116 protein-coding genes and 1 pseudogene (1 of these 117 cut by a window edge) are annotated in these 111,423 nt (G+C 58.0%); 78 read left to right on the top strand and 39 right to left on the bottom strand.

The window, feature by feature from the left end:
- Nucleotides 1-69: 69 nt before the first annotated feature.
- The 6 genes from A9G06_RS05155 (at nt 70) to A9G06_RS05130 (ending at nt 4,723) form a co-directional block, all read left to right on the top strand.
- Entirely contained in the window at nt 70-549 is a 480-nt protein-coding gene (locus A9G06_RS05155) for a L,D-transpeptidase family protein (RefSeq protein ID WP_031227763.1), read from the top strand.
- 120 nt (nt 550-669) lie between these two features.
- Nucleotides 670-1,377: an AzlC family ABC transporter permease gene (locus A9G06_RS05150; RefSeq protein ID WP_069554479.1), complete on the top strand. Its 708-nt coding sequence runs from the start codon at nt 670-672 to the stop codon at nt 1,375-1,377.
- 1 nt (nt 1,378) lies between these two features.
- The gene (locus tag A9G06_RS05145) at nt 1,379-1,711 is read left to right on the top strand and encodes an AzlD domain-containing protein (protein WP_069554478.1); all 333 of its coding nucleotides are present in this window, start codon (nt 1,379-1,381) and stop codon (nt 1,709-1,711) included.
- Between the two features lie 125 nt (nt 1,712-1,836).
- Nucleotides 1,837-3,363, top strand: coding sequence for a YjjI family glycine radical enzyme (locus A9G06_RS05140; protein WP_069554477.1), 1,527 nt, complete (start codon nt 1,837-1,839; stop codon nt 3,361-3,363).
- Between the two features lie 10 nt (nt 3,364-3,373).
- Nucleotides 3,374-4,261: a YjjW family glycine radical enzyme activase gene (locus A9G06_RS05135; RefSeq protein WP_069554476.1), complete on the top strand. Its 888-nt coding sequence runs from the start codon at nt 3,374-3,376 to the stop codon at nt 4,259-4,261.
- 138 nt (nt 4,262-4,399) lie between these two features.
- Nucleotides 4,400-4,723, top strand: a complete 324-nt coding sequence (locus tag A9G06_RS05130; RefSeq protein ID WP_033114015.1) for a DUF1820 family protein — start codon at nt 4,400-4,402, stop codon at nt 4,721-4,723.
- Nucleotides 4,724-4,786: 63 nt separating this feature from the next.
- On the opposite strand, the gene A9G06_RS05125 is transcribed toward A9G06_RS05130, so the two are convergent.
- From A9G06_RS05125 to A9G06_RS05115, 3 genes are all read right to left on the bottom strand, one after another.
- Nucleotides 4,787-5,719: a LysR family transcriptional regulator gene (locus tag A9G06_RS05125; protein ID WP_069554475.1), complete on the bottom strand. Its 933-nt coding sequence runs from the start codon at nt 5,717-5,719 to the stop codon at nt 4,787-4,789.
- Nucleotides 5,720-5,779: 60 nt separating this feature from the next.
- On the bottom strand, nt 5,780-6,976 hold the full coding sequence (locus A9G06_RS05120) for an amino acid aminotransferase (protein ID WP_069554474.1): 1,197 nt from the start codon (nt 6,974-6,976) through the stop codon (nt 5,780-5,782).
- A 127-nt stretch (nt 6,977-7,103) separates the two neighbouring features.
- A complete protein-coding gene (locus tag A9G06_RS05115) occupies nt 7,104-7,379 on the bottom strand; it encodes a metal/formaldehyde-sensitive transcriptional repressor (RefSeq protein WP_058058594.1) in 276 nt (91 codons plus the stop codon).
- A gap of 71 nt (nt 7,380-7,450) precedes the next feature.
- On the opposite strand from A9G06_RS05115, the gene dmeF reads away from it, so the two are divergent.
- Nucleotides 7,451-8,407 (top strand): CDF family Co(II)/Ni(II) efflux transporter DmeF, encoded by a 957-nt coding sequence (gene dmeF, locus A9G06_RS05110; RefSeq protein ID WP_069554473.1) that lies wholly within the window; start codon nt 7,451-7,453, stop codon nt 8,405-8,407.
- A 53-nt stretch (nt 8,408-8,460) separates the two neighbouring features.
- On the opposite strand, the gene A9G06_RS05105 is transcribed toward dmeF, so the two are convergent.
- Nucleotides 8,461-8,874 (bottom strand): hypothetical protein, encoded by a 414-nt coding sequence (locus tag A9G06_RS05105; RefSeq protein WP_069554472.1) that lies wholly within the window; start codon nt 8,872-8,874, stop codon nt 8,461-8,463.
- A 262-nt stretch (nt 8,875-9,136) separates the two neighbouring features.
- On the opposite strand from A9G06_RS05105, the gene pulA reads away from it, so the two are divergent.
- Entirely contained in the window at nt 9,137-13,201 is a 4,065-nt protein-coding gene (pulA, locus tag A9G06_RS05100; protein WP_139126157.1) for a pullulanase-type alpha-1,6-glucosidase, read from the top strand.
- 201 nt (nt 13,202-13,402) lie between these two features.
- Here pulA and A9G06_RS05095 read toward each other — a convergent pair whose 3' ends face one another.
- Nucleotides 13,403-15,886 carry a zinc/cadmium/mercury/lead-transporting ATPase gene (locus tag A9G06_RS05095; RefSeq protein WP_069554470.1) on the bottom strand — a complete coding sequence of 828 codons (2,484 nt, stop codon included), beginning with the start codon at nt 15,884-15,886 and terminating at the stop codon, nt 13,403-13,405.
- A 184-nt stretch (nt 15,887-16,070) separates the two neighbouring features.
- Here A9G06_RS05095 and tpx point away from each other — a divergent pair, with 184 nt between their 5' ends.
- On the top strand, nt 16,071-16,571 hold the full coding sequence (tpx, locus tag A9G06_RS05090; protein ID WP_069554469.1) for a thiol peroxidase: 501 nt from the start codon (nt 16,071-16,073) through the stop codon (nt 16,569-16,571).
- A gap of 58 nt (nt 16,572-16,629) precedes the next feature.
- Here tpx and A9G06_RS05085 read toward each other — a convergent pair whose 3' ends face one another.
- Nucleotides 16,630-17,457: a transporter substrate-binding domain-containing protein gene (locus tag A9G06_RS05085; RefSeq protein WP_069554468.1), complete on the bottom strand. Its 828-nt coding sequence runs from the start codon at nt 17,455-17,457 to the stop codon at nt 16,630-16,632.
- Between the two features lie 143 nt (nt 17,458-17,600).
- Between A9G06_RS05085 and A9G06_RS05080 the strand changes: the two genes are divergently transcribed.
- Nucleotides 17,601-18,821, top strand: a complete 1,221-nt coding sequence (locus A9G06_RS05080; protein WP_069554467.1) for a DEAD/DEAH box helicase — start codon at nt 17,601-17,603, stop codon at nt 18,819-18,821.
- A gap of 2 nt (nt 18,822-18,823) precedes the next feature.
- Here A9G06_RS05080 and A9G06_RS05075 read toward each other — a convergent pair whose 3' ends face one another.
- The 3 genes from A9G06_RS05075 to A9G06_RS05065 all read right to left on the bottom strand — a co-directional run bounded on the left by A9G06_RS05075 (nt 18,824) and on the right by A9G06_RS05065 (nt 21,955).
- A complete protein-coding gene (locus A9G06_RS05075; RefSeq protein WP_069554466.1) occupies nt 18,824-19,615 on the bottom strand; it encodes a hypothetical protein in 792 nt (263 codons plus the stop codon).
- Nucleotides 19,612-20,928 (bottom strand): sphingomyelin phosphodiesterase, encoded by a 1,317-nt coding sequence (locus A9G06_RS05070; RefSeq protein ID WP_069554465.1) that lies wholly within the window; start codon nt 20,926-20,928, stop codon nt 19,612-19,614. The genes A9G06_RS05075 and A9G06_RS05070 overlap by 4 nt, the downstream gene beginning before the upstream one ends.
- A gap of 196 nt (nt 20,929-21,124) precedes the next feature.
- On the bottom strand, nt 21,125-21,955 hold the full coding sequence (locus tag A9G06_RS05065) for a CPBP family intramembrane glutamic endopeptidase (RefSeq protein WP_069554464.1): 831 nt from the start codon (nt 21,953-21,955) through the stop codon (nt 21,125-21,127).
- Between the two features lie 120 nt (nt 21,956-22,075).
- Here A9G06_RS05065 and A9G06_RS05060 point away from each other — a divergent pair, with 120 nt between their 5' ends.
- Nucleotides 22,076-22,813, top strand: a complete 738-nt coding sequence (locus tag A9G06_RS05060) for an ABC transporter substrate-binding protein (protein ID WP_069554463.1) — start codon at nt 22,076-22,078, stop codon at nt 22,811-22,813.
- Nucleotides 22,814-22,880: 67 nt separating this feature from the next.
- Here the strand turns inward: A9G06_RS05060 and A9G06_RS05055 are convergent, their stop codons facing one another.
- Both A9G06_RS05055 and A9G06_RS05050 read right to left on the bottom strand, forming a co-directional pair.
- Complete coding sequence (locus tag A9G06_RS05055) at nt 22,881-23,177, bottom strand: hypothetical protein (RefSeq protein WP_005348860.1); 297 nt, start codon at nt 23,175-23,177, stop codon at nt 22,881-22,883.
- A gap of 66 nt (nt 23,178-23,243) precedes the next feature.
- Nucleotides 23,244-23,618 carry a YacL family protein gene (locus A9G06_RS05050; protein WP_069554509.1) on the bottom strand — a complete coding sequence of 125 codons (375 nt, stop codon included), beginning with the start codon at nt 23,616-23,618 and terminating at the stop codon, nt 23,244-23,246.
- Nucleotides 23,619-23,827: 209 nt separating this feature from the next.
- Here A9G06_RS05050 and A9G06_RS05045 point away from each other — a divergent pair, with 209 nt between their 5' ends.
- From A9G06_RS05045 to A9G06_RS05015, 7 genes are all read left to right on the top strand, one after another.
- A complete protein-coding gene (locus A9G06_RS05045) occupies nt 23,828-24,943 on the top strand; it encodes a sugar diacid recognition domain-containing protein (RefSeq protein ID WP_069554462.1) in 1,116 nt (371 codons plus the stop codon).
- Nucleotides 24,944-25,061: 118 nt separating this feature from the next.
- A complete protein-coding gene (locus tag A9G06_RS05040; protein ID WP_005340326.1) occupies nt 25,062-26,324 on the top strand; it encodes an SLC13 family permease in 1,263 nt (420 codons plus the stop codon).
- A 9-nt stretch (nt 26,325-26,333) separates the two neighbouring features.
- A complete protein-coding gene (locus A9G06_RS05035; RefSeq protein ID WP_069554461.1) occupies nt 26,334-27,467 on the top strand; it encodes a glycerate kinase in 1,134 nt (377 codons plus the stop codon).
- A gap of 232 nt (nt 27,468-27,699) precedes the next feature.
- Nucleotides 27,700-28,263: an NnrU family protein gene (locus tag A9G06_RS05030; RefSeq protein ID WP_069554460.1), complete on the top strand. Its 564-nt coding sequence runs from the start codon at nt 27,700-27,702 to the stop codon at nt 28,261-28,263.
- 58 nt (nt 28,264-28,321) lie between these two features.
- Nucleotides 28,322-28,858 (top strand): glutathione peroxidase, encoded by a 537-nt coding sequence (locus A9G06_RS05025; RefSeq protein WP_005340333.1) that lies wholly within the window; start codon nt 28,322-28,324, stop codon nt 28,856-28,858.
- Between the two features lie 82 nt (nt 28,859-28,940).
- Nucleotides 28,941-29,876, top strand: a complete 936-nt coding sequence (locus A9G06_RS05020) for a LysR family transcriptional regulator (protein ID WP_005340335.1) — start codon at nt 28,941-28,943, stop codon at nt 29,874-29,876.
- A 182-nt stretch (nt 29,877-30,058) separates the two neighbouring features.
- On the top strand, nt 30,059-31,255 hold the full coding sequence (locus A9G06_RS05015) for a NupC/NupG family nucleoside CNT transporter (protein WP_069554459.1): 1,197 nt from the start codon (nt 30,059-30,061) through the stop codon (nt 31,253-31,255).
- A 101-nt stretch (nt 31,256-31,356) separates the two neighbouring features.
- Here the strand turns inward: A9G06_RS05015 and A9G06_RS05010 are convergent, their stop codons facing one another.
- The 5 genes from A9G06_RS05010 to A9G06_RS04990 form a co-directional block, all read right to left on the bottom strand.
- Nucleotides 31,357-31,776, bottom strand: coding sequence for a DUF4426 domain-containing protein (locus A9G06_RS05010; RefSeq protein WP_005340339.1), 420 nt, complete (start codon nt 31,774-31,776; stop codon nt 31,357-31,359).
- Between the two features lie 43 nt (nt 31,777-31,819).
- Complete coding sequence (gene yggU / locus A9G06_RS05005; protein ID WP_069554458.1) at nt 31,820-32,122, bottom strand: DUF167 family protein YggU; 303 nt, start codon at nt 32,120-32,122, stop codon at nt 31,820-31,822.
- Nucleotides 32,122-32,673: a YggT family protein gene (locus A9G06_RS05000; RefSeq protein WP_047436998.1), complete on the bottom strand. Its 552-nt coding sequence runs from the start codon at nt 32,671-32,673 to the stop codon at nt 32,122-32,124. The genes yggU and A9G06_RS05000 overlap by 1 nt, the downstream gene beginning before the upstream one ends.
- Nucleotides 32,674-32,684: 11 nt before the next feature.
- Nucleotides 32,685-33,509, bottom strand: a complete 825-nt coding sequence (gene proC / locus A9G06_RS04995) for a pyrroline-5-carboxylate reductase (RefSeq protein WP_069554457.1) — start codon at nt 33,507-33,509, stop codon at nt 32,685-32,687.
- Nucleotides 33,510-33,651: 142 nt separating this feature from the next.
- Nucleotides 33,652-34,353 (bottom strand): YggS family pyridoxal phosphate-dependent enzyme, encoded by a 702-nt coding sequence (locus A9G06_RS04990; RefSeq protein ID WP_069554456.1) that lies wholly within the window; start codon nt 34,351-34,353, stop codon nt 33,652-33,654.
- A gap of 39 nt (nt 34,354-34,392) precedes the next feature.
- Between A9G06_RS04990 and tapT the strand changes: the two genes are divergently transcribed.
- The 4 genes from tapT (at nt 34,393) to A9G06_RS04970 (ending at nt 38,005) form a co-directional block, all read left to right on the top strand.
- Nucleotides 34,393-35,427: a type IVa pilus ATPase TapT gene (gene tapT / locus A9G06_RS04985; RefSeq protein WP_005340354.1), complete on the top strand. Its 1,035-nt coding sequence runs from the start codon at nt 34,393-34,395 to the stop codon at nt 35,425-35,427.
- A 27-nt stretch (nt 35,428-35,454) separates the two neighbouring features.
- Nucleotides 35,455-36,564, top strand: coding sequence for a type IVa pilus ATPase TapU (gene tapU / locus A9G06_RS04980; RefSeq protein WP_005340356.1), 1,110 nt, complete (start codon nt 35,455-35,457; stop codon nt 36,562-36,564).
- Nucleotides 36,565-36,611: 47 nt separating this feature from the next.
- Complete coding sequence (gene yaaA / locus A9G06_RS04975) at nt 36,612-37,385, top strand: peroxide stress protein YaaA (RefSeq protein WP_064338818.1); 774 nt, start codon at nt 36,612-36,614, stop codon at nt 37,383-37,385.
- A 194-nt stretch (nt 37,386-37,579) separates the two neighbouring features.
- Complete coding sequence (locus tag A9G06_RS04970) at nt 37,580-38,005, top strand: hypothetical protein (RefSeq protein WP_005340360.1); 426 nt, start codon at nt 37,580-37,582, stop codon at nt 38,003-38,005.
- Nucleotides 38,006-38,365: 360 nt separating this feature from the next.
- Here the strand turns inward: A9G06_RS04970 and A9G06_RS04965 are convergent, their stop codons facing one another.
- Together A9G06_RS04965 and arfB are read right to left on the bottom strand one after the other, a co-directional pair.
- Nucleotides 38,366-38,896, bottom strand: coding sequence for a methylated-DNA--[protein]-cysteine S-methyltransferase (locus A9G06_RS04965; protein WP_083243735.1), 531 nt, complete (start codon nt 38,894-38,896; stop codon nt 38,366-38,368).
- Nucleotides 38,838-39,254, bottom strand: coding sequence for an alternative ribosome rescue aminoacyl-tRNA hydrolase ArfB (arfB, locus tag A9G06_RS04960; protein WP_042053320.1), 417 nt, complete (start codon nt 39,252-39,254; stop codon nt 38,838-38,840). Before arfB ends, A9G06_RS04965 begins: the two co-directional genes overlap by 59 nt.
- 201 nt (nt 39,255-39,455) lie before the next feature.
- Here arfB and glnK point away from each other — a divergent pair, with 201 nt between their 5' ends.
- The 5 genes from glnK (at nt 39,456) to A9G06_RS04935 (ending at nt 44,851) form a co-directional block, all read left to right on the top strand.
- On the top strand, nt 39,456-39,794 hold the full coding sequence (gene glnK, locus A9G06_RS04955; protein ID WP_005341406.1) for a P-II family nitrogen regulator: 339 nt from the start codon (nt 39,456-39,458) through the stop codon (nt 39,792-39,794).
- Nucleotides 39,795-40,052: 258 nt separating this feature from the next.
- Nucleotides 40,053-41,060, top strand: a complete 1,008-nt coding sequence (locus tag A9G06_RS04950) for a Fe(3+) ABC transporter substrate-binding protein (RefSeq protein WP_005340374.1) — start codon at nt 40,053-40,055, stop codon at nt 41,058-41,060.
- A gap of 39 nt (nt 41,061-41,099) precedes the next feature.
- Entirely contained in the window at nt 41,100-42,725 is a 1,626-nt protein-coding gene (locus A9G06_RS04945) for an iron ABC transporter permease (protein WP_069554455.1), read from the top strand.
- An 82-nt stretch (nt 42,726-42,807) separates the two neighbouring features.
- Entirely contained in the window at nt 42,808-43,842 is a 1,035-nt protein-coding gene (locus tag A9G06_RS04940) for an ABC transporter ATP-binding protein (RefSeq protein WP_069554454.1), read from the top strand.
- A 103-nt stretch (nt 43,843-43,945) separates the two neighbouring features.
- Complete coding sequence (locus tag A9G06_RS04935) at nt 43,946-44,851, top strand: Dyp-type peroxidase (RefSeq protein ID WP_069554453.1); 906 nt, start codon at nt 43,946-43,948, stop codon at nt 44,849-44,851.
- Nucleotides 44,852-44,941: 90 nt separating this feature from the next.
- On the opposite strand, the gene argR is transcribed toward A9G06_RS04935, so the two are convergent.
- Nucleotides 44,942-45,412 (bottom strand): transcriptional regulator ArgR, encoded by a 471-nt coding sequence (argR, locus tag A9G06_RS04930; RefSeq protein WP_005340378.1) that lies wholly within the window; start codon nt 45,410-45,412, stop codon nt 44,942-44,944.
- A gap of 201 nt (nt 45,413-45,613) precedes the next feature.
- Here argR and A9G06_RS04925 point away from each other — a divergent pair, with 201 nt between their 5' ends.
- The 6 genes from A9G06_RS04925 (at nt 45,614) to A9G06_RS04900 (ending at nt 50,573) form a co-directional block, all read left to right on the top strand.
- Nucleotides 45,614-46,354, top strand: coding sequence for an ATP-binding cassette domain-containing protein (locus A9G06_RS04925; RefSeq protein ID WP_069554452.1), 741 nt, complete (start codon nt 45,614-45,616; stop codon nt 46,352-46,354).
- Between the two features lie 24 nt (nt 46,355-46,378).
- A complete protein-coding gene (locus A9G06_RS04920; protein WP_069554451.1) occupies nt 46,379-47,116 on the top strand; it encodes a transporter substrate-binding domain-containing protein in 738 nt (245 codons plus the stop codon).
- 3 nt (nt 47,117-47,119) lie between these two features.
- Nucleotides 47,120-47,770 (top strand): arginine ABC transporter permease ArtQ, encoded by a 651-nt coding sequence (gene artQ / locus A9G06_RS04915; RefSeq protein ID WP_042011891.1) that lies wholly within the window; start codon nt 47,120-47,122, stop codon nt 47,768-47,770.
- 3 nt (nt 47,771-47,773) lie between these two features.
- Nucleotides 47,774-48,436 carry an arginine ABC transporter permease ArtM gene (gene artM, locus A9G06_RS04910; protein ID WP_069554450.1) on the top strand — a complete coding sequence of 221 codons (663 nt, stop codon included), beginning with the start codon at nt 47,774-47,776 and terminating at the stop codon, nt 48,434-48,436.
- Between the two features lie 221 nt (nt 48,437-48,657).
- Complete coding sequence (gene mdh / locus A9G06_RS04905; protein WP_069554449.1) at nt 48,658-49,593, top strand: malate dehydrogenase; 936 nt, start codon at nt 48,658-48,660, stop codon at nt 49,591-49,593.
- Nucleotides 49,594-49,988: 395 nt separating this feature from the next.
- The gene (locus tag A9G06_RS04900; RefSeq protein WP_026034955.1) at nt 49,989-50,573 is read left to right on the top strand and encodes a tetratricopeptide repeat protein; all 585 of its coding nucleotides are present in this window, start codon (nt 49,989-49,991) and stop codon (nt 50,571-50,573) included.
- 99 nt (nt 50,574-50,672) lie between these two features.
- Here A9G06_RS04900 and hmpA read toward each other — a convergent pair whose 3' ends face one another.
- Nucleotides 50,673-51,866, bottom strand: coding sequence for an NO-inducible flavohemoprotein (gene hmpA, locus A9G06_RS04895; RefSeq protein WP_069554448.1), 1,194 nt, complete (start codon nt 51,864-51,866; stop codon nt 50,673-50,675).
- Between the two features lie 111 nt (nt 51,867-51,977).
- Here hmpA and A9G06_RS04890 point away from each other — a divergent pair, with 111 nt between their 5' ends.
- Nucleotides 51,978-52,448 (top strand): Rrf2 family transcriptional regulator, encoded by a 471-nt coding sequence (locus A9G06_RS04890; protein ID WP_005340388.1) that lies wholly within the window; start codon nt 51,978-51,980, stop codon nt 52,446-52,448.
- A 40-nt stretch (nt 52,449-52,488) separates the two neighbouring features.
- Here A9G06_RS04890 and A9G06_RS04885 read toward each other — a convergent pair whose 3' ends face one another.
- Nucleotides 52,489-53,769 carry a CNNM domain-containing protein gene (locus A9G06_RS04885; protein ID WP_005348906.1) on the bottom strand — a complete coding sequence of 427 codons (1,281 nt, stop codon included), beginning with the start codon at nt 53,767-53,769 and terminating at the stop codon, nt 52,489-52,491.
- A 42-nt stretch (nt 53,770-53,811) separates the two neighbouring features.
- Complete coding sequence (locus tag A9G06_RS04880) at nt 53,812-54,600, bottom strand: inner membrane protein YpjD (protein ID WP_005340390.1); 789 nt, start codon at nt 54,598-54,600, stop codon at nt 53,812-53,814.
- Between the two features lie 202 nt (nt 54,601-54,802).
- Between A9G06_RS04880 and ffh the strand changes: the two genes are divergently transcribed.
- From ffh to rplS, 5 genes are all read left to right on the top strand, one after another.
- Nucleotides 54,803-56,179 carry a signal recognition particle protein gene (gene ffh, locus A9G06_RS04875; protein WP_005340391.1) on the top strand — a complete coding sequence of 459 codons (1,377 nt, stop codon included), beginning with the start codon at nt 54,803-54,805 and terminating at the stop codon, nt 56,177-56,179.
- Between the two features lie 177 nt (nt 56,180-56,356).
- The gene (gene rpsP / locus A9G06_RS04870; protein WP_005340392.1) at nt 56,357-56,605 is read left to right on the top strand and encodes a 30S ribosomal protein S16; all 249 of its coding nucleotides are present in this window, start codon (nt 56,357-56,359) and stop codon (nt 56,603-56,605) included.
- Between the two features lie 24 nt (nt 56,606-56,629).
- Nucleotides 56,630-57,151 (top strand): ribosome maturation factor RimM, encoded by a 522-nt coding sequence (rimM, locus tag A9G06_RS04865; RefSeq protein WP_069554447.1) that lies wholly within the window; start codon nt 56,630-56,632, stop codon nt 57,149-57,151.
- Between the two features lie 34 nt (nt 57,152-57,185).
- Nucleotides 57,186-57,935, top strand: a complete 750-nt coding sequence (gene trmD / locus A9G06_RS04860; protein ID WP_005340400.1) for a tRNA (guanosine(37)-N1)-methyltransferase TrmD — start codon at nt 57,186-57,188, stop codon at nt 57,933-57,935.
- 32 nt (nt 57,936-57,967) lie between these two features.
- A complete protein-coding gene (gene rplS, locus A9G06_RS04855) occupies nt 57,968-58,315 on the top strand; it encodes a 50S ribosomal protein L19 (protein WP_005313505.1) in 348 nt (115 codons plus the stop codon).
- Between the two features lie 108 nt (nt 58,316-58,423).
- Here the strand turns inward: rplS and A9G06_RS04850 are convergent, their stop codons facing one another.
- Both A9G06_RS04850 and mutH read right to left on the bottom strand, forming a co-directional pair.
- Complete coding sequence (locus A9G06_RS04850; protein ID WP_005348910.1) at nt 58,424-58,747, bottom strand: isoamylase early set domain-containing protein; 324 nt, start codon at nt 58,745-58,747, stop codon at nt 58,424-58,426.
- 80 nt (nt 58,748-58,827) lie between these two features.
- A complete protein-coding gene (mutH, locus tag A9G06_RS04845; protein WP_042084339.1) occupies nt 58,828-59,502 on the bottom strand; it encodes a DNA mismatch repair endonuclease MutH in 675 nt (224 codons plus the stop codon).
- A 733-nt stretch (nt 59,503-60,235) separates the two neighbouring features.
- Here mutH and rppH point away from each other — a divergent pair.
- From rppH to A9G06_RS04805, 8 genes are all read left to right on the top strand, one after another.
- Nucleotides 60,236-60,763, top strand: coding sequence for an RNA pyrophosphohydrolase (rppH, locus tag A9G06_RS04840; protein WP_005340421.1), 528 nt, complete (start codon nt 60,236-60,238; stop codon nt 60,761-60,763).
- A 14-nt stretch (nt 60,764-60,777) separates the two neighbouring features.
- Complete coding sequence (gene ptsP / locus A9G06_RS04835; protein WP_005340422.1) at nt 60,778-63,057, top strand: phosphoenolpyruvate--protein phosphotransferase; 2,280 nt, start codon at nt 60,778-60,780, stop codon at nt 63,055-63,057.
- A 67-nt stretch (nt 63,058-63,124) separates the two neighbouring features.
- Nucleotides 63,125-63,949 (top strand): prolipoprotein diacylglyceryl transferase, encoded by an 825-nt coding sequence (gene lgt, locus A9G06_RS04830; RefSeq protein ID WP_031227775.1) that lies wholly within the window; start codon nt 63,125-63,127, stop codon nt 63,947-63,949.
- Nucleotides 63,949-64,743 (top strand): thymidylate synthase, encoded by a 795-nt coding sequence (gene thyA, locus A9G06_RS04825; protein WP_005340427.1) that lies wholly within the window; start codon nt 63,949-63,951, stop codon nt 64,741-64,743. Before lgt ends, thyA begins: the two co-directional genes overlap by 1 nt.
- A gap of 224 nt (nt 64,744-64,967) precedes the next feature.
- Nucleotides 64,968-66,158 carry a Na+/H+ antiporter NhaA gene (gene nhaA / locus A9G06_RS04820; protein ID WP_005348917.1) on the top strand — a complete coding sequence of 397 codons (1,191 nt, stop codon included), beginning with the start codon at nt 64,968-64,970 and terminating at the stop codon, nt 66,156-66,158.
- Complete coding sequence (locus A9G06_RS04815; protein ID WP_019445581.1) at nt 66,155-66,562, top strand: hypothetical protein; 408 nt, start codon at nt 66,155-66,157, stop codon at nt 66,560-66,562. The genes nhaA and A9G06_RS04815 overlap by 4 nt, the downstream gene beginning before the upstream one ends.
- Nucleotides 66,549-67,481 carry a transcriptional activator NhaR gene (gene nhaR, locus A9G06_RS04810; protein ID WP_005340434.1) on the top strand — a complete coding sequence of 311 codons (933 nt, stop codon included), beginning with the start codon at nt 66,549-66,551 and terminating at the stop codon, nt 67,479-67,481. Before A9G06_RS04815 ends, nhaR begins: the two co-directional genes overlap by 14 nt.
- Before the next feature lie 51 nt (nt 67,482-67,532).
- Nucleotides 67,533-67,835 carry a metalloregulator ArsR/SmtB family transcription factor gene (locus A9G06_RS04805; protein ID WP_005348924.1) on the top strand — a complete coding sequence of 101 codons (303 nt, stop codon included), beginning with the start codon at nt 67,533-67,535 and terminating at the stop codon, nt 67,833-67,835.
- Nucleotides 67,836-67,884: 49 nt separating this feature from the next.
- Here the strand turns inward: A9G06_RS04805 and rpsT are convergent, their stop codons facing one another.
- On the bottom strand, nt 67,885-68,148 hold the full coding sequence (rpsT, locus tag A9G06_RS04800; protein ID WP_005308808.1) for a 30S ribosomal protein S20: 264 nt from the start codon (nt 68,146-68,148) through the stop codon (nt 67,885-67,887).
- A gap of 191 nt (nt 68,149-68,339) precedes the next feature.
- Between rpsT and murJ the strand changes: the two genes are divergently transcribed.
- From murJ to ispH (A9G06_RS04770), 6 genes are all read left to right on the top strand, one after another.
- Complete coding sequence (murJ, locus tag A9G06_RS04795) at nt 68,340-69,902, top strand: murein biosynthesis integral membrane protein MurJ (protein ID WP_069554446.1); 1,563 nt, start codon at nt 68,340-68,342, stop codon at nt 69,900-69,902.
- A gap of 155 nt (nt 69,903-70,057) precedes the next feature.
- Entirely contained in the window at nt 70,058-71,032 is a 975-nt protein-coding gene (gene ribF / locus A9G06_RS04790) for a bifunctional riboflavin kinase/FAD synthetase (RefSeq protein WP_058057984.1), read from the top strand.
- Nucleotides 71,032-73,893, top strand: coding sequence for an isoleucine--tRNA ligase (ileS, locus tag A9G06_RS04785; RefSeq protein WP_069554445.1), 2,862 nt, complete (start codon nt 71,032-71,034; stop codon nt 73,891-73,893). Before ribF ends, ileS begins: the two co-directional genes overlap by 1 nt.
- Complete coding sequence (lspA, locus tag A9G06_RS04780; RefSeq protein ID WP_019445577.1) at nt 73,893-74,390, top strand: signal peptidase II; 498 nt, start codon at nt 73,893-73,895, stop codon at nt 74,388-74,390. The genes ileS and lspA overlap by 1 nt, the downstream gene beginning before the upstream one ends.
- Nucleotides 74,387-74,839 carry an FKBP-type peptidyl-prolyl cis-trans isomerase gene (gene fkpB / locus A9G06_RS04775; protein WP_069554444.1) on the top strand — a complete coding sequence of 151 codons (453 nt, stop codon included), beginning with the start codon at nt 74,387-74,389 and terminating at the stop codon, nt 74,837-74,839. Before lspA ends, fkpB begins: the two co-directional genes overlap by 4 nt.
- Entirely contained in the window at nt 74,839-75,774 is a 936-nt protein-coding gene (gene ispH / locus A9G06_RS04770; protein ID WP_069554443.1) for a 4-hydroxy-3-methylbut-2-enyl diphosphate reductase, read from the top strand. Before fkpB ends, ispH (A9G06_RS04770) begins: the two co-directional genes overlap by 1 nt.
- A 500-nt stretch (nt 75,775-76,274) precedes the next feature.
- Here ispH (A9G06_RS04770) and A9G06_RS04765 read toward each other — a convergent pair whose 3' ends face one another.
- The 4 genes from A9G06_RS04765 to A9G06_RS04755 all read right to left on the bottom strand — a co-directional run bounded on the left by A9G06_RS04765 (nt 76,275) and on the right by A9G06_RS04755 (nt 79,589).
- A complete protein-coding gene (locus tag A9G06_RS04765) occupies nt 76,275-77,438 on the bottom strand; it encodes a hypothetical protein (RefSeq protein ID WP_253182309.1) in 1,164 nt (387 codons plus the stop codon).
- A gap of 22 nt (nt 77,439-77,460) precedes the next feature.
- Nucleotides 77,461-77,772: an AzlD domain-containing protein gene (locus A9G06_RS21355; RefSeq protein WP_083243734.1), complete on the bottom strand. Its 312-nt coding sequence runs from the start codon at nt 77,770-77,772 to the stop codon at nt 77,461-77,463.
- 23 nt (nt 77,773-77,795) lie between these two features.
- The gene (locus A9G06_RS04760) at nt 77,796-78,527 is read right to left on the bottom strand and encodes an AzlC family ABC transporter permease (protein WP_040067456.1); all 732 of its coding nucleotides are present in this window, start codon (nt 78,525-78,527) and stop codon (nt 77,796-77,798) included.
- A gap of 249 nt (nt 78,528-78,776) precedes the next feature.
- Nucleotides 78,777-79,589, bottom strand: a complete 813-nt coding sequence (locus A9G06_RS04755) for an AraC family transcriptional regulator (RefSeq protein ID WP_069554442.1) — start codon at nt 79,587-79,589, stop codon at nt 78,777-78,779.
- 308 nt (nt 79,590-79,897) lie between these two features.
- On the opposite strand from A9G06_RS04755, the pseudogene ispH (A9G06_RS04750) reads away from it, so the two are divergent.
- The 7 genes and pseudogenes from ispH (A9G06_RS04750) to tapY2 all read left to right on the top strand — a co-directional run.
- Nucleotides 79,898-80,356, top strand: a pseudogene (ispH, locus tag A9G06_RS04750) (4-hydroxy-3-methylbut-2-enyl diphosphate reductase); the annotation flags it as partial.
- A 110-nt stretch (nt 80,357-80,466) separates the two neighbouring features.
- A complete protein-coding gene (locus A9G06_RS04745; protein WP_005348937.1) occupies nt 80,467-80,871 on the top strand; it encodes a type IV pilin protein in 405 nt (134 codons plus the stop codon).
- A gap of 2 nt (nt 80,872-80,873) precedes the next feature.
- Entirely contained in the window at nt 80,874-81,443 is a 570-nt protein-coding gene (gene pilV / locus A9G06_RS04740; protein WP_069554441.1) for a type IV pilus modification protein PilV, read from the top strand.
- A complete protein-coding gene (locus A9G06_RS04735) occupies nt 81,440-82,435 on the top strand; it encodes a PilW family protein (RefSeq protein WP_083243733.1) in 996 nt (331 codons plus the stop codon). The genes pilV and A9G06_RS04735 overlap by 4 nt, the downstream gene beginning before the upstream one ends.
- The gene (tppD, locus tag A9G06_RS21350; protein ID WP_083243732.1) at nt 82,432-82,869 is read left to right on the top strand and encodes a type IVa pilus pseudopilin TppD; all 438 of its coding nucleotides are present in this window, start codon (nt 82,432-82,434) and stop codon (nt 82,867-82,869) included. Before A9G06_RS04735 ends, tppD begins: the two co-directional genes overlap by 4 nt.
- Before the next feature lie 10 nt (nt 82,870-82,879).
- A complete protein-coding gene (locus tag A9G06_RS04730; RefSeq protein ID WP_069554440.1) occupies nt 82,880-86,542 on the top strand; it encodes a PilC/PilY family type IV pilus protein in 3,663 nt (1,220 codons plus the stop codon).
- Nucleotides 86,539-86,820, top strand: a complete 282-nt coding sequence (gene tapY2 / locus A9G06_RS04725) for a type IVa secretion system protein TapY2 (RefSeq protein ID WP_069554439.1) — start codon at nt 86,539-86,541, stop codon at nt 86,818-86,820. The genes A9G06_RS04730 and tapY2 overlap by 4 nt, the downstream gene beginning before the upstream one ends.
- Before the next feature lie 27 nt (nt 86,821-86,847).
- Here the strand turns inward: tapY2 and A9G06_RS04720 are convergent, their stop codons facing one another.
- Nucleotides 86,848-87,375, bottom strand: coding sequence for a GspH/FimT family protein (locus A9G06_RS04720; protein ID WP_069554438.1), 528 nt, complete (start codon nt 87,373-87,375; stop codon nt 86,848-86,850).
- Between the two features lie 98 nt (nt 87,376-87,473).
- Nucleotides 87,474-88,016 carry a GspH/FimT family pseudopilin gene (locus A9G06_RS04715; protein ID WP_253182308.1) on the bottom strand — a complete coding sequence of 181 codons (543 nt, stop codon included), beginning with the start codon at nt 88,014-88,016 and terminating at the stop codon, nt 87,474-87,476.
- A 122-nt stretch (nt 88,017-88,138) separates the two neighbouring features.
- On the opposite strand from A9G06_RS04715, the gene A9G06_RS04710 reads away from it, so the two are divergent.
- The 5 genes from A9G06_RS04710 to A9G06_RS22545 all read left to right on the top strand — a co-directional run bounded on the left by A9G06_RS04710 (nt 88,139) and on the right by A9G06_RS22545 (nt 91,635).
- The gene (locus A9G06_RS04710) at nt 88,139-89,761 is read left to right on the top strand and encodes an NAD+ synthase (protein WP_069554437.1); all 1,623 of its coding nucleotides are present in this window, start codon (nt 88,139-88,141) and stop codon (nt 89,759-89,761) included.
- A 9-nt stretch (nt 89,762-89,770) separates the two neighbouring features.
- Complete coding sequence (gene glnB, locus A9G06_RS04705; protein ID WP_005308848.1) at nt 89,771-90,109, top strand: nitrogen regulatory protein P-II; 339 nt, start codon at nt 89,771-89,773, stop codon at nt 90,107-90,109.
- A 50-nt stretch (nt 90,110-90,159) separates the two neighbouring features.
- The gene (locus A9G06_RS04700; protein ID WP_069554436.1) at nt 90,160-90,762 is read left to right on the top strand and encodes a transglycosylase SLT domain-containing protein; all 603 of its coding nucleotides are present in this window, start codon (nt 90,160-90,162) and stop codon (nt 90,760-90,762) included.
- A gap of 18 nt (nt 90,763-90,780) precedes the next feature.
- Nucleotides 90,781-91,290, top strand: a complete 510-nt coding sequence (gene luxS / locus A9G06_RS04695) for an S-ribosylhomocysteine lyase (protein ID WP_069554435.1) — start codon at nt 90,781-90,783, stop codon at nt 91,288-91,290.
- A gap of 165 nt (nt 91,291-91,455) precedes the next feature.
- Nucleotides 91,456-91,635, top strand: coding sequence for a DUF5363 family protein (locus A9G06_RS22545; protein WP_075113932.1), 180 nt, complete (start codon nt 91,456-91,458; stop codon nt 91,633-91,635).
- Here A9G06_RS22545 and tppF read toward each other — a convergent pair.
- On the bottom strand, nt 91,604-92,218 hold the full coding sequence (tppF, locus tag A9G06_RS04690) for a type IVa pilus pseudopilin TppF (RefSeq protein ID WP_069554434.1): 615 nt from the start codon (nt 92,216-92,218) through the stop codon (nt 91,604-91,606). The genes A9G06_RS22545 and tppF overlap by 32 nt on opposite strands.
- A gap of 41 nt (nt 92,219-92,259) precedes the next feature.
- On the opposite strand from tppF, the gene A9G06_RS04685 reads away from it, so the two are divergent.
- From A9G06_RS04685 to deoD, 7 genes are all read left to right on the top strand, one after another.
- On the top strand, nt 92,260-93,033 hold the full coding sequence (locus tag A9G06_RS04685) for a TatD family hydrolase (protein ID WP_069554433.1): 774 nt from the start codon (nt 92,260-92,262) through the stop codon (nt 93,031-93,033).
- 222 nt (nt 93,034-93,255) lie between these two features.
- Complete coding sequence (locus A9G06_RS04680) at nt 93,256-94,530, top strand: NupC/NupG family nucleoside CNT transporter (RefSeq protein ID WP_019445565.1); 1,275 nt, start codon at nt 93,256-93,258, stop codon at nt 94,528-94,530.
- A 125-nt stretch (nt 94,531-94,655) separates the two neighbouring features.
- Entirely contained in the window at nt 94,656-94,826 is a 171-nt protein-coding gene (locus A9G06_RS04675) for a XapX domain-containing protein (protein ID WP_005340467.1), read from the top strand.
- Between the two features lie 424 nt (nt 94,827-95,250).
- Nucleotides 95,251-96,024: a deoxyribose-phosphate aldolase gene (gene deoC / locus A9G06_RS04670; protein WP_069554432.1), complete on the top strand. Its 774-nt coding sequence runs from the start codon at nt 95,251-95,253 to the stop codon at nt 96,022-96,024.
- A gap of 109 nt (nt 96,025-96,133) precedes the next feature.
- Nucleotides 96,134-97,465, top strand: a complete 1,332-nt coding sequence (gene deoA, locus A9G06_RS04665) for a thymidine phosphorylase (protein ID WP_069554431.1) — start codon at nt 96,134-96,136, stop codon at nt 97,463-97,465.
- A gap of 14 nt (nt 97,466-97,479) precedes the next feature.
- Entirely contained in the window at nt 97,480-98,688 is a 1,209-nt protein-coding gene (locus A9G06_RS04660) for a phosphopentomutase (protein WP_069554430.1), read from the top strand.
- A 76-nt stretch (nt 98,689-98,764) separates the two neighbouring features.
- Nucleotides 98,765-99,481: a purine-nucleoside phosphorylase gene (deoD, locus tag A9G06_RS04655; RefSeq protein ID WP_005340471.1), complete on the top strand. Its 717-nt coding sequence runs from the start codon at nt 98,765-98,767 to the stop codon at nt 99,479-99,481.
- Nucleotides 99,482-99,548: 67 nt separating this feature from the next.
- On the opposite strand, the gene A9G06_RS04650 is transcribed toward deoD, so the two are convergent.
- Entirely contained in the window at nt 99,549-100,169 is a 621-nt protein-coding gene (locus tag A9G06_RS04650; protein WP_005340472.1) for an AhpA/YtjB family protein, read from the bottom strand.
- Between the two features lie 119 nt (nt 100,170-100,288).
- Here A9G06_RS04650 and serB point away from each other — a divergent pair, with 119 nt between their 5' ends.
- Nucleotides 100,289-101,299, top strand: coding sequence for a phosphoserine phosphatase SerB (gene serB, locus A9G06_RS04645; protein ID WP_069554429.1), 1,011 nt, complete (start codon nt 100,289-100,291; stop codon nt 101,297-101,299).
- 28 nt (nt 101,300-101,327) lie between these two features.
- Nucleotides 101,328-102,233: an alpha/beta fold hydrolase gene (locus tag A9G06_RS04640; RefSeq protein WP_069554428.1), complete on the top strand. Its 906-nt coding sequence runs from the start codon at nt 101,328-101,330 to the stop codon at nt 102,231-102,233.
- A gap of 54 nt (nt 102,234-102,287) precedes the next feature.
- Here the strand turns inward: A9G06_RS04640 and A9G06_RS04635 are convergent, their stop codons facing one another.
- Complete coding sequence (locus tag A9G06_RS04635) at nt 102,288-104,666, bottom strand: PilZ domain-containing protein (RefSeq protein ID WP_069554427.1); 2,379 nt, start codon at nt 104,664-104,666, stop codon at nt 102,288-102,290.
- 100 nt (nt 104,667-104,766) lie between these two features.
- Between A9G06_RS04635 and radA the strand changes: the two genes are divergently transcribed.
- Nucleotides 104,767-106,134 (top strand): DNA repair protein RadA, encoded by a 1,368-nt coding sequence (gene radA / locus A9G06_RS04630; RefSeq protein ID WP_005340481.1) that lies wholly within the window; start codon nt 104,767-104,769, stop codon nt 106,132-106,134.
- Nucleotides 106,135-106,215: 81 nt separating this feature from the next.
- Here the strand turns inward: radA and A9G06_RS04625 are convergent, their stop codons facing one another.
- Together A9G06_RS04625 and A9G06_RS04620 are read right to left on the bottom strand one after the other, a co-directional pair.
- Nucleotides 106,216-106,596 carry a PilZ domain-containing protein gene (locus tag A9G06_RS04625; RefSeq protein WP_005340482.1) on the bottom strand — a complete coding sequence of 127 codons (381 nt, stop codon included), beginning with the start codon at nt 106,594-106,596 and terminating at the stop codon, nt 106,216-106,218.
- 100 nt (nt 106,597-106,696) lie between these two features.
- The gene (locus A9G06_RS04620) at nt 106,697-107,179 is read right to left on the bottom strand and encodes an Rsd/AlgQ family anti-sigma factor (protein WP_005348975.1); all 483 of its coding nucleotides are present in this window, start codon (nt 107,177-107,179) and stop codon (nt 106,697-106,699) included.
- Nucleotides 107,180-107,516: 337 nt separating this feature from the next.
- Between A9G06_RS04620 and hupA the strand changes: the two genes are divergently transcribed.
- Nucleotides 107,517-107,789 (top strand): nucleoid-associated protein HU-alpha, encoded by a 273-nt coding sequence (gene hupA, locus A9G06_RS04615; protein ID WP_005340484.1) that lies wholly within the window; start codon nt 107,517-107,519, stop codon nt 107,787-107,789.
- Between the two features lie 127 nt (nt 107,790-107,916).
- Here the strand turns inward: hupA and A9G06_RS04610 are convergent, their stop codons facing one another.
- The 3 genes from A9G06_RS04610 to A9G06_RS04600 form a co-directional block, all read right to left on the bottom strand.
- Nucleotides 107,917-108,360, bottom strand: coding sequence for a PACE efflux transporter (locus A9G06_RS04610; RefSeq protein ID WP_069554426.1), 444 nt, complete (start codon nt 108,358-108,360; stop codon nt 107,917-107,919).
- A gap of 162 nt (nt 108,361-108,522) precedes the next feature.
- Complete coding sequence (locus A9G06_RS04605) at nt 108,523-109,380, bottom strand: hypothetical protein (RefSeq protein ID WP_069554425.1); 858 nt, start codon at nt 109,378-109,380, stop codon at nt 108,523-108,525.
- A gap of 111 nt (nt 109,381-109,491) precedes the next feature.
- Entirely contained in the window at nt 109,492-110,715 is a 1,224-nt protein-coding gene (locus A9G06_RS04600) for an Nramp family divalent metal transporter (RefSeq protein ID WP_069554504.1), read from the bottom strand.
- Nucleotides 110,716-110,952: 237 nt separating this feature from the next.
- Between A9G06_RS04600 and rpsF the strand changes: the two genes are divergently transcribed.
- Nucleotides 110,953-111,339: a 30S ribosomal protein S6 gene (gene rpsF, locus A9G06_RS04595; RefSeq protein ID WP_005308887.1), complete on the top strand. Its 387-nt coding sequence runs from the start codon at nt 110,953-110,955 to the stop codon at nt 111,337-111,339.
- 30 nt (nt 111,340-111,369) lie between these two features.
- Nucleotides 111,370-111,423, top strand: partial view of a 30S ribosomal protein S18 gene (gene rpsR, locus A9G06_RS04590; RefSeq protein ID WP_005308890.1) — the beginning only. Its footprint extends 177 nt past the window's final position; only the first 54 of its 231 coding nucleotides appear in the window; the start codon lies at nt 111,370-111,372; its stop codon lies beyond the right edge, outside the window.

The following is a 111,423-nucleotide window of genomic DNA, read 5'->3' as shown; positions in this document are numbered from 1 at the left end:
CTCGGCGGGCATCGTTCAGATGATCTGGTAACAAGAAAAGCCCGCACCAGAGGCTTGTCGAGGGATGGAATGAGAGCCGTATTACTGTGTTTGTTGGGGCTTTGGCCCGCATTGAGTTTTGCCTTGACCGAAAAAGCCGATTTGGTGGTGGTCAAGAAGTCGACCTATAGCCTGACCCTGATGAAGGATGGCAAGGAACTGAAGCGCTACTGGATTGCTCTGGGCCCGGCGCCCAAGGGGCACAAGCAGCAGGAAGGGGATCAGCGTACGCCAGAAGGGCGCTACACCCTCGACTACAAGAAGACCAATTCCGGTTACTACAAAGCCATCCATATCAACTATCCGAACCTGGATGACATCAAGCGCGCCAATGAGCTGGGTGTTCGTCCGGGTGGCATGATCATGATCCACGGCCAGCGCAACAGCATTGGCAACCGCAGGGTTCAGCCCTCCAACTGGACCAACGGCTGCATCGCCATGCTCAATCACGAGCTGGATGAGGTGTGGGACGCCGTTGACCCGGGTACGCCCATCGTCATCGAGCCCTGATCCCCTTGTGCACGCCCGCGACTCCGCGGGCGTTTTATTTCCCGCCAGTGATGACGTGACAGCGCTTGCTGTCCCGTGCTAGTTTTTTCGGCTCGCTTTGGCTGTGACAAGGAAGATCACATGATGTCAGTAACGAGCGTGCCCGAGCGAACGGGGATGCTCTGGTGGCGTGCCACACTGGATATGCTCCCGCTCTCCATTTCTGTGATCCCCTGGGGGATCCTGTGTGGCGCTTTGGCGTTGCAGGCTGGGCTGAGTCCGCTTCAGGCTCAGCTGATGTCGTTGCTGGTCTACGCCGGAGCAGCCCAGCTCTCGGCCACGACCCTGTTCGGGGCGGGCACACCCCTGCTGCCCATCATGGGCTCCACCATGGTGATCACTTCCCAGCATCTGCTATACGGCTTCACCTTCCGCCGTGACGTATTGCCGCTCTCCCTGCGCTGGCGGGCCAGCCTTGCTTTTTTCCTGACTGATGAGATGTTCGCTGTGGCGCTGAAAGACCGGGAGCGCTGCGGCCACTTTGATCCGGCCTACGCGCTCATCGCGGGATTCGTCTTCTATCTGTTCTGGAATCTGGCGACCCTGCTCGGCATCGCGGCCGGCCAGTACATCGATGGACTGGACAGCATGGGGCTGGATTTTGCCATCGCGGCCACCTTCATCGCCATGACCATTCCCGCCATGAAAAACTTGCCCATGGTGGCGGCCACTCTGGTGAGCGGCGGCACAGCGTTGCTTACCAAGCCGCTGCTGGCGGAGATCCACATCATCGTCTCGGCTCTGGCTGGCATGGTGGTGGGCTATGTGCTGCACCGGATGAGGAGGTAGCGTGAGCTGGCTGATGATTGGCCTGCTGGCCCTGATCACCTTTTTCAACCGCTTCGCCTTCTTTTCTCGGTTGACCCGATATCAGCCGGGTGCCGAGATGGGGGCGTTTCTCGGCTTCTCGGCCCAGTCGGTGCTGACTGCAATCTGGTTGCCCATCGTCTTTAGCTACGAGCCGGGGATAGGTCTTGACTGGGATCCTGACTACCTGACTGCCACCCTGTGGGTGATGCTCTTGACCCTGTTGCGGCTGCCGACTCTGGTTGTGGTGGTGGGCGGAATGGGGGGCTTCTTCCTGCTGCGCTGGCTGGGAGGCGTAGCCGAGCTCTTGCCTTGATGAAGCGCGAGTCGTGATCTTGTGTAATGGATGTCATTATTCGACATCCGTCATGTCATGAATGTCACTTCAAAAAAAGCCTGCAAATGGTGAGGATATGGGCTCTGTCCGTGAAGGAGTGTCCCATGTCTTTGATCGAAACCTGTCAGCGCATCGTGCGCGATCCCCATCTCTCCGCCGCCCAGAAGAGCCACGCACTGGCGCTGGCCGCCGAGAATGCGTTGCCCTACCCCGACCTGCCTGCCGCAGTCGCCGAGGCGATGGAGCAGGGATTTATCTGCGACATGTTCGAAGGGCACGCCCCCTACAAGCCGCGTTATGTGCTGCCGGACTATGAAAAATTTCTGACTCAGGGCTCTGCCTGGCTGGAGCTGGCGGCGCCGCAGGATTTCGACGAGGCGCTCAACGCCCTGCGCATCCTCTATCACCATGTCCCCTCCGTCACCGGCATGCCGGTCTGGCTGGGGCGGCTCGACCATATGTTGTTGCCGTTTATCGGCGAACTGGATGACGAGACCCTCTATCGCAAGCTGAAGGGGTTCTGGGTCTATCTGGACAGGGTGCTGCCGGACGCCTTCATGCACGTCAACATCGGGCCGGATGACAACCGCATCTGCCGCCTGATCCTGCGCATCGACAACGAGCTCAAGCAGGTGGCGCCGAACCTCACCTTCTTCCACGATCCCGAGCAGACCCCGGACAGCATGCTGTTGCAGGCGGTGAAGAACATCGCCGAGTGCAGCAAGCCGCACATTGCCAACTACCCGATCCACCGCGACACCTTCGACGCCCGCGGCTTTGGCATCGTCAGCTGCTACAACGCCCTGCCGCAGGCCGGTGGCGCCAATACCCTGGTGCGCATCTCCCTCAAGCGGGTCGCCGAGCAGTGTCAGGGGATCGATGACTTCCTCGGTTGCCTGCTGCCCCACTACTGCCGCTTGGCCTCCCAGCTGATCGAAGCGCGGGCTGCTTTCCTCCATGATGAGTCCGGTTTCTTCGACAGCTTCCTGGTCAAGGAGGGGCTGCTGGATGAGGATCGCTTCGTCCCCATGTTCGGCATCTTCGGCATGGCGGAGGCGGTCAATATCCTGATGGATAAAGAGAATCTGCCGGATCGCTACGGCCATGGCGAGGAGGCTAACCAGCTTGGCTATCGCATCTCGGCCCAGCTTTCCGCCTTTGTGACCAGCACCCCGCAGACCCACGCCTGGGGTGGTCGCGCGCTGCTGCACTCACAGGGTGGCCTCAGCATCGATGTGGCTGTCACCCCCGGGGTGCGCATCCCCTACGGGCAGGAACCGGATCCCGCCAGCCATGTGCTGGCGCTGGCGCCGCACCACACTTATTACCACTCGGGGATCAGCGAGATCCTCACCCTGGATCCCACCATTCGCCAGAACCCGCAGGCACTGCTGCAGCTCTGCAAAGGGGCGCTCGCCATCGGTATGCGCGAGTTCACCGCCAACGTAGCCGACAGCGATCTGGTGCGGGTGACCGGCTACATGATCCGCAAGAGCGACGTGGCTCGCTTCGCAGAGGAGGGATCGCGCTTGCAGACCACCTGTCTCGGTGCCGAGGCGAGTGAAGTGACCGCCATTCGTCAGCGTGCACCGCGAGTGGTCGCCCACGAATCGACCATCGGCGAGTATTGAGTTCGCACCGATGGCTGATGTCTTGCCAACACGCAGCGCCCTGGTAAGCAGGGTGCTGCCGTTCTCCTGTGTCGACGGTCCGGGCAACCGGCTGGTGCTGTTTCTGCAAGGGTGCAACTTTCGCTGCCCCGGCTGCCACAACCCGCACACCATCGGGCTGTGCGACGATTGCGGCGACTGCCTTGCGGTCTGTCCGAGCGGCGCCCTCACCTTCAATCAGGGCAAGGTGCAATGGCAGGCAACTTTCTGCACCGATTGCGACGCCTGTCTGGAGACCTGCCCGCGCAGTGCCAATCCCAAGACCACAACCATGACGGTGGACGACGTGCTGGCCCTGCTGCGCCGCTACGGCCCCTTGCTGAGCGGGATTACCGTCTCCGGTGGTGAGGCGACCACCCGGCTCCCCTTCGTGGTTGCGCTGTTTGCCGCCATCAAGGCCACGCCGGATCTGACCCATCTCACTTGCCTGCTCGACAGCAACGGCTCGCTGGCCGAAACCGGCTGGCAGCGGCTATTGCCGGTGCTCGACGGCGCCATGCTCGATCTCAAGGGGTGGCGCGACTCGGTGCATCACACCCTGACCGGCTATGGCCGCGAGCGGGTGCTGGGGTCGCTGCAACTGCTGGCACGCCACGGCAAGCTGACCGAACTGCGGCTGCTCCATGTGCCGGGCAAGAGCGATTTTCTGGATGCAAGTGGTGAGCTGGACGCGGATCTCGCCGCCTTCTTGCAGCAGCTTGGGCCTGTGCCCATTCGCCTCAACGGCTTTCGCCACCACGGGGTGCGGGGGGCGGCGGCGCAATGGCCAGAGGCTCACCAAACCGAGCTGGAACAGCTGGCCAGCCGTTTGCGTGCAGCGGGATTGGGGCCTGTCTCACTGCCTGCCTTGATGGGCTGAGTAGCTGCGTCATCCGGTGACCGTCATGGCGTGAGGTGCTGCATGGAAAGGCCGCAACTGTGATTTCTGTCTATTGGAGGGGGCGAGAACGGCGGCTAGAATAATGGCCATCTTCTTACCCCTCAATGACAGATAATCATGAGTGAAAGCAAGGCGTTATATCGGGTTCAGTTTATTTGCCACAGCGAGCGCTACGAAGTGTATGTGCGCGAGGTGAATCAGGGTCAGCTGTTCGGCTTTATCGAGATCGCCGACTTCGTGTGGGACAATCACACGGCGCTTATCGTCGACCCCAGCCACGAGAAGCTCAAAAACGAATTTGCCGATGTCCGCCACACCATGATCCCCATGCATCAGGTGCTGCGCATCGATCAGGTGCAAAAACAGGGGGCGGCCCGCATTACCGAGCTGGGCAATAATGTCTCCCACTTCCCCAGCCCTATCTACACCAAACGTCCCTAGTCCCTACTTGCTGTTGATGTTTCGCTGCGGTGAAACATCAATCTCTGCTCGCTGTCGTCCGGCTCAGGGCTCAATCAATTCGCGACCCAGTTGCAGGAGCCGCTGGCGGAACCAGTGGCGGGCCGAGCCATCACCGGCCGGGCCATACCAGACCAGACTGTGACTCACCTTGCCGTAATCGAACGGTGCCGGACGCATCACCAGATCCGGCTGACTGGCCATGCAGGCCGCCCAGCCACCGATGGCGGTGAGGATCAGGTCAGTCTGGGGCAGCAGGGCCGCCGCGCTGGCAAAATCGGGCAGGGTGGCGCCAATCTGGCGACGCACCTGCTGCTGGGCCAGGCTCTGCTCAAAGAAGGGGTTGGCCAGCTCCTGATCTCGGATAGCGATATGGCGCCAGCTCAGGTAGGCATCGAGATCCCAGGGCTTGGCGAGCGCCGGGTGGTCTTTGCGCAGCAGGCAGACCAGTTTTTCTTCCCGCAGGGTCTCCCACACCAGCCCGGGCTGGCGCGGCAATGGCTGGCTCTGGTCATGGGGCAGGATCACGAAGTCTAGTTTGCCCGCTGCCAGCGCCTCCAGCCCCTGCTCATCCTTGTTCCAGATCTCCGGCACCATGCCCGGCACCTCTTTCATCAGCTGACCCAGAATGGGGCCTACCGGCCAGGTCATCACGCTCTCGCGCAATCCGAGCCGCAAGCTGCCCTGCCACTGCTGGGGGTTGAAGGCATTCTGGCGAGTGAGGCCGTTCAGCTCCCCCAACAGTCGATGCAGGGTGGGGGCCAGTCGCTCGGCAATAGGGGTGAGCAGCAGCTGGTTGCCCTGGCGATAGAGCAGCTGATCCCCCAGCAGATCCCGCAGCTGGTTGAGGGTCTTGCTGACGGTGGAAGGGGTGGTGCAGAGTCGCTCGGCGGTGCGGGTGACGCTCTGGTTGTCGAGCAGCAGGTGCAGGGTGACCAGATGGCGACCTCCCAGTCGAGAGAGTGCGATCAGATCCATAAAGACTCCACAAGCGAATGAAACAGACAAAAAGCCCCGCTTGAGCGGGGCTGGTGCGGATTAGCCCTTGAGCACTGCCGCCATGGCGTCAGCCACATAGTCGACGTTGCGGCTGTTGAGGCCCGCCACGCACATGCGGCCGGAGCGCACCAGATAGACGGCGAACTCCTCGCGCAGGCGATCTACCTGCTCCGGGGTGAAACCGGTGTAACTGAACATGCCGCGCTGGTTGATGAAGTAGCTGAAATCGCGGCCCGGCACCTTGGTGCTCAGCACCTCGAACAGCTTCTGGCGCATCCCCTTGATGCGGGTGCGCATCTCGGTCACTTCATCGACCCACATGGCATGCAGCTCGGGTTGGCTCATCACCGCTGCGGTGATCTGGCCGCCGTGGGTGGGAGGGCTGGAGTAGTTGCGGCGTACGGTGGCCTTCATCTGGCCCAGTACCCGGCTTGCCTCTTCGGCATCCCGGCAGATGACCGACAGACCGCCACAGCGCTCGCCGTAGAAGGAGAGGTTCTTGGAAAACGAGTTGCTGACGAAGAAGCTGACACCGGCAGCCACCATGGCGCGGATGGCGTAGGCATCCTCTTCCAGCCCGTCGCCGAAGCCCTGATAGGCGATATCCATAAAGGGGATCAGGTTCTTCTCGACAACCAGCGCGATCACCCGATCCCACTGGGCGCGGGAGAGATCCACCCCGGTCGGGTTGTGGCAGCAGGGGTGCAGCAGCACGATGCTCTTGGCCGGCAGAGTGCTCAGGCAGTCGATCATCGCATCGAACTGCACACCGCCGGTGGCCGCATCGTAGTAGGGGTAGTCGTGCACCTTGATGCCAGCACCTTCGAACATCGCCTTGTGGTTATCCCAGGTAGGATTGCTGACCCACACCTCGGAGGTCGGGAAGTAGCGCTTGAGCAGATCGGCCCCGATCTTCAGGGCGCCGGAGCCGCCGATGGTCTGGATGGTGGCGATACGTCCCGCCTTGACCGCTTCATGGTCGGCACCAAACAGCAGGTGTTGCACTGCGGTGCGGTAGTTGGCGGCGCCTTCCATCGGCTGGTAGGGGCGCGGGGCAGGGGCGGCGGCGCGCTGGGCTTCGGCCTGCTGCACCGACGGCAGCAGCGGAATGCGCCCCTGCTCGTCGTAATAGAGGCCGATCCCCAGGTTCACCTTCTGCTCGCGGGTGTCTTTGTGGAAGGTCTCGACTAGCGTCAGGATGGGGTCGCCAGCATAGGCATCGACGTGTTCAAACATGGGGGATCCTTGAAATTGACTGTCCAGTAAAACCGGCGGTCAGCCGGGCTGGACATCATGGCGCAAAGCTGGCGGTGGCTCAAGCCCGACGCTGGTCGAGCCTGAAGGGATGGTGCCGCGATCCTGCTTACTTCAAATAGGATCGCAGGACGCTGACCACCTGATCCAGATCCTCCAGCCGCTCGGCCGGGGTGGCATCGGGGGCGCCGAGATGCTCGCGCATATGTCCTTCCAGCACTTCCAGCATCAGGCCGTTGACGGCGCCGCGGATGGCGGCGATCTGCTGCAAAATGGCGGCGCAGTCGCTCTCCTGCTCCAGCGCGCTCTCCAGCGCACCGGCCTGTCCCTTGATGCGGCGCACCCGTGCCAGCAGCTTCTTTTTGTCGTGAATGGTGTGGGACATGCAGGATCCTCTCGATCAATAAAACTATACGGGGGTATAGTATATTGCATCATCGCTCTCAGGAGAAATCCATGTCATCCCTCGCTCAATCACACTGTCATCAACCCGTCATCCACGAGGGCAATCCGCTGGCCGAACAGAAGACCCGCTGGGCCGTGCTGCTCACTGTCATCATGATGGTGGCGGAGATCGGCGGCGGCTGGTTCTACAACTCCATGGCGCTGCTGGCCGATGGTTGGCACATGAGCTCCCACGCGCTGGCGCTCGGTCTCTCGGTATTGGCCTATCGCGCCGCCCGCCATTTTGCCCGCGACCACAGATTCAGCTTCGGCACCTGGAAGATCGAGGTACTGGGTGGCTTCACAAGCGCCTTGTTGCTGGTGGGGGTAGCCGGCATGATGCTGTTCGAGTCGGTGTTCCGGCTGCTCGATCCCAGCCCGATCCACTATCAACAGGCGATCGCTATCGCGCTGGTGGGGCTGCTGGTAAACCTCGCCTGTGCCTGGCTGCTCAAGGATGATCACGGCCACCATCACCATGGGCATGACCACCATCATGAGCATCACGACCACGATCATCATCATGACCATGACGATCACCACGGCCATCAGGATCTCAACCTGCGCGCCGCCTATATCCACGTGCTGGCGGATGCGGCCACTTCCGTGCTGGCGATTCTGGCGCTGGTAGGGGGCATGCTGTGGGGCGCTGACTGGCTGGATCCGCTGATGGGCATAGTGGGTGCCGGAGTGGTCGCGGTGTGGGCCTGGGGTCTGCTGCGCGACTCCGGTCGGGTGCTGCTGGATGCCGAGATGGATACCCCGCTGGTGGCGGAGATCCGCGAGGTGATTGCCGAGCTGCCGGGTATTGATATCCGCGATCTGCACGTCTGGCGGGTAGGGCAGCAGCAGTATGCCTGCGTGCTCTCTTTGCTGATGGTCAATCCGCTACCGGCGCAGCAGATCCGCGAGCGGCTGGCGATCCATGAAGAGCTGGTGCATGTGACCATCGAGATCGCGACCGAATGAAAGCAAACAGGGGGTCTTGGCCCCCTGGTTTCAGTGCCGTTGGTTCCCTGATGTCAGTGCGGCTGCCCGATGATTTCATCCTGGGGCTTGTGTTGCCACACAGCGCCGAGCAGCAGCTTGAGCAGCAGTCCGGGCGGGTTGTCCAGCAGCTTGCCCGACTCCAGCAGCAGCTGGCCATCGGCGCGAAATCCGAGGCTGGCATCTATGGTGCCATCCTCCGAGACCACCTGGATCAGTCCATTGAGGGCGGATCGCTCGCCAGGCTGACAGCGCAGCCGCAGTTCGCGGGGCTCCCCCAGCAGAGTGAAGGCGCGGCTCAGAGGGGGCGAGTCTTCATAATCGGGCCAGTTGAAGAAGTGATACTGTTCGGCCAGGGCGCCAGCCTGCTGGCAAAACTGGTCGAACAGCTGCCCGATCGCCTGATACTCCTGATCGAGTCGTCTTGCCTGCTCTTCAATCCGTTTCATTGTTTACTCCTTGTCTATCCACTTGATCAGACATTGCTTTTCTGACCCCGTGACTGCTGTTTTCCAGATATGAGGCCAAATGGCCGCGAGGTCTGTGAGCCGGATCGAAGTTTCAGTCTGAAAACGTTATCTTGTTGAAACTGGATGGTTTTTTTGCCCTTCCGCTCACATTTGAATCGATTGCCGCTGATTAATATGGCACCGCCTGGCAATGACCGGGTGCTCGACTATCGAGACTAACTACAGCGGGAATTATAAAAATATGGATATGAAAAAGACCAAAGTGGCGCTGGTAACAGCCTCACTGCTCGCGCTTTTGTCTGGCTGTAATGACAACAGCTCTGATGCCTCCGGTGTGAACCCCGTCCCCCCTACACCGCCTACACCTGAAGTCACCGATGGGCCTGTCGCTCGTCTGCCCAAGATGGATCCCCCGAAAGAGTTGCTGGTTGCCGGCGAAAATCAGGTGGTCATTGCGCTGGTGGATACCCAGTCGGCAGCCAAAGGCGCCAAGGCACCATTTGACAGCCACAGCCTGCACCTTTGGAACAACGATGCCTGTAACGCTACCGCTGATAGCGGCCTGAATACCGGGTGGGATGACAAGGGCAAGACACCTGCTACTGCCGACAGCTTTGGTCCGGCCTGGGTCGTACCGCTCAACAAGGTGGAAGGGTGCATCAACTTTATTGCTCGCAACGGCGATCTGGCCAACCTGACCGGCAGCGATATGAAGGTGATCTTCAGTGAGCACCCGGATCGCACCGTGGCCATCGTTGCGGGCAAGAAAGATCTGTTTGGCAGCCGTGCCGAAGCCTTTACCGCCGCCTTTGGCGTGGCGGGGGCCAGCGCTCATCTTATCGATGGCAATACCCTGATTTGGCAAGGGGGCAAGGACAAGCCCCACGTTCGCCTCTATTACACCGACTCGGGCACCATCAAGGCCAATGCCGATGGGGTGTTCGATTTCCCCTATATCAGCCTGACCGCGACCAGCCTGACTGCCGAGCAGCAGGCCAAATATCCGCATCTCAAGGATGCCGCCGCCTTTGCCCTGCCTGCCGGTAAAGATCTCAAGCCCCTGCTCAAGGGGGAACTGGTGGCTATCGGCACCGATGCCGACGGTATCCTGCAAGGAGCGACCCTGGTGCAGAGCGCCGGCGCCCTCGATGCGCTCTATGCTCCCGAGGCGACCAAGCTGAGCTATGGCGCCGTGGTAGAGGGCAACCGGGTGACCTTCCGCCTCTGGGCGCCGACCGCCAAGTCGGTCAAGCTGGCCCTCTACAACGCCAGCCACCAGAAGAGTGGTGAAGTGGCCATGACTTTCGACAGCGCTAGCGGCAGCTGGAGTTACGAAGGGGGCAGCGAGCTGATCGGCCAGTTCTACCGCTACGACATGGAGGTTTACCACCCGCTGAGCCGCAAGGTTGAGCACTACGAGGTGACCGATCCCTACTCCCTGAGCCTCGCGATGAACTCCGAGTTCAGTCAGGTAGTGGATCTCGACGATCCGGCCCTGAAACCGGAAGGATGGGACAGCCTCAAGGCGCCTCACAGCCAGCAGAACCCCGCCGACATCACCATCTATGAGGCCCATGTTCGTGACCTGACCGGTAACGATGCCTCCACCGATGAAGAGAAGCGCGGCAAGTTTGTCGGCCTGACCCAGCCCGACTCTGTACCGGTCAACCATCTGAAAGCGCTGGCAAAAAGCGGCGTCAGCCACCTGCACCTGCTGCCGGTGTTCGATATCGCCACCGTCAACGAGGACCCGGCCAAGGTGGCCAATCTCGGCGATGACTTCAGCAAGCTCTGTCAGGTCAATCCGGATGTGAAAACATCCAGATTTGGTGGCTATTGCGGTGGCGGTCAGACCGTGGGAGATGTGCTGGCCGACCTGCAAGGGGGCGACAGCAAGGATAATCCGCAGGTGCAGGAGCTCTCCGGCTATCTGCGCGGCGTCGACTCCTTCAACTGGGGTTATGACCCCTACCACTACACCACGCCGGAAGGCTCCTACGCCACCAACGCCGAGGGTACCAAACGTATTCTGGAGTTCCGCGAGATGGTCAAGGCCATCAAGCAGAACATCGGCATGAACGTGGTGATGGACGTGGTCTACAACCACACCAACGAGTCCGGGCTCGGTCCCAAGTCGGTGCTCGACAAGATAGTGCCCTGGTACTATCAGCGCCTCAATCCGGAGACCGGCTCGGTGGAGAACTCCACCTGCTGCTCCAACACGGCGCCGGAACACGCCATGTTCGCCAAGCTGATGGATGACTCCTTGGTCACCTGGGCACGGGACTACAAGGTCGATGCCTTCCGCTTCGACCTGATGGGCCACCACCCGAAAGATCAGATGGTGCAGGCGCTGGCCGCGGTGAAGAAGGTCAATCCCGAGATGTATTTCTACGGCGAGGGGTGGAACTTCGGCGAGGTTCAGGATGACAAGCGCTTCGTGCAGGCGACCCAGAAACATCTGGGCGGTACCGGCATCGGCTCCTTCTCCGACCGTTTGCGTGATGCGGTGCGCGGCGGCAGTCCGTTCGACGGTGGTGATACCATTCGCAAGACCCAGGGCTTTGGCAACGGTGCCTTCGTCGATCCTAACGAAATGAACAAAGTGGATCTGGCAACGGCCTTGCACCAGTCCGATCTGGTGCGCCTCGGCATGGCGGGCAACCTCAAGGAGTTCGTGCTGACCGACAAGGATGGCATGCCGAAGAAAGGCGCCGAGATCGACTACAACGGTCAGAGCGCCGGTTATGCCCAGGATCCGGTGGAAGTGCAGAACTATGTCGACAAGCACGACAACCAGACCCTGTTCGACAACCTGATCTACAAGGCGCCTGCCGGAGCCGATCTGGTGCGGATGCAGGGGGTCTCGCTGGCGACTGCCATGCTGGGGCAGGGCATTCCCTTCACCCACGCCGGTGTCGAGCTGCTGCGATCCAAATCCATGGAGCGGGACAGCTATGACTCGGGCGACTGGTACAACAAGGTCGACTACACCTTGGGCGACAACAACTTCGACAAGGGGTTGCCGCGCAAGGACAAGGATGGCGACAACTATCCGCTGATCGAGCAGGTGCTCGGCAAGCATGCCAAGCCGGGCTCGGCCGAGATGGCGCAGATGGTGAGCTTCTATCAGGAGCTGGCGGAGCTGCGCAACTCCTCCCGCCTGCTGCGTCTGGGCAGCGGTGCCGAGGTGATCAAGCGGGTCGACTTCCGCAATACCGGCCCGGATCAGGTGCCCGGCCTTATCGTCATGACGGTGGATGATGGCGTCAGTGCCGGGGCGGATCTGGATCCCGCCATCGACGGTCTGGTGGTGATGATCAACGCCAGCAACCAGCGCCAGAGCATCGGCGACTTCCGTGACGGCAACGACCAGCCCATCGATCTGAGCGGTATGGTGCTTGGCAGCAAGCATCGCGCAGTCGACAGCATCGCCAGCGGCGCCGCCTATGATAACGGCCAGCTGACGCTGGGGGCCTGGTCTGCCGCCGTGTTCGTCAAGCCGCAGAATGGCGCTCAGGGCGCGGGCCTGCCGGTCAGCAAGAAGACCGACCTGAGCACCCTGCCACCGTTTGGCAATACCGATGTCTATCTGAAGGGCTTCTTGGACCCCAGTTTTGGCGACAAGAATCCGCTGACATTTACCAGTAACTTCATGTACGAGTTCAGCGCAGAAGTGACGGCGGAGCAGCTTGGTAACACCGAATTGAAGGTGGCGGACTCTGGCTGGAGCATTAACTACGGCAGCTGCAACGCCGGTGACAAGCTGGTGGTTGGCACTCCGCTGACCCTTTGCAAGGGGGGAGAAACCGGCAATATCGGTGTCGATCTGGCCAAGGCAGGCAGCTACAAGTTTGTCTTCACCGCCATGAACAAGGACAAACCGACCCTGAGCGTCAGCTTCACCGAGCCGGTGCAGAGCTGCAAGGTGCTGGATACGGTGGCGGGCAATCCGCTCGGCTACAACCTGTTCATCAAGGGTGAGCTCTCCGGTTGGGCCGCTCAACCTCAGTACCAGCTGAGCTACAAGGGGAAGGATGGCGATCTCGCCATCTATCAGGCTGCGTTCAACTACACAGGTAGCACCGAGTTCAAGGTGGCCAACGAGGACTGGAGCAAGGAGTACCTGCTCAACGGTGGCGGCGCGGTGAACGCTGAAACCGGCTATTCGTTCGCCTTCTCCAAGGGGGGCAGTGCCAATAACAGCATCACATTGCCGCAGGGGCTGTGGAGTGTGCTGGTGAAGGTTGATCCGGCTGGCGTCAAGGCGGGCACAGCCGTCATTCAGGAGTGCAGCGTCAAGTAAGCAAGCCATTGAGTCCGGGGGATGGCTCGGCGCCCCCGGGTTGAATTCCACCTTGCCAAGGGTGGGATAACTCCGAGAGAGTAAGCAAAGCGCGACTGCCGACCGGCAGGCGCGCTTTTTCTTTTACGGGGTGCCGTGAGAGGAAAAAGAAAAGCCGTCCCGGTTGGGGGACGGCTTTTGGCTGGGATGCCATTGGCTAGCTTAACGCTTGCGCAGCAGCCGCAAGGCGTTGGCGGTCACCAGTGCGGTGGCGCCGGTATCGGCCAGCACCGCAATCCACAGGCCGGTGATGCCGAGCAGGCTGGTGACCAGGAAGATGGCTTTAAGCCCCAGCGCCAGCGCAATATTCTGGTGAATATTGGCCAGTGCCGCCCGCGACAGCCGGATCATCGCGGCAATACCGCCGAGCTGGTTGTGGGTCAGCGCCGCATCGGCCGTCTCCAGTGCCACATCGGTGCCGCCCCCCATGGCGATGCCGATACTGGCCCGCTTCATGGCGGGGGCATCGTTGATGCCATCGCCGATCATCGCGACTTTCTGCGAGCTGGCGAGCTTGGCAATTTCATCGACCTTGCCCTCCGGCAACAGGCCGGCACGCCAGCCCATCCCGAGTTCACCGGCGATGGCCTCGGCAGCGCGGGGGTTATCCCCAGTCAGCATGATGCTGTTGAGCCCGAGCCGGTTGAGCTCTTGCAGAGCGGCTGCCGCCTCCGGCCGGATCTGATCCCGCAGCGCCAGCAGGGCAACCGGCAACGCCTGAGCATCGCTGCTCTGGCAGAGCACCACAACGGTCTTGCCCTGCTGCTCCAGCGAAGCAATCCGGGTTTGCTGTTCCATATTCAGGGCTGCCACCCGGCTCGGTGCCAGCAGTTGCCACAGTTCACCGTTGATGCGTCCCTCAACCCCCATGCCCGGCAGAGCGCGCAGGTCGCGGGCCTCCGCCAGCGTCAGCCCCTGTTCGGTCGCGTTGGCGACCACGGCGCGGGCCAGCGGGTGGTGGGAGCCCTGCTCGATGGCAGCCGCCAGTGCCAGCAACTCGGTCTCCGGTTGGCCATTGAGGTTCACCAGCTCGGTCAGTTGCGGCTTGCCCAGCGTCAGGGTGCCGGTCTTGTCAAAGGCTACGGTGTCGATATGGGCCAGTCGTTCCAGTGCGGCCCCCCCTTTGATCAGCGCCCCCTGACGGGTGGCGGCGGCCAGTGCCGAAGTAACCGCTGCCGGGGTGGAGATGACCAGCGCGCAGGGGCAGCCGATGAGCAGCAGCGCCAGCCCGCGATAGATCCACTCGTCCCAGCTCTGGCCGAAGGCAAGGGGTGGCACCAGCACCACCAGCAGGGCGACCAGCATCATGGCCGGGGTATACCAGCGGCTGAAGCGGTCGATAAAGCGCTCGATGGGGGCGCGCTGGCTTTCGGCCTCCTCGATGAGGTGCAAAATTCGGTCGATGGCGTTGTTGCCGGGCTCGGAGACGACTTCAAGACGCAGCACCCGATCCGCCGCCAGACTGCCGGCTGGCACCTTGTCACCCTGGCGGCGTTCCACCGGAATAGACTCACCGGTCAGGGCGCTCTCGTCAAACGCACCGAGTTCATCGAGCAGGCGGGCATCGGCAGGTAGGCGAGCACCCGGGGCGATTTCGATGATATCGCCGGGACGCAGCTCATCGGCGCCGACCTCTTCGCGCACCTCGCCCTCGGCAGTGGTACGGATGCGCAGCGCCTTGTCGGGCACCAGCGCCATCAGGGCGGTCACTCCGGCCCGGGCGCGTCCGGCGGCGTAGGCCTCCAGATGTTCACCCAGCATAAAGAGCAGCAGCACCATGGCCGCTTCGGCGGTTTCGCCGAGGAACAGGGCCCCCACGGCGGCGACCGTCATCAGGGTCTCGATGGCGAAGGGGGAGCCGCTTTTGGTCAGCGCCCACGCCTTGCGGGAGATGGGCCATAGTCCCCAGAGGGTCGCCAGGGTAAAGAGCGGCTGACCGAACTCTTTCGGCAGCAGGGCTGCGACCAGCATCAGGCCGGCCAGTGACAGGGGCTGCCAATATTTGCCCAAAAAGTTACCGAATAGATTGCCCTGCAGGGGTTGTTGTGAAGCTTGCTTACGGCCAGCTGCCTGCTTGTCAGCACTTTCCCCCTTTAGCTGGAAACCGGCGGCCAGCACGGCGGCGGTGACGGGATCGGGGGAGAGACCGGGGGCCAGATCCACCACCAGCTTCTCGGTGGCAAACAGCACGCGGGCCTGCTGCACGCCGCTCACCCGGCTGACGGCGGTCTCGATCTTGCGGGCGCAGCTGGGGCAATCCATCCCCAACACCTGCCAGCTGTGGCGGCTGTTGCCTTGTACCGGTGCAACCAGCGGGTCGGCAGGGGGTATATCGTGCTCATGCTCATGCTCATGCTCATGCTCATGCTCATGCTCATGCTCATGTTTATGATCGTGAGCTGGCGATAAGGGGGTGCTGCAGCACGCTTGATCGTGACAGCCTCCTCGGGGAGGCTCTTCATCCCCGGGGGATTCATTGCCGTCACGGGATGCGTGCTCATGAGGCGTCTGGGTTGAACAGCAACTGACGGGCGTGGTGTTGTCGCAGCAGTGGCTATCGTGGTGATGCTCACTCTGGCCGGGGGCCGCCTTGCTGACGGCCTTGATGGGGGCGGCGTGCTGATGATTGCAGCAGGATTTGCTCATGATGAGTCCCTCTTGATGGATCCCGCCCCTGCGAGATCCTTGATTACCGAGAAGGAGTCTAAACCTTGGTGTTAAGTCCAAGGTCAACCCCTTTATATCCCTTGTCTTCGCGGGTGTTTGTCTGGTCCCGCCGCCCCTATACTGATCTCCCGGATTTTTACTACACCAATAAAGGACATAACACATGAGCAACTCAGCCACTCTGCAAGGCAACCCGGTTTCCGTCGCTGGTCACTTCCCGGTCGCCGGTGAGCAAGCCAAGCCCTTCTCACTGGTGGCCAAGGATCTCTCCGACGTGACCCTGGCAAGCTTTGCCGGTCAGCGCAAAATCCTGAACATCTTCCCGAGCGTCGATACCCCGACCTGCGCGACCTCTGTGCGCAAGTTCAACGAGCAGGCCAGCGCGCTGGAGAACACTGTCGTGCTGTGCATCTCCGCCGATCTGCCGTTCGCCCAGTCCCGCTTCTGCGGCGCCGAAGGTCTGGACAAGGTAGTGACCCTCTCCACCCTGCGCGGTGCGGCCTTCATGGAAGATTACGGCGTTGCCTTCTCTTCCGGTCCGCTGGTCGGTCTGACCGCTCGCGCCATCGTGGTGCTGGATGGTGACAACAAGGTGCTGCACAGCGAGCTGGTCGCCGAAGTGGCCGACGAGCCGAACTACGCTGCGGCGCTGGCCGTGCTGTAAGGCTGCAAGCCATAAAAAATCCCGCTTCGGCGGGATTTTTTATGCGGGAATTGTCCGTTCAGGGCGTAGCTGGCGGGGTGGTCGCCGGTTCAGCCTTGGCGGTTGGGGAGGGTTGCCACTCCACATAGGGGCGGTGGATCTTCTCGTAGATCTCGGCCAGTTTGCCGGTGGCAGCCAGCTGATCGATGGCTTGGCGGAGAAATTCGTCCATCTCATCACCTGCTGCCCCTTTCTGGATGATGAAGACATCCTCGAAATCTCCGAAAAATTCTCGCCTGATATTGGTCAGCCCCAGCTGCTTGAGCATCAGGTCGGCCTCCTCTTGTGCCCAGACAAAGGCGTCGATACGGCCGCGTGAAAGCTTGCGCAGTGACTGCTCGATACTCATCGAGCGCTGCACCGGGAAGGGCATATAGTCGGGTACGGCCTCGATCAGCAGATCCCGTTTGGTGGGCACTATGCCATAGGCCATATCCGTGGTGACCGGATAGGCGGTATTGCTGTAAATCACATGGGCAACCTTGCCAAAACTGCGGGTGCTGAAGCGATAAGCCAGCATATCGATATCCTTGAGGTTGCGGATGGCGGGCAGCCCCAGATCAGCCTTGCCGGAGATCACCCCAGCCATGGCACGGGCGATGGGGTAGATGGTGATCTTGATGGTTACATCGGGGTAGAGGTCATCGATGGCGTGCACCAGGTCGACAAAGGGGCCTGTCTTGTCGGCATTGATCAGCCCCGGCAGCTCGCCAAGGTGGGCATTGAGGATGCGCACCTGTTTCGGCGGCTCGGGGGCAGCGTCGTTTTCCGGAGTCTGCGACAGGCCGAGAGTCGCGCTGCCGAGCAGGGTGACCACGAGCAGCATAAGGGGGATGTGTCTGGTCATGGCGTGTCTCTCTTGGTGATGGGTCAGCTAAAGTGTAGTCAGCCCGTCGCCAGCGCCCCTCGGCCGGCCATCATGGATAGGGTTTTACTTCTCGGCCCCCGCTCACTAGACTTCGCCTCCCACTTCTTTGTTGACGTAGCGCCATGACCTTTAGCGAACTTGCCCTCCATCCCGCTCTGCTTGCCTCTTTGCCCGCCACCTTGCAGACGCCGACCCGCATCCAGCAGCTGGCCATTCCGGCTGCGCTGGCGGGGCAGGATCTGCTGGCGCTGGCCCAGACCGGCAGCGGCAAGACCCTGGCGTTTGGCTTGCCGCTGCTGCAACGGCTGGATCCTTCCTCCAGTCAGGTGCAGGGTCTGGTGCTGGTGCCAACCCGCGAGCTGGCGACTCAGGTCACTGCCGCGCTTGAAGAGGGCGCCGAGGCGCTGGGGCTGCGTATCGTGACGCTGTGTGGGGGCGTTGCGCAGGAGCGGCAACAGGCCGAGCTGGCGCTGGGGCCACAGCTGCTGGTGGCGACGCCGGGGCGGCTGCGGGATCTGCTGACCCAACAGTTGCTGGGGCTGGATGGTTTACAACTGCTGGTGCTGGATGAGGCGGATCGCCTGCTGGAGATGGGCTTTGCTCCCGACATCAAGGCGCTGCTCGGCTTTATTCCGGCGGATCGCCAAACCCTGCTCTTCTCCGCCACCTTGCCTGCCGAGCTGGAGGCGCTGGCCAACGGCCTGCTGCGCGATCCTAACCGTATCGAGGCAAACCCCCTTAACAGCGTGGTAAACGAGATCGAAGAGCGGCTCTATCTGGTCAACAAGAGCAGCAAGGTGCCGGCGCTCATCAGCCTGCTCAAGGAGCAGGCGTGGCCGCAGGTGCTGGTCTTTATCAGTGCGCGGGATGATGCCGACGGGGTGGCCAGAAAGCTGGCCAAGGCGGGCATTGCGGTGGCCGCCCTCCATGGCGAGAAGGAGCCGGTGGTGCGCGAGCAGGCGCTCAGCGATTTCAAAGAGGGCAAAATTCGGGTGCTGGTGGCCACCGACCTGATGGCGCGTGGCATCCATGTGGAGGCGCTGCCGGTGGTGATCAATCTGGACTTGCCCGCCAGCGCCCCCGTCTATGTACACCGCATCGGTCGTACCGCCCGGGCTGGCCGCGAGGGGCTGGCCATCTCGCTGGTTTGTCATGGCGAGAGTGACATGCTGCAAGCCATTCGCACCTTGACCGGCCGCGAGCTGCCGTTGGGCGATCTGGCGGGATTCCCGGTTACCGACCAGCCTGCCAGCGGGGAGGGCAAGCGCCCCCCTCGTGACAAGCAGGCCAATCGCCGTACTCAGGCCAAACGCAGCGTCAAGCAGTTCAAGGGCAAGCGCTGACCTCAGGGTTTGCCTTGCTCCCGCGCGAAGAAGTCACGACGCCACTGGCTCAACACCTCCTCCTTGTGTTGTTGCCACAGCGCAGGATCCATCTGCTGTTGGCTGATCGCCAGTTGCTGCTCCAGCTCGGCCAGCTCTCGCTGGTAACGACTGCGTTGATCGAGCTGTTGCTGGCGCGCCTCGGCAAACGCCAGCGTGGCTTCAGCTTGCTCTGCGGGGAGGAAGTGACGGGCCAGGGGGGCCAGATCCTCATCTCCCCAGAGCTGACGGGCTTGCTGCAGGCGGGCATCCGGGTTGAACAGATCCACCGCCAGATCCGGATGATCCGCCGCCCACCGATCCTGCAAGCGGCTGAGGGCGTCCAGCCGCTCGGCCAGCGGCAACTGCTCGCTCTCCTGCGCCAACTGATCCAGCGCCAGGGCATAGCGCCCCTGTAACCGGATCAGGCTCTCGCCCTCGCCCTCGCTCAGCCACCCGGCCTCTGTTGCCTCCAGATTGCTCACGCGCTGCGCCAGCGGCAACTCGCTGTCGCTGATCTCGCTGGCAAGCTGGTTGATCAGTTCATCCGGCATCGCCTGCCAGCTGCTGGGCACTTCTTTGCTTTTGCCATCCATCCCCTCAGCGTTTGGCATGCGGGGAGGCGGGCTCCCCGGTTCTGCTGGCAACTGCGCATCGGCCAGAGAGGGAGTCTCCGACCGTTCTGGCGATATCGGGGACTGCTCTTCCTGCCAGCCCAGATTGACCAGCAAAAGGGTCAGGATAGCCAGCGCCAGTATCCCGTAACGGCGAGTCATCGGCTGATCTCTCCCTTGACCGGGAAGTGATCGGAGAGGTTGCTGGCGGGCCAGAGGCTGGCGGCGCTGCTGCGGGGGATCCAGACCGTGTTGAGGTTGTGGCGTACGGCGCCGTACTCACGGCTCACCACCAGATAGTCCAGATACTCGACGTTGGCTCCGCCCGAGAGCGGCCCACCGGCATAGGGGTTGATCCTGGGATCGAAGGTCGCTTCGGTATAGCCGCCGTAGGTCGGCTCATCGGCATTGAGGTTGGCCAGCATGCCGGCGTAGTCATCGGCAAACTTGCGTTTGTTGACGTTGAAGTCGCCGCCATAGATGACGGTGTCGCTAGTGGGGATCTTCAGGCTGGCAGCCAGAGCGCGGATCTGGCCGAACTGGATCTGGCGCAGCTTGCGCGCCTCGTCGGTGTCGAAGCTGGCGGTGTGGGTGGCGAACAGGTGCCACGCCTTGCCCCCCTTGATCACCTCGGCGTACATCACCCCCTTGTCGGCGAAGCAGTCGGTGCCGGTGCATTGGGGATAGACCAGCTGTGCCTCCCGCACTATCGGATAGCGGCTGACGATCACTACACCGCCGTCGTGGACGTTTACCCCGGGCTTGTCGAGCACTTTGGTCTGGTAGGGATACTCTTTCGCCAGCGCCTGCAAAAAGCCCTCGCGGCGGCCATCGAACACCTCTTGCAGCAGCAGGGCGTCATAGCCCTTGAGATGCTCTGGCAGCAGTGCCAGCCGCTCACCGATGCTGGAGGCGATCACCGGCAGCGCCCAGACGTTGTAGCTGGCCACCTTGAGCCTGTTTTCTGCCGGTTCCGGCTGCTCCCGTTTTTGGGGGGACGTGATCATATAGTGCAGATCGTCGTAGCGGCCGGTGAACTTGGCGGCAAAGGCCAGCTCTTGTGGCCCCGCCACGCGATGGATCTCCCTGTCGTTTTGCCAGCCGGATGCGCTGGTCGGCGTCTCGCCACCGTGCTGCAAGGTGGTGTTCCACCAGGTTCCCTCCATCAGCTGGTTGAGCCGATAGACATCGCCACTCGCTGTAGTCACGCGGGTTTCGAACAGATAGCTCTTGCCCGCCTTGACCCCCTCATAGCGATTGAAGCTGAGCACCATGGCACTCTCCCATGGGCCCAGCTCTGTGCGGTGCTGAAGCCACTGACTGCCGGGTTGCAGCTGGCCGCTGCCGCTTTGGCGGATGTCGATCTGAAGCGGTTCAGGACTGTTGTTGGTGAGATAGACATCGGTATCGGCCAGTGCCAGTTGCGGGAACTGGCTGACCAGCAGCAGGGCGGCATAACTGAGGGTTTTCTGCATCACAGGATCCTTTTGGTTGCAGGGCAATGGAAAGTGACTGTTATGGCGAATGCAGAGGTCAGTTTGTTTACATTTTCGTTACAAGTAAATGAATTGGTTTTGTTTGGAGCTTTGTGGGGCTGTAAAGCGAGCAAGGCAGCACGCTTGAAGAGAGGGCGTTTCGCGAGAAGGCGCCCGTGTCGGGCGCCTGCAGGCGTTAGTGGTGGGCCAGCGGATAGGTGAAGAGTGCCAGATGTGCGAAGTTGAAGGCGAAGTGGATCAGGATGGCCACGGAGAGTCGCCCGCTGAGCTGGAATGCCAGGCCATAGCAGCAGCCTGCCAGGGTCGCAAACAGCGCCAGCAGTGGGCCACCGGGCAGGTGGATGGCTCCGAACAGTAGCGCAGCTACGACGATGCCAATCCAGGGGCGGTAACGCTCGGTCAGCCCCTGCTGGATCGCGCCGCGAAACAGCGCCTCTTCCGCCACACAGGTGAACAGCAGATTGTTGAGTGCAAACAGCCACCACCAGTGGGGCAGACCCACTTCCGGTTTCAGTGCCCCCAACTGCCAGGCGATGACCAGCAGGGCACCCAGCGGCAGCAGCAACAGGGCCAAAGAGCGCCAGCGGATTGCGCCCCCCTTACCCAGCAGCATCGGGCAGGCCAGCAGCAAGCCAAAGAGCAGCAGCGGCTTGTCGAGGTTCAGATACATGTTGAACGGCACGCTGGCGGGGCCTGCCAGCGCCTGATCCAGCACCTTGAGATTGTTGAAGCCGGGGATCAGGTGCAGGGTCAGCGCAATCGCCCAGAGGATCAGCACCACTCTGGCCGCTATCGCCCAGCGGGCGGGGAGGGCTGGCGTACGCCACGCCAGCAGTAATCCTGCGACCGAGATCAGCAGGGCGGGTAGCGTCATTCGGTCAAGCCACAGTGCCAGCAGCAGGGAGAGTCCTAGCAGGGCCAAGGCGGGAAGACGTTGGCGGAAGAGGGCAAGCAGCACGGCCAGCGCCAGCGCGCCCCAGATAAATGAGTCGGGGAGGGGTAACATTGGATCTCCTTGATCGAGGCAGGCGGCAACCTTAACAAGTGGGCGTCAGCAGGACAACTGCGCAGGAGGTGGTCGGATCCCTTCTCTATACTCATCAACAGGGTAAAGGGAGAGCAGCTGATGAAGCACTGTCTGTGGTTGTTGTGTTGTTGGTGTGTCTGGCTGCAGGCGGCACCCTTGCTGCTGGTGACCGGTGAGTTCACCCCTTATACCGGCAAGGCACTGCCTGACGGCGGCGAGAGCACCCGGCTGGTGACGACCCTGCTGCAAGAGGCCGGGTATCGAGAGCTCCAGGTCGACTACCTGCCCTGGCCCCGCGGCTATCAGTTGACCCGCAATGGGTTGGTTGCGGCCACCTTCCCCTACGCCTGGACTGCCGAGCGGGCCAAGCTCTTCCACTACAGCGCTCCCATTCATATAGATCGCCTCTCCTGGTTTACCTATCGGGGGAGCGAGGCCATTCAGGCTGGCCGCTGGCAAGGGCTGCGAGTCTGCATTCCGCTGGGGTGGAGCACCAGCCATGCCGACGGGGTGATCAAGCGTTTCGGGCTGGATCTGCAGCGTCCCAAGACCCTGGCACAATGTCTGCAACTGCTGGATCGCAAACGGATCGATCTGCTGCCGATGAACGAGACGGTGACCCGGGATGCCAGCCGTCAGCTGTTTGGCGACCCCTGCCATCTGCAGGCATTGCCCCACTTTCGTCAGAGCGACACCTTTTACCTGATCATTTCACGGCAGTATCCGGAGGCCGCCAACCTGCTTGAGCGCTTCAATCATGCCCTGGCTGCCGCCCGTGCCGATGGTCGCTATGACCAACTGGTCTCCCGAGCCGGAAAGGGGATCGATTGCCGTTGAGAGTGCACGGCCGGAAAACAAAAAGCCGGAGCAGTGGCTCCGGCTTTCTTTATGCCTTTAGGGGGGATTAGCGGCCTGATTCGGCGATCACGCGGGCGATGATATCGGCGCGCTTGCCGGCTTCCAGTTCGCCCAGGGCGATCAGGCCAGCCTTGAAGATGACGTTCTTCGGCAGGCTGACATCGTCCAGCGTGGCGATCGCTTCAACGTGCATGCCGTTCAGACGGCTGGCATCGCGCGGGCTCAGGTTGACCTGAGTGTTCATCACCTGCTTGCCTTTCTTCTTGGCAGGTGCAGCCGCTTTCTTGGTGGATTCCTGTTCTTCGTCTTCCGGCAGTTCGTCATCAAAATCGTAAATAGACATAGTCAATCCTGTTGAGTTAGGCAAAAGGGCACGTTTGCCCGACATAGTAATCCGACATTGGGTCAATCAGCCCATATCCTCGTTACGGATAAAGGCGCGCCAGGAGCCGAGCACCTGGGCAAAATCTTCCAGCCCGCACATGGCCAGCTGTTCATCATCGTAGTAGGCGAGATCGTCAAGATCCTCACCCAGCTCGATATTGAGGGCGTTGGCTTTCACCTCCGCCTCTTCATGGGTCAGCAGCAGGGAGTAGTCACCGCCGTTGAGCCGGTATTCGACTAGGGTGCGGTTGGAGAGCTGATCAATGATGGAGAAGAGCTCGTCGAGCTTCTCTTCATCCTTGCCAACCTCGTCGATCAGCCACTGACCGATGGCTTCATGGCCCATGGAGAACCGGGCGCGATAGCCACCAAACGGGTCGCGGCGAAATTCATAATCCATAGCACAGTCCAGATCGGAGGGATGGGCCATCACGGGCAGGCGGGTGCAAGCACGCAATTCCTGCTCCATGGCGGGGCACACATCGGGTAAAGTGGCCTATTCTAGCGATCCCCCTCTCGCTTGTCTTGATGATGTGGCATCTTTGCGCCCATGTGCCCTGAATAGGCCCGTGGTGGCGTCGCCAGATCAGCCCCTTGTCCGGAGATGTTATGCAGCTAAACGATAATCTTGCCCGCCAGATCGTCGCACGGGCGATGAAGATCCTCTCCTTTTCGGTCAACGTGATGGACGAACACGGTCTCATCATTGCGTCCGGCAATCCGGATCGGATCCATCAGCGCCACGAAGGGGCCGTGCTGGCATTGACCGAAAACCGAGTGGTGGAGATCAGCGAAGCGACTGCCTTGCAGCTCAAAGGGGTTCGACCCGGCATCAATTTACCCATCTCCTATCAGGGGGAGCTTATCGGGGTGATCGGCATCTCCGGCGATCCGGAGGAAGTTCGTGCTTACGCCGAGCTGGTGCGAATGACGGCAGAGCTGATCCTGGAGCAGGCGGCGCTCACCGAGCAGTTGCAGTGGGACAAGCGCCACAAGGAGGAGCTGGTGTTGCAGCTCATTCGTGGCGAGGGGCGAGTCGATCAATTGCAGCAGGCGGCCCGTTTTCTCGGACTGGATTTGGCCCAGCCCAGGGTGGTGGCCGTGCTGGCCCTGGAGGAGGCGGATCCGGCGCGTCTGCGGGAGCTGGTTCATCAGCTGGAAAATCCGGAGCGGGACAATCTGGTCGCCATCAACGGGCTCGACGAGATAGTGGTGCTCAAACCGGCGCAGTTGAGTGAGGGCGTCTGGCAATCGGCGCAGGAGCGCAGCCGGATCAAGCAGTTGCTGGCTCGCATTCCCCACTTCAAGGTGCATATCGCGGTGGGCGATTACTTCGCCGGGATCGACGGGCTGGCGCGCTCTTATCAGACGGCGCGAGATACCCTGCGCCGTGGCATGCGGCAGGCGCCGCGCAAACAGGTCTACTTCTTTGAGGACTACCGTTTGCCAGTGCTGCTGGGCAGTCTGGCGGACTCCTGGCAGGCGGATCAGCTGCGCACACCGCTGCAGAAACTGGCCCGGGAAGATGGCAAGGGAGGACTGCAGAAGACCCTGCGCCATTATTTCTTGCAGGATTGTGATCTGCATCGCTGTGCCGAAGCGCTGTTCATTCACCCCAATACCCTGCGCTATCGGCTGGGGCGGATAGAGCAGATAACCGGGTTGAATTTCAACAAGTTAGACGACAAATTTTTGCTCTATCTCGGCCTTAATCTCGACTTGTGATTGTGAAGTTGGACAAAAAAACACGTTTTCATGACGCAATTTTTGGCTTGTAATCCAAAGCATTCTGATTGCAGATCTCCATAATGGCGGCCATTCACTCCCATTAAAGGTGTCCGTCATGATCCCGGTTACAGCCCTTGGCGCCATCGCGGCGCTCTCCATCGCCATCATCCTCATTTTGAAGAAGGTGCCGCCCGCTTACGGCATGATCGTGGGGGCTTTGGCCGGTGGCCTGATTGGCGGTGCCGATCTGACCCAGACCGTCGCCTTGATGATCGGCGGTGCCCAGGGGATCACCACTGCGGTGATGCGGATCCTGGCGGCCGGTGTACTGGCGGGCGTGCTGATCGAATCGGGTGCCGCCACCACTATCGCCGAGACTATCGTCAAGAAACTCGGTGAAACCCGCGCCCTGCTGGCGCTGGCGCTGGCAACCCTGATCCTGACTGCGGTCGGCGTGTTCGTTGACGTGGCCGTCATCACGGTCGCCCCCATTGCGCTGGCCATCGCCCGCCGTGCCGACCTCTCCAAGGCGGCCATCCTGCTGGCGATGATCGGCGGTGGCAAGGCGGGCAACGTCATGTCCCCCAACCCCAACGCCATTGCCGCGGCTGATGCCTTCCATCTGCCCCTGACCTCAGTGATGGCGGCGGGCATCATTCCGGGTCTGTTCGGTCTGGTGATGGCCTACTGGCTCGCCAAGCGGCTGAACAACAAGGGCAGCAAGGTTGCTGCTGATGAAGTGGTGAGCTTTGCCGGTGCCAAGTTGCCAGGCTTTGCCGCCGCCATCAGTGCACCGCTGGTCGCCATCCTGCTGCTGGCTCTGCGTCCTGTTGCCGGTATCGTGGTGGATCCGCTGATTGCACTGCCCCTCGGTGGTCTGGTCGGCGCCCTGATGATGGGTAAATTCAGCAAGGTGAACCAGTTTGCGGTATCCGGTCTCGCCCGCATGGCGCCAGTCGCCATCATGCTGCTGGGTACCGGTACCCTGGCAGGCATCATCGCCAACTCCGGCCTGAAAGATGTGCTGATCAGCGGCCTGACCGCCTCCGGTCTGCCTTCTTACCTGCTGGCGCCTATCTCCGGTGCTTTGATGTCGCTAGCGACCGCCTCGACCACCGCCGGTACCGTGGTGGCCTCCAACGTATTCAGCTCCACCCTGATTGAACTGGGGATCAGCAGTCTGGCCGGAGCGGCGATGATCCATGCCGGTGCCACCGTGTTTGACCACATGCCCCACGGCTCTTTCTTCCATGCCACCGGTGGCAGCGTCCACATGGGGGTGGGGGAGCGTCTGAAACTTATCCCTTACGAAACAGCAGTCGGTCTGACCATTGCCACTGTCTCCACCCTGATGTTTGGCGTGTTTGGCCTCGCCTAAGGAATTGATATGAAAATTGTTATTGCCCCCGATTCATTCAAGGAGAGTCTGAGCGCCATGGCGGTGGCTGATGCCATCGAGGCCGGTTTCAAGCAGGTGCTGCCAAACGCCACCTACGTCAAATTGCCGATGGCCGATGGCGGTGAGGGCACGGTGCAATCGCTGGTCGATGCCACCGGTGGCCGGATCCTGCCGGTCGAAGTGACCGCGCCTCTTGGCAACAAGGTACAGGGCTTTGTCGGTCTGCTGGGTGATGGCCTGCGTGCCGTCATCGAGATGGCCGCCGCCTCCGGCATCCATCTGGTGGCGCCCGAGCAGCGCAATCCGCTGCTTACCTCCAGCTTCGGTACCGGCGAGCTGATCCTGGCCGCGCTGGAGATGGGGGTGAAGCACCTGATCCTCGGTATCGGCGGCAGCGCCACCAATGACGGCGGTGCCGGCATGATCCAGGCGCTCGGCGGCAAGCTGCTCAAAGCCGATGGTTCCGCCATCGAGCTGGGTGGCACAGGTCTCAGTGAGCTGGCTACCATCGATCTGAGCGGTCTGGATCCGCGCCTTAGCGATCTGGTTATCGAGGTGGCGTGCGATGTGAACAACCCGCTCTGCGGCCCGAAAGGCGCCTCTGCGGTGTTTGGCCCGCAAAAGGGGGCAACCCCAGAGATGGTGGCGCAGCTCGATGCCAATCTCTCCCGTTATGCCGACTGCATCGAGCAGGCCCTCGGCAAGCAGGTGAAGGATATTCCGGGGGCGGGCGCTGCCGGTGGCATGGGGGCCGCGTTGGTCGGCCTGCTCGGTGCCGAGCTCAAGCCCGGCATCCAGATCGTCATCGAAGCGCTGAAACTGGCCGAGGAAGTGGCCGATGCGGATCTGGTCATCACCGGTGAAGGTCGCATCGACAGCCAGACCATCCACGGCAAGACGCCAATCGGTGTCGCACGCTGTGCCAAGCAGTTCGGCAAGCCGGTGATCGGTATCTCCGGCTGTCTGACCGATGATTGCGGTGTGGTGCACGAGCACGGGCTGGATGCGGTATTCGCCGTGGTCAACCGTGCCATGTCTCTGCCGGAGGCGCTGGAGAGCGCCAGCACCAACATTCAACTCACTGCGCGCAACGTAGCGGCGCTCTATCAGCTCAAGGGCTGATCCGGTTCGGCCGATGTGCCCCATCGGCCACTCAATATCCCCGTATGGGACATCTCCCATCCTGCGAGATGTCTGACTGCCCTGGCACTTATTTGCCGATCCATCGTGATCGGCTCTTTTCTTTCCGTTCCTTTGTCTTGCCACACTTTTGACTCCATGGGTCAGCGCGGTTTTGATAGGCGCAAATTTCCCTTTACGGCATAGTGGTCGTACCAAGTACAAGGAGAGACTCATGTTCCTGCTGACCCTGGGGGTTGCGCTGTTTACCCTGATCCATCTCTACCCCTGTTTTGCGGTGGCCCATCGGGCACGACTGCGCGAGCGGCTGGGTGAGAATCGCTACAAGGGGCTCTTCTCCCTGCTGGTGTTTGTCGCTATTGCCTGCATCATTGCTGGTTGGCGCTCGGCCAGCTCGCTGCCGCTCTACTTCCTGCCCAAGTGGGGGCCGATGACCATGACGGTGATGATGCCCTTTGCGCTGATCCTCTTCTTCTCCGGCCAGGGGCCCAACCATCTGCGCCGCTGGCTGGTGCATCCCCAACTGCTCGGTACCCAGCTCTGGGCGGTGGCCCATCTGCTGGTCAACAGCGAGGCGCGATCCTTGGTGCTGTTTGGCGGCATCGGGCTGTGGGCGCTGGTGAGCATGGTCTGGATTTCGGTGCGGGACTGGCAGCGATATCCCCGTCCGGCGGCCAACTGGACTGGCACTGGCATCAGCGTCGGGGCGGGCCTGGCTGCCACCGCGCTGCTGGTGTTCTGGGGCCACGGCTGGCTGACCGGCATTCCATTGCATTGAGAGTGAACTGCGGCTCTGGTAACCGCGTATGATGGATAAAACAAAAGGAGTCTTGGCGATGAAATGGTTCACTCTGTTGCTGTTATTGGGGGCCGGAGCGGCCTCTGCGGCGTGCCCCGATTATTTCAATGTGGAGATGCGGGAGCTAAACAACTCTCAGCGCCACAACCTCTGTCAGCTGACCGAGGGCAAGGTGGTACTGGTGGTCAATACCGCCTCCTACTGCGGCTACAGCGGTCAGTTTCGCGATCTGGAGAAGCTCTACCAGAGCTACAAGGATAAAGGGCTGATTATTCTGGGTTTCCCCTCCAACGATTTCTGGCAGGAGGCGGGCAACGAGACCAAGACAGCCGAGGTATGCCGCCGCGACTATGGCGTCACCTTCCCGATGTTCAATCGGGTGGCGGTGCGGGGTTCCGATGCGGTGCCACTGTTCAAGGGGCTGGCGGCGGCCGCTGATGGGGATGAGCCGAACTGGAACTTCCACAAGTATCTGGTGGGGCGCGATGGCAAGCTGATCGCCAGCTACGGCGCCAACCAGAATCCGGCTGACGATCCCCTCAAACTGCAGATCACCCGGGCGCTGGGGCTCTGACCCTACCCCTTGGCGGGCGGCTCTGGAATAATGGGCTCCCGCCACTCAATCCGGTTATCCTGTGCTGCAACGTCTTCCTCAAATGGTGATCTTCGATGCGCTGGTGCGCGAGCAGGGGATCTCTGCCGCCGCCCGTCGTCTCGGGGTCTCCAAATCCCATATCAGCAAGCAGCTGGCGCTGCTGGAGACCACTCTTGGCGCCCAGCTGGTACAGCGCACCACCCGCCGCTTCGTCCTGACCGAGCTGGGTCAGGAGTATGCCCGCCACTGCCATGCGCTGGTGGCGGTGGCGCAGGAGGCGGACTCCATGATCGCCGAGCGGCGTGGCAAGGTGAGCGGTGTGCTCCATCTCGGGGTGGGCCAATCATTTGGTCGTCTGCACGTCATTCCTCATCTCAAGGCATTTCAGGATCGCTATCCCGAGCTGGAGCTGGAGGTCTCGCTGTTCGACCATAGAACCAATCTGGTGGATGAGGGGCTGGATCTCTGGCTCACCACCTATGAGGACAAGCCGGAAGGGCTGGTGGGACAGCGGCTGGCCGACATTGGCTTCGTAGTGGCGGCTTCGCCGGATTACCTGCTGAGCCACGGCACGCCGCTTCATCCCAAGGATCTGGCCCAGCACAACTGCATCACTTACCAGAGTCGGGAGCGGCGCTATCACCAGTGGTCGTTTCGCCAGGGCAAGGAGCGTCAGACGGTGCAGGTGGCGGGCAACTATCGAGTAGATATGGCGGAGGCGGTGCGGGATGCGGCACTGGCCGGGCTCGGCATCGCCTATATCGCCAACTACTTGCTGGACAAGGAGTTACAGAGCGGCAAGCTGATCCCTGTGCTGCCAGGGTGGCGACCGAACCAGCAGATGGCGGTACACGCCGTTTATGCCCGGCGTGAACATCTGGATCCCAAGATCCGTCTCTTCATCGATTTCCTCAAGGCCCGCTTTGGCCCCGAACCCTATTGGGAGCAGCGACTGGCCCCCTGGCTTGGGGGGAAATTGTCCGGTGGTGAGGAATGATTGTTTCCATTTAAGAACTCTCGATTTCTCCTGATACTAAAATCGAACCAAATCAGCCAGTTGGCGCAACCGATATCGTGCAAACGTTTTTTCTAACAGGGTTGTAACCAAGCGGACTTGCAGTGACGTGGGGAGAGGCGCAGAATCCGCGCCCATCTTTTGCCCCACCTGATGGAGTCCCTATGATTGCCCTGCTCGGCATCCTGAGTATCCTGGCGCTTGCCGTCATCTGCTCTGATAATCGTCGTCGTATCCCGTTGCGAACAGTAGGCCTTGCCCTCTGCCTGCAAATCATGTTTGCCGGTCTGGTGCTCTGGTTGCCTGCTGGTCAGCACATGCTGAACGGGGTCAGCGAGAGCGTAAGCAGCGTGATCGGTTATGGTCAGGAGGGGATCGCCTTCCTGTTCGGCGATCTGGCCAAGTTCAAGCTGGGCTTCATCTTTGCCTTCAACGTGTTGCCGGTCATCATCTTCTTCTCCGCGGTGATCGCCATCCTCTACCACATCGGCATCATGCCGCGGGTGATCGCCCTGCTGGGTGGTGGCTTGCAGAAATTGCTGGGCACCGGCCGCGCCGAGAGCCTCTCCGCGACTGCCAACATCTTCGTTGGCATGGTGGAAGCGCCGCTGGTGGTCAAACCCTACCTCTCCAAGATGTCCGATTCCCAGTTCTTCGCAGTGATGAGCTGTGGTCTCGCCTCCGTCGCCGGTGGCACCCTGGTGGGCTATGCCAGCCTCGGGGTTGAGCTGAAATACCTGATCGCTGCGGCCTTCATGTCGGCCCCTGCCGGTCTGGCGATGGCCAAAATCCTGGTGCCGCCGGGAGCTGAAGAGGTCGATCACCATCAGGATGTCGAGATCCCCCGCGCCACCAACGTGATTGAAGCGGCGGCCGATGGCGCCATGTCTGGCCTCAATATTGCGGTGGCGGTCGGTGCCACCTTGCTGGCCTTCGTTGGCGTGATCGCCATGCTCAATGGCCTGCTCGGCTGGGCTGGCGATCTGGTAGGGCTGGATCTGAGCTTCCAGATCATTCTGGGCTGGCTGTTTGCCCCCGTCTCCTGGCTGATCGGGGTACCTTGGGATCAGGCGCAAGCTGCTGGCGCTCTGATCGGTACCAAGATCGTGGTCAACGAGTTCGTCGCCTTTATCGGTCTGGTGCAGGATCAGACCCTGAGCGAGTCGAGCAAGGCCATCGTGACCTTCGCCCTGTGCGGCTTTGCCAACATCTCCTCCATGGCGATCCTGATCGGCGGTCTGGGCTCCATGGTGCCGGAGCGCAAATCCTTCATCGCCCGTTACGGCATGCGCGCCATTCTCTCCGGCGTGCTGGCGAACCTGATGAGCGCCTGTCTGGCCGGTCTGTTCCTCGCCCTGTAACCGCTGCGGCACGGAATAGATGCAACAAGGGCGCTGCGATGGCGCCCTTGTCATATGGATAAAATGAAGCCCCGACCTTGTTCGGGGCTTCTTGTTGCTGCTCAGTCGACGTAGAAGGTCTGCTGGAAGCTGAGGTTCTGCTGCTGCCCACCGCCCATGATCTTCAGGGTGAACTGATAGGTATCTTCGTTGCGGTAGGGGAGGGTCGCCAGATAGTAGATGGCATCCCCCTCTTTTACCTCCTGAAAGTTCAGGGTGCGGATGGTGCCGGTCAGGTTCTTGGCCTCACCGGTGATCCCCACGGCTTGCGCCACTTTCTGCTTGTCCTGTACCGCGATATTGATGATGGCGTTGTAGCGGCTGCGCTCCAGTCCATACGCCTTGGCGACCTCGGGGGTGAGGAAGCTGGAGTTGAAGGCGTTGTAGTGCACCAACCAGGGCCCCAGCTCCTTCATCTGTTCTGCCTTGAGCGGCAGGGTCATCAGCAGTGCTAGCAGGCCACTCATCCAGGCTGTTTTCATCTGTCATCCCTCTCATATCTACGGTTGGCGCAGGCCGATTCATTCAGCCTTGCGCGTTATTCAGCAGTGCACTCACTTCTTGCGGCAACTGTTTGGGGCTGTCGATGGCGACGGTTTTGTGTCGCCCCAGCTCGCCCCGCACTATGGTGACCTGGCCCTTGGCCACCTTGAACTGCTTGGCCAGAAACTTGATCAGATGGCTGTTGGCCTGGCCATCAACCGGCGGCGCCGTGATGGCCACTTTCAGCTCTTCGCCATGCAATCCGATGATCTGATCCCGACTCGCCTTGGGCTGGATCACCAGATGCAGTACCAGTTCATCCCCTTGTTGCAGGACGGCTGGCATCAAATCATCCACCACAGCTGGCCGAACAGGTCACCCAGCAGGTAGTTGATGGCTTGCAGGCCGATAAAGGCGACCAGCACCGAGAGATCCAGTCCGCCCAGTGCCGGCAGTACGCGGCGGATAGGGGCGAGGAACGGCTCGGTCAGCTGATGCATCACGTATTCGATGGGGTTGCGGCCCTGGCTGACCCAGCTCAGGATGGCGCGGATCAGCAGTACCCAGAAGATCATCGAGCCCGCTTTCTTCAGCACGGTCAGCGCGGCAAACAGGCTGATGCTGAGCCAGTCCGCCAGCAGTACGTTCATGCTCTTGAGCAGGGCCAGCTTGGCGAATGCGATGGCCAGCGCCAGCACCACGGAGGCGAGATCGATGCCGCCCAAGCCAGGGATAACGCGGCGCAGCGGGATCACCAGCGGATTGGTCAGCTTGACCACCATCTGGCTCATCGGGTTGTAGAAGTCGGCACGGGCCCACTGCAGCCAGACGCGCAGCAGGATCACCATCAGGTAGAGATCGAAAACGGTGTTAATCAGAAAGTAAGCAGTGTTCATCTGGGCTCCTGTTAGAAGAGGGTTTCCATTTCGGTGGCGCGAGCAACGGCCGCCTGCATGGCTTGCGCAGTCAGCGGCATCAGCCCCTGCTGCTGGAATGTCTTGATGGCTTCGGCTGTGGTGCCGCCCTTGCTGGTCACCTGCTCACGCAGAGTCTGCAGCGCCAGCTCAGGATTCTGCTCCACCATGGCGGCTGCGCCCAGCGCGGTCTGCTGCACCAGCAGGCGTGCCTGATCGGGCGAGAAACCCATCGCCTCCGCCTCTTCGGCGATCGCCTGCATAAAGAGGAAGAAGTAGGCCGGAGCACTGCCCGCCGCGGCGATGACGCCGTTGATGCCGGACTCCTGCTCCACCCAGAGGGTCTTGCCGACCGCCTGCATCATCTGCTCGGCAAAGTCGCGATCCGCGGCGGCAATATATTCGGGTGCATAGAGGCCGGTCATGCCCAGACCCAGCAGGGCAGGGGTATTGGGCATGGTACGGATGATACGGTCGTGGCCACCGGCCATCTCGCCAAGGCGCGCCACCTTGATACCAGCCGCGATGGAGATGAGCAGCTTGCCCTCAAGGGAGCCCAGCTCGGCAACCAGCGCGGCCAGCATGCCGGCCATCAGCTGCGGCTTGACCGCCAGCACGATCACTTCGGCGTCTCGGGCCGCCTCGGCATTACTCTGGGTGATGCGAATGCCATGTTCGCTCGCCAGCGCTTCCAGCTTGGGCAGACTGGGGTTGGCAGCAGTGATCTGCCCGGCGGGATAACCCGCCTTGACCAGTCCGGCGATGATGCTGCGGCTCATGTTGCCCGCGCCGATAAAGGCCAGCGTTCTATGCTGCATCAGATGCTCCTGTTGCACATGGGGTCGCGGCGGGGTGGGTGCTGCCTGCACCACCTGACGTCAGAATTCGGTGTTCCATCAAACGCTCCTGTTGATGAAGTCGCGGCAAGAGGCGGACGTATGGGTTATCCGCTGGCCTTGCCTATGAGTAGTCACGGGCGCCGAAGATGGCGGTGCCGACCCGCACCATGGTGCTGCCGTGGGCGATGGCCAGTTCGAGATCTTCGGTCATGCCCATCGAGAGGGTATCCACCGTGGGGTATTGTCGCGCAAGCTCGGTGAACAGAGTCTGCATACGGGTCATTTGGGCGGCCAGTACGCCCTCGTCGCTGGTGTGTTCGGGAATAGCCATCAGCCCCCGCAGCACCAGTCGCTCACTGTGAGAGACCTGCTCGGCAAGGCGGAAAATCTCTTGTTCCGACGTTCCGGATTTGCTGCTCTCTCCGCTAATATTGATTTGCAGACAAACATTTAGCGGTGCCATGCTGGCGGGGCGCTGGTTGTTCAGGCGGTCGATCAGCTTGTCCCGATCCACGCTCTGCACCCAGTCAAACCGTTCGGCGACCAGTTTGGATTTGTTCGATTGCAAAGGGCCGATAAAGTGCCACTCTATGTCGCTATATTCCGGCTGCTGGCGCAAGGTATCGATCTTGGCCGCTGCTTCCTGAGCGTAGGATTCGCCAAAGCAGCGCTGACCTGCGGCATGGGCGGCCATGACGGCCTCGATGGGCTTGGTCTTGCTCACGGCCAGCAGGCGGATCTGCTGCAGGTTGCGGCTCGCCTGTTCGGCGGCCTGGGCAATACGTTCCTTTACCTGAAACAGGTGCTGGGCAATCTGGTTCATATTTCGTTAGTGATCTTGTGATGGGAGAATGACAAGTCTATGGATATCACAGAGTTATTGGCTTTCAGTGTAAAGCATAAAGCCTCGGATCTACACCTCTCGGCCGGGGTTCCCCCGATGATCAGGGTTGATGGTGAGGTTCGCAAGATCAATTTGCCCGCCCTGGAACACCGGGAAGTGCATGCCCTCATTTACGACATCATGAACGACCATCAGCGCAAGGAGCTGGAGGAGAACTTCGAGGTCGACTTCTCGTTCGAGGTGCCCAATCTGGCCCGTTTCCGGGTCAACGCCTTCCAGCAGGCGCGCGGTTCCGGCGCGGTATTTCGTACCATCCCCAGCACGGTGCTGAGCCTCGAGGATCTCGATGCGCCGGAGATCTTCCGCAAGATCGCCGAGTTCCCGCGGGGTCTGGTGTTGGTGACCGGCCCGACCGGATCGGGTAAATCGACCACCCTGGCGGCCATGGTCAACTACATCAACGAGAACTTCCATCACCACATCCTCACCATCGAGGATCCCATCGAATTCGTCCACGAGAACAAGCGCTGCCTGGTGAACCAGCGGGAAGTGCATCGAGATACCAAGAGCTTCAGCAACGCTCTGCGCTCGGCACTGCGGGAAGACCCGGACATCATTCTGGTGGGCGAGATGCGGGACCTTGAGACCATTCGTTTGGCCATGACCGCCGCCGAAACTGGCCATCTGGTGTTTGGCACCCTGCACACCTCGTCGGCGGCCAAGACCATCGACCGTATCATCGACGTCTTCCCTGGTGCGGAGAAGGACATGGTGCGCTCCATGCTCTCCGAATCCCTGCGGGCGGTCATCTCCCAGACCCTGCTCAAGCGCATTGGCGGCGGCCGGGTGGCGGCCCACGAGATCATGATGGGCATTCCGGCGGTGCGTAACCTGATCCGGGAGGACAAGATTGCCCAGCTCTACTCGGTGATCCAGACCGGGATGACCCACGGTATGCAGACCATGGATCAGAGCCTCAAGCAGCTGGTGAGCCGCGGTGTGGTGGCATCCCTCGATGCCAAGGCCAAGGCAGTGGATCCCAACAGCATTTAAGCGACTCGCACCCAGGAGGGATAGATGATGAATCTGGATGATCTGCTGAGCGAGCTGGTCGAGCGAAAGGGATCGGATCTATTTGTGACGGTGGGCTCGCCGCCCACCCTCAAGGTAAATGGCCATCTGGTGTCGCTGGGGGGGGAAGCGCTCGACAAGAAGGGGGCGCTGACGCTGGTCAGGGATACCCTCAGCAGCGATCACTTCGAGCGCTATATCCGCACCAAGGAGGCCAACTACGCGATCTATCGCGAGGCGCTTGGCCGTTTTCGGGTCAGCGCCTTCTGGCAGCAGGAGCTGCCCGGCATGGTGGTGCGGCGTATCGAGACCCGCATTCCCACCTTTGAAGACCTGCAGCTACCCAAGATCCTGCAAGAGGTGGCGATGGCCAAGCGGGGGCTGGTGCTGTTTGTCGGCGCCACCGGGGCGGGCAAATCGACTACCCAGGCGGCGATGATCGGCTATCGCAACCAGCATGCCGATGGTCACATTCTGACGGTGGAAGATCCGGTGGAGTTCGTCCATCAGCATGGTCGTAGTCTGGTGACCCAGCGAGAGGTGGGGATCGATACCGAGTCGTTCGATGTGGCGCTGAAAAGCTCGCTGCGTCAGGCGCCTGACGTGATCCTGATCGGTGAGATCCGCAGTCAGGAGACCATGGAATTTGCCCTGCAGTTCGCCGAGACGGGACACCTTTGTCTCGCCACTTTGCATGCCAACAATGCCAATCAGGCGCTGGATCGCATCCTCCATCTGGTGCCGCAAGACAAACACCGCCAGTTCCTGTTCGATCTCTCTTTCAACCTCAAGGCCATCGTCGCCCAGCAGCTGGTGCCGAGTATGGATGGCAAGCGGCGCTGCGCCGCGTTCGAGATCCTGCTCAATACCCCGCTCATCACCGACATTATCCGCAAGGGAGAGATGCATCGCCTCAAGGAGGTGATGACCAAATCCACCGAGCTGGGTATGCAGACCTTCGATCAGGCGCTTTTCAGCCTGTTCTGCGCCGGCCAGATTGGCTACAGTGAGGCACTCGCCCACGCCGACTCGGCCAACGACCTGCGACTGCTGATCAAGCTCTCCGGTCGCGAGCGGCTCGGCACCGGTACGCTGGACAATGTGACGCTGGATGAATGAATCATGGGGCCGCTCTGCCGTTCGGCCCCTCGCCATAAAGGAACGTTATGCTGATTGTGGTTTCCCCGGCCAAGACGCTGGATTACGAGTCACCGCTGGTGACACCCCGTTTCACCCAACCCGAGCTGCTGGATCACTCTGCCGAACTGATTAGTCGTGCCCGCCAACTGAGCCCTGACCAGATCGCCACACTGATGAAGATCAGTGACAAGCTGGCCGGTCTCAATGCCGCCCGGTTTGCCGAGTGGCAGCCAGATTTCACCCCCGCCAATGCCCGTCAGGCGCTGCTGGCCTTCAAGGGGGATGTCTACACCGGATTGGCGGTGGAGGATTTCAGCGAGGCCGATTTTGACTTCGCTCAGGCACACCTGCGGATGCTCTCCGGCCTCTACGGCGTGTTGCGTCCCCTCGACCTGATGATGCCCTACCGGCTGGAGATGGGGACCCGGCTCGACAATAGCCGCGGTAAGGATCTCTACCAGTTCTGGGGGGAGGTGATCACTCACCATCTCAACGACGCGCTGGCAGCGCAGGGGGATGAAGTGTTGATCAATCTGGCCTCCGACGAGTATTTCAAGTCGGTACGCCCCAAGAGCCTGAAAGGGCGGATTGTCACACCGGTGTTCAAGGATGAGAAGAATGGCCAGTTCAAGATCATCAGCTTCTACGCCAAGAAGGCGCGCGGCATGATGGCTCGCCACATCATCAAGCACCGTCTGACCGAGGTGGAGCAGCTGACCGGTTTCAACGCCGAGGGCTACTACTTTGTGCCGGAAGAGTCGGACGCCAATACCCTGATGTTTAAACGCGCCGAAAATTAATTACAAAAAGAGGGAACCAATCTTTCGACCCGCGGGTCTGAATATGTGAATCCTCTGTTGTAAGCACTTTTTATTCGCCGACGTTTGATACGTCGGCTTTTTTATTGCCGTTTTTATTGTCCATCGATTGCCTTCGCCGGGACTATGTGGTTCAGATAGACTCAAGACAGGGAGCGAGTCGTCGTGAGGTGAATATGGAACAGAAAAATGCCATTCGGCAGGTTGCCGTCCCTTGGGCTCCGTCCCGCCAGCTACCGCCCGGTCTGGTTGTGGCCGAGCTGCATCAGGATCTCTGGAGCGACTCTCTGACCATCATGCTGGGGCGGGCACGCAGCATCGATCTGCCCCCGCAAATCCTCTGCCGGGTCTATTTTCGCCATATCTACGCCCTGCGGGTCATCGAAGATTGCGATCTGGCCGAGGGGAAGGATAGTCACGCTATCGAAGAGCAGATCCAGCTCATCACCCCATCCCGTTTTGCCAGCTGGTTCCATCAGGAGTCGGACGGCCTGCATCTGGATGAAGATCTGCAGCACTATCGCATCTCGACCTGGGATTATTGCGCCGATGTGCTGACCTCCTCGGCGCCGGAGCTGCAGTTCCTGCCCCAGAGCGAGTAGCCAGCTGTTACGTCAGAGGCGAAGGAGGATCCTTCGCCTCTGGTTTTTTGGGCGGGCGCATATTTTGTTGCGCTCAGGCCACTCAACCCGGGTGGTAGCCTGCTGTGTTGGCACAAAAAAAGCGCCTCAGAGGAGGCGCGGGGAAAAAGACAGATTGGAAGCGTCACATGGGTGCTACTTGAATCAGCGAATGAGCCGTGCCATTCAAGTATGGAGCCATCATGCCAAGCTCAATCTGAAGTAGTTCTGAGGCGATTCTTCATTTTCTGTTCATCTTGTCAGCAACGCGTGGTCACTGACTGAAAGCCTTTTCATTCTGATCACGATATTGTCCTGTCCCTCTCCGGGGCGCTCATCGTCTCATGGGACCAGCTCGAATGCCGTGCCTGTCTGTTCCAGAGCCAGCAACCAGCGCTTGATGGGAATGCCGCCAGCATAGCCGGTCAGATCGCCGCTGCGTCCGATCACCCGATGGCAGGGCACTATGATGCTCAGCGGATTGCGCCCGTTGGCAGCGCCCACTGCCCGCACCGCCTTGGGATTGCCGATAGCCTGGGCAATCTCGAGATAGCTGACGGTCTCGCCATAGGGGATATCGCACAAAGCATTCCACACCGTTTGTTGGAACGGGGTGCCCTTCGCTGCCATGGGCAGAGCGAACTGCTGCAATTTTCCGGCGAAATAGGCGGTGAACTGCTCGACGAAAGGAGCAAGAGCCAGGTCATCACGCAGCCACTCATCGGTCGGAGTGACCGGCTGCTCCCCCTGCACGAACTCCACATAGCGCAGGCCATCCTGATCGATGGCGACCAGCAGGGGGCCGCGGGGTGGCTCAGTCCAGAACCGGTTTGCCGCGGGTGGATTTGATATCCCCCTTGCGCTTTTTGGCATCGACCCGTTTGCGCTGGGAGCTGCGGGTCGGCTTGGTGGCATGACGGGCCTTGGGGCGCCAGGCTGCTTTCTTCAGCAACTCCACCAGACGGCTCATCGCCTCCTTGCGGTTCATATCCTGGCTGCGATGGCTCTCGACCCGGATCAGGATAAAGCCATCGTGTACCCGGCTGTCGCTCAGCTTGTCGAGACCCTCCTTGTAGAGGGGCGTCAGGCTGGGAGAGTTGCGGTAATCGAAGCGCAACCAGACGGCGGAGTCGGTCTTGTTGACGTGCTGTCCACCGTTGCCCTGTGCCCGCATGGTCTGAAATTGCAGCTCATGCCATGGAATCGTGACGCTGTTGGAGATAACTAACATGCTGTTTTGCTCTTGTTTGGTGCATACCCGCTGACCGCTGCAGCATGGTGCCTCATTATGGGGCGTGCTGGCCGGTTATGGGGATGCTCCTGGCGAATGGCGCAGGCATTAAACTCTATCTATATGAAATAAAACAATAAAAATACTTGGCATAAGAATTGAAACCCGATTCATGACACACCATGGATTGGGAGCAACCAGATGAAGCTGATTAGTGCGATTATCAAACCGTTCAAGTTGGACGATGTCCGCGAGGCTATTGCCAACCTGGGGGTGGAAGGGCTGACCGTGTCCGAGGTCAAGGGATTTGGCCGCCAGAAGGGACACACCGAATTATACCGGGGAGCCGAGTATCAGGTCGACTTCCTGCCCAAGGTGAAGCTGGAGATTGCTACCGCCGATGATAACGTGGAAGGGGTGATCGAGGCGATCTGCAAGGCGGCCTATACCGGCAAGATCGGCGACGGCAAGATCTTTGTCTACGACTTGCTGCAAGCGGTGCGCATCCGCACCGGCGAGAGTGACGACGAGGCGCTGTGATGAACCGCATCCGTGACGTACAGATTTGTTGACCTCCCGATCTCGGGAATTTCCGATGGCGTGAGCGCTTATTGAAGCCTGATCAATATAACGTTTTGCTCAGAAGAGGCCGAATGGGATTCCATCCGGCCCTTTTCATTTATGGGCGATTAAATATGTGATGTGGCGACGGCGAGCTTTCTTGATCCGCTTATAAGATGTATGCAGAATGCAAACGGAAATCGTTATCACTCTGTATAGCTAATCAAGGAATGGATGATGAAAATGAAGATGTTGGCACTGGCTTTCTCTGCGTTGGCAGCTCAGTCGGCATTGGCGGCCGGGGAAGTGAATGTCTACTCCAACCGGCAGGATGAGCTGATCAAGCCCATCATCCAGCAGTTCGAGAAGGAATCTGGCATCAAGGTGAACGTGGTGTTCGCCAAAGAGGGATTGAACGAGCGTCTAGAGCGGGAAGGCAAGCTCTCTCCGGCCGACCTGATGCTGACCGTCGATATCAGCCGTCTGACCGATCTGGTGGACAAGGGGCTGGTGCAGCCGGTGGACAGCAAGATCCTACAGGAGAACATCCCCGCCATCTATCGTGATCCGGAGAATCGCTGGTTCGCCCTGACCACCCGGGTTCGCGCCATCTACTCCAGCAAGGATCGCCTCGGCAAGCTCGACACCATCAGCTACGAAGATCTGGCCAAACCGGAATTCAAAGGGAAAATCTGCACCCGCAGCGGCAAGCATGAGTACAATGTGGCGCTGGTCTCCTCCATGATTGCCCATCACGGCATGGCCGAGACCAAAACCTGGCTGGAAGGGGTCAAGGCCAACCTGGCGCGCAAGCCGCAGGGCAACGACCGGGATCAGGTCAAGGCGATCAAGGATGGTATCTGTGACGTGTCACTCGGCAACAGCTACTATCTGGGCGCCATGTTGAAAGATCCTGCTCAGAAGTCCTGGGCGGATGCGGTCTATATCAACTTCCCGAACCAGGCCGACCGCGGTGCACACGTCAACGTGAGTGGCGTGGCCATGACCAAGTATGCCAAGAACAAGGCCGAGGCCCAGAAGCTGATGGAGTTTCTGGCTGGCGACACCGCCCAGCACATGTATGCGGATGTGAACGCCGAATATCCGGTCAAGGCCGGAGTCGAGCCTTCCGCCATGGTCAAGTCCTGGGGCAGTTTCAAGTCTGACGCACTACCGGTCAGCGATTACGCCAAGCACCGCAAGGACGCCTTGCAGTTGCTGGATGAAGTGAAGTTCGATTTGTAATCAGATGGGGCCAACGGCCCCATCAACATCTGTGGTCTCATGAAAAATTTTGGATGGATGACCGGCAGCTGGGCCACCGCCCTGCTGCTGGCTTTGCCGGTGCTCGCTCTGCTCTTCTCAGCCTTCTCGGCTGAGGGAGAGCTGTTTCGCCACCTCGCCGATACCGTGCTGCTCGACTATCTGGCCAATACCCTGGGGCTGGTGGTTGGCGTGGTGCTGCTCAGCCTGCTGTTTGGTGTGCCAACCGCCTGGCTGGTAGCCATGTGTCAGGTGCCGGGGCGTCGTGCCCTGCAGTGGGCGCTGATGCTGCCGATGGCCATGCCCTCCTATATCGTCGCCTACGTCTATACCGACCTGCTCGACTACTCGGGCCCGCTACAGGCCGGGTTGCGCGCCCTCTTTGGCTGGAACAGTCCGGCCGATTACTGGTTTCCGGCCATTCGCTCCCTTGGCGGCGCTGCCTGGGTGCTGGCACTGGTGCTGTTCCCCTATGTCTATCTGCTGACCCGCGCCTCCTTTCTGGAGCAGTCAGTCAGCCTCATTCACTCCAGCCGCCTGCTCGGCTGTACCCCGTGGCAGAGCTTTCGTCGCCTCAGTCTGCCGCTGGCGCGCCCCGCCATCATGGTGGCGGTATCGCTGGTGGCGATGGAGACGCTGGCCGATTTCGCCACCGTCCACTTCTTTGCCATCAACACCCTGACCACGGCGGTCTACGACACTTGGCTCGGTTACGGCAGTCTGGCCACCGCGGCCAAACTCTCCTGCCTGATGCTGCTGGCGGTGGTGCTGCTGATCGCGCTGGAGCGCCGCTCGCGCAGTCGGCAGCAGGTGTTCCAGAAGTCCATGGGCCATGAGCAGCCGCTGCGCTATCCGCTCAAGGGGATGAGTCGCGCTCTTGCCGCTTTTTGGTGCTGGGGGCTGGTGCTGGCCGGTTTCGCTCTGCCGTTCGTCATCCTGCTCGATTACGGGGTGCGCTATTTCGAGCTGTCGTGGACGCCGGAGTTTGTCCGCTTCGCCGGCAACAGCTTGGCTATCTCGGCGCTGACAGCTCTGCTGGCGATGGGCATCGCCCTGCTGCTCGGCTTCTTCCGCCGCCTCGATGGCGGGATAAAGAGTCTGTTGCCCCTGCGCATTGCCGCCATGGGTTACGCCATGCCGGGCACCGTGCTCGCCATCGGGGTGCTGGTGCCGCTCACCGCCCTCGACTTTGCCATCAACGATCTGGCCGAGTGGCTCGGGCGTCAGGGGCCGGGCTTGCTGCTGACCGGCACCATCACCGCCATCGTGTTCGGTTATCTGGTGCGCTTCGTGGCCATCGCCATCGGCTCGGTGGAGAGCAGCATGGGCAAGATCTCCCCCAGTCTCGACATGGCTGCCCGCTCCCTGGGGCAGGGGGATGGCGGCATGCTGCGGCGGGTCCATCTGCCGCTGGTGCGCCGAGGTCTGTTTGCCGGTGCCATGCTGGTATTCATCGAATCCATGAAGGAGCTGCCCGCCGCCCTGCTGCTGCGGCCGTTCAACTTCGATACTCTGGCGACCCACGTCTATCAGTTTGTCTCGGACGAGATGCTGGAGCGCGGCGCCCTGGGCGCTATCGTCATTGTGCTGGTAGGACTGTTGCCGCTGATCTGGGTCAACCGCAGTCTGGACAGTCCGGGCCACTGAGTCGCCGCGTCGGTCAATGAAATTGCATGCGGTGTGCTGAACCGAAAGGCCGCACGCCGCTAGAAACGAGAGGAAGTCAGCCTTGTCCTGTTTGCAGGTTGAAAATGTCAGCTGCCGTTACAACGGCCGCAATGTGCTGGAGCAGCTCTCCCTGACGGTGGCAGACAACGAGATCGTCTGCCTGCTGGGAGCCAGTGGCTGCGGCAAAACCACGCTGCTCAAGGCCATCGCAGGGCTGCTGCCGTTGGCAGAGGGCACGATTCGCCTCGGCGATACCCTGCTCGACGGGCCGGGTGTCGGCATGCCGCCCGAGGCGCGCAATATCGGGATGATCTTTCAGGATTACGCCCTCTTCCCCCACCTGACGGTAGCTGACAACGTCGGCTTTGGCCTGACCAAACTCGATCGCCGCGCCCGCCAGCAGCAGGTGGACGAGGCGCTGGCGCTGGTCAATCTGCAGGGGCTGGGGGATCGTTATCCGCACCAGCTCTCCGGTGGTCAGCAGCAGCGGGTGGCCATCGCCCGGGCGCTGGTGTGCAAGCCGCGGCTGATGCTTCTGGATGAACCTTTTTCCAACATCGATACCCAGGTGCGGATGAAGTTGATCCTCGAGATCCGCGCCCTGCTCAAGCAGCAGGGGATCGGCGCCATCTTCGTCAGCCACAGCAAGGAGGAGGCGTTCGCCTTCGCCGATCGGCTGGCGCTGTTTCGCGCCGGTCACATCGAGCAGGTGGGCCAGCCTGAGCAGCTCTATCGCCGTCCGCAAAACCGTTTCGTGGCGGAGTTTCTCGGCGGGGTCAACTATCTGGCTGCCGAGGTGGTGGACAGCCACTGCGTGCAGACGGCGCTCGGGGTCATTTGTGGCAGCGAGCCTCATGGCCGGGCGGTGGGCGAGCAGTTGCAGCTGATGCTCAGACCCCAGCAGTTGTTGCTGGAGAGCGCCGCAGATGGCGAGCTCAAGGTGGTGGAGCAGCAGTTCCTCGGCCACCACTGCCGGGTGCTGTTCGAGTGTGGCGATCTGCAGCTGGAGGCGAGCATTGGCGAGCCCCTTGATGGGATGCGGGCACGGATCAAGGTCGCTCCCCATGGATTGGTGTTGTTTGACCCTTTGCCCTGAACGCGTGATATCGTCGTGAAATCAAAGAACTGGATCCACTCTGGTTTATAATCGCGCAACGCAAATAGCCCGTAACGCTAACGCCTACTCAGGGGAGAGATATATGAAAGCCCAAGCCGGGATCTGCGCAGAGCCGAATCTGCACGCCCTCTATCTGATGTTCAATCGTACCGGCGATGCCGCCGAACTGGTCGGCCTTCTGGCCAAACTGCCCGCCCTGTGGCAGGCGGTCGCCGCCGATTTCCCCGATGCCGGTTTCAGCGGTCTGGTTGCCGTTGGCGCCGATGCCTGGGATGGTCTCTACCCTGCCGCCCGTCCGCCCCAGTTCCGCAGCTTTATGGCGCAATCCGCCAACGGTCAGGAAGCCCCCAACACCCCGTTTGATCTCTTTATTCAGCTGCGAGCCGATCGGGTGGATGTGCTGCACCACGCCGGTCACCGTGTGATGGCGCTGCTGGCTGGAGTGGTCGAGCTGGCCGAAGAGGTGCGCGGTTTCCGCAATCTGGATTGCCGTGACCTGACCGGTTTCGTCGATGGCACCGAGAACCCGCAGGATGAACACCGTGCCGAAGTGGCGCTGGTGGCCGATGGCGAGTTTGCCGGTGGCTCCTACATCCACGTTCAGCGCTGGGTCCACGCCATGAGCGACTGGGAGAAGCTGGCGCAGAAAGAACAGGAAGACATTATCGGTCGAACCAAGCCCGACAACATCGAGTATGAGTCTGCCGCCAAACCGCTGACCGCCCACATCAAGCGGGTCAACCTCAAGACGCCGAAAGGGGAATCCATGGAGATCCTGCGCCAGAGCATGCCCTGGGGCACCATGACCGAGCAGGGGCTCTACTTCATCTCCTGCTGCCGCACACCGCAGCACTTCAACGCCATGCTGGCCAGCATGTACAAGGGGGAGGGCAGCCACTTCGACCACCTGCTGCGCTTTACCAAGGCAGTGACCGGCGCGGCTTTCTTCGCCCCATCGGAGGGTTTTCTGATGGCGCAGGGCAAATAAGCCCGCCTGACGAAGACTCAGAAAACAAAAATCCCGGCCTTGGCCGGGATTTTTCGTTCTGGCTTGACCGCGATGACTCGGTAGCGGCCATTACGGCGTCTGTTCGAACAACTCGAGGGCGGAGAGGTAAAGCTCTTCGATATCGGTGTCGCTGGTCGGGGTGATGAAGATGGTGTCATCACCGGCGATGGTACCGAGGATTCCCTCTGCCTTGCCAAGGGAGTCGAGCAGGCGGGCGATCAGCTGGGCTGCACCTGGGCTGGTGTGGATCACCACCAGTGCGCCGTTGTGATCGACGTCCAGTACCAGATTCTTGAGCGGGCTGGAGGTGGTGGGCACGCCCAGTTCCACCGGCAGGCAGTAGACCATCTCCATTTTGGCATTGCGAGTGCGAACGGCGCCGAAGCGGCTCAGCATGCGCGATACCTTGGACTGGTTGATGTTCTCGAAGCCCAGCTCTTGCAGGGCGGTGACGATTTCTGCCTGGGAGCCAAAGCGCTCTTCTTTCAGCAAGGCTTTAAAGGCCTTGGCCAGTTTTTCTTGCTTGTCGTTGTGTTTCATCTTGGTCTCACGAATGAGGAGGTGTGGCGGCCTGTGCGATACAGGCGGCAGATACGAACAGCGGGGCCATTTTGCATTCATATGCCGTTTTTTGCAAGGAAGTGGCGCTTGTTCTGCATATTGATTCAAAAATGGCTTGCATCAACCTTTATTAGGGATAGAATCGGGATGAAATTTTGAAAACTTATTCAATTGGGCTGTATGGGTATTGAATTAATAGGTATCGAGAAGTCCTGGCACAAGGTGCCGGTTCTGCAACAGGTCAGCTTTCGGACATCCCCCGGTGAAACCTTGGTGTTGCTGGGCCCGAGCGGTGCTGGCAAGAGTTCCCTGCTACGGATGATGAACCTGCTGGATACCCCGGATGCGGGTGTTCTGCGGATTGGCGAAAGTGAATTTTCTTTCCCGATCTCCCTCTCTACTGCCGAATTCAACCGCCAGTCCCAACTGCTGCGTCGCAAGGTGGGGATGGTGTTCCAGCAGTACAATCTCTGGCCACATCTCACTGTGATGGAGAATCTGATTGAAGCGCCGGTCAAGGTGCTTGGCATGAGCAAGGAGGCCGCCATCGAGAAGGGGGCCTATCTGCTGGCCCAGCTGCAACTGGCCGACAAGCGCGATGCCTGGCCTGCCCGTCTCTCTGGCGGCCAGCAGCAGCGGGTGGCCATTGCCCGTACCCTGATGATGGACCCGGAAGTGCTGCTGTTTGACGAACCGACTGCTGCCCTCGATCCCGAGATCACCAAAGAGGTGGCCGAGATCATCCGCAACCTGAGCCAGACCGGCATTACCCAGGTGGTGGTGACCCACGAGGTCGACTTTGCCCGCAAGGTGGCCAGCCAGGTGATTTATCTGGAGAAGGGGCGGATCATCGAATCCGGCACCGCTGCCATTTTCCAATCCCCGCAAACCAGCCGGTTTGCCGAATTCTTGATGCATTGATATTGAATCGATAAGGAAGCTGTCATGAAAAAGAGTCTGTTGTTGGTTGCTGCCATGGGCCTGTTGAGTACCTCCGTCATGGCCAAAGAGGTTAAGTTCGCCACCGAGGCCACCTACGCGCCGTTCGAATACCTGGATGACAAGAACGAGTTTCAGGGTTTTGACATCGATCTGGCGCGCGCCATCTGCGAGCAGGCCAAGCTGGAGTGCAGCTTCCACAACCAGGCCTTTGACAGCCTGATCCCCAGCCTCAAATTCCGTCGCTATGATGCCGCCATTGCCGCCATGGATGTGACCCCGGAGCGCTCCGCGCAGGTCGACTTCTCCGACATCTACTACGAGAACTCGGCAGTATTCGTCGCCAAGAAAGGGGCCTTCAAGGGGCCGGAAGAGATGGTCGACAAGACAGTCGGCGTGCAGAACGGCACCTCTCACCAGTCCTATCTGGTGGATAACTGGGTGAGCAAGGGTCTGCTGACCGTGCCTTATGCCAGCTACCAGAGCGCCTTCCTCGACATGATGAATGGCCGTACCGACGGTGTCTTTGCTGATACCGCCGTTGCTGCCGACTGGCTGAAGCAGCACAAGGAGTATGCGGTGGTGGGTGCACCGGTGACCGATGCCAAGTACTTCGGTACCGGCTTTGGCATCGCGGTCGCCAAGGGCAATCAGGAGCTGCTGACCCAGCTGAACAAGGGGCTGGCCGAGATCAAGGCCAACGGCACCTATCAGAAAATCTTCGACAAATACTTCGCGCAGTAAGCCATGTTGAGCCTGTTGTTGGATGCAGCCTGGATGACCCTCGGGCTGGCCTTGGCATCACTGGTCGGGGGCATGGTATTGGCACTGGCGTTCAGTGCCGCCGAGCTCAGCAAGCAGCGTGCGCTGGTGTGGCCGGTGGCCACCCTGACCACGCTGATCCGTGGCCTGCCCGAGTTGCTGGTGGTGCTGTTCATCTACTTCGGCTCGACCCAGGTGTTGTTCCTCATCACTGGCGAGTATGTGGAGTTCAGCCCGTTCGCCTGTGGCGTGCTGGCGCTCTCCCTGCTGTTTGCCAGCTATGCGACCCAGACCCTGCGAGCGGCGCTCAATGCGGTGCCTGCCGGGCAACGATTAGCAGCACTGGCGCTGGGATTGAGCAAGAGCCACATCTTCTTTCGCATCGTGTTGCCGCAGGCGTGGCGTCATGCCCTGCCGGGCCTCGGCAACCAGTGGCTGGTGTTGCTGAAAGATACCGCGCTGGTGTCGCTTATCGGGGTTAACGAGATGATGCGTCAGGCTCAGATGGCCTCGGCCAGTACCTATGAGCCTTTCACCTGGTATGCCGCCGCGGCCCTCATCTATCTGGCCATCAGTCTGGTGAGTGAATATGGCCTCGGGCTGGCTGCCCGCTACACCCGCCGCTACGGAGGCTAACTGATGCAAGAGTATCTCGTTACGTTGCTGGGCGGTCTTGTCACCACGCTGGAGCTGACCCTGTTCAGCCTGCTGCTGGGGATTGTGTTGGCAGTCCTGATGACCTGGGTGCTGGAGCTGCGCCTGCCGGTGGCGACCCAGCTGGTGCAGCTGTGGGTGCTGCTCTTTACCGGTACGCCGCTGCTCATTCAGATCTTCCTTATCTACTACGGGCCGGGTCAGTTCGAGTGGCTGAAAGCCAGCCCGCTCTGGCCGCTGCTCAAGCAGCCCTGGTTCTGCGCCGTGCTGGCGCTGGGTCTCAATACGGCGGCCTACTCCACCCGGTTGTTCAAGGGGGCGCTCGATGCCATCCCGGCCGGTGAAGTAGAGGCGTGTCGTGCGCTTGGCTTTAACGGTCGCCAGACCCTCTGGATGAAGGTGCGCCACGCCGCCCGTCATCTGGTGCCTGCCTACTCCAACGAGGTGATCCTGGTGCTCAAGGGGAGCTCCCTCGCCAGTACTATCACTATCATGGACATCATGGGGCTGGCGCAGGGGTTGAATGCCCAGACCTACGATACCCTGGCGGTGTTCGGGGTGGCTGGTGGGCTTTATCTGGCGATGAACGGATTGTTAACAATTGGTTTTCGCTGGTGTGAAAAACGGGCGTTGGCATTCCAATCCTGAGACCTTCAGAACTACCTCTTTATGGTAAGGAGAAGTGCAGAAAAACTGTGCTTCTCCTCCAACTTTTTGTATTTCCCTCCAATTTTTGCTCCCGCGTGTTTCGTGGCTCACAGAACCCGTGACTGCAACTGTTATCAGATTGTTTTTTATGGGGGGATCCATTAAGGTTGGGCGCACAACAACAAACAACCTTAAACCTACGCTTAAACATGGAGTTGATCATGAAAGTTGCCGTTCTGGGTGCCGCTGGTGGCATCGGTCAAGCCCTCGCTCTGCTGTTGAAAAACCGTCTGCCGGCTGGCTCCGAGCTGAGCCTGTATGACATCGCCCCGGTTACTCCGGGTGTGGCCGTTGACCTCAGTCATATTCCTACCGACGTCGCCATCAAGGGCTTCTGCGGTGAAGATCCGACTCCTGCGCTGGTTGGGGCCGATGTGGTGCTGATCTCCGCCGGTGTGGCACGCAAGCCGGGGATGGATCGCTCCGACCTGTTCAATATCAACGCCGGTATCGTCAAGAATCTGGTCGAGAAGTGCGCGGCCACTTGCCCGAAAGCACTGATCGGCATCATCACCAACCCGGTCAACACCACTGTGGCTATCGCCGCCGAAGTGCTGAAGAAAGCCGGTGTCTATGACAAGCGTCGCCTGTTCGGTGTCACCACCCTGGACGTGATCCGCGCCGAGACCTTCGTGGCCGCTGCCAAAGGGTTGAACATCGACAAGGTTCGCGTCAATGTGATCGGTGGTCACAGTGGCGTCACCATTCTGCCGCTGCTCTCCCAGATTGAAGGCGCCTCCTTCACCGCTGAAGAAGTGGCTGCCATGACCAAGCGCATCCAGAATGCCGGTACCGAAGTGGTAGAAGCCAAGGCCGGTGGCGGTTCCGCCACCCTCTCCATGGGGCAGGCGGCTTGCCGTTTTGGTCTCTCCCTCATCAAGGGTCTGCAGGGCGAAGCCAACGTCATCGAGTGCGCCTACGTGGAAGGCAATGGCGAGCACGCCACCTTCTTCGCGCAGCCGGTACTGCTGGGCAAGAATGGCGTCGAAACCGTACTGGATTACGGCAAGCTGAGCGCCTTCGAGCAGGAAGCGATGGAAGGCATGCTGGCTACCCTGAAAGCCGATATCCAGCTGGGTGTCGATTTCGTCAAGTAAGCGGGTCAACCGTGCCAACAAGGGAGCTTCGGCTCCCTTTTGTATTGATGAGATCCGCCCGGCAGGCTAAGGGGATGGGGCTTGGTGCCGATAACAGAGTGCAGCAGGAGATCCTTATGATGAAACCCCTTACCCTTCTCGTTCTTGTCGGTGCATTCACCGCGCCCCTCTATGGTGCCGAGGCGGTATCGGCTGCCGTATCGAGCGATGCGCCTGCAGCAAGTGCATCGGCACCGACCGCAAGCAGTGCTGCGGTGGCAACGGCCCCTGTCTCTGCTGCTACGCCAGCGCCCTCTGAGGCAGTCCCCGTCTTGCTTCCGGCCGAGCCGGTCACACCCGTTGCCAGCAGTGGCGAGGGGGCCGCGCCGCTGCCAAAACCGGCGGAGCCTGCCGCTGTGGTGGCGCCTCCCGCGCCTCTGGCCGCTGGCGAGTTGCAGGCGGTGCCGCTCTATCGTCAGGACGAGCTGCTCAACTGGATTGAGCAGGGGCGCCATCTCACTCAGGTGAAGCAGGATCGCTGTCAGCTGACTCAGGATATCGAAGCGCGCGCCTCGGTGATGAAGATCCCGGCCTATCAATTCCTCTGGGGGGATATGCTGGCGTGGGGTGTCTGCACCAAATCCAATGCCGAGCTCGGGGTGCAATATATGTGGGAGGCGGCCAATCAGGGGTTGGCGCCGGCGCTGGAGCAGCTGGGTCGCTACTACTGGAAAGGAACTTTGGTGCAGAAGGATCTGGTGCGAGCCGAAACACTGATGCGCGAGGCGGCCAGCCTCGGTTTTCTGCGGGCTCGCATCGAGTGGGTCGAGATGCTGTTGCAGGGGATGGGCAGTCCGCTTGATTATGAGGACGCCTATCGCTGGCTCCATGGCTCCGTCATCGGTGACAAGGCGCTGCACCAGAAGGCGGCGAGTCTGCTCAACCGTCTTGGCAACCGGATGCCGGCCAACGTGGTGGCCCGCGCCAAGGCGATGCACTGATCCAAAAAAATGACCCACAGATCTGCACCTGTGGGTCCGGTTCCAGCCGCCGTGCCATGACAGGCCGGGACCTCCCTCTGTTATATGGCTGCCCGCGCCTTAGAGATCTTGGTGGGGGCCAAAAACTTCGTAATGGAGCTGCCCGGCTGACACCCCAGCCGCCAGCAGCTGCCGCTTGATCTCCTGCATAAAGCCGACAGGGCCACAGAAGTAGTAGTGGGCCTCTGGCGTGATGCGCTCTTTCACGGCAGTCAGATCCATGGTGCCGGCCAGGTCATAATCTTCACCCTGTACATCGCTGGCCTCCGGCTCCCGATACCAGACCCGGCTCAGCAAGTTGGGATGCTGGCGGGATTTTTGCTGAATATCCTCCCGGAAGGCGTGTACAGCACCCTGTTCGCAGGCGTGCAGCCAGGTGATCTCGGCCTGATGAGCACTTTCCAGCAGCTGGTTGAGCATGCTCATCATCGGCGTCACGCCGACACCGGCTGAGAGCAGTACCACCGGGGTCTGGCTGTCGGCTTTCAGGTAGAAATCGCCGGTAGGAGGCATCACCTCGATCTTGTCACCCGCCAGCAGGTGATCGTGCAGCAGGTTGGAGACCTGACCCTGCGGCTCACGCTTGACGCTGATGCGGTAATCCTGCCCGTTGGGGGCATCGGAGAGGGAGTACTGGCGGATCTCCTGATATTCCAGCTCGGGGTGAACCAGCTTGATGCTGAGGTATTGGCCCGGTTTGAAGGTCAGTACCGGCTTGCCATCTTCCGGCGCCAGCAGGAAGGAGGTGATGAGGGCGCTCTCGGCTCGCTTCTCCTTGATGATGAAGGTGCGAGTACCTTGCCAGCCGCCATCCTGATTGGCCTTTTCCTGATAGATCTCCCGCTCGCGGCCGATAAAGATGTCTGCCAGCACGCCATACGCCTTGCCCCATGCCTCCAGCACCTCGTCGGTGACCGCACTTCCGCCCAATTCTTTGAGCGTGGCCAAGAGATGACTACCTACAATGTGATATTGTTCCGGCTGGATCAGGAATCCGGTATGTTTGTGCGCAATCCGCTCGACCGCACCGGCGAGCGCCCCCAGATTGTCGATATTCTTTGCATACGCGGCGACTGCATTGAACAGGGCCAGCGGCTGGCCGCCACTGCGTTGGTGGGCCAGGTTGAAGATATCTTTCAGCTCCGGGTTATGGCTGAACATTCGTTGGTAGAAGTGCTGGGTGAGGGCAGGGCCTGCCGATTCGAGCAGCGGAATGGTGCTTTTGATGACGGCAACGGTGGTTTGATCTAGCATAGGGGCCTCGTTCTAATTGAACATATAAAATGTCATTTAATAAGTGGCATCCTAGATGTTTATTTGATTTGAATCAATACTCCACTTTTCGCATCGCGCTAATCAGGTTTTATGAGACTAACCAGTTATACAGATTTTGGATTGAGAGCCCTGCTCTATCTTGCCACCCTGCCGGAAGGGGAGTTGTCGAGCGTTGCCAAGGTATCGGCCCTGTATGGCGTTTCCCGCAACCACATGGTGAAGGTGGTCAATCAGCTGGTGAAGCTGGGCTATCTGCAATCCCAGCGTGGCAAGAATGGCGGTATTCGTATGGCTTGCGATCCCGCCACCATCAATATCGGGCAGGTGATCAGGGCGCTGGAAGGCAATCTGGACGGTATTGACTGCGGCTCGCCCGCTTGTCACATCGTCTCTGTCTGTCTGCTCAAGAGTGCGCTGAAAGAGGCGATGGATGCGTTTCTGGCGGTGATGGACAGCTATACGCTGCAAGACCTGCTGGCCAACCGTGACGAGCTACAGAGGGTGTTTGGCGAGTTGATCCCGACGCTGGTGCTGGAGCCGGATGATGAAGATGAACAGTGACGATGAGCAATAGAAAAGGGCTGCCAGTGGCAGCCCTTTTTCAATCTTGCGAATCCGACTCCGCTCGGTATGATGCCGGCATGATCCGCGCCATCTTCACCATATTGTTCTCCACATCGAGGATCTCGATAGGATAACCGGCCAGCCGGATCCCGATGTTGGGCTGGGGGATCTCTTCCAGATATTCGAGGATCAGGCCGTTGAGGGTACGCGGGCCGTCGATGGGCAGGTGCCAGTTCATCTCCTTGTTCAGCTCACGAATATTGGCTGAGCCTTCGACCAGATAAGAACCATCTGACTGGGGGTGGATCTCGTCGCTCGGCGCAGGCGTCATGGAGGTGGTAAAGTCGCCCACGATCTCTTCCAGAATGTCGTCCAGAGTGATTAGCCCTTGAATGTCGCCGTATTCGTCGACGATAAGGCCAATTCGCTCCTTGTTGCGCTGGAATTTGGCCAGCTGCACGTTGAGCGGCGTTCCTTCCGGAATGAAGTAGATCTCGTCCACTTCTCGCAACAGACTCGATTTGTTGAACTGGTCCCTGGCTACCAGCCGCAGGGCATCGCGCGCGTGCAAAAAGCCGACAACGTCGTCGATATTGTCGCGATAGAGGAGGATCTTGGTGTGAGCGCAGTGGGCCAGCTGGCGCTGGATGCTTTTCCAGTCATCGTTGATGTCGATGGCGTAGATATCGCTGCGTGGCACCATGATGTCCTCGACCAGCATCTTGTCGAGATCCAGAATGCTCAGCAGCATCTCCTGATGACGCTGGGGGATCAGGTTACCCGCCTCATTGACGATGGTGCGCAGCTCCTCGGTGTTGAGGGAGTCATCCTTGTTAGGATTGATCTTCAGCATCTTGAGCAGGCCGCTGGTGATGCCGTTGATCAGCCAGACCAGCGGTGAGAGCGGCACCATCAGCCCCTTGAGGATCCAGGAGGCGGGATAGGCGATCTTCTCCGGAAACATGGCGGCCAGGGTCTTGGGCGTCACTTCACCGAATACCAGTACCACCAGGGTCAGCCCGAAGGTGGCGATGGCGACCCCGAGATCACCAAACAGCCGGATACAGACGATGGTGGCGATGGCGGAGGCGAGGATATTGACCAGATTGTTGCCGATCAGGATCAGCCCCAGTAGGCGATCAGGGCGGGCGAGCAGTTGCTCGACACGACGTGCGGCTTTGTGTTTGGTCTGTGCCAGATGCCGCAGCTTGTAGCGGTTGATGGACATCAGGCCGGTTTCGGCACTGGAGAAAAAGGCGGAAAGAAGGATCAAGATAACGAGAACAATCAGTAATGTACTCGTTGAGATGCTGTCCAAAAAGGGCTCCTGTTGGATGGTATGGCTAAAAAAGTATAGGTGTCAGCTCAACAGCACTTCTTTGACGAAGCGACTGCCAAAGTAGGCAAGAGTCAGGATGAAGCTGCCGATCAGACTGAGTGTGATGACTTTACGGCCGCGCCAGCCATAGGTGTGATGACCCCACAGCAGCAGAACGTAGACACACCATGCCAGGATGGAGAGTACTGCCTTGTGAGACTTGCCCTGGGCGAACATATCTTCGAGGAAGAAGAGGCCGGAGGCGATGGAGAGTGTCAGCAGCAGCACCCCTGCAGAGATCAACTGGAACAGCCGTTTTTCCACCGTCATCAGTGGCGGCATGGCTGGCAGATTACTGATTTTTCGAGATTTTAGTTGCTTGTCCAGACAGGCGAGCTGCAGCGCAAACAGACAGGCGATCATCAATACCGAGTAGGCCATCAGGGCGAGGCCGATGTGCAGCAACAGCTGGGGGTGGGCCTCCAGATGGGTTATGTAGCGACCCGGGATCAAGGCGCTGGCAGCCAGCAACAGGGCCGAGAAGCTGTAGACCACCGGCAGCAGGATCCAGCCGTTGAAGCGGCGGGTTACGCAAGTCATGAAGCAACTGATAATAAGGCTGACCAGCGAGGCAACGTTGAGCATGCTCAGGTTCTGGCCGTAACTCTGCAATACCTCTGAACCGAGGGCGCTGGCGTGGGCGATCAGGGCCAATCCGATACAGGCAAACAGGGAGCGCTGTCCCACCGGCTTGGCGCTCAGTAACAGATGCAGGGAGGCGATGATGGCCAGCAGATAAAACGCCAGGGCCAGAACAGAGATTACGATCATAACCAGGTCGTTGTTGCACAAGCTTTTGAGGGTAAGAGGGGCAGTATACCTTGCACGAGAAGTGCTCGCCAGTTGTGCAACGGCCGATCTGCCCATATATAGGGAGAAGCTCCCTGCTGCTGCGGTGCGGTGAATAATCGTCCTCGCGCCCGCTCTGGGTTATAATGCCCCCAATTTATTACGCCAAGAACCGGAATCCGTCATGTTTGAGAATTTGACTGAACGACTCTCGCGCACCTTGCGCAATGTCAGTGGCCGTGGTCGCCTGACCGAAGACAATATCAAGGAAACCCTGCGCGAAGTCCGCATGGCGCTGCTCGAGGCGGATGTCGCCCTGCCGGTCGTGCGTGATTTCGTCGCGCGTGTCAAAGAGCGCGCAGTCGGGCAGGAGGTGGCCAAATCCCTGAGCCCGGGCCAGGCATTCATCAAGATTGTGCACGGTGAACTGGTCACCGTAATGGGGGAGGCCAACGAACAGCTCAACCTGGCTGCCCAGCCGCCAGCGATCATCCTGATGGCCGGTCTGCAGGGTGCCGGTAAGACCACCACAGTTGGCAAACTGGCCAAGCTGCTCAAAGAGCGCAGCAAGAAGAAGGTGCTGGTGGTCAGTGCTGACGTTTATCGACCAGCAGCGATCAAGCAGCTGGAGACCCTGGCCAGCGACATCGGCGTCGACTTTTTCCCGAGCGATGCCAGCCAGAAGCCGGTCGATATCGCCACCGCCGCCATCGATCAGGCGCGCAAGAAATTCTATGACGTGGTGATCGTCGATACTGCCGGTCGTCTGCACGTTGATAGCGAGATGATGGCCGAGATCCAGGATCTGCATGCCACCATCAAGCCGGTCGAGACCCTGTTCGTGGTGGATGCCATGACCGGTCAGGATGCCGCCAACACCGCCAAGGCGTTCAACGAAGCGCTGCCGCTTACCGGTGTGATCCTCACCAAGGCGGATGGTGACGCCCGTGGTGGTGCCGCCCTGTCGGTGCGCCACATCACCGGCAAGCCGGTCAAGTTTATCGGTATGGGTGAGAAGACCGATGCGCTGGAGCCGTTCCACCCGGATCGTCTCGCCTCCCGCATCCTCGGTATGGGCGATGTGCTCTCTCTTATCGAAGAGGTCGAGCGCAACGTCGATAAAGAGAAAGCGGCCAAGCTGGCCAGCAAGGTCAAGAGCGGCAAGGGTTTCGATCTGGAAGATTTTCGCGAGCAGCTGGCCCAGATGCGCAACATGGGCGGCATGATGGGGATGCTCGACAAGCTGCCCGGTATGTCCGGGCTGCCGGATAACGTGAAAGATCAGATGGATGACAAGCTCACCGTGCGAATGGAGGCGATCATCAGCTCCATGACGCCCAAGGAGCGCGCCCATCCCGATCTCATCAAGGGGTCCCGTAAACGCCGTATTGCAGCAGGCTCCGGCATGCAGGTGCAGGATGTGAACAAGCTGCTCAAGCAGTTCACCGAGATGCAGCGCATGATGAAGAAAATGTCCGGCAAGGGCGGCATGCGCAAGATGATGAGTCAGATGAAGAACATGATGCCCCCCGGGTTCGGTGGCGGTCGCGGCCCGTTCTGATCCGGCCTGCGTGTTGATGGGGGTCTGCAGTTGCAGGCCCCTTTTCATTGCCGCTCTGCGCAAAAAATGGCTGGCTTGGTTGCAATTATTACGAATCCAAGTAGAATTACGCGGCTTATTTTAAGCTAGGGTCCGCGTGTTTGCGGGCCTTGTTCATTAGATGTTAATGAGGACGATATGGTAACCATTCGTTTACAACGTGGTGGCGCGAAAAAGCGTCCGTTCTACCAGGTAGTAGTTTCTGACAGCCGTTGCGCCCGTGACGGTCGCTTCATCGAGCGCGTTGGTTTCTTCAACCCGGTTGCTGCTGGTCAAGCTGAAAAGCTGAACCTGGACCTGGCTCGTATCGAGCATTGGGTTGCTACTGGTGCCGCTGTTTCTGACCGCGTTGCCAAGCTGATCAAAGACGCTAAAAAAGCTGCTTAATCAGCCCAACGGTAAGGAGTTAAGGTGGAAAAACCTGTAGTTCTGGGCACCCTGGGTACCGTTTATGGCATCAAGGGCTGGCTTAAAGTGAACTCCTTCACCGATGTTGCCGAAGCGATTTTCGATTACAACCCCTGGCTGATTAATCAGAACGGGGCGTGGCGTGAAATTCGGGTTTCATCCTGGAAACGTCACAACAAGGGTCTGATCTGCAAACTCGATGGTATCGATGTGCGCGAAGATGCCCTGGCATTGACCAATGTCGAGATTGGCGTACCCGCCGATCTGTTGCCTGTGTTGCCTGAAGGTGAGTTCTACTGGCGTGACCTGATTGGTTGCTCCGTGGTGACCACCAAGGGATACGACCTGGGCAAGGTGACCGAATTGATGGAAACCGGCTCCAACGATGTGTTGGTGGTTGAGGCCAATGTAAAAGATGCCTTTGGTGCAAAGGAGCGGTTGATTCCGTTCCTGGAAGAGCAGGTGATCAAGAATATTGATCTGACTGCTCGAACAATCGAAGTTGATTGGGATCCTGGTTTCTAGTTTCCCGCGCTAACACGGGTGCCGGAGGTTTCTTATGTGGATTGGGGTTATTAGCCTCTTCCCTGAAATGTTCCGAGCCATTACCGAGCACGGGGTAACGGGTCGGGCCGTCAAGAGTGGCCTGCTGCAGATTGAGTGCTGGAACCCCCGGGAGTTTACCCACGATAAACACCGTACGGTCGATGATCGTCCTTATGGTGGTGGGCCCGGCATGTTAATGATGGTTCAGCCGCTGCGTGACGCGATTCATGCAGCCAAGCAAGCGGCGGGAGACGGGGCGAAAGTCATCTATCTCTCTCCTCAGGGACGCAAGCTGACTCAAGCGGGCGTAACCGAGTTGGCGACGAATCAGAAACTGATTCTGGTAGCCGGTCGATACGAAGGTATCGATGAACGCGTGATACAAACCGAAGTCGACGAAGAGTGGTCTATCGGGGATTACGTGTTAAGTGGTGGCGAGTTGCCTGCCATGACCCTGATCGATGCGGTTTCGCGTCTGGTCCCGGGGGTTTTGGGTGATCAGGCCAGTGCCGAGCAAGACTCCTTCACGGATGGCTTGCTGGATCATCCCCACTATACTCGGCCGGAGGTGTTGGATGGATTGGCGGTGCCCGAGGCGCTGACAAGCGGCAATCACGAAGTGATTCGACGCTGGCGTCTCAAGCAATCACTCGGACGAACCTGGCAAAGAAGGCCGGAACTTATTAACAACCTAGCTCTGACTGACGAGCAAGAATCACTTCTTGCCGAGTATGTCCGCGAAGTGCGTGACAGCGTTAAGTAGAGTTTTCAGTTTATCCTAGGTAAGGAAAGACAATGAGCAAGATTATTCAGCAGCTTGAACAAGAGCAACTGCGTACCGACATCCCGGCTTTTGCCCAGGGCGACACTGTACGTGTTCAAGTTCGTGTTAAAGAAGGTGGTAAAGAGCGTCTGCAGGCTTTCGAAGGCATCGTTATTGCCAAGCGTAACCGCGGTCTGCACTCTGCTTTCACCGTTCGCAAGATCTCCAACGGCGAAGGTGTTGAGCGTGTATTCCAGACTCACTCTCCGCTGATCCACAGTGTAGAACTGAAGCGTCGTGGTGATGTTCGCCGCGCCAAACTGTACTACCTGCGCAACCTGTCCGGCAAAGCTGCTCGTATCAAAGAGAAGCTCAACTAATTCGATTCGAATTGGTGTCGGTATGTCGGCAAATAGCTCGACAGGTAGTGAAAAGGCTCGCCAATGGCGAGCCTTTTTTGTATCCGTCTATTGGCTCTCTGGTTGCCGTTACTGGATGACCCGTACCACCGAGTTGTCACGCCCGAAAGGGCCAGGCACATAGTCGTCCGCAGCCCAGTCATTCTCGTAGAGGGTTTCCCCTGCCGGAGTGATGAGCTGGTAGCAATATTCAAAGTACCCTGGGCCGTCGGTCGGCAGATTGAGGGTGGCTTTGAACTCGCCGCTCTTCATGCGTTTCAGCTCGACCGGTTGCCACTGGGTGAACTCGCCGATCAGCATCACCTGTTCCGCCCCTGCAGCCGCCTCTTTCTCTACGGCAAAGGTCACCTTGACCTCGGGCTTGGACTTCAAAAACTGTTTGATCAGTGGCATGACGCCTCCTTGTCTGTGAGTTAAAAATGGCTCCTGTCTATTTTTATACCACCATATGACAAAGATGTTGATAAGGCAGATCAAGTCGGCAAGGCAAAATAGCGTTGCAGCAAACTGTGGGTGAAGTCGATCTTGAGATAGAAGCCGCGGGGCAGGGTCATGATGGGTTGACCATCGCGGCCGATGGCGCGAGTCAGCGCCTTGTTGTTGGCCGCTTTGGGCCGCAGTTGCATCACCTGGCCGTGGCGTGCGCTGATCTGCTCCACTTCTCCCAGCACTATCATGTCCATCAGCTCCTCCCAGTCCTGACGCAGTAGCCGGTCTTCCTCTTCATTCGGGCTCCACATCAGCGGCATGCCGACCCGCCGCTCGCCAACCGGGATCTCGCGACTGCCTTCCACCGGGATCCAGAGCACCCGGGATAGCTTGTTGCGCACGTTGGACTCCTCCCAGCGCTGGCCGCTGACGCCGATGAGCGGGGCAACGCAGACGAAGGTGGTCTCCAGCGGTTTGCCTTGAGGATCCACGGGGATCGTCTTGAGTTCGATCCCCAGTTCCGGGAAGTCCTGCTCCGGCTTGCTCCCTGCGCTGGCCCCCAGTTGCAGCTCGATCAACTGACCGACCCACCCCTTGTCACGGCGCAGGTCTTTGGGCACCGCAACGCCAGCCTCGGCTGCCAGCTGTGCCAGCGTGAAGCCGGCCATGGCATAGGCGCGGCTCAATAACTCCTGCTCGGATTGGGGATTGCTTGGCATAGTTGGCTCCATCTTGCTCGCCATATTCTAACAGGGGAGGATCCCGAGAAGGATCGCTGTTTTTATAACCGATCCTGAGTGGATAAGATCAAATGCAGAGAATTTGGGGGCTATCAGCTCATCGTGATGATTTTAAAGGGTTTTGTCTGTTTTATCGAGCAGTAAGCCAGGTCTGGTTTGACCTCGAAATAGTTGTCCAAGGGTTTGTGCATGATGTTACACACAGTTATCCACAGAAATCTTGGATAAGTGGATGAAAGTGGTTGGAGTCGCTGATATGTTACAAAAAATTGTGAATGCCACCCCATTTTCACAGGGTAAACGGGGTAGATATTGTGCCACTCCTGTGGATAATTTCGCCGCGGTGGATCTTTGAGCAGTTGAACTTGTTCACAATCCGGATCATGGATCTGACTCTTGGGGGAACATGGATCTAGATCCAGTTGTTTTATATCAAGTTTATAAAAAATAATGATTTTTTATATTTTATGTCGCGTGGTGATACGGAGGGGCACTTTTCGCGTACAGTTAAAAAGTACTGTATATACCCGTTTGCTAACAGCTTTATGCACAGCCTGGGTGGGCAACTTGGTGGCGCGGATCCTTGGATTTGTTTATAAGTATGTTTGAAATTGAAAGTTATTCATGAAACAGGGGATTCACTCCTTGTTTGCTGCCACGGAGTGAATGTGGAACAATCTCCTTATAGATTCAGCCTTTATAAGGTGATCACGTGATTGATGGCGACGGATTTCGTCCCAATGTCGGTATCGTGATCTGTAACCGTGAAGGACAAGTGTTGTGGGCTAAACGCTATGGGCAGCACTCCTGGCAGTTTCCGCAGGGGGGGGTTGATGATGGTGAAACGCCAGAGCAGGCCATGTATCGAGAGCTGTATGAGGAGATTGGCCTCAAGCCCGAAGATGTGACCATCATGGCCACCAGTCGTAACTGGCTAAAGTACCGTTTACCCAAACGTCTTGTCCGCTGGGACAGTTCACCGGTCTGTATTGGCCAAAAACAAAAATGGTTCCTGTTACAGCTGAATTCGGGCAAGGAGTCGCGGATCCAGTTCGGCTGTCATGGCCATCCCGAATTTGACGACTGGCGTTGGGTCAGCTTCTGGTATCCGGTGCGTCAGGTCGTTTCGTTCAAGCGGGAGGTTTACCGCCGGGTCATGAAAGAGTTTGCCCCGCTGGCGATGCCGGTGCCGGCAGTGCAGGTCAACAAGAAGGATGGGCGGCGCAACCGCGCCCGTTAAGGAGCACAGATTAGTTGTTAACGGAATTGAGACGTATCGTCGAGAGCATGGCCGAGGCCAATACCCTCGAGCAGGCCTTGCAAGCATTGGTGAGCCAGACCCGGCACGCCATGGCAGTGGACTGCTGCTCCGTCTATGTCTCGGAACCCGAGGTGCGCCGCTATCGCCTGGCGGCTACCGACGGCTTGGCCCCGTCCGCAGTCGGCAAGGTGACCCTGCCCTACGAGCAGGGCATCGTCGGTCTGGTGGGTCAGCGGGAAGAGCTGATCAACCTGGCTGATGCCCCCGCGCATCCCAGTTTCAAATTCCTGCCCGATGTGGCCGAAGAGGCGTTCCGCTCCTTCCTCGGCGCCCCCATCATGCATCAGCGTCAGGTGGTCGGCATTCTGGTGGTGCAGCAGAAGGAGAGCCGCCGCTTCGATGAGGGGGAAGAGTCCTTCATGGTCACCCTGGCGGCCCAGCTGGCGGCGCGGATCGCTCAGGCGCAAGCCAAGGGGTGGTTGCAGAAGACCGACTGGAGCAAGCCGCTGCGCGGTATTGCCGGTGCCAGCGGCATTGCCATGGCTAAGGCCTGGGTGTGGCGGCCCCGCAAGGCGCTCTCGTCCATTACCCCGCGCAAGGATGAAGACCATGCCAGCCAGCTGGCGCGGCTGGAGCTGGCGGTTGAGGAAGTGCGGCACGACTTGGAGAGTCTGGCGCTGCGTTTTCGCGAGAGCTACAGCCAGGATTCGGTGGCGATCTTCGATATCTACCTCCATCTGCTGAACGATCCCGGCTATATCAAGCCCATTCGCAACAAGGTGAGCAAGGAGCACTGGACTGCGGTCTCGGCGGTCAAGCTGATCAGCGATCGCTTGATCGAGCAGTTCAAGGGGATGAAGGATCCCTACCTGCAGGAGCGCTCCACCGACGTGAAGGATATTGCCCAGCGGCTGATCAGCCGACTGGTGCAGAATGAACCGGAACATATCTCCATCGGCGAGCCGGTGGTGCTGGTTGCCGATGAAGTGACCGCCACCATTCTGGCAGAAGTGCCCCGCGAGTATCTGACCGGGGTGGTCTCGCTCAAGGGGGGGACCAACTCCCACGCGGCCATTCTGGCCCGCGCCATGGGGGTCGCCGCCATCATGGGGGTCGATCTGCCCCTCGGCGACATCGGCGGTCGCATGCTGGTTGTCGATGGTTACAGCGGCGATCTCTTCATCGAACCCAATCAGGTGATTCTGACCGAGTATCGTCAGCTGCTGAGCGAAGAGCGGGCGCTCGATACCCTGGTGCGCAGTGTCGACAACCTGCCATCCGAAACCGCCGACGGCACCAAGGTCTCTCTGCTGCTCAACGCCGGTCTCAGTGCCGATACCGAGATCTCCCTCAACCAGCTGGCGGACGGGGTGGGCCTCTATCGCACAGAGATCCCCTTTATGCTGCAGGAGAGCTTCCCCTCGGAGTGGGAACAGACTGCCCGTTATCGCGGCATTCTGGAGACCTACCGCAACCGGCCGGTCTGCATGCGGACGCTGGATGTGGGCGGCGACAAGCCGTTACCCTATTTCCCCATCGTCGAGGAAAACCCCTTCCTTGGCTGGCGGGGGATCCGGATCACCCTGGATCACCCCGAACTGTTTCTGGTGCAGCTCAAGGCGATGCTGCGTGCCAGCGAAGGGCTGGACAATCTAGCCATCATGCTGCCGATGATCAGCAGCGTCAGCGAAATCAAAGCCTCCCGTCGTCTGCTGGATCAGGCGTGGCGGGAGGTGTCGGAAGAGGCTGCGAGCCGCGATGCGGTGATCCGCTACCCCAGCCTCGGGGTGATGATCGAGGTGCCCTCAGCCCTCTTTATCTTGCCGGAGATGGCGCCGCTCATCGATTTCTGGTCGGTGGGCAGTAACGACCTGACCCAGTACCTGCTGGCGGTAGATCGCAACAATTCCCGGGTTGCCAACATCTACGATGCCTTCCATCCTGCGGTGATCCGTGCCCTGCAACAGCTGGTTGATGCCTCCCATCGCTACCAGAAGCCGGTCTCGGTGTGTGGCGAACTGGCCGGTGATCCGGTCGGTGTACTGTTGCTGCTTGCCATGGGCTATCGTCGCTTCAGTATGAACACCCACAACATCGCCCGGATCAAGTACGTGCTGCGTCAATCCACCCTGAGCGAGTTGACCGAACTGATGGCTGATGGCCTCAAACATGACAACCCCCATGTACTGCGCGGCCTGTTTGCCCGCTATCTGGAGGAGCATGGTTTGGGCGGTTTGCTGCGAGCCGGTCATAAATCGAAACAGAGTGATTGATAATCATGCCTTGTCCCTGCTGACGAATGATCGGAAAATGCGGCTTTTATTTTGACTGGGGCCGCATATGCAGCACGATGGATATTGGGTTTTCTCGCAGATTGATCCCGTAGCATTCAGTTTGGGACCACTATCGGTACGCTGGTATGGTCTCATGTACCTGTTCGGTTTCGCGTTTGCCATGTGGCTTGCCGGCCGTCGCGCCGATGCACCGAACAGCGGCTGGACCCGCAACGAGGTGTCGGATCTGCTGTTTTACGGTTTCCTCGGGGTGATCCTCGGGGGCCGTGTCGGTTACGTGCTGTTCTACAACTTCGATCTCTTCCTCGCGGATCCCACCTACCTGTTCAAGATCTGGACCGGCGGTATGTCGTTCCACGGTGGTCTGATCGGGGTGATCACCGCGATGATCTGGTTTGCCCACAAGACCAAGCGCCACTTCTTCACCGTGGCCGACTTTGTGGCACCGCTCATTCCGTTCGGTCTCGGTGTTGGCCGGATCGGCAACTTCCTCAACGGCGAGCTGTGGGGCCGGGTCACCGATGTACCTTGGGCCATCATCTTCCCGGAGGCCGGCCCCGAGCCGCGTCATCCCTCCCAGCTCTACCAGTTCGCACTGGAAGGGGTGGTGCTGTTCATAATCCTCAACCTGTTCTGGCGCAAGAATCCGCCGCGCGGCGCCATCTCCGGCATGTTCCTGCTGTTCTACGGCCTGTTCCGCTTCCTGGTGGAGTTTGTGCGCCAGCCGGACAGCCAGCTCGGTCTCTACTTCCAGGAGATCAGCATGGGCCAGATCCTCTCCACACCGATGATTATCGCCGGTGCCCTGATGATCTGGGCCGCCTACAAGCGTCCGCAGTTGTTCGGTAATGCCGTGAAGGAGGCGAAATAATGCGAGCTTATCTCGACCTGATGCAGAAAATCCTCGATGAGGGCACCGTCAAGTCAGACCGTACCGGCACCGGTACTGTCTCCCTGTTCGGCCATCAGATGCGCTTCAATCTGGCGGAGGGGTTCCCGCTGGTGACCACCAAGAAGTGCCACCTGCGCTCCATCATTCACGAGCTGCTCTGGTTCCTCAATGGCGATACCAATACCGCTTATCTGAAGGAAAATGGCGTCAGCATCTGGGATGAGTGGGCCGACGAGAATGGCGATCTGGGGCCGGTTTACGGCGCTCAGTGGCGCTCCTGGCCTGCGGCTGACGGGTCTGTCATCGACCAGATCCAGAAGGCGGTGGATGACATCAAGCATAACCCTGATTCGCGCCGCATCATCGTCTCTGCTTGGAATGTGGGCGAGCTGGACAAGATGGCGCTGGCCCCCTGCCACGCCTTCTTCCAGTTTTATGTGGCGGACGGCAAGCTCTCCTGCCAGCTCTACCAGCGCAGTTGCGATGTGTTCCTCGGCCTGCCGTTCAACATCGCCAGCTATGCCCTGCTGACCCACATGATGGCCCAGCAGTGCAATCTGGAAGTGGGTGACTTCGTCTGGACCGGCGGTGATGTGCACCTCTACTCCAACCATATGGAGCAGACTGCGCTGCAGCTCTCCCGCGAGCCGCGCCCGCTGCCGACCCTGGTGATCAAGCGCAAGCCCGACTCTATCTTCGACTACAAGTTCGAGGATTTCGAGATCGAGGGTTATGACCCCCATCCCGGCATCAAGGCGCCCGTCGCCATCTGATAGCAAGGCGCCTCAGGGTGCCTTTTTTTATGCAGCTAAATAATTGAAAATTCATTTTATTGATTAATAAGACGGTAGCCAGAGACGAGGAAAAACCTGCTTATAGCAGGTATGTTCTATTTTGCCTTCGGTTTTTTCGTTGTGTTGAGCAGCAAGAAACGATTTTCCATTGGTTGTTGCAGGAGATAGACTCAAATCAAAGCAATACGGTGGAATATTTAACCATGAGTGACGTAATCAAAAAGTTCCTGAAGCTGGAGGCCGCCTCCGGAATTATTCTGATCATGGCTGCCATGCTGGCAATGATTTTAGCCAATACCGCGTTGGCTGGCGGGTATCAGGCATTTCTCGACACGCCGGTGCAGGTGCGCATCGCGGCCCTCGACATCAACAAGCCGCTGCTGCTCTGGATCAACGACGGCTTCATGGCGATCTTCTTCCTGCTGGTTGGTCTGGAAGTGAAGCGTGAAATGCTGGAAGGGGCGCTCTCGACCCGGGTTCAGGCGACCTTCCCGGCTATTGCTGCGGTGGGCGGCATGCTGGCTCCGGCCTTGATCTACGCCTTTTTCAACTATTCGGATGAAGTGGCGCGCGCTGGCTGGGCAATCCCGGCTGCGACCGACATCGCCTTTGCCCTCGGGGTGATGGCGCTGCTCGGCAAGCGGGTGCCGGTGAGCCTCAAGGTATTCCTGTTGGCGCTGGCCATCATGGATGACCTGGGTGTCATCATTATCATCGCGCTCTTCTATACCCAGCAGTTGTCGCTGGAGGCGCTGGCCATCGGTATTCTGGCAACCCTCACTCTGCTTTGGATGAATCGCCGTGGTGAGGATCGGATCAGCCTCTACATGCTGGTTGGTCTGGTGCTCTGGGTTGCGGTGCTCAAGTCTGGTGTCCATGCGACCCTGGCGGGTGTGGTGGTGGGATTTATGGTTCCGCTTAACGGCAAGCGTTACGCCTCGCCGCTCAAGTATCTGGAGCATCAGCTGCACCCCTGGAGTGCCTATCTGATCCTGCCGCTGTTTGCCTTTGCCAACGCCGGGGTATCGCTGGAGGGGATTGGTCTCTCCTCCCTGCTGAGTCCGGTGCCTATGGGGATCATGCTGGGGCTGTTTATCGGCAAGCCGCTCGGGGTGTTCACCATCAGCTGGCTGTCGGTCAAGCTTGGCATCGCTCAGTTGCCGCCCGGGGTCAACTTCAAGCAGATTTTTGCGGTCAGCATCCTCTGTGGCATCGGGTTTACCATGTCGATGTTTATCGCGTCGCTCGCCTTCGAGCACGGTGGGCTGGATTACGGCAGCTACTCTCGCCTCGGGATCCTGGTGGGCTCCACCATGGCGGCGGTAGTCGGCTATCTGGCCTTGCGCATGGCCCTTCCCAAGGGTGAAGGGGAACAGAGTACGGAGGGACTATGAAGCTACATACAGGGTTGTTGATGCTGTTGTTGAGCCCCGCGGCCTGGGCCGGTGGGTTGGAGGATTGCAAGCAGGACGCCGCCTCGGCGAACTGCTCTGCCTATCTCAACGGGGTGGTAGACAGCGCCCTGCTGCTGGGGGACAAGCAGGCCAAGGCGCGCTTTGGCGAGACCTTCTCCGAGCGGGCGCTGAGCAGCCGGGCTGGCGAGATGGTCAAGCGTTCCAACAAGCGTTATTGCGCTGACCGGATGCCTGACAAGGCGCGCCTCAAGGCCAGTCTGATGGAGCAGTTTGGCGCGAACAAGGTTGACTCGGTCAGCGACATGTATGACATTCTGGCGGTTGAACTCAGCTGCTACCGGAGTCCGCGTCAAGCGGGAACCCCATCGGATGTCACACCTTAACTACAACCATCTCTACTATTTCTGGATGACTCAGAAGAAGGGCTCCGTTACCCAGGCAGCGGAAGCCCTTTTTTTGACCCCGCAAACCGTCACCGGTCAGATCAAGCTGCTGGAGCAGCGCCTCGGGGGCAAGCTGCTCAAACGCAAGGGACGCTCTCTTGAAGCGACCGAGCTGGGCCAGCTGGTGTTTCGCTATGCCGACAAGATGTTCAGCCTCTCCTACGAGATGCTCGATATCGTCAACTACCGCAAGGAGAGCCAGATCCTGTTCGACGTCGGCATCGCCGATGCCCTCTCCAAGCGCCTTGCCAGCCGCGTGCTGCTCTCTGTCATCCCCAATGATGGCTCCATCCATCTGCGTTGCTTCGAATCAACCCACGAACTGCTGCTGGAGCAGCTGAGCGAGCACAAGCTCGATATGATCCTCTCTGACTGTCCGGTGGACTCCAGCCAGCATGCGGGGCTGCTCTCCAAACGGCTGGGCGGTTGTGGCGTCAGCTTCTTCTGCAAGGCACCATTGCCCGAAAAGCCCTTTCCCGCCTGTCTGGAGGAGCGCAAGCTGCTGATCCCCGGTCGCCGTACCGCCATGGGGCGTCAGCTGACCCAGTGGTTTGAACAGCAGGGTGTCTCCCCCAGCATTCTTGGCGAGTTTGATGATGCCGCCTTGATGAAGGCGTTTGGCTTCTTCAATCAGGGCATCTTCATGGCCCCGACTATCTATCGGGAGGAGATCCTTGAGGGGGAGGGGGTGATGCTGATCGGGGAAACCCAGGATCTGATGGAGGAGTATTACGTCATCTTCGCCGAGCGGATGATCCAGCATCCGGCGGTGAAGCGGGTCTGTGAGAGCGATTTTACCTTTCTCTTTTCCGGCCAGGAGAACTTCTCCGCCATCCAGCCGGCCACCCTGTCGTTTTAAAACGACCCGTCACCACGTATCATCGGCGATCAGTGGTAGAGGAGAGATGTGATGCAACTTGAAGAGATGGAAGCCAATGCGAGTAAAGCGGTGGCCTTGCTCAAGGCGCTGGCCAACGAACGGCGACTGTTTATTCTGTGCCAGTTGCTGGAGCGCGAACTGTCGGTAGGGGAGCTCAACGAGCGATTGGGATTGAGTCAGTCGGCCTTGTCACAGCATCTTGCGCTGCTGCGGCGGGATGAGCTGGTGACGACGCGCAAAGAGGCCCAGACGGTCTACTATTCGCTGCGCAGCCATGAGGTGCGTGAAATGATCAGTTTGCTGCATCGACTTTATTGCAGCTCAGATAAATAAAAAACCGGCACTAAGGCCGGTTTTTTCAGCTTTGATCAGCAGACGCTGATTAAGCCATAGCTTTGATCTGGGCAGACAGGCGGCTCTTGTGACGAGCAGCTTTGTTCTTGTGGATCAGGCCTTTGGTCGCCATACGATCCATGATCGGCTGAGCAACAGCGAAAGCGGCAGTCGCGGCAGCTTTGTCGCCAGAGGCGATAGCAGCAATGACTTTCTTCAGGTAGGTACGGGTCATGGAACGACGGCTGGCGTTGTGCTGACGGCGTTTTTCTGACTGAAGAGCGCGCTTCTTAGCAGATTTGATGTTAGCCAAGGTAAAACTCCTAAAACTGTCTTAGCGAGTGTATTGAAAAGGCCCGGAAATATGCCCTTCCAACCACATATTGTCAAATGATTTGTGCAAATAAACACCGCCTCCCGGTGGTGTGTCAGTAGGGAGACGGTTAAACTGTCGGCCGATTCTAGCAGCATTCTTTTCATTCTGACAGTTCCAGAGGCCTCGTCTTGAGTAAGAAATTGATCAAATCCGGCATGATAGTGTCCGGAATGACGCTGGCATCCCGCGTAATGGGCTTGGTTCGCGATGTGGTCATCGCAAATCTGCTCGGTGCCGGGGTGGCCGCCGACGTCTTCTTTTTTGCCAATCGCATTCCCAACTTTCTGCGTCGTCTGTTCGCCGAAGGTGCCTTCAACCAGGCCTTTGTTCCCGTGATGACGGAGTACAAGAAAAATGGCGACGAGGGGGAAGTGCGAGAATTGCTGGCGGCGGTAGCGGGGACGCTGGGGGGCATAGTGACGGTAGTTACCCTGCTCGGGGTGCTGGGGTCGGGAGTGCTGACCGCGCTGTTTGGCTGGGGCTGGTTCTGGGACTGGTTGCACGGCGGCCCTGCGGCCGAGAAGTTCGAGCTCGCCAGTCTGATGCTCAAGATCACCTTCCCTTACCTCTGGTTCATCACTTTTACCGCCATGGCGGGGGCCATCCTCAACACCTTCGGCCGCTTTGCTGTCTCGTCGTTTACGCCGGTGTTTCTAAACATCACCATGATTGCGGCGGCCTGGTGGATTGCACCGCTGATGGACAAACCGGAGATCTCGCTGGCGATTGGTGTCTTTTTGGGCGGTTTGGTGCAGTTTTTGTTCCAGTACCCCTTTTTGCGCCAAATCAACATGCTGGTATGGCCCAAATGGGGATGGAATCACCCGGGGGTGGTGAAGATCCGCACACTGATGATCCCGGCCCTGTTCGGGGTCTCGGTCAGCCAGATCAACCTGCTGGTCAACACCATGCTGGCTTCTTTCCTCGCGACCGGAGCCATCAGTTACCTCTACTACTCGGATCGCCTGCTGGAGTTCCCCCTCGGTCTGTTTGCAGTGGCCATCAGTACCGTGATCCTGCCTGCGCTGGCGAAAAAGCATGTGGATGCCGATCCGGCGGACTTCTCCCGCACCATGGATTGGGGGGTGCGGATGGTGATGCTGCTCGGCCTGCCCGCCATGATAGGCATTGCGGTCATGCGCGAGCCGATTCTGCGGGTGTTGTTTATGCGCGGCGAGTTCGGCCTGCATGAAGTGGCCATGTCGAGCGCCAGTCTGCTGGCCTCCACTACCGGTCTGCTCTCCCTGATGCTGATCAAGGTGCTGGCGCCCGGTTACTACGCCCGTCAGGACACCAAAACGCCTGTGCGGATCGGGGTGATGTCGATGATTGCCAACATGGTCTGCAACCTCATCTTCATCTACCCGCTCGGTTACGTGGGGTTGGCGCTCTCGACCGCCTGCTCGGGCACTCTGAATGCGGCTTTGCTGTTCAAGGGGTTGTACCAGCAGAGCGTCTATCGTCCCTCCCGCCATACTGGCGTGTTCTGCCTCAAGCTGCTGGTCGCCAGCGTGCTGATGGGCGGCGTGCTCGCCTATCTGTCGCCAGATTTGGCCCAGTGGGGGGCGTGGAGCATGGGCAAGGCCAGTTTGCAGCTGACCATGCTGCTGTCGCTGGGGGCCGGGGTCTATGCCGTGGTGTTGCTGCTGCTGGGCATTCGGCCGCGTCACCTTAAATCGGGGCAGCAGTAGCCGTGATCCTGCGGCGCCATGGGGATAGTGCCTCATGACGCCGCAGATGGGCGGGATTGGGCCCGGATAGTTGAAATCAGGCTATGAGGGCTGACCCTGCCTGCTGCCTGATATATAATCCGCCGATTTCCATGGCAGCAACGCACAAGGCACTGATGGAGCTTATTCGCGGCATTCACAATCTCAAGCCCCGTCACCGGGGATGTGTATTAACCATTGGCAACTTTGATGGGGTTCATCAGGGTCACCATGCGGTATTGGCACGTCTCAAGGAGAAAGCGGCCCAGCTGGGATTGCCCGCCTGCGTTATGCTGTTTGAGCCGCAGCCGCTGGAGCTGTTTGCCGGCACGGCAGCGCCCGCCCGGCTGAGCCGGTTGCGGGAAAAGTACGAAGCGCTGCAGGGGCTGCATATCGACCGCATGCTCTGTGTGCGCTTCAGCCACCGCTTTGCCGAGCAGGCGGCCTCGACCTTCATCAAGCAGTTGCTGGTGGAGAAGCTCGGGGTGCGCTATCTGGTGGTCGGCGACGATTTTCGCTTCGGCAAGGGGCGGGAAGGGGACTTCCACCTGCTGGAGGAGGCGGGTCATCGCTTCGGCTTTGAGGTGATCAGTACCCAGAGCTTCCAGCTTGAACGGCAGCGGGTCAGCAGCACTCTGGTGCGTGAAGCCCTTAAGGCGGGCCGGATGGCGGAAGTGGAGCTGATGCTTGGCCGTCCCTATACCATCAGCGGCCGGGTGGCCCACGGCGACAAGCTGGGGCGCACCATAGGTTTTCCCACCGCCAATCTGGCCCTCAAGCGCCAGGTGATCCCGGTCGGTGGCGTGTTTGCGGTGGAAGTGATATGTTCCGGCAAGACCTTCCCCGGTGTAGCCAATGTGGGTGTACGGCCGACCTTGAGCGGTACACAAGCCAGATTGGAAGTACATCTATTTGATTTTTCTGGTGATCTATATGGTCAGCAGGTCAAGGTGCTGCTTCGCCACAAGCTGCGCGAAGAGCAGAAGTTTGCCTCTTTCACTGCCTTGAAAGAGCAGATCGAACGAGATGCCCTGGCGGCCCGAGCCTGGTTCGGGCTGCCACAATTCAATTTACCCAGCACTCTTTTAGAAAAGAAGGGAACCCAGGACTGATGAGCGACTATAAACACACCCTGAATCTTCCGGAAACCGAGTTTCCGATGCGTGGCGATCTGGCCAAGCGCGAACCCAACATGCTGAAGCGTTGGTATGATCAGGATCTCTACGGCGCTATTCGCCGCGCCAAAGCGGGCAAGCCTTCTTTCATTCTGCATGATGGCCCCCCCTATGCGAACGGCAACATTCACATCGGTCACTCGGTCAACAAGATCCTCAAAGACATCATCATCAAGTCTAAGGGCCTCTCCGGTTTCGATTCCCCCTATGTGCCGGGCTGGGATTGCCACGGTCTGCCTATCGAACTGAAAGTGGAAGGCATGGTCGGCAAGCCGGGCGAGAAGGTCTCCGCTGCCGAATTCCGCGCCGAGTGCCGCAAATATGCCAAGACCCAGATCGAAGCGCAGAAGACCGACTTCATCCGTCTGGGTGTGCTGGGCGACTGGGAACACCCCTACCTGACCATGGATTTTGGCACCGAAGCCAACATCATCCGTTCCATGGCCAAGATCGTTGAAAACGGTCACCTGCACAAAGGCTCCAAGCCGGTGCACTGGTGTACCGATTGCGGCTCCGCGCTGGCTGAAGCCGAAGTGGAGTACTACGACAAGAACTCCCCCTCCATCGATGTGCGCTTCAAGGCCGTTGATGAGGCGACCGTTGCCGCCAAGTTTGACTGCGCCGAAGGCCATACCGGCAAGGGCCCGATCTCTGCGGTGATCTGGACCACTACCCCGTGGACCCTGCCAGCCAACCGCGCCATCGCCATGCACGCCGATCTGGATTACGCACTGGTGCAGGTTGAAGGTGAGCACCCCGAGCGTCTGATCCTGGCCGCAGAGCTGGTCAAGGACGTCATGGATCGCGCCGGTATCGAGAAGTTCCACAATCTGGGCTATGCCAAGGGTGCCGCGCTCGAGCTGCTGCGCTTCAACCACCCCTTCTACAGCTTCGATGTGCCGGTGGTACTGGGTGATCACGTTACTTTGGATGCCGGTACCGGCGCCGTACACACGGCTCCTGGCCATGGTCCGGAAGATTTCGTGGTCGGTCAGAAATACGGTCTGGAAGTGGCCAACCCGGTTGGCAGCAACGGTGTTTACCTGCCGGATACCGAACTGTTTGCCGGCCAGCATGTGTTCAAGGCCAACGCCTCCGTGATCGAAGTGCTGACCGAGCGCGGCGCCTTGCTGCATCACAAGGTGTTCAACCACTCCTATCCGCACTGCTGGCGTCACAAGACCCCGATCATCTTCCGTGCTACTCCGCAGTGGTTTATCAGCATGGAGCAGAAGGGTTTGCGCAAGCGCGCGCTGGAAGAGATCGAGCGCATCGAGAAGGACGGCATTGCCCAGCAAGGCCAGAGCGGCTGGGTACCGGCCTGGGGTAAAAACCGTATTCAGGCGATGGTTGAGAACCGTCCTGACTGGTGTATCTCTCGTCAGCGTACCTGGGGTGTACCTATCTCCCTGTTCGTCCACAAAGAGACCCAGGAACTGCATCCGGAATCCGTGCGCCTGATGCATGAAGTAGCCAAGCGGGTCGAGCAGTCCGGCATTCAGGCATGGTGGGATCTGGACAAGGCCGAGCTGCTGGGTGCCGATGCAGACATGTACGACAAGGTGCCTGACACTCTGGACGTCTGGTTTGACTCCGGTTCTACCCACGCTTCCGTGGTTGATGCCCGTCCCGAGTTCAACGGCAAGCCAGCCGACATGTATCTGGAAGGTTCTGACCAGCACCGTGGCTGGTTCATGTCCTCCCTGATGATCGGTGTGGCCATGAAAGACAAGGCCCCCTACAACCAGGTGCTGACTCACGGCTTCACCGTGGATGGTCAGGGTCGCAAGATGTCCAAGTCCATCGGCAACGTGGTGAGCCCGCAGGACGTAATGAACAAGCTGGGTGCCGACATCCTGCGTCTGTGGGTAGCGAGCACTGACTACACCGGCGAGATGACCGTCTCCGACGAGATCCTCAAGCGTTCTGCCGATGCTTATCGTCGTATTCGCAACACTGCCCGCTTCCTGCTGGCCAACCTGAACGGCTTCAATCCGGCGACCGACATGGTGGCGCCTGCCGACATGGTGGTGGTGGATCGCTGGGCTGTGGGTCGTGCCAAAGCGGTACAGGCCGAGATCATGGCGGCATTCGACGAGTACAACTTCCACGGCGTAACCCAGAAGCTGATGCAGTTCTGCTCCATCGAGATGGGCTCCTTCTATCTGGATGTCATCAAGGATCGTCAGTACACCGCCAAGGCTGACAGCCTGGCCCGTCGCTCTTGCCAGACCGCCCTTTATCACATCGCCGAGGCCATGGTGCGCTGGATGGCGCCGATCATGAGCTTCACCGCTGATGAAATCTGGGCCCTGCTGCCGGGTGAGCGCGGCGAGTTCGTCTTCACCGAAGAGTGGTACGACGGCTTGTTCGGTCTGGAAGCGGGTGAAACCCTCAACGACGATTTCTGGGCCGAGATCCTCACCGTGCGTGGTGAAGTGAACAAGGCGCTGGAAGTGGCCCGTGGCGAGAAGCGTATCGGCGGCTCCCTGCAGGCCGAACTGACCCTGTTCGCCAAGCCGGAGCTGGCTGCACGCCTGAACGCCCTGGCTGATGAGCTGCGCTTCGTGCTGCTCACCTCCAAGGCCAAGGTGGTCGTGGCTGACACTGCGCCGGAAGGCTCTGTGGCGACCGAGCGTGATGACCTGTGGTTGAGCGTGGCCCAGTCTGCTGCCGCCAAGTGCGACCGCTGCTGGCACCATGTAGAGGACGTGGGCACCATCGCGGGTCACGAAGAGATCTGTGGTCGCTGTGTGACCAACGTTGAGGGTGACGGCGAAACTCGTCAATTTGCCTGATGAACATGACTCAACATAAAAGCGGCCTGCGTTGGCTGTGGCTGGCAGTGCTGGCCTTTGTACTGGACCAGGCGAGCAAGCTCGCCGTGGTCAAGTTGCTGCCATTTGGTTACCCGGGGGTGGAGATCACCCCCTTCTTCAATCTGGTTCACGTCTACAACAAGGGCGCCGCATTCAGCTTCCTGGCTGATCAGGGGGGCTGGCAGCGCTGGTTCTTCGCAGTGCTGGCTTTTGCCATTTGTGGATTGCTGATCCACTGGCTACGCAAGCAGTCGGTGGCCCAGCGTTGGAGCGGTATCGCCTATTCACTCATCATCGGCGGCGCCCTTGGCAACGTCTTTGATCGACTGGTGTTGGGCCATGTGGTCGATTTTCTCGACTTCTACTGGCAGCGTGCGCATTGGCCGGCATTTAATCTGGCCGACAGCTTTATCTTTATCGGGGCCGCCATGATCGTGCTGGACGGTTTCCGTGGTGAGAAAAAGGAGCAGGCATGAGCCAGCAGATCACCGCTAACAGCAGCGTGCTGTTCCACTTCTCCATCAAGCTGGAAGATGGCTCGGTTGCCGACAGCACGGCGCTGCACGGCAAACCTGCCCGCCTGCGGATGGGCGATGGCAGCCTGACCCCCACCTTCGAGCAGTGCCTGTTGGGGCTGAGCGAAGGGGAGAGCAAGAGTTTTACTCTGGCGCCGGAAGAGGCCTTTGGTCTCTCCAATCCCGACAACATCTACCATCTCGACCGTGCCAAATTTGGCACCGATGTGGAGCCAAAAGTCGGCACCATCATCCTGTTCGATCAGCCCAATGGCAGCGAGCTGCCGGGCATTATCCGGGCGGTAGCCGGGATGTCGGTGACGGTCGATTTCAACCACCCGCTGGCCGGTCATACCGTCACCTTCGAGGTGGAGATCCTGGGCGTTGATGATGAGGAGAAGGTGCATTAATGGATATTCTGCTCGCTAACCCTCGCGGTTTTTGCGCCGGTGTCGATCGCGCCATCAGCATTGTCGAGAGCGCGTTGGAGAAGTTCGGTGCCCCCATCTATGTCCGCCACGAAGTGGTGCATAACCGGTATGTGGTGAACAAGCTGAAAGATGCGGGCGCGGTCTTCGTCGAGGAGCTGGACGAGGTGCCGGACGACAGCATCGTCATCTTTTCTGCTCACGGCGTGGCCAAGACAGTGCGCGAGATGGCCAAGTCCCGCGCCCTCAAGGTATTCGATGCAACCTGTCCGCTGGTGACCAAGGTGCATATGGAAGTCCACCGTGCCAGTCGCAAGGGCTCAGAAGCCGTGCTTATCGGTCATGCCGGCCACCCCGAGGTGATCGGCACCATGGGTCAGTACGAGAACCGTGAGGGTGGCATGTATCTGGTGGAGACGCCTGAAGATGTGGCCAAGCTCAAGGTGAAGAATCCGGATGACCTCTGCTTCGTCACCCAGACCACCCTGAGCGTGGACGAGACCTCTGATGTTATCGATGCGCTGCGCAAGCACTTCCCCAAGATCCAGGGGCCGCGCAAGGATGATATCTGCTACGCCACCCAGAACCGTCAGGATGCGGTGCGGGAGATGGCAGGGCTGGTGGACGCCATGTTGGTGGTGGGGTCTCGCAACTCCTCCAACTCCAACCGTCTGCGGGAGCTGGCCGAGAAGGTGGGCGCCAGAGCCTATCTTATCGACGATGCGTCGATGATCGAGGCGAACTGGTTGGAAGGGGTGAAGGCGATCGGCGTCACTGCAGGTGCATCAGCCCCCGAGGTGCTGGTGCAAAACGTGATTGCCCGCCTGCGGGAGCTGGGTGGCAAGGTGGTCGCCGAGCATCCCGGTCGCGAAGAGAACGTGGTGTTTGAAGTGCCGCCCGAGCTGCGGATCCTCTAGAAGAGTGCCGATTTTGGAGCCTGATGCCTGTTAGTTAAGCATTTTTGTAACTAAATACTCGAGATGCTGAATATCCAAAGTGTCTCCATGATTAAAGAATCAATTTGGCTCCAACCCTTATTCTGACTGGCATGCAATAAAAAGAGGGAGGCATTATGCCTCCCTCATTCTTAGACTTTATACCCCGCGGGTTGAGACTCAAATTATCTTAACTGACTTGCGTTACAGCTCTGGTGGCCTTGTGTGCGCTCTCCTTATTTCTTTGCATTCATGCCGCTATATAACATTATCTCTTTAGTCTTGCTGTGTCTGACCATGACGTCCTTGCCCGATGAATTCGCCAATTTCCTTTCCATTATGGCTGCTCAGCCTTCTGCAGAATGCTGGCGTTAAGAATAAAAACGGGGATTTTGCTGTCAACGGATGTATTTTCAATATCTTAGAACAGTATTCTTCGACCCATAGTGAAAGGCACAGATAGTAACGAAAGAGGCATATTATCAGTTCAGTCGATATGCGAGCTGCCCAGTATCCTGTTCGCTTTTTTCCTGTTGACTCAGCAATGTGAATACATAGTCCAGTGCATTATGGACACCCCAGATATCGTGATAGTCGTAATTTTCCTCTAGCGAGAGTGTGTGGGCATGCATCTCGCGCAGCCTGGCATAGTCATACCACTGTCGAACGGTTCCGTAGCGATGGTGCCAGTCATGGCAGACCAAGGAACCTTGGACAATCAGCATGCGGCTTGGCAGGTGGACCAGCAGATGCATCGCCAGCCACTTGGCCCATTGCGTGGCGTACTTGGGCGCAAAGCTTTCTGGGCATCTCTCCCCACAGAAACGGGCAAGACTGTTATTGATGTGGCTATCCCGCACAGATTCTCCCTCACCGCGCACAATCCATACGTGTTCGGTCAGTAGATGCAGCAGTGATGCGATCTGATAAAACACCACGAATGGCAGCAGCAGGATCAGGATGGTGGCAGAAGTACCCAGTAAAATGCTCATGCCTGTCAGCGCAGCCCACCAGATGAGTGTCATAACTAAGCGATAGGGCGGCACCCCAACCAGGTTGGATTTCAGTCGGCCATAGAAGAACACAAGGTGAAATTTTGGGCTAATCAACGTCAGGAAAAGGTGCGCATAGAGCTCAGTCTTGCTTTTACCTGGCGTGAATCCTAACTGATAGATCGCCGCCAGATCTTTATCTTCAAAGGTTGAGAATGCACGACCGTGGTGCTCATATACATGAAACTGGCGATAGGATTCGTATGGCTGAACGATGAGTAGCGTCGAGAGTACCTCACATAGAGCCTTGTTCATTTTCTGCGACTGGTATAAATGACCGTGCACCCCGTGGTGGATAATAGTCGCCACGATATAACGTGCACCAGCGGTGGAGAACAATGCACCCGCGATATACAATGCTATATATGCACTAAGAGATTGTGCATAAAATACTGCTAAACTCGTTAACCACAGGCCAATCACTACCCAGAGCAATGACCAAACAATCAACTCAGATGAATTACTTTCCCAAAGTGGTTTTCGGCCAAGTTTTTCTTTTCCTGTCAACCAACTCCAGATGCCTTGGAGAGGTAATATTTCATAACTCTTTCTTATCTCTGTGGACTGATGATAGTCCTTTTCCATGCAGTTCATTATTTATCCTCTGATAGCCTGGCTAAATTAAGTAATTAATGGTGTAAAATATGACTATGCTTAACAAAACAGCATTGACAATGTTCTTAATGTAAAATGCTACAATGATACTAATAAGTGTGCCCAGAAAGTACGGATTCTGAGGGAAGTCTCTTACCACACCATGTTCCATTAGTATGATTGGGCCACAGATCGCAGTCATGAGGCATGGTGCAGAATATTTAAGTGCCCTATTAATAATTTTGGGTATTTTCAATGGTACATTCGGTTCAAGAAAAATATAACGATTAAAGAATACTGTTGTTGCCAGTGCTAAAATCAAAATCCAACTCATCTTTTACCCTTATTCAATCATTATTATGAATGCTCTTCGTTCAGCAGCACAGATGCTAGTACCGCAGAGAACATGCCGCAGAGTCCGGAGATGACAATGGCACCCTCCAGCTGCCAATAGCTCAGAAGCATGGCGAGCAGCAGGGAAACCATAACCCCAATAAGGGTGCTTATTTTTTTGACCATCGGCACAACAATGGTGACAAAAGTTGCGACGATAGAGTAATCGAGGTGATATTTATCAAGGTCAGGTACAGAAGATGCCATTACAATACCCATCAGGCTGAAAATATTCCAAGAAAGGTAGAAGGTCAGCCCGGCGCCGATTAAATAACTTGGTGTTAATTCCGATCTTTTATTTTTTGTCTCACTCAGGGCGAACAGCTCATCAGTTAGCAAAAAACCAATAGGCAGACGAAGTTTAATATTCAGATGGGACACAAACTCTCTTAGAGTCAGACCATATATGAAATGCTGTGATGTGATAAAAAATACTGACACAAGAATTGCAAATAAGTTTGCTCCTGTCATTATCATGCCGAGGGTAACTAGCTGAGCTGCACCGGCAAAAACAATGGCAGACATTCCTACGCTCTGCCAGAAGGTTAAACCGGCCTGTATTGCCATTGATCCCGCCAATATTCCCCATGGGATTACGGAAACGCACAGTGGAAGCATCTCAATAGCCCCACGTATAAACGATGATCTCGAAGATGACTGTTCTGAAGGAGAAGAACAGGTGCCTGATTCAATCATTGCTTTTCTCACGGATTAGGTAAGTAAAAAGAGTAGGCAACATTAACGGTCGCGGAGTTGGCAGTATTGAATGATCTTGCTACTGGTAGTGAGATTAGGCGAATTCAGACTGAGTGAGCGGGTAGAGCGGTGGGTGGGGGCGGTCTGTGCTTGATTTGATGCCCTTGTCGTGACTGTCGTGACTGTCGTGAGGCGGTGGACTGTTGTGCTTCTTGGGGCGAACAACAACTTTTGTTTGTTTTCGAGGGGTCAGGCCTTGATGAATTCGCCGGGAGTCAAACCCACAGAATTTTTAAAATGGCGGTGGAAATGGCTTTGATCGGTAAAGCCACATAGGATGGCTGTGTCGAGGATGGTAGTGCCTTGACGCAGTAAGGCACGGGCTTTTCGAAGGCGCGCTTGCACCAGATAGGCGTGTGGTGTCATGCCAGTTACTGCCTTGAATTGCCTGAGAAAATGCCACTGGCTCAGACCTGCCAGCTCCGCGAGCTGTGTCAGTGTGTGCTCCTCTTGTGGGCAACAGTCCATCAACTCTTTAGCTAGAAGGATCGGTCGTGTAGTGGCTGGCAGCGCCGCCGGAGTTTTACGCGTTTTACTGTAGCGCAGGCTCAGCAGCATGAGTGAAGAGAGCAGCAGGCTTTCTTTAAGCAAGTGATTGCCTTCTTTTCCCAGCATATCGAAGGTCAGTAGTAGCTGTGCCGACAGACCGGGATCGTGAATAACAGCATCGGGGAACCAAGGGATAAAATCTGTGTTGTCAGGTGTTTGTCGCAGAATATTGCGTAGCATCTCTGGATGGGGATAGATGGCACGATAACCCCACCCTTGATCTAGTTCTGAGCTACCAGTATGCACATCATCTGCGTTGACAATGATGATGTCCCCGCGCGGGGCAACGTGCTCTGTCCCTGAACGATAAAATCGCTGTGCTCCCTGATCGATAACGCCAATGCAGAAAGTGTCATGGACATGCCGAGCAAAGCGCTGCTTGTAATAGCGAGCCTGAAGCATATCAACGCCACCTAGTGCATCGATCCGTTGGAAATGAGTCTTTTCTTTCATTTTTATCTCTGCTGTAACGGTATCAACCCGTGGTTTTTGTATAAAAGTGCTACTTCCAATTTAATGGTATCTGAAGTTTCCTTGGGTTCTCTTCGTGAATCGAGGGTGTGACTCATTGGGTTCTTTTTGCCTGATTGCAAGATGCAAAAAATTATGACGTCGTATTAACTTACCAAATAGTCATTTTGTGATAGGTAAGTGTACCTCTCGAGTGGCCTTGTATGAAGCCATCCTGACATGATTTAGGCTGGGCCAAGTGATCTTTCGTATAAACATGACATCAAACTGAAGTGGGTCTGGACGCTCCTGACCTCTGCTTCGTCACCCAGACTACCCTGAGCGTGGATGAGACCTCTGACGTGATCGATGCGCTGCGCAAGCACTTCCCCAAGATCCAGGGGCCGCGCAAGGACGATATCTGCTACGCCACCCAGAACCGTCAGGATGCGGTGCGGGAGATGGCGGGGCTGGTGGACGCCATGCTGGTGGTGGGATCTCGCAACTCCTCCAATTCCAACCGTCTGCGCGAGCTGGCCGAGAAGGTGGGTGCCAGAGCCTATCTTATCGACGATGCGTCGATGATCGAGGCGAGCTGGCTGGAAGGGGTGAAGGCGATCGGCGTCACTGCAGGTGCATCCGCCCCCGAGGTGCTGGTGCAAAACGTGATTGCCCGTCTGCGGGAGCTGGGTGGCAAGGTGGTCGCCGAGCATCCTGGCCGTGAAGAGAACGTAGTCTTTGAGGTTCCTCCCGAACTTAGAATAATTTGAGTGCAGCCAGGAAGGCTTAAGAATAAAGTGTGTTGATAATGACGCCGGGTTTGTTCAAGAGACAGGCTCGGCGTTAAACTTATGAAGCAGTCTGTCACCAAGGATGGGATATGATCGGATACTTTCGTGGCTTTTCTCTTATTGAGTTGATGATTGTCATCGCCATCGTGGCGATTCTTGGCACCATCGCTTATCCCGCCTATCAGCAATATGTGCTGACCAGTCATCGTGTCGAAGCCAAGGCCATGCTGCTCAATGCAGCCAATCGGCAAGAAACCTATTTTATGGATTTCAATCAGTATGCATCCTCTGCTGCTGCTCTTGGTATCAGTAGTGCATCTGAGAATGGCCTTTATCAATTATCCATTGCCGTATCAGGCAACACCTACACCTTGTCAGCCAGTGCCGGCGCGGCGACGGCCCAAGCTAAAGATACCGATTGCACGGTGTTTTCCATTAATCAGTTAGGTGTCAAAAGTGCTTCTGGTGCAGCTAGCAATAGCTGTTGGGAATAGCCATGGCCATTCATGTTTTATCACATGAGAGAGGATTCAGCCTGCTGGAGGTGATGATCACTGCGGTGATCCTATCGATGGGGCTGCTCGGTCTGGTTGCCTTGCAAACCCATTCCAAATTTGCCAGTTATGAAGCTCGCCAGCGTACCATCGCCAGCTGGCTGGCTAATGATATGGTCGAGCGGGTGCGGATCAACAGGGACAGCTGGAGTGAAGAAAGCTCTGCAGCGGTAGGTCTTGCCTCTAATTTAACTCGACCGACTTGCGCATCGGAAGATGGCACTATCAGTAATTGCAGTGCTGCAGATTTACGTAATGCCGACCTTCACTACTGGCAACAAGCCCTGCTTGGGGCCAGTGTTTCGGGGGCGGCATCTTCCTTGAATTCACCGATAGGCTGCGTGGTGCGGCGGGCCAATAATGTATTGGCTGTCGGAATATTCTGGGCTGGCAAGCAAGAGATATCTGATGGGGGGGCTGCCGCCGCCGCGGCAACGCTGATCAATGAGTGTCGACTCTCGACCGCAAATAATCTTTCGAGGCGCCAGTTTATTCTGACGACGACTTTATGAGTTCTCGCGGTTTCACGCTGGTAGAGTGGCTGGTCGCTATGCTGCTCGGTCTATTTTTGTTGGCAGGGGTATTCACAGTTTTTGTGATGTCTCGCTCCAGCTCTGAAGATGCCTTTGATCAAAGTGAATTACAGGAAAATGGTCGATTGGCCATTCGGTTGATTAGTCAGGATATCAAATGGGCTGGCTTTTTTGGAGCTTATACCGGCCAGTCAACACAAGTTGGTTCTTCTCTGAGCCTCAGTGCTGGCAGCATTGTTCCTGTTAGTAGCGATTGTCTGGATGAGCGATCTGTCGGTAGTTTGCCATCAAATGCTGGTCCCATCAGGGGGCTATGGGTAAGCCGGGTATCAACCACCAAAGGATTGGCTGGATTCGCTTGTATTTTCGCTGCTGATCGGGTGGCAAACTCGGATGTTATCAGTATCAAGCGACTGGTAGGGCGTCCTATACCAGCATCAGAGGGATTGGATACAAACCGCTTTTATATGGCAACCAATAGTCAGGAGGCGAGAGTCATCAAGGGAAGCGAAACCAGACCACTCTTTGGTGCCAATAATGAGAGCCAGATCTGGGAATACCAGCACTACATTTATTACCTGTCACAAGAAGATGGTATTCCTGTTTTACGCAAGCGCTATTTGACCGTCAATGGTGGCTCTGCTCTGATTGGTGGCGCTATGGCTGAGGGCGTTGAACATATGGTGCTGATGTATGGTGTTGACGATTCCTTGATCCCTGATGGACGCATAGACAGATATATGTCAACGGACCAAATGACAACACAGCGCTGGAATGAGGGGCGAGTATTGGGGGCTCGGCTTTTCTTACTGATTAGAGCCGCTCGGGAATCAAGTCGCTATAAGAATAACAATAGCTATCAACTCGGTAATATTACGGTTAATGGTGGTGGTGATGGTTATCGCCGTTTGCTCTTGGAAAGCAGTATTGCATTACGCAATCAACAAATAACCACCCGAGGTGGAACATGAGATTGGTTAAAAAAAACCAAGGTGTAGCATTGATTGTTGCACTGGTTATTCTGGTTCCCTTGACTCTGATTGCGGTAGTCGTCATGCAATCCAGTGGTATGAGTCTGAAGATGGCGGGTTCTAGTGCCAGTTTGCAACGAGCGGAGCACGAAGTTGAAGGTACTCTGGAGTCTGCATTGAGCGATACTTCTCTCTCAACACAAATTGCAACGCAGACAATTGGTACTTCGGCGGCAATAGGCACTACCACTCCTGCTACTACTTTGACAGTCAATACAGAAAGTGTATGCAAACGAAAATTTGAAGCCAGTAGCCAGAATGTAACGCCAGCTTGTCGTTATGCTGAAGCCACTACATCCAGTGCTTATGGCAAGGTGAATAGCCAAATGACCTTTACTGCCGGGGTAGAACAACCCTTGCTCAGTGCCAATTAGGGAGCGGGTGATGAACATAAGGAACTGTTTGTTTACAAGCTTGCTGGTATTGTGTTGCGGAATATCGGGGGGATCTTTGGCGGTAGGTACTGGTTATTCCGATGATACCGAGTTGTTTATTTATGACTTTGCCAAGGCGGGGGACTTCCGCCCTAAGGTGCTCTTTATTTTCGATAACTCGGGGAGTATGAAAAATACAACCGAAGTTGCTAAAGAGCCTTATGACTCATCGATAAGTTATCCATCATTGGCTAATGATCCAGATGTTAATAATAGTAATCGCTTCATCTATTTCTCCAGTGATGGAAAAGTTCCCACTATCAACAGCACCAAACGTTTTAGTGAGAATTTAAATGCATGTGCGACATCTAAAGGCCCTCTAAATAATGTGGGCCGATTTCAGTCACGAGTTTGGGGATATGAAATATATGATAAAAATAGAAAGGGGCGTTGGCGTTCTCTAAATGATTTTGATATTTACAGTATAATAATTGCAGATTGCCAGCAAGATATTGATGAGCAAAACGCAAACAATCAATATTCAGGTCCATATTCAACATATATTGTTGATGGTTATCCCGTTGACAAGCCAAATCGCACAACGGGAAGCTGGTTTTACACATCAAATGTAGCCAATGCTCTTGCTAGTGGTAGTTCTACCCAGATCTCATTATTTACGGCAAATTATGTCCGTTGGTATTACGGTAGTACAGGTGTGTCAACACAAACTCGATTGAAAGTTGCTCAGGATGCAGTCAAAGAACTGGTTTTGGCTACGCCAGCTGTCGATTTTGGTCTGGCTGTTTTTAACTACAATGATGGCAATGAACCAGGTAGTAGAAATGGTGGAAGAATAATCCGCAATATTGTAGGTAACGATGCCATCCTCACCTCTGGTAAAAGCGGTGCGCAGGATTTGATTGACAAGGTAAATAGTTTGAGCTCTGACACTTGGACTCCCTTGTGTGAAACACTATACGAATCATATAGATACTTTGGCGGTTTGGGGGTGTACTTTGGTGACGATGATGTAAATCGTACTCCCAAGCGGGATAGCAATGCTGAAGTAACATCGGGTATATATAAAACCCCCTATGATAAATGTTCCAATAATGGTTATATCATCTATATGACAGATGGTGAACCAACCAATGATAAAGCAGCAGATTCCCTTGTCGCCAACCTGATCAGCACGTTATCTACAGAGGATAAGGTTGCTTATGGCGGCTTGGTTAGTTATGGGTCTTCTGGTGAAAAAAACTATCTTGCTGCACTTGCCGGATATATGAAAAACAATGATGTAAACACCTCGGCTATTGGCAAACAAACAGTCACAACATTCACCGTGGGTTTTGGAGATGAAGCAATTAAGGGGGCCGGTGCATTATTGGCAGAGACTGCTCGTCGTGGTGGGGGTAAATACTATCCAGCAACCGATGCAACCCAACTTAACGAAGCATTAAAATCATCATTACTAGCTATCTTGAAAATGAATACCTCGTTGGTCTCTCCCGCCATTGCCACTAATAACTTTGACCGTACTCGCAGTCTGAATAATATTTATTACGCAATGTTTGAGCCTGGTTCTGGTCCACGATGGAAGGGCAATCTTAAAAAGCTGGTTCTTAATCCAGATAAGGGTTATGTAGTCGATCAGAGTGGCTTACCTGCGATATCCAGTGATGGAACAATTCTTGAGTCAGCAAGAACCTATTGGTCATCCACCAGTGATGGTAACAAGGTTGCCGAGGGTGGGGTACAAGAAATGCTGGCTGCTAAAACCAATCGCAATCTTTATATTATTCCCCCTTCCACTAATACATTAACTCCCTTTAGCAAGTCTGCTCTTGAGGGCATGGCTGGCGGGGCGATGCAGCTACGCACTGTCATGAAGCTTGATAGTGCTGATAGCATGGATGACCTGCTTAATTGGACCAAGGGGATTGATGCGTTTGATGAGAATCAGGATGGTGATAGAACAGATAATCGGGAGCATATTCTTGGTGACCCGTTGCATTCACGGCCATTAGTGATCAACTACGGTTGTACAAAGTCGACAGGACAGACTACATGTACACCTGACTTGCGCATTGTGATGGGAAGTAATGCCGGCTTCTTGCATATGTTTAAAGACAGCGTCACCACGGTTGATGAAAGCTGGGCCGTTATGCCTTATCAATTTATCACGAATCAGAAAGCGCTGCGAGAAAATCTGGATTCATCGGCTCATCTATATGGTGTAGATTCATCACCCACTGTACTGGTTAATGAGAAAGTAAAAGATGGCCATATACAATCAGCACAAGGTGACAAGGTGTGGTTATTTACCGGGCTACGCGGTGGTGGCAAGGCCTATTATGCCTTAAATATATCAAATCCCGATTCTCCCACGCTTATGTGGCGACTGGATAAAAATAGCGCTGGTTTTGGTAAGCTTGGTGAAACTTGGTCTATTCCCGAGGTAGCATTTATTCCAAGTCATTTCACTGTGGTCAGTGATAAAAAGATCTATAAGCCAGTCTTGATTTTCTCTGGTGGGTATGATCAGGCAAAAAGCTACTTGGGCCAAGGAGCAGCAGATAGTGAGGGGTTAGGGATCTATATTGTTGATGCGGAAACTGGAGCTCTGTTATTCAGCTTCACCCCGGATGACAATAGTGAGAAGAACAAGCAAGTGTCAGATATGGTCTATAGCATGCCCGGTTCTGTCTCCGTGCTAGACAGTGATGGAGATGGTATTTCAGACCGAATCTATGCAGGAGATACCGGCGGCCAGATCTGGCGTATCGATTTGAAAGGAACAGATAAGGCCAAATGGACGGCCATCAAGTTTGCCAGTTTGGGAAATGCACATTTAAGTGGAACTGCCAAGAAGCTGGAAGATGATCGCCGCTTCTTTACTCAACCGGTCTTGGTGCGCACCATCAATAAAGGTTGGAAGTATGATGGTACAAATTATCTTTACAGTGAGCGTCCGTTTGATGCCGTGTTGATAGGCAGTGGTGATAGAAACCGCCCCTCCTCAGAGGCGACAACCCAAAATGTGTATGTGATGCTACGTGACTACAATGTTAATCCAACCTTGTTTGGGGCAACGTCTGAACCAGCGGTGCCATCAAGTATCACACTGAACGATCTCTACGATGTGACCAGCGATCCCTTTACGGGTTTGAATGAAGAGCAGATTGTAAACACCACCAAGGCGTTGACCAGCAAGTTGGGATGGAAATTCTGGCTCAATGAAAGCGGTGAAAAATCAATGGGGGCTGGTTTGGTGTTGCAAGGCAAGCTCTATTTCACCTCCTTTTTGCCTCAGGTACAGGACTTCCAACAATGTACGATTCAATCGATCGGTGCCATGCGCCAATATATGATTGATATGCACTATGGCACTTCTTTCAAATATGTACTGGATAGCAACAATCAGGAAGTTATTCAGCGTTACGTAGAGGTGCAAAATAAGGTTGCTGATGATCTGGTTATTCATGGTGGGGATGATGGCCGGATCAGGATTATAGGTGGTGCTCCGGGCAAGGAGGTCATCCTCAAAGATGATGGGAAGGGAGAGCCTGAGCGCTGTACCGGTGAAGGAGAATGCTCACAAGGTGCGGAAGAGGCAAAAATGGATATGTCTCCCAAGAAAATCTATCTCTATGAAGGAGAACAGGGATGAAACGCATGCTGCTCTGGTGTGTGGGCTTGCCCTTGTTGGTTCATGCTAAAACGGAAGACATGAAATGTTATGTCACTCTGGAAGGTGGCGTGCAGATGGTGTTGCAGCAACCGGTTGCTGATACGAGCAAGGCAAATCTGGTCAGGGTATTGAAACAGAAAGGTTATGAGATTGATGGGGTGGTGCATCTTGTCACAGAGGTAATCGAGTGCGTTCCTTTGGCGGCCACCTTTTCGCTGGCTGATGCAAAAAAACAAGATGAAATCCAACCCAGATAACGTTGGTTATTGAGTAGGGTAAAGGGGCTAGGAACAACTCAGCCCCTTTTTTTCGCTTCTGCTTCTGCCAGATGGGGAAACGATGATATCGACTCGGGGTACTTGGTCGATACAAAACCGGAGTGTCATGTTGGTGCCAATCGCAGTGCCATCTGGACTAAATCGCACAAATTGTCGATTGGCCGTCACGGTATGTTTTTCAAGAAAGGGTTCTGTTGCTGATAACAAGATATCGCCACTTGCAATATCGAATTGGCGATCCTGATTGGTGTCGATAAAGACAAGCATGCGCTGGGCGCCGGTTTGATTTGCGAGTACACAGCCTTCTTTTGTGGAGTTTCTGACAGGCATGGCAAGACATGCTGTGACGGGTTGCTGCTGTGTGATGGCTTGCCGTTGGCCGAAGATCAGGTGGTCCTGCAGGTTTCTTGTGTAGATGTCGCTGTCGGTAGATATCAGCAGATTTGCCAATGACGGCAGTCCCAAGGTCAGCAGGATGGTTGTCAGGCTTGCAGATATTAAAAACTCAAGCAGGGTAAATCCATTTCGTGCCATAGCGTATGAGTCCTTGTTCAAAGGAGACTCTAAGCATAGCTACTGGATTGAAATGGATCCTTTTGTGCTCGTGTGTGTTTCGCGGTAGTTAACGCAGGTCATGGACATACAGCACCACTTGCCTGGCTATGGGCACGCCCGGCAGGCATAACTTCAATCTGAACGCCCTTTTCGCCGCTTACACAGAGTGAAAAGGTGACCTCGCTGTCAGACGTAATGGTGCCATCTGGGGTGAAGCGCAGCGCCTGTGCATCTGCAGAAATGGCCAGTTCTGCAGGAAACTCGGGACTTGCCGTCAGAGTTGTTTCGCTGCCATTGAGCTTCTGATCGCTATTAGTATCGATAAAAGCGATCTGCCGGGTCGCTCCATTTTGATTGGCAGTAACGCACTCTTCTACAGAATTATTGATAGTGGTCAGGCAGAGAGTAACCGTTTGCTGGTTGGAGATAGCCTGTTGTCTGGCATAGTTTAAGTGGTTGAGAAGGCTTTTTTCCTGGGTCGCCAAATTATTGCTGCCAAGCAGGTTAGAGAGGGAAGGAATACCAATCCCCAAGAGAATGACGCCCAGCGCAATGGCTATCATCAACTCCATCAGGGTAAATCCGGCGTTTTTCATATCTGCGAAGGCCTGTCGTTCCATGACTGCTTACAGCTTATCCTTCCCGCTGGTTGCTGTCACACGGTTACGCCCGTCTTGAACTGGCAGATTGCCCCCCTTTTCTTTATCATTCCCCATCATTTTCGAATTCAAGATGCATCGCCATGGCAAAAGCCCTCTCTCTGATGCTTGCCCAGTTGAATCTGACGGTAGGCGCCATCGAAGATAACACTGACAAAGTGCTCGCTGCGGCAGCTCAAGCCGAACAGCAAGGTGCCGATCTGCTGGTCTGCTCCGAGCTGGCCCTGACCGGCTATCCACCGGAAGATCTGCTGCTGCGCGCCGATCTGATGATGCGGGTCGAAGCCGCGTTGGCTCGTGTTGCCGAATGGCAGGGCAACTGTGCCATTTTGGTGGGGCATCCTTGGCGTGAAGGGGAGGCGCTCTACAACGCGGCTTCACTGTATGAGCAGGGCAAGCTGATTGCCCGTTACTTCAAGCAGGACTTGCCCAACTACGGGGTATTTGACGAGAAGCGCTACTTCACCGCGGCGACCGAGACCTGCGTGGTGCCGTTCCGTGGTCACCAACTGGGGCTGCTCATCTGCGAAGATTTGTGGCAGCCGGGGCCTGCGCTGGCCGCCAAGGCTGCGGGGGCCGAGCTGCTACTCACTATCAATGCCTCGCCTTACGATCAGGAAAAACCCTGGATCCGCCGCGAGCTGATGGCCGAGCGCTGCGATCAGACGGGTCTGCCGCTGGTCTACCTCAATCAGGTATGTGGTCAGGACGAGCTGATCTTCGACGGCTGCTCCAAGGTGTTCAACAGCCAGGGCGAGCTGACCCACAAGCTGGCTCCGTTTGCCGAAGAGCTGGCGCTGGTGTGCTTTGCCGATGGCCAGCCGGTGAAAGAGCGGGAACCCGCCGCGCCGCTGGAACCCTTGGCCGAGACCTATCAGGCGCTGGTGCTGGCGGTGCGCGACTATGTCACCAAGAACGGCTTCCACGGCGCCGTGCTGGGCCTCTCCGGCGGCATCGATTCGGCACTGACTCTGGCCATCGCGGCCGATGCCATCGGCGCCGACAAGGTGCAGGCGGTGATGATGCCGTTCCGCTACACCGCCCAGATGAGCGTGGAGGATGCCAAGGAGCAGGCCGAGCGGATAGGGGTGGAATTCAACATCATTTCCATTGAACCTATGTTCGAAGGCTTTATGGCCCAACTGGCGCCGCTGTTTGAGGGCACTGCTCGCGACACTACCGAAGAGAACCTGCAGGCCCGCTGCCGCGGCGTGCTGTTGATGGCGCTCTCCAACAAGCGTCGTCGCATCGTGCTGACCACCGGTAACAAGAGCGAGATGGCGGTCGGCTATGCCACTCTGTACGGCGACATGGCTGGCGGTTTCGACGTGCTGAAAGATGTGCCCAAGACGCTGGTCTTCAAATTGTGCGAATACCGCAATTCCGTCGATTATGTGATTCCGCAGCGGGTCATTGACCGTCCCCCTTCGGCAGAATTGGCACCAGATCAGGTGGATCAGGACAGCCTGCCGCCCTATGACATCCTGGATGCCATCCTCAAGCGCTACGTGGAAGAAGATGCCTCTGTGGCCGACATGGTGGCGGAGGGCTTCGAGGAAGCGGTGGTGCGCAAGGTGATCCGGCTGGTGGATCTCAACGAATACAAGCGCCGTCAGGCGGCGGTCGGGCCCCGCATCACGGCCCGCAACTTTGGTAAGGATCGCCGTTACCCCATTACATCCGGGTTCGGCAAACAGAACTGGTAAGGAGTCACCATGAAGAAGATTGAAGCCATCATCAAACCGTTCAAGCTGGACGATGTGCGCGAGGCCCTGGCCGAGATCGGCATCAACGGTATGACCGTATCCGAAGTCAAAGGCTTCGGCCGCCAGAAGGGGCACACCGAGCTCTATCGCGGTGCCGAGTATATGGTCGACTTCCTGCCGAAAGTGAAGGTGGAGCTGGTAGTGCAGGACGAGGATCTCGATGCCTGTCTGGAAGCGATCCAGAACACCGCCCGCACCGGCAAGATTGGTGATGGCAAGATCTTCGTTTGCGAGGTGGAGCGTGTTATCCGTATCCGTACTGGCGAAGAGAACGAAGACGCTATCTGATGTTGTTTTTGCCTCGTTATGTTCAGGAGAGCAAAACAAATTCTGCTCTGATGTCCCGGAAACGCCTCGTGGCGGCAGCTGGTCTGCTGACTCTTCTTACCGCCTGTAGTACCCGTCCACCGGCCGAGCCGGAAAACCTGTGCCAGATCTTTCGCGAGAAACCGGAGTGGCACAAGGCGGCGCTCAAGATGAACGAGAAGTGGGGGACGCCGATCCATGTGGTGATGGCCATGATGTATCAAGAGTCCTCCTTCGTACACGATGCCCAGCCGCCGATGGAGTATTTCCTCTTTATTCCGACTGGGCGGGCCAGTTCGGCTTATGGCTATGCCCAGGTGAAAGACGAGACCTGGGCTGATTACCAGCGAGAGACCGGCAATAGCTGGAGCGATCGCGATGACTTTGCCGACGCCATCGATTTCATGGGCTGGTACACTAACAAGGCTCAGCGGCTCAATGGTACCTCCAAGTGGGATGCCTATGGCCAGTATCTCAATTATCACGAAGGGTGGGGTGGCTACCGGCGTGGCAGCTACCGTAGCAAGGGATGGCTGATGAAGACATCCCGCAAGGTAGAGGCTCGTGCCCAGCGCTACGGCGCCCAGTATCGACAATGCAAGGATCAGCTCTCCCGCGGGGGCTGGTTCTGGTAACCCAATCAGGAGTCAGAAATGCCGTTATTGGACAGTTTTACCGTTGACCACACCCGTATGGAAGCGCCAGCGGTGCGTGTGGCCAAAACCATGCAGACCCCGAACAAAGATACCATTACCGTGTTCGACCTGCGTTTCTGCGTACCGAACAAAGAGATCCTCTCCGAGCGCGGCATCCATACGCTGGAGCACCTGTTCGCTGGGTTCATGCGTGACCACCTGAACGGCAACGGGGTGGAGATCATCGACATCTCTCCCATGGGTTGCCGTACCGGCTTCTACATGAGCCTGATCGGTGCGCCGGACGAGGCCCGTGTCGGTGCCGCCTGGCAAGCTGCCATGAGCGATGTGCTGACTGTGCAGGAGCAGGGCAAGATCCCCGAACTGAACGAATACCAGTGCGGCACTTACAGCATGCACTCGTTGGAAGAGGCCCATGCCATCGCCCGCCACGTGCTGGAGCGCGGCATCGGCGTCAACCGCAATGACGAGCTGGCGCTGCCGGAAGAGAAGCTGAAAAGCCTGTGAGGCGATGAGCATTCTGCTCTGCGAGTCATCATAAAAGAGCCGATCAGCCATGCTGATCGGCTCTTTTTTATCTCGTCCGATGGCAATAATGGGGATGACTTGCTCACCTTGTCGACACTGATTAGGATGGTTTTTTGACCTGAACCTGTTGGCGGAGGTGTGACGATGAAAGGCGTATTGCTACGTTGGCTGGCCCGTTACGACGCGTGGTGCGAGGAGTGGGGGCTCACTCAGGAGAACCGGCGCTGCTGTACGCCGGTTCGTTATGATGATGATTCAAGCAAAGAGCGAGCTTGCGCAGAAGAGGCTGAGCTCAATCAAAATTGCGGGTCACGGCACCGGTAACGCTGTTGTACTCGAAGCCGAGGCCGTTGGGGTGATCCGGGAAGCGGCCGATAGAATCGCGAAGAATATAACGGCAGTTATCGTGACGTAGCCCCCCGTCAATTTGGTCATCTGCAGCAATGATCTCAGAGGTGTAGTCTGTGTCCGTATTTTTGTCTGCTAGGTCAGGAACGGTTTGATTGGTATCAAGTAATCCAGTGAAAAGTAGTTTGCAGTCATCCGGGCTACTGACCGATATCTGGTCACTTGTGCCTCCGGGGAAAACAATATCAACACCTTGATTACCCTGATCCTCTTTTGTCCCCACAGGCCAGCCGTAGTGGTTGATATCCAAATCTTTATTGCCCATCCCACTGAAGTTATACAGTGCGAGGTCTTGTCCCTGCACTGTCACCGCCCAGCCAGCATGAGCCAGCTGAACTGCACTGGCAAAGCTGCCAGCGGTCGCCGAGACCGTGCTTTTCAGGGCATCATCCTTGATATTGATAAAGCGGGGCAGGGTGGTGACGGCCAGGATCCCCAGCACTATGATCACCAGCACCAGTTCAATCAGGGTAAAGCCGTTGTTTCTGTTGTTCATCATGTTCAATGACCCATTAAATACCGCAAACAGGTGTGAGTGATATGCAGCTGATAGATACCCATTGCCATCTCGACTTTCCGGTGTTCGACCAGGACAGGGAGGCGCTGCTGGCCCGTTGTCGGGCATTGGGGGTGACGGAGTATATCATTCCTGCCATCGCAGAAGATAACTGGACTCGTGTGATGGCACTGGCAGAGCAACATGACGGCCTCTTTTACGGTCTGGGCATTCATCCCTGGTATGCCGGTGAACAGCGGGAGGGGGTGATGGAGCGGCTGCGAACGCTGGTAATGAGCCAGCCTGCCGGGCTGGTGGCCATAGGCGAGTGTGGGCTGGACCTCCGTTCTCACGTGCCGCAGGAGGGGCAGCTTGCGCTGTTTGAGGCTCAGATCCGGCTGGCTGCAGATGCCGGGCTCCCCCTGATGATCCACTCGGTGCGCGCCAATGACACTGTGGCCAAGCTGTTGCGCTGCTTCAAGCCGCCTCGTGGCGGGGTGATCCATGCTTTCAGCGGTTCGTTGCAGCAGGCGGAGGCCTTCTGGCAACTGGACTTTCGACTCGGGGTGGGCGGGGTAATCAGTTTTGAACGGGCGAACAAGACGCGAGAGGTATTTCGGGCCATGCCGCTCGAGGCCCTGGTGCTGGAAACCGATTCGCCCGATATGCCCTTACAAGGTGAGCAAGGCACCCGGAATACCCCGGAAGCGCTGCCGAAAATAGCGGAAATATTGATGACCTTGCGGGAGGAATCATCGGTGGATGTTACCAAGGTGTTATTTGAAACTGCCCGGCATATTTTCCATCACGACCAATAGCCATGAAACAAATCCGCAACACCTGATTTAGTTGTCAGGAAAAAAAATGAGCGTAAAAATCGTTTGCTGTCTAATTTTGTGACACTTGGACATTTTGATAACGATAAAATGTGACCAGCATTCTATTTTATCGGACTTTAATTAGTATAATGCGCTCCCCTTGATTAGTTGGGTTTTATAACAACTCGCTAACAAGCCAGGTGCTACTAGAGGAAGATAATAATGAATTTGTTCATGGGTCTGGTAGGGATGGCGACGCTCGTCCTTATCGCGGTGCTGTTCTCCAGCAATCGCAAGGCAATCAACGTCCGTACCGTTGTCGGTGCGTTCGCAATTCAAGCCGGTCTGGGGGCGTTTGTTCTCTATGTTCCGGTTGGTCGCGATATCCTGGTCGGCGTGTCCGACGCGGTATCCAGCGTGATCAGCTACGGCCAGAACGGGATCGACTTCCTGTTTGGCGGTCTGGTCAGCAACAAGATGTTTGAAGTGTTCGGTGGCGGCGGCTTTGTCTTTGCCTTCCGTGTTCTGCCGGTCATCATCTTCTTCTCTTCCCTGATTGCAGTGCTCTACTACCTGGGCATCATGCAGATGGTCATCAAGTTGCTGGGCGGCGGCCTGCAGAAAGTACTGGGTACTTCCCGCACCGAATCCCTCTCCGCAACTGCCAACATCTTCGTCGGTCAGACCGAAGCGCCGCTGGTGGTTCGTCCCTACATCTCCAAGATGACTGACTCCGAGCTGTTCGCCGTCATGTGTGGTGGTCTGGCTTCCGTTGCCGGTTCCGTACTGGCCGGTTACGCCTCCATGGGCGTGAAGATGGAGTACCTGATTGCTGCCTCCTTCATGGCTGCACCGGGTGGTCTGCTGTTCGCCAAACTGCTGGTTCCCGAAACCGAGACCCCGAACTACGACGAAAGCTCTGCCGATGCCGAGCTGGATGACAAGCCTGCCAACGTCATTGACGCTGCTGCTGCTGGCGCTTCTGCCGGTATGCAACTGGCCCTGAACGTCGGCGCCATGCTGCTGGCCTTCATCGGTCTGATCGCCATGATCAACGGCATCTTCTCCGGTGTGGGTGGCTGGTTCGGTTATCCGCAACTCTCTCTGGAACTGCTGCTGGGCTGGATCTTCTCCCCGCTGGCCTTCCTGATCGGTGTGCCTTGGAATGAAGCAGTGGTTGCCGGTTCCTTCATCGGTCAGAAGCTGGTAGTGAACGAGTTCGTGGCTTACCTGAACTTCGCTCCGTACCTGAAAGACGAAGTGCTGATCAACGGTGTGGCCATGTCCGATCACACCAAGGCGATCATCTCCTTCGCGCTGTGTGGTTTTGCCAACCTCTCCTCTGTTGCCATCCTGCTGGGTGGTCTGGGGTCCATGGCACCGAACCGCCGCGGCACCATTGCACGCTTTGGTCTGAAAGCCGTACTGGCTGGCTCTCTGTCCAACCTGATGTCTGCCACTATCGCAGGCTTCTTCCTGGCACTGTCCGGCATGTAATCGCCGCCTGACTGACAGGGTATAAACACGAACGCCACGGCATCTGCCGTGGCGTTCGCGTATGGAGCGGTGACAACCGTTTTCCTATCTAAACTAATAATAAAATGAGTCAAATCGGAGGTTATATGAATGAAGTGCTACTGGCGATGGTGGCCGGCTTTATAGTTGGTTTGTTGTTTTCTTTCCTCAAATTGCCGATCCCGGCACCTCCCGTTTTATCCGGGGTAATGGGGATCGTCGGGGTCTATCTGGGGGGATTGGCCTACTCCTGGATCCTGACTCGTTTCTTTTCGTAAGGCTTTTTTAGACCTGGATTTGCCAGATGTGAGGTACCTCTGAAATTGGCAAATCCGGCTTGCAAACAGGGGGTATCTCGGCTGAAATAGGCGTTGCCAGCAGGGTGCTGGCAATGACTAATACTCGATGAAATCGGGTGTTGGCGGTCAAATGGAATTGATTGGGAAGTCGGGTCAGATGTTGTCGGCCTTTCTCAAGTCTTCATGGAACCAAGTCCGCACTTTTGTAAGAAAGTGACAGGGCTCTTGCCTTATTTACAGTCGCAGTGCCTGCTGGGGGGGTTGAATAACATCCCGATAGTGCCGGTGCCTTCGCACTGTAATTCCATTCCCGTATAGCTGGGGATTACTGCCTGTGCATCCATCACTGGATGGTATGGTGGTGCCCGGTTATCTGGATTAAATCGAGACTTTGGAGAACAGAATGACTGATCTGAAAGTGGCCGCTCAGCGCGCCCTGAACCTGATGGACCTGACCACCCTGAACGATGACGACACCGATCAGAAGGTGATCGACCTGTGCCATAAGGCCAAGTCACCGGCTGGCCTGACCGCCGCTGTCTGCATCTACCCCCGTTTTATCCCTATCGCTCGCAAGACCCTGCGTGAGATCGGCGCTGCCGACGTACGCATTGCGACCGTGACCAACTTCCCGCACGGCAACGACGACATCGAGATCGCCGTAGCCGAAACCCGTGCCGCAGTCGCCTACGGTGCTGACGAAGTGGACGTGGTGTTCCCGTACCGCGCCTTCATGGCTGGTAATGAACAGATCGGTTTTGATCTGGTCAAAGCCTGTAAAGAGGCCTGCGGTGCCAACGTGCTGCTGAAAGTGATCATCGAAACCGGCGAGCTGAAAGAAGAGGCGCTGATCCGTCGCGCTTCCGAGATCTGTATCGATGCCGGTGCCGACTTCATCAAGACCTCCACCGGCAAGGTGCCGGTCAATGCGACCCCGATCGCTGCCCGCATCATGATGGAAGTGATCAAGGCCAAGAATCCGAAAGTCGGCTTCAAGCCAGCTGGTGGCGTGAAAGATGCAACCGTTGCCGGTCAGTACCTGGCCATGGCCGAAGAGATCCTCGGCAACGACTGGGTATCCGCCCGTACCTTCCGCTTTGGTGCATCCAGCCTGCTGGCCAGTCTGCTGGCCACTCTGGGGCATGGCGACAAGCCGGCCAACACCAGCGGTTACTAATAGGTTGATGAGAGGGCGGACGGCTGTCCGCCCTGTTAGCCCCCACCATGCGGTGTGTGGGCAAGGATTCAGGCTTGTGTAACGCCAGCAATGGCGGAGGGAATGAAAGATGTTTTTGCCTCAAGAAATTATTCGCAAGAAGCGCAACGGTGAAGCGCTCAGTACCCAAGAAATTCAATTCTTCGTTCAGGGCATTACCAACAACACCATCGGTGAGGGGCAGATTGCCGCGCTGGCGATGGCGGTCTACTTCAAAGACATGACCATGGATGAGCGGGTTGCCCTGACCTGCGCCATGCGCGACTCCGGCATGGTATTGACCTGGGATCACCTCAATCTGGGTGGCCCGATTGTCGACAAGCACTCCACCGGCGGGGTGGGTGATGTTGTCTCCCTGATGCTTGGCCCGATGGTCGCTGCCTGCGGCGGTTTCGTGCCGATGATCTCCGGCCGTGGTCTGGGCCACACCGGCGGCACCCTCGACAAACTGGACGCCATTCCCGGCTACCAGACCTCGGTCGACAACGATCATTTCCTGAAAGTGGTGAAAGAGGCGGGGGTCGCCATCATCGGTCAGACCGGCGATCTCGCCCCGGCTGACAAGCGTATCTATGCAGTACGTGACATCACTGCCACCGTCGAATCCATCGCCATGATCACCGGCTCCATTCTCTCCAAGAAGCTTGCCTCCGGGCTGGAAGCGCTGGTGATGGATGTGAAAGTGGGCTCCGGCGCCTTTATGCCGACCTTCGAAGCGTCTGAAGAGCTGGCCAAGAGCATTGTGGCCGTGGCCAACGGTGCCGGTTGCCGCACCTCTGCGCTCTTGACCGATATGAACCAGGTGCTGGCCTCCAGCGCCGGTAACGCGGTGGAAGTGCGAGAAGCTGTGCGCTACCTGACCGGTGAATATCGCAACCCGCGGATCCACGAAGTGACCATGGCGCTGTGTGCCGAGATGCTGATCTCCGCCGGTCTTGCCAGCGACGAGCGCGATGCCCGTGCCAAGCTGCAGGCGGTGTTGGATAACGGCAAGGCGGCCGAGATCTTCGGTCGCATGGTGACTGGTCTCGGTGGCCCGGCCGATTTTATGGAGCGTTACGACGCTTACCTGCCCAAAGCCGCCATCGTGCGCCCGGTCTTCGCGGCCAACAGCGGCTTCGTGACCGCCATGGATACCCGCGAGCTGGGGCTGGCCGTGGTGGCGATGGGCGGTGGTCGCCGCGCTGCCGGTGACAAACTTGATTATGCAGTCGGTCTGACCGACTTTATCCGCCTGGGTCAAAGCGTTGATGCTGACAAGCCGATCGCGATGATCCACGCTCAGACTGAAGAGCAATATGCTCAGGCTGCCAGCATGGTGCAGGCGGCTGTCCGGATTGGTGGCGAGCGGCCGGAGGCACTGCCTGAAGTGTACCGCCGTATCACCCTGGCCGATTTGTAACAAGGGGAAGACCCATGAAACGTACCTTTATTCTGATGATGGACTCTTTCGGTATTGGCGCTGCTGCCGACGCCGACAAGTTCGGAGATGTGGGCGCCAACACCCTTGGCCATATCGCCAAGGCGTGTGCGGCAGGTGAAATTGAAGGCCGTGGCGCCCTCAATCTGCCGAACCTCAACAAGCTGGGTCTGGGCCACGCCTGCGAGCAGGCCTCCGGCTACTTCCCGGAAGGGCTGAAGAAAGATATCGAGGTGGTCGGTGCTTACGGCTTTGCTCAGGAGCTCTCCTCCGGCAAGGATACCCCGTCCGGTCACTGGGAGATCGCCGGTGTGCCCGTACTGTTCGAGTGGGGCTACTTCAAGGATCACCACAACAGCTTCCCGCAGGAGCTGCTGGACGCCATCGTCGAGAAGGCCGGTCTGCCGGGTTATCTCGGTAACTGCCACGCTTCCGGTACCCAGGTGCTGGACGATCTGGGCGAAGAGCACATGCGCACCGGCAAGCCGATCCTCTACACCTCTGCCGACTCCGTGTTCCAGATTGCCTGCCACGAAGAGACCTACGGCCTCGAGAAGCTCTATGAGCTGTGCCACATCGTGCGCGAGCTGCTGGAGCCCTACAACATCGGCCGCGTGATTGCGCGTCCGTTCGTGGGCAGTGGCAAGGGCAACTTCAAGCGTACCGGCAACCGTCACGACTACTCAGTGCTGCCGCCGGCGCCGACCGTGCTGGATTACATGAAAGATGCGGGTGGTCAGGTGGTCTCCATCGGCAAGATCGCCGACATCTATGCCCAGCAGGGCATCACCAAGCAGGTGAAAGGGACCGGTCTGACCGAGCTGTGGGATCGCACGCTGGAAGAGGTGAAAGCGGCCGGTGACAACACCATCGTCTTCACCAACTTTGTGGACTTCGACTCCTCCTACGGCCACCGCCGTGATGTTGCCGGTTATGCCGGTGCGCTGGAGTATTTCGATTCCCGCCTGCCGGAGCTGTTTGAGCTGCTGCAAGATGGCGACGTGGTGGTGCTGACTGCCGACCACGGCTGCGACCCGACCTGGGGTGGCACCGACCACACCCGCGAATACATTCCGGTGCTGTTCTTCGGCAAGCCGGTCAAGGCCGGCTCCGTCGGTCGTCGCGAGACCTTTGCCGATATCGGCCAGAGCATCGCGGCTTACCATGGCCTGCCGAAACTGGCGTACGGTACCAGCTTCCTGTAATTTACCCGCCCGCCACTTCGGCGGCGGGCAATTTATAAAACAATAAAACTCAACCTAGTGTGAAGGAATCAAGAGAATGGCAACTCCTCATATCAATGCGAAAGATGGCGCCTTTGCTGATACCGTGCTGATGCCGGGCGACCCCCTGCGCGCCAAGTACATCGCTGAAACTTTCCTGGAGAACGTTGAGCAGATCTGCGACGTGCGCAACATGTTCGGCTTTACCGGTACCTACAAGGGCCGTCGTATCTCCGTCATGGGCCACGGCATGGGTATCCCCTCCTGCTCCATCTACGCAAAAGAGCTGATCACCGATTACGGTGTGAAGACCCTGATCCGCGTGGGCTCCTGTGGCGCTGTGCGTGAAGATGTGAAACTGCGTGACGTGGTAATCGGTATGGGTGCCTGCACCGATTCCAAAGTAAACCGTCTGCGCTTCAAGGATCACGACTTCGCTGCCATCGCCGACTTCGACCTGGTTGCCAATGCCGTGCAGGCCGCCAAGAACAAGGGCGTTGCCGTGCGCGTCGGTAACATCTTCTCCGCCGACCTGTTCTACACCCCGGACCCCTCCATGTTCGACGTCATGGAAAAATACGGCATCCTGGGTGTCGAGATGGAAGCTGCCGGTATCTACGGCGTGGCTGCAGAGTACGGTGCCAAGGCTCTGACTATTTGCACCGTCTCCGACCATATCCGTACCGGTGAGCAGACCACCTCTGAAGAGCGTCAGCTGACCTTCAACGACATGATCGAAATCGCACTGGATTCCGTCCTGCTGGGCGACAAGTAATTCCCTTGCGAATAAGAAACGGCGGCCTTTTGGCCGCCGTTTTTGTATCTGCTCTCTGGTTGCGCCATCAATTTTCCGGAGGTGGCGAGGGGGGCGTACTCTTTTTCTTGTGCTTGCGCACCCGCATGTAGTTACGGCGCACGCCGTAGGAGATGAGCACCCCGGCCAGCAGGGCGACCAGCAGCATCAGCCGCTGTTTCTCCTGCACCACCTTGAGCCGGGTGTCCTTGTCTGCCAGCATCTGCTGCTCTTCCAGGGTGATGCGCAGGAAGCCGATGGTCTGCTCGCCATCCCGGATCTCCTGCACGAACTGGATCCGCCCCTTGCCCTGCTCCGGCAGTGACTTGTTATCGCTGCCGATGGGCAGCAGGCTCTCCAGCGGCACCGCCTGCTCAGACTGGGCGAGGGGAATACCGCGTCCATCGTAGAGGGTGGCATCGAGGATCTCCGGCTCCGCCGCCAGATCCCGCGCCAGCCGCTCCAGCTCGCTGCTCTTCTCCTCCTTGATCCAGCGTTTCATGTCTCGGGCGGCATAGGCGACCAGCGCCTGCGCCCGGTTGCGCGCTTCGCTGTGCAGCGAGGCCTGGCTTTCACCCTGCATATGGATAAGCACACCGAGCACCCAGCATCCGAGCAGGATACCGGCACCCAGGCTGAGAACACGTTTGATGGGAAGATGACGCTGCAAGCGTGAGACCTCTGGTAACAAGGAGTGGCGGGATCTTGGCGCTTGCCTGTACAAAAAGCAATACGCTACTCTGGGCCAGCATTGTTAACCCTCTGATCACCAAGGAAGGCGTATCCCTTATGTTGTTGTCCCGGCTCCCCCCTCTGTTATCCGATTGGCCCGCGTTGTTGTCCGGCTCACCCTGTTGGCAGCTCCACGCAGATGCGTTGCAACCGACAGAGACTCCGCAGGCTGGCGGCTGGTTGGTGCTGTTTGGCAAGGGGCTGGGCGCATCCCATCTGGCGTGTCTGTCACCTTTGTTGGCTGCACAGGGGTTGGCGACTACCCTCTATCCTCCCACCGAGGTGGCGGGCGTGCCGTTGTTGCTGCTTGGCTGCGATCGCTTCTCTTCCGAGCTGGTGGCCGAGCTCAAGAGCGGTGAGTGGGAGATCGATCTCTGCCATCTGCCCGCGCTACCGACCCTGAACGAGCCCGGCCTGCTGGTGATGGATATGGACTCCACCGCGATCCGCATCGAGTGCATCGACGAGATAGCGCGGCTGGCGGGGGTTGGCGATCAGGTTGCGGCGGTGACCGCGGCCGCCATGCAGGGCAAGCTGGAGTTTGCCGACAGTCTGCGCAATCGGGTGGCGCTGCTTGAGGGGGCGCCTGTCGCCATCCTCGATGAGGTGGCGGCATGGATGCCCTGGATGCCGAGCTTGCAGCTGATGGTCGATACCCTCAAACAGGCGGGTTGGCGTGTTGCCATCGCTTCCGGCGGTTTTACCCGCTTTGCCGGCCAGTTGCAGCGGGAGCTGGGGCTGGATGCCATCTTCGCCAACGAGCTGGCGGTGGAGGGGGGCCAGCTGACCGGCAAGGTGAGCGGGCGCATCGTCGATGCAGGCGTCAAAGCCGAAGTACTGCAGCAGCTGGCGGCCGAGTATGCCATTGCGCCCGCCCAGACCGTGGCCATCGGCGATGGTGCCAACGATCTCAAAATGATGGCGGTGGCGGGTCTTGGCATTGCCATTCACGCCAAGCCGCTGGTGCGGGCGCAGGCTGCCGCGACCCTCAATCATCATGATCTGGAGGGGGTGATCTGCCTGCTGGCGGCGCGGGCCTGCAGCGAGCAACGTTGGGACCAGCGCTGACAGTGTTTCAAGGAGGAAACCAATAAAAATGGAATTGTTGCAGCAGTCTCTGTTTATCCCCTGTGGTGGCCATCAATTGCATGTGCGCCACATCAAACCCCGGGTCGCCGTGCATGGAGAGCCGATCCTGATGGTGCATGGCGCCATCGAGAACGGGCGGATTTTCTATACCGAATCTGGCAAGGGGCTGGCCTGCTTTCTGGCCCGTCACGGCTATCAGGTCTATGTGGCTGATTTGCGGGGGCGGGGGCTCAGCACTCCTGCCATCGCCGAGAAGGCAGAGCACGGTCAGCATGAGCTGATCACCGAGGATCTGCCCGCCCTGCACCGCTGGATTGCCGAGCGCCATCATGGCTTCAAGGTGCATTGGGTGGCCCACTCCTGGGGCGGTGTCATCATGGCCTCGACCCTGGTGCGCTTCCCCGAGCTGGCGGATCAGGTGGCCAGTCTGCTGTTTTTTGGCACCAAGCGCGGTGTGTCGGTGCACAATCCCGAGCGCTGGTTGAAGGTGGATCTAATCTGGAACCGGCTGGCCCCCTGGCTGGCACGTCGCCGTGGTTTTCTGGCCGCCCGGGATCTCAAGATTGGTGCCGATGACGAGCCGCTGCGCTATCTGCAGGAGACCATCCCCTGGGTCAAGTGCGGCCCCTGGCAGGATCCTCACGACGGTTTTGCCTATGACGAGGCGGCGGCACGGGTCAACTGGCCACCGCTCTGGATGATCTCGGCCAAAGCGGACAAGGTGCTGGGTCACCCGACCGATGTGCGACGTTTCAGCGACGAGATGGGGTCGGCAACTCGTCACACCCGATTGGGGCGGGACAACGGCAACCGCCTCGATTATGACCACATCAATATGCTGACCGCCCCGCAGGCGCAGGAGGATCACTTTCCCCAGATCCTCGACTGGCTGCTCAACCCGCTGGCGGTATGACAAAAAACAGGGCGCCTCGAGCGCCCTGTTTAATTTTTGTCTGTTTCCGGATCATCAGTTCAGCGGCGGCGTGATGCCAAAGCGGAACAGGGTGGCCTGGGTGGTATCGGTCAGTTCGCCCACCCCCACCACGCTCCAGAGCTCCTCTTCCAGCTTGCGCGCCTTGTGGATGGCGAACTTGGCGATGTAGTCCAGCTCGTTGGCGATGAAGTTGGTGTCGGGCCGTCCGGTACGGGAGATGCCGACCAGCACCGAGTAGAACTCCCCCTGTTGCTGCGCCAGCTCGATGAACTGACGCTTCTCTTTGACATTGGCAAAGCTGCTGGCCAGCCGGCTGCTGAAGATGGGCAGGCCAGCCTTGGTCTGGATGCTGGCGATATAGACCTCGTCTTCTCTCGGTTTGTCCTCCCGCTCGATGGCGCGCAGCGGGTTCATCAGCAGCTCCTTGAGCAGCTCCCCCTGAAACAGCGGATAGAGGTTCTCCTGCTCCGGCAGCTCGGCACAGGCTTGCAGCAGCCGCTGCAGACTGCGCGGTTGCAGCGACTTGCCAATGGAGGCCGGTTTGGGCGCGCCTTTCAGCTTGTTGACGTAGACCGGCGAGTTGAACAGGTGGTGGGTATAGATGTTGCGCAGTGCCCGCGCCAGCCCACGATAGCGGCGCTGCTCCTGCGCCGCCTTGAGCTTGTTCTGGTTGCTCTCGATCAGCAGGCTGAAGAACTGGCGGCCGGTATGGCGATCCGAATCCCCTTCGATGCAGAGGTGCAGCACGGTGCGGGTCATGTTGAGGCTGACCAGCCGGTAGGAGAGGCGCTGCAGATCCATGCTCTTGGAAAGCTCCTGCAAGCGGGGCAGGGCGATGGTCACCACATCGTTCTTCTCGCCGATAAAGGCATCTTCCAGCTCGATTTGCAGGCCGTGAGTCGAGATGTCGCGGGTCCAGCCGATCCAGGATTTGCCGTTGTGATGGATGGCGACCGCGGTCTTGTGGATGTAGCGCGACTCTTTGCGCAGCTGAACATAGTGCAGGGTTTCGATCTCGAACGGGGCAACCCCCTGTTCGTGACCAAAGCGTTGCAGCTCGTTGGCGTTGTTGCTGACCCCTTCCTGATGGAACTCTTCCCGCTGGGACTCCAGCCCGATCTCCTGCAGCAGGCCGCAATAGCCGATCTGTTTGAGCCGCTCGAGCAGCAGGATATCTTGCAACTGCGGGTTGTCCTGCCCCTGCAGTTGCCCCACATCTGCCTCGATAAGATCGCACGCCTCCAGCGTGAATTTGTAGACTCGCCAGCTGGGCCGGCGTGAGCCCACCTGGAAGAAGAGGGCGGTGAGGCCACTCTGGCGTAGCTCCTCGGTGGTGGCGGAGAAGAAGTAGATGTGGCTGCGCACAGTGTGGGTAAAGCAGTAGATGATGGTCTCGGTGGTGGTGCCGGGGGCCGGGCAGAGCCGTTTCATCCGCTCTGCGCTGAAAAGCCCCGCGAGGGCATCGCGGTTTTTCTCATCGCGCCAATACTCCAGCAGGTGCTGGTTGTTTTCCGTACGCAGGGCAATCTCGAGATTGGGGCTGTCGCCGGTGCCGAAGAAGAGCGGCATGCCGGTCATCCGCGGCAGGTAGAACTGCTCATACCCTTTGATGATGGCGGCGGAGAGCAGATAGTCGACGCTGACCCGATAGCGGATCTTGTTGGCATCGATAAAGTCGCTGAGGAAGGCATCGAAGGCGGGCTGTTCGCCGGAGCGCACCAGCCGCAGCCAGTATTTCCCTTCTTTGCTCTCTTCGCCAAGGATCTGATAGCCGACCGGCTGGTGCAGCACCGGATTAGGGGTGTCCCGCTCCAGTCCGGTAAAGAAGACCTCCACCTGGGCGCCGGTGTGATAATTCGGCAGATAGGGAACCGAGACCCGCATGCCACCCAGCGAGAGATCTGAACTCTTGGCGAACAGCTTCTCCCCGTCCTGAAACTTGATCAGCACCGGCGAGCTGAAGTGCATCCGCTCCTGACGGCGGCCGTAGTAACTGGCAAAGGCAATGGTGTTGACATCATATTGCCGGAAGGGGCTGGCCGGGGGAGACAGCTGACCATCCACACGGGCGTTGTGGTGCTGCTTTTGCCACTGTTGCAGCGCCTCGTAGACACCGAGGGTATAGATATCGCGGTAGAGATAGCACTGGGACTGGAACAGGGCAATCGCATCGGCGGGCATGAAGTGAGTGATGCCGTCGAACTCATGCACCAGGCACTCATCCTCCAGCTCATCGCGCATGTCGATGACCCTGCGGCAGGGGGAGCACTTGCGCTTGAGCTCCATCTTGATCAGAAAACGGCTGTTGCTGTTTTCCTCCTGAGTCATGCGGTTGAAGATCTCCTCGAAATCTTTCTCCCGCAGCAAGGGGACGAGTTGTTCAATCAGATGTTGCTGGTGTTCTGAATCCATTTGTTCCTGCCACGGAAAGTCACTTTTCCGATTCTGGGTTTGATCTGTCGGTCGCAAACAAGTATATCAAGCAGGAATTCATCCTGTCCCCGAGTTATCAATGGCCAAAAATAAAACTGCTTATGTTTGTTCCGAATGTGGTGCCGACTTCACACGCTGGCAAGGTCAATGCAGCGAGTGCAAGGAGTGGAATACCATCACCGAGGTGCGCCTCGGCTCGGTGAGCCCCGCAGGCAAGAGTGCCCGTTACACCGGTTATGCCGGCGCGGTCGGCAGTCAGGTACAGACACTGGCAGAGATTGCCACCACCGAAATTCCCCGTTTTACCTCAGGTTTCAAGGAGCTGGATCGGGTGCTCGGTGGCGGTGTGGTGCCAGGCTCGGCCATTTTGATCGGCGGCAACCCAGGGGCGGGCAAGTCGACCCTGTTGCTGCAGACCATGTGTGGTCTCGCAGAGCGGATGAAAACCCTCTATGTCACCGGCGAGGAGTCGCTCCAGCAAGTCGCGATGCGGGCCAACCGCCTTGGGCTGCCCACCGACAAGCTGCGGATGCTTTCCGAGACCAGCGTCGAGCAGATCTGCCTGATTGCCCAGCAGGAGCAGCCGCAGATCATGGTGATTGACTCCATTCAGGTGATGCATGTGGCGGATGTGCAATCCTCCCCCGGTTCTGTCTCACAGGTGCGCGAAGCGGCTGCGTTGCTGACCCGCTACGCCAAGCAGAATCATGTGGCCATCTTCATGGTGGGCCATGTGACCAAGGATGGCAGTCTTGCGGGCCCCAAGGTGTTGGAACACTGCATCGACTGCTCTGTGCTGCTCGATGGCGGTCATGACTCCCGTTTTCGTACCCTGCGCTCTCACAAGAACCGCTTTGGTGCGGTCAACGAGCTGGGGGTTTTTGCCATGACCGAGCAGGGGATGCGCGAGGTGAGCAACCCCTCCGCCATCTTCCTCAGCCGGGGGCAGGAGCAGGCGCCCGGTTCCATCGTCATGGTTATCTGGGAGGGCACCCGGCCGCTGCTGGTGGAGTTGCAGGCGCTGGTGGACTACTCCCAGCTCTCCAACCCGCGCAGGGTAGCGGTGGGGATGGATCACAACCGGCTCGCCATGTTGCTGGCGGTGCTGCACCGTCACGGCGGGTTGCAGATGGCGGATCAGGATGTCTTCATCAACGTGGTCGGCGGAGTCAAGGTCGAGGAGACCAGTGCGGACTTGGCACTGCTGCTGGCGATGGTCTCCAGCTTCCGGGATCAGGCGCTGCCCAAGGATCTGGTGGTCTTTGGCGAAGTGGGCCTTTCTGGTGAAATTCGCCCGGTGCCGTCCGGCCAGGAGCGGTTGCAGGAGGCGGCCAAGCACGGTTTTCGTCGTGCAATCGTGCCGCACGCCAATGCCCCCAAGCACCCCATCGAAGGGATGGAAGTGGTACCGGTCAAGAAGCTGTCCGAGGCACTCGAGGCGCTGTAATCCCTCAGCATTGCAATCGAGACAACCGCACAACGAAAAAAGAGCGCCTCGGCGCTCTTTTTTATGGGCTGGAACCTGCCATCAGGGCTGGCTGTGTTCCAGATGCTCGCTCAGCAGTTGTTCCAGCTCGCGGTGGAGCAGCTCTTCGTCGCCGACGTTAAGCTCGATCATCCGCTTGAGGTGGGTGGCGCTGTCGATATCGATGTGGTGGCAGTAGAACCCCAGTTTTTTGCTGGCTTCGTGGGTCAGCTCGACCTGCATTTTGATCTCGATATCGCTACCGCTCAGGATAAAGCTGAGCTGGTACTCCTTGTTGTCACGGCTCTCCCAGTCGTCGGGGCGGATCAGCAGGGCTCCCTGCAAGGAGACGTCGACAAGCTGGGTCTGCCACTTCTGTTCCCCCTGGGTGAGTTCTGCCATGGTCAAGTAGAGGATCCGTGCAAAACGGCGGCGCTCAGACATGCTCATCTCCTGTATGCAATAAGTGTGGACGCTAGGGTCATTGCTCTGAGTGTAATCCACCTTGGTTGCCAGTATCTTGAACTTGCTCCGAAAATGGCATTCAGGCTTGCTGGGTACTCAAGGATTCCACCACATGAAGCGCCTTGACCAGGCGGTCCTCCTGTTTGAACCGCTCTTCCAGAACCGGACCCAACTCGTTGAGATCATCATCCAGTAGCAGCAATTGGGCCTCGTCGGCATCACTGTATTTGTCGTTGAACTCGAGGGCGAATTCAGTGCTGTTGCGAATATGGGGATAGATGCGCTTGGCCAGCTCCAGTGTTTCGCCGCTGGCTTGCTCGAAGGCGGTGACGACGTGGTGGTAGATCTCGAAATGGCCCGCGCTGACATAGTCGACCAGCCGGTCGCAAAACTGATGCAGCTCTTCTGTCTTGGGCAGGCTGCGCTGCTTGGTCCGCGCCGGGGTGAGGCCTGCCAGCTGCATGTATCCGACCAGCAACGCTTGCCTTGCATCCAGCCAGTCGTCGATAGCCTTATGCTTGCCTGCCAGCGCCTGCTTGGTCTGTTCCAGTTTCGTCAACATAATCCCTATCCCTCCGTGGGGCAAAGGCTGGCCGATTGTTCGGTATTCCGAGCCGTTTGAGCAGTGACACAACCTATAACTAGGGAAAATCTGGGCAAGCGTCAATAGCCATGGGGGGATAATGTTAAGTGGCGAAGAAATAGTCAGTGGATTGTGTCTGAGTGCTAGCAGGTTTCAGGCCTGCTCACGGTTTTTCGCGTGTGGAATGTGACTATTTCCGCAGATCTTGATGAAAACCCCAGCGTTTGACGCGTTCGGCTCGATAAAGGCTTTGCCTGTGCGTTTTTTTTTGCATAGAGTGACCCAGCGCTAAATGCCCGATCATAAAGGAAATGTTATGAACAAAGCTCAACTTGTCGATGCGATTGCCGCCAAAGCAGATCTGAGCAAAGCTCAGGCCAAAGTGGCTCTGGAAGAGATCATCAATGGTATTACCCAGAGCTTGAAAGAAGGCGATGCTGTGCAACTGGTCGGTTTTGGCACCTTCAAGGTCACCCACCGCGCAGGCCGCACCGGTCGTAACCCGCAAACTGGTAAAGAGATCCAGATTGCTGCTGCCAACGTGCCTTCATTCGTGGCTGGCAAGGCTCTGAAAGACGCCGTCAAGTAAGTCCGAAAGTCTGTTTTGTCCAATGCCAGTCAGCTCGCTGACTGGCATTGTTTTTATGGGATTTTCCCATCCTTCCTATTAGTCCTTCCTGACTTTTCCTTCTGTCGGCCTCGGTGCGGCTGAGGCCTTATGCCGTCTGCGGGTTGGATGGCAGCGGCCAGATCCGCTCATAGGCCCAGGTAAAGACCATGATGTAGACGAGGTAGAAGGCGACGAAGCCGAGATCCAGCATCAGGGCGTCCCAGACTCCCAGATCGAGCCAGAACATGACGCAGGGGAGGGAGAGCATCATAAAGCTCGCCTCATAGCCAAACGCGTGCAGGAAGCGGTCCAGTGGTCGCTTGTTGGTGCGCCCGCACAGTTTGAGCAACCCCTTGTCGAACAACAGATTCCAGCCGTAGGTCCAGGCAGTGGCGACGATGGAGAAGAAGATGGCCAGCGAACCGACCTCGGCGACGCCCTGATCGAACAGCTGGCTGATCAGCGGTGCGACCAGTGCCAGTCCGATGCCTTCGTAGAGAACCAGATAACGAAGTCGATCCGGGGTGGTGCGTAGTTGGGTACTACTCATGGGTGATGTGCCTCCTGTGGGAGGCGCATTCTAATCAGGGAGTGGTTAAAAGAGAAGCATCGGCCCGTCATGACTGGCGTTGAGGGGCATGAGATGCTCTCTCTTTGCGATACTTCTCTATTGCCAACTTGGGCGTTAGCCCTGAGTGGTCAAGTCTGCGACTCAGGCGCCGGTTGGCGTGACCCGGGTCAGCATTGCAAAGCCCTCTTCCACTTGAGTGAGCTCTACCTTGACCTCTCCCAACTCGGCGAGCGAGGCAACATGGGTGCCACCACAGGGAATGGTCACCTCCTGGCCTTCCAGCATGCAGTGCCAGTAACGGGAATCGATGATCGCCTCGCCAGCGCGGCTGCGGCGGATCTCGCCTCCGGCTGTAATCCAGTCGGCTAGCTGCTGGTTAACCTTCTCTTCAATCAGCGCCAGATCTGCCAGTAGTGCCTCGCTGTTGACCCCTTTCTTGCGCAGGCTCTTGCCGATTCGGTACTGCTCCCGCGAACCGCAAGGCTCGACTCGCGAGCTTTGAATAGCAAGACGATCGAAGTCGGGCTGGCCCAGTGCATCGCGCTCGCTTACCTCCTTGCGCCAGTAGGGGATGAGTACCTGGTTGAGGGCTAGTGCCGCCAGATGGCAGCCGCTATGGCCCAGACTCAGGGCGTGGCGGGCAGCGCTATCTACTTGTAATTCGACCTGGCTGCCAACGGCCAGCTCATGGTCATCGGTCAGCGGATGGACCACCACGAAACGCCACCCCTCAGCGCCCCGTTTGACCGGAATGGCAGTATCGACGAACAGCTCGCCATCCGGGCTGATAGCCCCCATTCGGCAAGGGCCAATGGTGGCTTCGCCCCCTTCCCAGCGAACATGGCCCACATCCCCCGGCTGATCGGGCCAGAGATGGCTCTGGGGATGAAAAGGGGTGAGGTCGGTGACCAGCAGCGTGGTGTCACCGCGCTGGCAGCAGACCACGCTGGCCTGCTCCTGATGATGGCCCAGTACGAAGCTGGCTCGGGTATGTTCCATGGCAAGGCTCCCGCAACGATAAATGAGAAGAGAAAGCGGCAGCATACGCCAAAGTGCGAAAGGGCTCATTAACCAGTGTTAATGAGCCCCTCTTCTCGGTTTTACGGTTCGCTAGATCATGGCAACCAGCAGATAGGCGTTGAGCCCGATCACCAGCGCAACGATAAGGCGTCCTACCGCCTGGGTGACGGGGTGGTTACGATGTTGCCCCATCAGTGCCCGATCGCCGGTCAGCATCAACAGCGGGATCAGGGCCAGCGCGATGCCAAAGCTCAGGATCACCTGACTCAACACCAGAATTTCGGTGGTGTTGAGCCCCATGGCGATTACCACGAAGGCGGGAGCCATGGTGATGGCGCGACGCAGCCAGAGCGGGATGGTAAAGCGGACAAAGCCCTGCATCACCACCTGCCCGGCCAGGGTGCCCACCACGGTAGAGCTGATGCCGGAGGCGACCAGCGAGAGGCCAAACAGGGTGGCGGCAGCCTGACCCAGCAGCGGAGTGAGGGTCTGATAGGCGGATTCCAGCTCTGCTACCTGCTGGTGGCCCGAGCTGTGGAACGCGGTGGCCGCCATCGCCATCATCGCCAGATTGACGAAGCCGGCGATGGTCATGGCAATCGCCACATCGACCCGGGTGGTGTGCAGCCGCTGGCTGACCGAGCCCTGATCCTGCGTGTGCTGGGTCAGTGCCGAGTGCAAGTAGATAACGTGGGGCATCACGGTGGCACCGAGCACACCGGCAGCCAGATAGACGGCATCGCTGTTGGGCAGACCGGGGAAGAGGGCGCCCTCCAGCAGGCTGGGCAGATGGGGGCGGGAGAAGATCAGCTCGACGATGTAGGCCGCCGCGACAAACAGCAGCAGGCCGCCGACCACGAACTCCAGCGGTTTCTGGCCACGGGATTGCAACATCAGGATCCCCCAGGTCACTACGGCGGTGATGCAGGCCCCTTCAAGCAAGGTCACGCCAAGCAGCAGCTTGAAGCCGACCGCGGCGCCGATAAATTCGGCGAGATCGGTGGCCATGGCGATGATCTCTGCCTGTACCCAGTAGGCCCAGACCGCCGGTTTTGGCAGTCGGTCGCGGATGTGCTCCGCCAGATTCTTGCCGGTAACGATACCGAGTTTGGCCGAGAGGGTTTGCACCACCATGGCCATCAAGTTGGCCCATACCACCACCCAGAGCAACTGGTAGCCAAAGGTAGAGCCCGCCTGAATATTGGTGGCGAAGTTGCCCGGGTCGATATAGCCGATGGCGGCGATAAAGGCTGGCCCGAGCAGGGTCAGTTTGAATTTGCGGGCTGTAATCGTAGTCGTCAGTGCGGGTTGCATGGCATCACCCTCCATAAGGATATGGAGAGAGAATAGATCTAAGTGATAATCATTATCAATTGTTGTTTCTGATGATTTCCATCGGGAAAAACATTTAAGGCGGTCAGTTGCAGTGAGGGATGTGATTTCGTACAATACGCCGCCCTAGAAAAGCAGCGACTAAACACCTTTATGTTCCTTGCCTCCGAGGTCTGGCTGTACCTGGGCGGAGGCTGAATTAATCCGTAAGGAGCTAAAATGCGTCATTACGAAATCGTCTTCATGGTTCATCCGGACCAGAGCGAGCAAGTTCCCGGCATGATCGAGCGTTACACCGGCGCCATCACCACCTCCGGTGGCACCATTCATCGCCTGGAAGATTGGGGCCGCCGTCAGCTGGCTTACCCGATCGACAAACTGCACAAAGCCCACTACGTTCTGATGAACGTAGAAGCAGAGCAAGCCGTTATCGATGAGCTGGAAACCAACTTCCGCTTCAACGATGCCGTTATCCGCAACATGATCATGCGCACCAAGCACGCCGTGACTGAAGTTTCTCCGATGGCCAAGGCCAAAGAAGAGCGCTTCACCCGTCGTGACGACGAGCGCCGCGAAGAAGCTACTGAAGCTGCTTCCGAAGAGTAATTCTGGATCACTGACTAGAGGATAAAGGCCATGGCACGTTATTTCCGTCGTCGTAAGTTCTGCCGCTTCACCGCCGAGAACGTT

The sequence above is a fragment of the Aeromonas sp. DNP9 genome, assembly GCF_001728955.1.
Classification (GTDB): Bacteria; Pseudomonadota; Gammaproteobacteria; order Enterobacterales; family Aeromonadaceae; genus Aeromonas; species Aeromonas veronii.
The sequence above is the reverse complement of the archived record's forward strand: the minus strand, read 5'-3'. Positions and strand labels throughout refer to the sequence as shown.

Excerpts from the sequence above, each read along its gene's own strand:
- A9G06_RS05155 (WP_031227763.1), top strand. The coding sequence starts at position 70 with ATGAGAGCCGTATTACTGTGTTTGTTGGGGCTTTGGCCCGCATTGAGT.
- A9G06_RS05150 (WP_069554479.1), top strand. The coding sequence starts at position 670 with ATGATGTCAGTAACGAGCGTGCCCGAGCGAACGGGGATGCTCTGGTGG.
- A9G06_RS05140 (WP_069554477.1), top strand. The coding sequence starts at position 1,837 with ATGTCTTTGATCGAAACCTGTCAGCGCATCGTGCGCGATCCCCATCTC.
- A9G06_RS05135 (WP_069554476.1), top strand. The coding sequence starts at position 3,374 with ATGGCTGATGTCTTGCCAACACGCAGCGCCCTGGTAAGCAGGGTGCTG.
- A9G06_RS05130 (WP_033114015.1), top strand. The coding sequence starts at position 4,400 with ATGAGTGAAAGCAAGGCGTTATATCGGGTTCAGTTTATTTGCCACAGC.
- A9G06_RS05125 (WP_069554475.1), bottom strand. The coding sequence starts at position 5,719 with ATGGATCTGATCGCACTCTCTCGACTGGGAGGTCGCCATCTGGTCACC.
- A9G06_RS05120 (WP_069554474.1), bottom strand. The coding sequence starts at position 6,976 with ATGTTTGAACACGTCGATGCCTATGCTGGCGACCCCATCCTGACGCTA.
- A9G06_RS05115 (WP_058058594.1), bottom strand. The coding sequence starts at position 7,379 with ATGTCCCACACCATTCACGACAAAAAGAAGCTGCTGGCACGGGTGCGC.
- dmeF (WP_069554473.1), top strand. The coding sequence starts at position 7,451 with ATGTCATCCCTCGCTCAATCACACTGTCATCAACCCGTCATCCACGAG.
- A9G06_RS05105 (WP_069554472.1), bottom strand. The coding sequence starts at position 8,874 with ATGAAACGGATTGAAGAGCAGGCAAGACGACTCGATCAGGAGTATCAG.
- pulA (WP_139126157.1), top strand. The coding sequence starts at position 9,137 with ATGGATATGAAAAAGACCAAAGTGGCGCTGGTAACAGCCTCACTGCTC.
- A9G06_RS05095 (WP_069554470.1), bottom strand. The coding sequence starts at position 15,886 with ATGAGCAAATCCTGCTGCAATCATCAGCACGCCGCCCCCATCAAGGCC.
- tpx (WP_069554469.1), top strand. The coding sequence starts at position 16,071 with ATGAGCAACTCAGCCACTCTGCAAGGCAACCCGGTTTCCGTCGCTGGT.
- A9G06_RS05085 (WP_069554468.1), bottom strand. The coding sequence starts at position 17,457 with ATGACCAGACACATCCCCCTTATGCTGCTCGTGGTCACCCTGCTCGGC.
- A9G06_RS05080 (WP_069554467.1), top strand. The coding sequence starts at position 17,601 with ATGACCTTTAGCGAACTTGCCCTCCATCCCGCTCTGCTTGCCTCTTTG.
- A9G06_RS05075 (WP_069554466.1), bottom strand. The coding sequence starts at position 19,615 with ATGACTCGCCGTTACGGGATACTGGCGCTGGCTATCCTGACCCTTTTG.
- A9G06_RS05070 (WP_069554465.1), bottom strand. The coding sequence starts at position 20,928 with ATGCAGAAAACCCTCAGTTATGCCGCCCTGCTGCTGGTCAGCCAGTTC.
- A9G06_RS05065 (WP_069554464.1), bottom strand. The coding sequence starts at position 21,955 with ATGTTACCCCTCCCCGACTCATTTATCTGGGGCGCGCTGGCGCTGGCC.
- A9G06_RS05060 (WP_069554463.1), top strand. The coding sequence starts at position 22,076 with ATGAAGCACTGTCTGTGGTTGTTGTGTTGTTGGTGTGTCTGGCTGCAG.
- A9G06_RS05055 (WP_005348860.1), bottom strand. The coding sequence starts at position 23,177 with ATGTCTATTTACGATTTTGATGACGAACTGCCGGAAGACGAAGAACAG.
- A9G06_RS05050 (WP_069554509.1), bottom strand. The coding sequence starts at position 23,618 with ATGGATTATGAATTTCGCCGCGACCCGTTTGGTGGCTATCGCGCCCGG.
- A9G06_RS05045 (WP_069554462.1), top strand. The coding sequence starts at position 23,828 with ATGCAGCTAAACGATAATCTTGCCCGCCAGATCGTCGCACGGGCGATG.
- A9G06_RS05040 (WP_005340326.1), top strand. The coding sequence starts at position 25,062 with ATGATCCCGGTTACAGCCCTTGGCGCCATCGCGGCGCTCTCCATCGCC.
- A9G06_RS05035 (WP_069554461.1), top strand. The coding sequence starts at position 26,334 with ATGAAAATTGTTATTGCCCCCGATTCATTCAAGGAGAGTCTGAGCGCC.
- A9G06_RS05030 (WP_069554460.1), top strand. The coding sequence starts at position 27,700 with ATGTTCCTGCTGACCCTGGGGGTTGCGCTGTTTACCCTGATCCATCTC.
- A9G06_RS05025 (WP_005340333.1), top strand. The coding sequence starts at position 28,322 with ATGAAATGGTTCACTCTGTTGCTGTTATTGGGGGCCGGAGCGGCCTCT.
- A9G06_RS05020 (WP_005340335.1), top strand. The coding sequence starts at position 28,941 with ATGGTGATCTTCGATGCGCTGGTGCGCGAGCAGGGGATCTCTGCCGCC.
- A9G06_RS05015 (WP_069554459.1), top strand. The coding sequence starts at position 30,059 with ATGATTGCCCTGCTCGGCATCCTGAGTATCCTGGCGCTTGCCGTCATC.
- A9G06_RS05010 (WP_005340339.1), bottom strand. The coding sequence starts at position 31,776 with ATGAAAACAGCCTGGATGAGTGGCCTGCTAGCACTGCTGATGACCCTG.
- yggU (WP_069554458.1), bottom strand. The coding sequence starts at position 32,122 with ATGCCAGCCGTCCTGCAACAAGGGGATGAACTGGTACTGCATCTGGTG.
- A9G06_RS05000 (WP_047436998.1), bottom strand. The coding sequence starts at position 32,673 with ATGAACACTGCTTACTTTCTGATTAACACCGTTTTCGATCTCTACCTG.
- proC (WP_069554457.1), bottom strand. The coding sequence starts at position 33,509 with ATGCAGCATAGAACGCTGGCCTTTATCGGCGCGGGCAACATGAGCCGC.
- A9G06_RS04990 (WP_069554456.1), bottom strand. The coding sequence starts at position 34,353 with ATGAACCAGATTGCCCAGCACCTGTTTCAGGTAAAGGAACGTATTGCC.
- tapT (WP_005340354.1), top strand. The coding sequence starts at position 34,393 with ATGGATATCACAGAGTTATTGGCTTTCAGTGTAAAGCATAAAGCCTCG.
- tapU (WP_005340356.1), top strand. The coding sequence starts at position 35,455 with ATGAATCTGGATGATCTGCTGAGCGAGCTGGTCGAGCGAAAGGGATCG.
- yaaA (WP_064338818.1), top strand. The coding sequence starts at position 36,612 with ATGCTGATTGTGGTTTCCCCGGCCAAGACGCTGGATTACGAGTCACCG.
- A9G06_RS04970 (WP_005340360.1), top strand. The coding sequence starts at position 37,580 with ATGGAACAGAAAAATGCCATTCGGCAGGTTGCCGTCCCTTGGGCTCCG.
- A9G06_RS04965 (WP_083243735.1), bottom strand. The coding sequence starts at position 38,896 with ATGCCAAAAAGCGCAAGGGGGATATCAAATCCACCCGCGGCAAACCGG.
- arfB (WP_042053320.1), bottom strand. The coding sequence starts at position 39,254 with ATGTTAGTTATCTCCAACAGCGTCACGATTCCATGGCATGAGCTGCAA.
- glnK (WP_005341406.1), top strand. The coding sequence starts at position 39,456 with ATGAAGCTGATTAGTGCGATTATCAAACCGTTCAAGTTGGACGATGTC.
- A9G06_RS04950 (WP_005340374.1), top strand. The coding sequence starts at position 40,053 with ATGAAAATGAAGATGTTGGCACTGGCTTTCTCTGCGTTGGCAGCTCAG.
- A9G06_RS04945 (WP_069554455.1), top strand. The coding sequence starts at position 41,100 with ATGAAAAATTTTGGATGGATGACCGGCAGCTGGGCCACCGCCCTGCTG.
- A9G06_RS04935 (WP_069554453.1), top strand. The coding sequence starts at position 43,946 with ATGAAAGCCCAAGCCGGGATCTGCGCAGAGCCGAATCTGCACGCCCTC.
- argR (WP_005340378.1), bottom strand. The coding sequence starts at position 45,412 with ATGAAACACAACGACAAGCAAGAAAAACTGGCCAAGGCCTTTAAAGCC.
- A9G06_RS04925 (WP_069554452.1), top strand. The coding sequence starts at position 45,614 with ATGGGTATTGAATTAATAGGTATCGAGAAGTCCTGGCACAAGGTGCCG.
- A9G06_RS04920 (WP_069554451.1), top strand. The coding sequence starts at position 46,379 with ATGAAAAAGAGTCTGTTGTTGGTTGCTGCCATGGGCCTGTTGAGTACC.
- artQ (WP_042011891.1), top strand. The coding sequence starts at position 47,120 with ATGTTGAGCCTGTTGTTGGATGCAGCCTGGATGACCCTCGGGCTGGCC.
- artM (WP_069554450.1), top strand. The coding sequence starts at position 47,774 with ATGCAAGAGTATCTCGTTACGTTGCTGGGCGGTCTTGTCACCACGCTG.
- mdh (WP_069554449.1), top strand. The coding sequence starts at position 48,658 with ATGAAAGTTGCCGTTCTGGGTGCCGCTGGTGGCATCGGTCAAGCCCTC.
- hmpA (WP_069554448.1), bottom strand. The coding sequence starts at position 51,866 with ATGCTAGATCAAACCACCGTTGCCGTCATCAAAAGCACCATTCCGCTG.
- A9G06_RS04890 (WP_005340388.1), top strand. The coding sequence starts at position 51,978 with ATGAGACTAACCAGTTATACAGATTTTGGATTGAGAGCCCTGCTCTAT.
- A9G06_RS04880 (WP_005340390.1), bottom strand. The coding sequence starts at position 54,600 with ATGATCGTAATCTCTGTTCTGGCCCTGGCGTTTTATCTGCTGGCCATC.
- ffh (WP_005340391.1), top strand. The coding sequence starts at position 54,803 with ATGTTTGAGAATTTGACTGAACGACTCTCGCGCACCTTGCGCAATGTC.
- rpsP (WP_005340392.1), top strand. The coding sequence starts at position 56,357 with ATGGTAACCATTCGTTTACAACGTGGTGGCGCGAAAAAGCGTCCGTTC.
- trmD (WP_005340400.1), top strand. The coding sequence starts at position 57,186 with ATGTGGATTGGGGTTATTAGCCTCTTCCCTGAAATGTTCCGAGCCATT.
- rplS (WP_005313505.1), top strand. The coding sequence starts at position 57,968 with ATGAGCAAGATTATTCAGCAGCTTGAACAAGAGCAACTGCGTACCGAC.
- A9G06_RS04850 (WP_005348910.1), bottom strand. The coding sequence starts at position 58,747 with ATGCCACTGATCAAACAGTTTTTGAAGTCCAAGCCCGAGGTCAAGGTG.
- mutH (WP_042084339.1), bottom strand. The coding sequence starts at position 59,502 with ATGCCAAGCAATCCCCAATCCGAGCAGGAGTTATTGAGCCGCGCCTAT.
- lgt (WP_031227775.1), top strand. The coding sequence starts at position 63,125 with ATGCAGCACGATGGATATTGGGTTTTCTCGCAGATTGATCCCGTAGCA.
- thyA (WP_005340427.1), top strand. The coding sequence starts at position 63,949 with ATGCGAGCTTATCTCGACCTGATGCAGAAAATCCTCGATGAGGGCACC.
- nhaA (WP_005348917.1), top strand. The coding sequence starts at position 64,968 with ATGAGTGACGTAATCAAAAAGTTCCTGAAGCTGGAGGCCGCCTCCGGA.
- A9G06_RS04815 (WP_019445581.1), top strand. The coding sequence starts at position 66,155 with ATGAAGCTACATACAGGGTTGTTGATGCTGTTGTTGAGCCCCGCGGCC.
- nhaR (WP_005340434.1), top strand. The coding sequence starts at position 66,549 with ATGTCACACCTTAACTACAACCATCTCTACTATTTCTGGATGACTCAG.
- A9G06_RS04805 (WP_005348924.1), top strand. The coding sequence starts at position 67,533 with ATGCAACTTGAAGAGATGGAAGCCAATGCGAGTAAAGCGGTGGCCTTG.
- ribF (WP_058057984.1), top strand. The coding sequence starts at position 70,058 with ATGGAGCTTATTCGCGGCATTCACAATCTCAAGCCCCGTCACCGGGGA.
- ileS (WP_069554445.1), top strand. The coding sequence starts at position 71,032 with ATGAGCGACTATAAACACACCCTGAATCTTCCGGAAACCGAGTTTCCG.
- lspA (WP_019445577.1), top strand. The coding sequence starts at position 73,893 with ATGAACATGACTCAACATAAAAGCGGCCTGCGTTGGCTGTGGCTGGCA.
- fkpB (WP_069554444.1), top strand. The coding sequence starts at position 74,387 with ATGAGCCAGCAGATCACCGCTAACAGCAGCGTGCTGTTCCACTTCTCC.
- ispH (WP_069554443.1), top strand. The coding sequence starts at position 74,839 with ATGGATATTCTGCTCGCTAACCCTCGCGGTTTTTGCGCCGGTGTCGAT.
- A9G06_RS04765 (WP_253182309.1), bottom strand. The coding sequence starts at position 77,438 with ATGAACTGCATGGAAAAGGACTATCATCAGTCCACAGAGATAAGAAAG.
- A9G06_RS21355 (WP_083243734.1), bottom strand. The coding sequence starts at position 77,772 with ATGAGTTGGATTTTGATTTTAGCACTGGCAACAACAGTATTCTTTAAT.
- A9G06_RS04760 (WP_040067456.1), bottom strand. The coding sequence starts at position 78,527 with ATGATTGAATCAGGCACCTGTTCTTCTCCTTCAGAACAGTCATCTTCG.
- A9G06_RS04755 (WP_069554442.1), bottom strand. The coding sequence starts at position 79,589 with ATGAAAGAAAAGACTCATTTCCAACGGATCGATGCACTAGGTGGCGTT.
- A9G06_RS04745 (WP_005348937.1), top strand. The coding sequence starts at position 80,467 with ATGATCGGATACTTTCGTGGCTTTTCTCTTATTGAGTTGATGATTGTC.
- pilV (WP_069554441.1), top strand. The coding sequence starts at position 80,874 with ATGGCCATTCATGTTTTATCACATGAGAGAGGATTCAGCCTGCTGGAG.
- A9G06_RS04735 (WP_083243733.1), top strand. The coding sequence starts at position 81,440 with ATGAGTTCTCGCGGTTTCACGCTGGTAGAGTGGCTGGTCGCTATGCTG.
- tppD (WP_083243732.1), top strand. The coding sequence starts at position 82,432 with ATGAGATTGGTTAAAAAAAACCAAGGTGTAGCATTGATTGTTGCACTG.
- A9G06_RS04730 (WP_069554440.1), top strand. The coding sequence starts at position 82,880 with ATGAACATAAGGAACTGTTTGTTTACAAGCTTGCTGGTATTGTGTTGC.
- tapY2 (WP_069554439.1), top strand. The coding sequence starts at position 86,539 with ATGAAACGCATGCTGCTCTGGTGTGTGGGCTTGCCCTTGTTGGTTCAT.
- A9G06_RS04720 (WP_069554438.1), bottom strand. The coding sequence starts at position 87,375 with ATGGCACGAAATGGATTTACCCTGCTTGAGTTTTTAATATCTGCAAGC.
- A9G06_RS04715 (WP_253182308.1), bottom strand. The coding sequence starts at position 88,016 with ATGGAACGACAGGCCTTCGCAGATATGAAAAACGCCGGATTTACCCTG.
- A9G06_RS04710 (WP_069554437.1), top strand. The coding sequence starts at position 88,139 with ATGGCAAAAGCCCTCTCTCTGATGCTTGCCCAGTTGAATCTGACGGTA.
- glnB (WP_005308848.1), top strand. The coding sequence starts at position 89,771 with ATGAAGAAGATTGAAGCCATCATCAAACCGTTCAAGCTGGACGATGTG.
- A9G06_RS04700 (WP_069554436.1), top strand. The coding sequence starts at position 90,160 with ATGTCCCGGAAACGCCTCGTGGCGGCAGCTGGTCTGCTGACTCTTCTT.
- luxS (WP_069554435.1), top strand. The coding sequence starts at position 90,781 with ATGCCGTTATTGGACAGTTTTACCGTTGACCACACCCGTATGGAAGCG.
- A9G06_RS22545 (WP_075113932.1), top strand. The coding sequence starts at position 91,456 with ATGAAAGGCGTATTGCTACGTTGGCTGGCCCGTTACGACGCGTGGTGC.
- tppF (WP_069554434.1), bottom strand. The coding sequence starts at position 92,218 with ATGATGAACAACAGAAACAACGGCTTTACCCTGATTGAACTGGTGCTG.
- A9G06_RS04685 (WP_069554433.1), top strand. The coding sequence starts at position 92,260 with ATGCAGCTGATAGATACCCATTGCCATCTCGACTTTCCGGTGTTCGAC.
- A9G06_RS04680 (WP_019445565.1), top strand. The coding sequence starts at position 93,256 with ATGAATTTGTTCATGGGTCTGGTAGGGATGGCGACGCTCGTCCTTATC.
- A9G06_RS04675 (WP_005340467.1), top strand. The coding sequence starts at position 94,656 with ATGAATGAAGTGCTACTGGCGATGGTGGCCGGCTTTATAGTTGGTTTG.
- deoC (WP_069554432.1), top strand. The coding sequence starts at position 95,251 with ATGACTGATCTGAAAGTGGCCGCTCAGCGCGCCCTGAACCTGATGGAC.
- deoA (WP_069554431.1), top strand. The coding sequence starts at position 96,134 with ATGTTTTTGCCTCAAGAAATTATTCGCAAGAAGCGCAACGGTGAAGCG.
- A9G06_RS04660 (WP_069554430.1), top strand. The coding sequence starts at position 97,480 with ATGAAACGTACCTTTATTCTGATGATGGACTCTTTCGGTATTGGCGCT.
- deoD (WP_005340471.1), top strand. The coding sequence starts at position 98,765 with ATGGCAACTCCTCATATCAATGCGAAAGATGGCGCCTTTGCTGATACC.
- serB (WP_069554429.1), top strand. The coding sequence starts at position 100,289 with ATGTTGTTGTCCCGGCTCCCCCCTCTGTTATCCGATTGGCCCGCGTTG.
- A9G06_RS04640 (WP_069554428.1), top strand. The coding sequence starts at position 101,328 with ATGGAATTGTTGCAGCAGTCTCTGTTTATCCCCTGTGGTGGCCATCAA.
- A9G06_RS04635 (WP_069554427.1), bottom strand. The coding sequence starts at position 104,666 with ATGGATTCAGAACACCAGCAACATCTGATTGAACAACTCGTCCCCTTG.
- radA (WP_005340481.1), top strand. The coding sequence starts at position 104,767 with ATGGCCAAAAATAAAACTGCTTATGTTTGTTCCGAATGTGGTGCCGAC.
- A9G06_RS04625 (WP_005340482.1), bottom strand. The coding sequence starts at position 106,596 with ATGTCTGAGCGCCGCCGTTTTGCACGGATCCTCTACTTGACCATGGCA.
- A9G06_RS04620 (WP_005348975.1), bottom strand. The coding sequence starts at position 107,179 with ATGTTGACGAAACTGGAACAGACCAAGCAGGCGCTGGCAGGCAAGCAT.
- hupA (WP_005340484.1), top strand. The coding sequence starts at position 107,517 with ATGAACAAAGCTCAACTTGTCGATGCGATTGCCGCCAAAGCAGATCTG.
- A9G06_RS04610 (WP_069554426.1), bottom strand. The coding sequence starts at position 108,360 with ATGAGTAGTACCCAACTACGCACCACCCCGGATCGACTTCGTTATCTG.
- A9G06_RS04605 (WP_069554425.1), bottom strand. The coding sequence starts at position 109,380 with ATGGAACATACCCGAGCCAGCTTCGTACTGGGCCATCATCAGGAGCAG.
- A9G06_RS04600 (WP_069554504.1), bottom strand. The coding sequence starts at position 110,715 with ATGCAACCCGCACTGACGACTACGATTACAGCCCGCAAATTCAAACTG.
- rpsF (WP_005308887.1), top strand. The coding sequence starts at position 110,953 with ATGCGTCATTACGAAATCGTCTTCATGGTTCATCCGGACCAGAGCGAG.